This window comes from Tropicimonas sp. IMCC6043 (genome assembly GCF_004146235.1).
In the GTDB taxonomy this organism is placed as follows: domain Bacteria; phylum Pseudomonadota; class Alphaproteobacteria; order Rhodobacterales; family Rhodobacteraceae; genus Tropicimonas.
Genome location: NZ_SELO01000001.1, coordinates 1 through 112,300 on the forward strand (window position 1 = coordinate 1; position 112,300 = coordinate 112,300).

Here is a 112,300-nt window from a genome sequence, read left to right on the forward strand (position 1 = left end):
CCGCTCGAACCTACGAACCGCTTTGGCAGGTCGTCGGACACGTCTGCAACCTCTTCACTGAAGAAGAATGCTACAACTTCTTCAAGGCCGCAGGCTATGAAACCGAATAGATTGGGATCGCTCTAGCGAGCGAAGGTTCGGAAGCGGGGCACGGTTTGGCGGCTTCGTCCGCAGTGTCACTCCGTGCATGCGCCTCGGCGATTTGCGCCCTCAGATCGGCGATTTCGCTTCGCAACCTCTGGATCTCGGCGGTGATCTCGGTCGGGACCGATGCATACCGCGTGAGCGGCGCCGGCGGATCGCTGCGATACTCGAGATGCTGCGGAAAAGGCGTGTCCACGCCGGCGCTGTGACCCAAGTCGGTCTGGCCGGAGGTGCGGTGGAGGTCTTCGGGATCGATCAAGCCTGCTTCGACCCGGCTCGTCGCCAGGACAGCGCGAATCCGGCTCCCGGCCGGGGGTGCGACCGTCGCCGTGACCGGCTGACCGGATCTCTCGGGTGCTGCTGCGGGAATCGTTCCCTCCGGCACGGTTCCGTTCTGGTGTGCTGCGGATCGGGGCGCGACCCCGGTCGCGTTCGCGCTCGGGCCGACCGACCCCGACAGTGCAAACGGAAGCGGTCCGTTGCCAATGAGAATCATGTCCAGTCCCCTCGAAAAGGACCCACCCGCAATGATACTGGCGCAGAGTCTCTGAAGAAGTCCTTAAGCTGGTCCGGGATGATGCGACGGCGGACCATTTGCCGTCCTTCGCGCCGCGCCGGGATGGTGCGGCGCGCTGGTCCTCAGCCCTTGTTCGCTCGGTTCTCGATCAGGTCGTCGACCACGGAAGGGTCGGCGAGGGTGGAGGTGTCTCCAAGGGATCCGTAATCGTTCTCGGCGATCTTGCGCAGGATGCGGCGCATGATTTTGCCGGAGCGTGTCTTGGGCAGGCCAGGGGCCCACTGGATGACATCCGGCGAGGCGATCGGGCCGATCTCGCGACGCACCCAGTCGCGCAACTCCTTGCGCAGTTCTTCCGTCGGCTCGGCGTCATTCATCAACGTGACGTAGCAATAGATGCCCTGGCCCTTGATGTCATGCGGGTAGCCCACCACCGCGGCCTCTGCGACCTTGGCATGCGCCACCAGCGCGCTCTCGACCTCCGCTGTGCCCATCCGGTGACCGGAGACGTTGATGACGTCGTCGACCCGGCCGGTGATCCAGTAATAGCCGTCCGCGTCGCGGCGGCAGCCGTCGCCGGAGAAGTAGTAGCCCTTGTAATCCGCGAAATAGGTCTTCTCGAAACGGCCGTGATCGTCCCAGATGCCGCGCATCTGGCCAGGCCAGGAATCTTTTAGGCAAAGCACGCCCTCGGCCTCGGTCTGGGTGATTTCCGCACCCGATTGCGGGTCGAGCACGACCGGCTGGACGCCAAAGAAGGGTTTCGTCGCCGAGCCGGGCTTGGTGGCGATGGCGCCGGGAAGCGGCGTGAGGAGGTGCCCGCCGGTTTCGGTCTGCCACCAGGTGTCGACGATCGGGCATTTCCCCTTGCCGACATTCTCGTTGTACCAGTTCCAGGCCTCGGGGTTGATCGGCTCGCCGACCGTGCCGAGGAGTTTCAGAGAGGAGAGGTCGTGCTTCTCGACCCACTCCGTGCCCTTGCCCATCAGCGCGCGGATCGCGGTCGGCGCGGTATAGAACTGGTTCACCTTGTGCTTTTCGCAGACCTCCCAGAAGCGGCCGGGATCGGGGTAGGTCGGAACACCTTCAAAGATCACAGTTGTCGCCCCGTTCGCCAGTGGTCCGTAGACGATGTAGCTGTGGCCGGTCACCCAGCCGACATCCGCTGTGCACCAGAAGACGTCGCCATCGTGATAGTCGAATGTGTATTCATGGGTCATCGCCGCGTAGACGAGGTAGCCGCCGGTGGTGTGCACGACACCCTTCGGGTGGCCGGTGGAGCCGGAGGTGTAGAGGATAAAGAGCGGGTCCTCGGCGTTCATCTCGGCCGGCGTATTCACCTCCGGCGCGTCGAGCATCATCTCGTGATAGTCGAAATCGCGGCCGTCGACCCAGGTGGTCTGTTCCCGCGTCCGGCGGACCATCAGCACCTTCGGCTCGTGGATGCAGTGCAGCAGCGCGGCGTCGGTATTGGACTTGAGTGGCGTCTTGCGGCCGCCGCGCGGCGCGTAGTCGGCGGTGATGATGAGCTTTGCATCGCAGCCATTGACCCGGGCGGCCAGCGCCTCTGGAGAGAAGCCGGCGAAGACGATGGAATGAATGGCGCCGATCCGGGCGCAGGCCAGCATCGCATAGACCGCCTGCGGCACCATCGGCAGGTAGATGACAACCCGGTCGCCGCGGCGGATTCCGAGCTGTTCGAGCACGTTCGCCATCCGGCAGACGCGGTTGTGCAGCTGGCGATAGGTGACATATTGCGCCGGTTCGCGGATGTCGTCGGGTTCGAAGATCAGCGCCGTCTTGTTGGCGCGCTTCGGCAGGTGGCGATCGACGCAGTTGGCGGCGACGTTGAGCGTGCCGTCCTCGAACCACTTGATGTCGATATTGCCCGGCTCGAAGGAGGTGTTCTTGACCTTCGTGTAGGGTTTGATCCAGTCGAGCCGCTTGCCGTGCTCGCCCCAGAACGCTTCCGGGTCCGCGAGCGAGGCGGCATACATCTCCTCGTATTTCCGTTCATCGATATGGGCGTTTTCCTGGAACGCCTTCGGGGCGGGGTAAAGTTCGGTCATGTCATCCTCCCTGGCGGCGTCGTTGCGCCGCGTGTCTTGCTGGTCGAAAGGTTCGGAAATGCGGGACGCCGGGGCAAGGGAAAAAGCGCGGGAGAGGTGCGCCGGCAGGTCGAGACCGGCCGTGTGCCGGGTCCGGAAGGCCGGAAAGAAAAAAGCCGGGCCCGACGGGCCCGGCATTGGGAGGGAAGGGACCGTTCTGGCGCGGCCCGCTCCCGGTCGTCAGATGGCGAGATATTCCGCGCGCAGTTCGGCGTTCTCCAGGACTTCGGCGGCGGTGCCGTCGAAGACGATGCTTCCGGTGTCGAGGATGACCGCACGGTCGGCCAGCTCCAGCGCGCGCACCGCGTTCTGTTCCACGATGATCGTGGTGATGCCCTGTTCCTTGATATGGATCAGCGTCTTCTCGATCTCGTCGACGATGACCGGCGCGAGGCCTTCGTAGGGTTCGTCGAGCAGCAGCACCTTGATGTCGCGGGCCAGCGCGCGCGCGATGGCGAGCATCTGCTGCTCTCCGCCCGACAGCGTCACGCCCTCCTGCTTTCGGCGTTCCCCGAGGCGTGGGAAGAGGTCGCAGAGACGGTCGATGCTCCAGCCGATGGGCTCAACGATCTGCGCCAGTTCGAGATTCTCCTCGACGGTCAGGCCGGGGATGATCGAGCGGTCCTCAGGAACGAGGCCGATGCCGGCCTTGGCGGCCTGGTGGCTCTTCATCGTGTGCAGGTGCTGGTGGTCGAGCCAGATCTCGCCATGCGTGACCTGCGGGTTGTCCATCCGCGCGATGCTGCGCAGCGTGGTGGTCTTGCCGGCGCCATTGCGGCCGAGAAGCGCGAGGATCTCGCCCTCGTGGACGTTGAAGGAAATGCCCTGGATGATGTAGCTCTCGCCGTAATAGGCGTGCATGTCATAGACCGAGAGGAAGGCCGGCGCGGTCGCCGCGAGATTGGCGTTCTTCGAGAAGTCCGGTTTGACGTTCATGTGTCAGCCTCCATCCCGGCCGGCGTGCGCCGCGAGTGCGGGAGCCTCCGGCGAGGAAATTTGAGAACAGAAGAAGCGGGAGGGCATCATGCGGCCTCGCCGAGATAGGCTTCGCGCACCTTCGGGTTGCCGCGGATGTTTTCCGGCACGTCCTCGACCAGCGGCGTGCCCTGCGCCAGCACGGTGATCCGGTCGGCGAGCGAGAACACGACATGCATGTCATGCTCGATGATGGCGATGGTGATGTCGCGCTTCTGCTTGATCTCCTTCAGCAGGTCGATCGTGTTGTTGGTGTCGGCGCGGGCCATGCCGGCGGTGGGTTCGTCGAGCAGCAGCAGGCGTGGCTCCTGCAGGAGGCACATCGCCATCTCCAGCCGCCGCTTGTCGCCCCGCGACAGCGAGGCGGAATGCATGTGCATCTTGTCCTGCATGTTGACATCGACGAGCATCTGCTCGGCCATGATGCAGATGTCCTTTTCGTTCGCGACGCTTTCGAAGGCATGCATCCGGAACGCGCCGTCACGCTTGGCGAAGGCGGGGATCACCATGTTCTCGAACACGGTCAGGTCGCCGAAGATCTCCGGCGTCTGGAACACGCGCGAGATCCCCATCTGATTGATCTCGTAGGGCGTGCGGCCCAGCACCGACTGGCCGTCGAACATCACCGATCCAGTGTCGGGGATCAGCTTGCCGACGAGGCAGTTGAGCAGCGTGGACTTGCCGGCGCCGTTCGGTCCGATGATCGCGTGGACGGTGTTTTCCGCCACCGAGAGGTTCACGTCGCCAAGCGCCTGCAGGCCGCCGAAGCGCTTGTTCACCCCTTTGACTTCAAGAATTCCCATGTCTCAGGTCTCCTCATTCCGCCACGTGCGGGGTTTCTCTCGGATGATGCTCCGGATCTGGGCGATCGTTGCTGTCCGTCCGCTCGCGGCGCAGCAACCTGGCGATCCGCTGGCCGCCCTCGACGAGGCCGCCGGGCAGGAAGGTCACCACCAGCATGAAGAGGATGCCGAGGGTCAGGTGCCAGCCCTTGCCGACGAAGGGATGCAGCAGGAAGACGAAGAAGTCTTCCATCCCGTCGGGCATGAAGGCGAACCACTGGTGCAGAACGGTGTCGTTGATCTTCGAGAAGATGTTCTCGAAATACTTGATGAAGCCGGCGCCGAGGACCGGGCCGATCATCGTGCCCGCGCCGCCGAGGATGGTCATCAGCACGACCTCGCCGGAGGCGGTCCACTGCATCCGCTCGGCGCCCGCCAGCGGGTCCATCGAGGCCAGCAACCCGCCGGCGAGGCCGGCATAGACGCCCGAGATGACGAAGGCCGCGAGCGTGTAGGGCTTGGGGTTGAGGCCGGTGTAGTTGAGCCGGTTCTGGTTCGACTTCACCGCGCGCAGCATCAGTCCGAAGGGCGACCGGAAGATCCGGAGCGCGACATAGAAGGCCAGGATCATCACGATGGCGCAGAGGTAGTAGCCGGCGTTGAACTGGAAGGTCCATCCGCCTACGGCGAGTTCGTGGGTCGCGCGCATCTCGATGCCGAAGAGGCTGGTGACCGGGATGCCGCCCTGGGGGGTGGCGGACTGTCCGAGCACGCGCGGGTCGTCGAGCGTGAGCTGCAGTCCCGTCTCGCCATTGGTGATCGGCGTCAGCACCGAATAGGCGAGGTTGAACGACATCTGCGCGAAGGCCAGCGTCAGGATCGAGAAATAGATGCCCGACCGGCGCAGCGAGACAAAGCCGATGAGCACCGAGAAGAGCCCGGCAATGATCATCGAGAGCAGGATCGCCGGCAGCACGTTCATGCTGAGAAGCTTGAACATCCAGACCGCGGAATAGGAACCGACCCCGAGGAAGGCCGCGTGGCCGAAGGAGAGGTAGCCGGTGAGCCCGAAGAGAATGTTGAAGCCAATGGCGAAGATCCCGAAGATCACGAAGCGCTGCATCAGGTCCGGGTAGCCCGCGTTGAACTGGGCCATGGCGGAGTCGGTCGGGAAGGGGTTGAGCAGGAACGGCGCACAGAGCGTGAGCACCGCCACGATGAGGAGGAAGGTCAGGTCTTTCTTGCTGAGTCCGAGCATTGATCAGTCCTCCATCACGCCCTTGCGGCCCATGAGCCCGCGGGGTCGCGTGAGCAGAATGATGATGGCGACGACATAGATGATGATCTGGTCGATGCCGGGAATGATGTCCTTCACCCAGTTCATCGAGGCGAAGCTTTCGAGGATGCCGAGCAGGAAGCCTGCGGCGACGGCGCCGGGCAGGCTGCCCATGCCTCCCACGACCACGACGACGAAGGAGAGGACGAGAAAGTCCATCCCCATGTGGTAGTTGGGCGAGTTGATCGGCGTGTACATGACTCCGGCGAGGCCGGCGACGGCGGCGGCGAGGCCGAACATGGCAGTGAAGCGCTTGTCGATGTCGATGCCCAGGAGGCCCACCGTCTCGCGGTCGGCCATGCCGGCGCGGACGACCATGCCGAAGGTGGTGAATTGCAGGAAGGAGAAGACGCCGCCGATGATCACCGTGGCGAAGAGGAAGTAGACCATCCGCCAGTAGGGATAGATGATGACATTCGGGTCGAAGCCGAGCAGGACGCCGAAATCGAAACTGCCCTTGAAGGCGTCTGGGGCCGGGGTCGGGATCGGGTTGGCGCCGTAGAAGAGCTTGATGATCTCCTGGAGCACGATCGCCAGGCCGAAGGTCACGAGGATCTGGTCCGCGTGCGGGCGCTTGTAGAAATGCTTGATGAGGCCGCGCTCCATCGCGAATCCGATGGCGATCATGATCGGGATGGCGAAGAGGATCGAGAGCGGCACCGCCCAGTCGATGATCGCGCCGCCCGCCTCTGGTCCGAACCAGGCCTCCACATAGGGTGTCTTCACTTTCGCCGGGTTGCCGAGGAAGTCGAGCTTGGTCGGATCGACGGTCTCGAAGGAGAGCGACAGCAGGCGGCTGACGGTGACGGCGCAAAAAGCGCCCATCATGAACAGCGCACCATGCGCGAAGTTGACGACGCCGAGCGTGCCGAAGATGAGAGTGAGCCCGAGCGCGATCAGCGCATAGGCCGAGCCCTTGTCGAGCCCGTTCAGGATCTGAAGAAGGATCGCGTCCATGGTTCCCGCCAGTCGAAGGAATGAGGCGCACGGCGGGGACACGTCCCCGCCGTGCGCAGCGTGGGCCGATCACGCCTGGCGCGATCGGCCCGTTCGGCGTGAGTGGATCAGGCGCCGTTGTTGCACTCGCCGAGCGAGCCGCCGGCGAACATCGGGTGGTCGGGCTCATACCAGACCTGGGAGACGGGCGTGACCTCGACCACTTCGAGGAGGTCGAATTCCGAGGTCGGGTTGTCCTTGCCCTTCACCACGAGCACGTCCTTGAAGCACTGGTGGTCGGCCGAGCGGTAGAGGGTCTGGCCGTTGCCGAGACCGTCGAAGAGGAAGCCCTTGTTGGCCGGCGAATCGATGCCCGGAAGCGAGCTGTCGCCGCCCTCGAGCGCTTCGACCACGGCGCAGGGCGCGAAGGAGCCCGCACGCTGCACGGCGTCGGCATAGAGCAGGGTCTGCACGTAGCAGGTATGTGCCGCCTGGCTCGGCGGGAAGCCGTATTTCTGTCCGAAGCTTTGCACGAAGGCCTTGGAACCTTCGTCCTGCAGCGACCAGTGCCAGTTGGTGGAGCCGAATATGCCCTTGACGTTCTCGCCGGCGCCCTTGGCCATCAGGCGGGAGTAGAGCGGCACGACGATCTCGAAGTTCTTGCCGTTGACCTGCTTTTCGCGCAGTCCGAACTGGACGGCGTTGGTCAGCGAGTTGACCATGTCGCCACCATAGTGGTTCAGGATCAGTACGTCGGCGCCGGAGTTGAGCACCGGGGCGATGTAGGAGGAGAAGTCGCCTGCGGCGAGTGGCGTCTTGACGGTCTCGACAGTCTCCCACCCAAGCGCCTCCGTGGCGGCCTTGATCGACTCTTCCTGGGTCCAGCCCCAGGTGTAGTCGGCGGTCAGGTGATAGGCCTTGCGGTCATTGCCATACATCTTGGCAAGCACGGGGGCGAGCGCGGCGCCGGACATGTAGGCGTCGAAGAAGTGGCGGAAGCCGTTGGCCTTCTTGTCCTTGCCGGTGGTGTCGTTGGAATGGGTCAGGCCGGCCATGAAGATGACGCCGGCTTCCTGGCAGAGGCCCTGCACGGCGACCGCGACGCCCGAGGAGGAGCCGCCGGTGATCATGATCGCGCCGTCCTTCTCGATCATCGACTTGGCGGAGGCGCGGGCAGCGTCGGACTTGGTCTGGGTGTCGCCGGTGACGAACTCGACCTTCTTGCCGAGGATGCCGGTACCGTCCAGAACCTTCGAAGAGAAGGTGTTGAGCATGCCGCCGTCGCCACCACCGTTCAGGTGCTCGACCGCGAGCTCGTAGGCGCGCAGCTCGTCGGCGCCCTCATCGGCATAGGGGCCGGTCTGGGGTACGTTGAAGCCGAGGGTGACGGTGTCGCCGGTGGGCTCGTTGGTGAAAGCGTTGGCCTGTGATGTGAAGATCGTCGGCAGCGCGAGACCGGCGCCGGTGGCGACACCGGTCTTCAGCACACCACGACGGGTGAAATCGAATTTCGTCATGTGTTCCTCCCAATGTTTTCGCGCCGAGCGTCCTCCCCTGCGGCACGTCCCCTTGGTGGGGTAGTCACAGTATCGAGGGTCGCCCGCAAATCTGGAAACAAATCATTTGGAACACTGGACTTTTTTGTAAACAGTTACACAATGGGCATGACAAATCTGTAAAACACTTCTCACCGCAGTGCAGAAAGCCCTTGGGAAGGCAGGGAAAAGTTAATGGCGCGCAGCTCTCTGACCGGAAGCCGGATCCGCGAACGCCGTACGATGATGGGCCGAAAGCAGGCCGATCTGGCACGGTCGGTCGGCATCTCGCCCTCGTATCTCAACCTGATCGAGCACAACCGTCGCAGAATCGGCGGAAAACTCATCAACGACATTGCGCGGGAACTCGGCGTGGAGGCAGGTGCGCTGACCGAAGGCGCCGAGACCGGACTGCTGACGGCGCTGCGCGAGGCTGCGGCCGACCACCCGAGCGCGGTCGAGGACCTGCCGCGGCTGGAAGAATTCGTCGGCCGCTTTCCCGGCTGGGCGCGCCTGCTGGCCGACACGTGGCGGCGCGCCGCCGAGCTCGAACATTCCGTCGAGGTGCTCTCGGACCGGATGACCCACGATCCCTTCCTGTCGGCGTCGCTGCACGAGGTGATCTCGACCGTCACAGCGATCCGCTCGACCGCCACGATCCTCGCCGAGACCCGCGATATCGATCCCGAATGGCGCGACCGGTTTCACCGGAACATGTCCGAGGAGAGCGCGCGGCTGGCCGAAAGCGCCGAGGCGCTGGTGCGCTATCTCGACGAGGCGAGTTCCACCGACTTCGCCGGGTCGACGCCGCAGGAGGAGCTCGACGCCTGGCTGCGCGACCGGGGTTTCCATTTTCCCGAACTCGAACGCGCGCTGCCACCGGAACCCGAGACCATCATCCGACGCACCGAGGACCTGCGCTCGGCTTCCGCGCGGGAGATGGCGGGCAAGCATCTCCGGCGCTACCGCAAAGATGCCGAGCACATGCCGCTCTCGCGATTTCTCGACGCCGCCACTGCCGCCGCCTTCGATCCGGCGTCGCTGTCGATGCGTTTCGGCGTCGATCTCGCGGCAGTGTTCCGGCGTCTCGCGGCGCTGCCGGCCGAGCGGGTCGGCGCCGAGATCGGCCTGGTGGCCTGCGACGGCTCCGGGACGCTGACATTCCGGAAGCCGATCGACGGGTTTCCGCTGCCGCGCTATTCGGCGGCATGTCCGCTCTGGCCGCTCTACCAGGCGCTGTCACGGCCGATGGCGCCGGTGCGCGCGCAGGTCGAGATGGGCGGGCGGACTCCCCGGCGGTTCGTGGCCTATGCGGTCTGCCAGCCGTCTCAGCCGGCCGGCTTCGACGGGCCGCAGGTGCTTGAGGCGGCGATGCTGGTGCTGCCCGAGGAAATCACCGGGATCGAGGGATCCGGACCGTTGCAGGAGATCGGCACCTCCTGCCGGATCTGCCCGCGGGCAGGCTGCGTGGCCCGGCGCGAACCGTCGATCATGGCGGAGGCCGTGTAAGGCGCTGACCAAGGCGAAAAGAGTCGCGGTTGCCATTTGCGGGTGGGTATTGTGCAGTTTCCGCCAGCGACGGACGTCCGAAATCCTCTGCTCGAAGAGCAAACCCAGCTTTTGACAGCGCTTCCGGATCGCGCAATAGTCGCTGCGACGGGACGTGCAAGCGAACCCGTCGCAGGGGGGAGCGCATGAACAAACGTGTTCTGCTGGTCGAAGATGAGCCTAACATCATCGAGGCCATACGATTTATCCTGTCGCGCGACGGCTGGCGGGTCGATACGCATGCCGACGGCGCCACCGCCGTGGAAGCGGTGCGGGCCAGGGTTCCGGATGTTCTGGTGCTCGACGTGATGTTGCCGGGCAAGTCGGGTTTTGACATCCTAAAGGAACTGCGCGCCTCGCCAGCGACCGAGACCCTGCCGGTGCTGATGCTGACCGCCAAGGGTCAGAGCCGCGACCGCGAGCTGGCCGAGCGCTACGGCGTCAACCGGTTCATGACAAAGCCTTTCGCCAATTCCGAAGTGCTGGAGAGCGTCAACGCGCTCTTCGCGGGCGCGACGGGGCCGGCTTGACGCCGTCGAAACCCTCCGCGCCGGGCGAGCCGCGCGGCCGTCGCCTGCCGGACGGCTGGGACGACCTGGCGCTCGAGGGCGACGACCGCACGGCCGTTCCGCTTTTTCTCGGCCGCGAGATCTATCGCCGTCGCCGCATCATGGATGCTGCCCGCCTGTTGCCCGCCTTCGGCACGGCTCTCCTGCTGCTGCCGATGCTTTGGGCGAGCGACCACGGCACGGCTGCGGGGGCGGTCTATATCTTTTCGGTCTGGCTGATCCTGATCCTCGCCGCCGCCGTTCTGTCGCGCCGTCTCTCCGAACCGCTGCGGGAGAAATCCCGGCCCGACGGTGAGGCCGGGGACGAGGCCCGCTAAGCGATGTCCTTCAACCTACTGGTCGCCGTCGCGCTGATCTATGTCGCCTTCCTCTTCGGCATTGCGGCCTATGCCGAGCGGCGCACCCAAATCGTCGGTGGCGGCTGGCTGCGCTCGCCGCTGGTCTACACGCTCTCGCTCTCGGTCTACTGCACCGCCTGGACCTTCTATGGCGCGGTGGGCTACGCTGCTCGCTCGGGGCTTGAATTCGTCACCATCTATCTTGGGCCGACGCTGGTCTTTGCCGGATGGTGGCTGCTCTTGCGTAAACTCGTCCGCGTCGGCCGGTCGCAGCGCATCACCTCCATCGCCGACATGATCTCCTCGCGCTACGGAAAGTCGAACACGCTCGGCGTGCTGGTGACGCTGCTCGCGGTGATCGCCACCACGCCCTATATCGCGCTCCAGCTCCAGTCCGTCACGCTCTCCTTCGGTGTCTTCGCCGACCCCGAAAGCGACTTCTGGGATCCCGCAAATCCAGCTTCCACTGGCCTTTGGATCGCTGCCGGCCTCGCCGTCTTCACGATCCTCTTCGGCACGCGTACGCTGAACTCCAACGAACGCCACCACGGCGTCATCATGGCGATCGCCGTGGAGGCAGTGGTCAAGCTTCTCGCGTTGATCTCGGTCGGTGGCTTCGTGGTCTGGGGCCTCGCGGACGGGCCTGCCGACATTCTCGCCCGGATTGACCGCTCCGATCTCGCCGGATGGGAGATCCGGCCCTCCCGATGGGCCGGTCTGATCTTTACCTCCGCCGCAGCGATCCTGTGCCTGCCGCGGATGTTCCAGGTCATCGTGGTCGAGAGCGACGACGAGGCGCATCTCGCCGCGGCCTCCTGGGCCTTCCCGCTCTATCTCTGCGCGATGAGCCTCTTCGTGCTGCCAATCGCCGTGATCGGCCTCGAACGGCTGCCCGAAGGGGCCAATCCCGACCTCTTCGTGCTGTCGCTGCCGTTGCTGGAAGACCGCCACGGGTTGGCGATGTTCGCCTTCCTCGGTGGATTCTCTTCGGCCACCTCGATGGTCATCGTCGCCGCGCTGGCGCTGGCGACGATGCTCTCTAACCACGTGGTGATGCCGCTCTACCTGCACCGCCGGCAGGACGGCGCGACGATGGCCGGCGACGTCCGCGCGTTGGTGTTGCGTGCCCGCCGGATCGCCATCGTCGCGGTCCTGTTGCTGGGCTATCTCTATTACCGCTTCTCGGGCGGCTCGGCGGCGCTGGCCTCGATCGGCCTGATCTCCTTTGTCGGAATCAGCCAGGTGTTGCCGGCCTTGCTCGGCGGGCTGTTCTGGCGCGGCGGCACGCGCGCCGGCGCGGCCGCGGGGCTGGTCACGGGCTTCGTCATCTGGGCCTATACGCTCTTCTTGCCGAGCTTCGGCACGGCCGGCCCGTTCGGCGCGGCGATGATGGAGAACGGTCCGTTCGGCCTCGCCTGGCTGAGGCCTCAGGCGTTGTTTGGCGTGCCAGGGATGGATCCGCTGATCCACACGCTGTTCTGGTCGATTCTGCTCAACACGGTCGCCTTCTGCTGGGTCTCAATCGTCACCTTCCCGACGCCGCTGGAGCGGCTTCAGGGGGCGCAGGTGGTCAATGTCTTCGAGCATACGCTCGGCGCGCGCGGCTGGTCGCGCGGCACGGCCGAGGCGGAGGACCTGTTGATGATGGCGCAGCGCATTCTAGGTCCTGGCGAGGCGCAGGATCTCTTCCATGCCGAGGCGGCGCGCCAGGGAAAGGCGGGATACCTGCCCGAAACGACTCCGGAATTCCTCGATCTGTTGGAGCGGGAACTGTCCGCCTCGGTCGGCGCGGCCACCGCCCATGCAATGGTCGGACAGATCGCGGGCTCCTCCTCGATCCTCGTCGAGGACCTGATCCGGGTGGCCGACGAGGCGCAGCAGATCCTGGAATATTCGAACCAGCTCGAGGCGCAGTCGGCCGAGCTCGAGCGCACCGCGCGTCAGCTCAGGGACGCCAACCAGAAGCTCACCGAATTGTCGATCCAGAAGGACGCCTTCCTCAGCCAGATCAGCCACGAGCTGCGAACGCCGATGACCTCGATCCGCGCCTTTGCCGAGATCCTGCGCGAGGGCGGGCTGACGGCGGAAGAGACCGTTCGCTATGCCGGCATCATCCATGACGAGTCGATCCGGCTGACCCGCCTGCTCGACGACCTGCTGGAGCTCTCGGTTCTGGAGAATGCGCAGGTCAGCCTCTCGATCGGCCCGGCCCGGCTCGTCGACCTGGTCGACCGGGCCATCGCCGCGACCGGCGACATGGGCGAGGTCCGCCCCAAGTCCTCGCTCGCGATCAGGCGGGACCGGCAGCGCGAGGAGGTCGACCTGCGCACCGATTCCGACCGGCTGACCCAGGTCTTCATCAACCTGATCGGCAATGCGCGGAAATATTGCGACTCGCCCGAGCCGCAACTCACGATCCGGGCGCGGCGCTCGGGCGATCGCGCGGTGGTGGACTTCATCGACAACGGCTCGGGCATTCCCGCCCGCAGCCAGGACATTATCTTCGAAAAATTCTCCCGCCTCTCGGACCAGTCGGCGGCCGGGGGCGCCGGGCTCGGTCTGGCGATCTGCCGCGAGATCATGGCCCGGCTGGGCGGAGCCATCGAGTATCTGCCGGGCCAGGGCGGAGCGGCCTTCCGGGTCTCGATCCCGCTTGCGGCGCCGAACTGACGCCCGAACCGTCCCGATTTCCCGTCGACCTGCCGCAAGTTAACCATTTGCCAAGGGAGATCTGGTCAATCTTCTCCCGCGACGACCGTGTCCTCGTTCGGGAGGAGCGGGAAGGACGGGTGACACCAGCATGGCCGAGGCGGCCCGGCAGACGATCATCAGGCGCAAGCTGGACGCCGGGCGGGACGCCGCGCCGGAGGATCGTCGCGTCCGGCCGGTCAGGGCGCTCTCGGCCGCGCTGAGCAAGGCGGCAGAGGACCTTATGGGCCTTGCGCTCGACGCGGGCAGTGGGCCGGAACACATCGCCTCGCTGTCGGATCTCTTGGAGCGGCTGCCGGAAAACGGGCTGCTGGCGGTGCTCGAGGGGCCGCGGGACGGGCAGGGGCTGTTCGCCTTCGACAGCAGCGCGCTCGCTGCGATCATCGAGAAGCTGACGACCGGTTCGGTGGGAACGGCCCCGCCATCGCTTCGCCGGCCGACGCGAACCGATGCGGCACTCGCGGCGGACCTGATCGACGGCACTCTCCAACGCTTCGAGACCGCGCTGGCCGGGCGGGAGGACTTCCGTTGGGCGAGCGGCTTCGGGTACTCCACCCATGTCGAGGATATCCGTCCGCTCGGCCTTCTGCTGGAGGATATCGATTACCGGATCTTCGGCCTGACGCTTGATTTCGAACTTGGCCGGCGCCAGGGCAGGATGCTGCTTGCGCTGCCTGCGCAGGGCTGCGCCGAGATTCCGCCGGACGCGGCATCCGGGGCCCCTCCCGACGCCCCCGCGGACCCGGACTGGGCGCCGGGGCTTGCGGCGCGGGTGCTTCAGGGCGAGGTCAGTCTCGAGGCGGTCCTGCACCGGTTCCAGCTGCCGATCTCCGCCGTGGGCGCCCTGCGGGTCGGGGACGAGATCCCGATACCGGTCTCGGCTCTCGACAACCTTCGTTTCGCGGGCGCCGAGAAGATCCCGCTCGGTCGTTGCCGCCTCGGCCGAAGCAACGGATACCGCGCGGTGCGCCTCGGTGCCGGCGGCCAGGCCGAGGCGTACACGGGCCATCCCGGGCGCACTCAACCGGCCCCATCCGCCGAACGGCCGGTGCCGATGAAGGCTTCGGCCGACGATGACAGCGATCTGCCGGAGCATTCCGACTTGCCCAGCGGCGGGGGCGCCGGGGCGGGTGTGGCCGTGGACATGGCGATCGATGGGTTGCCGGCGCTCGACGGATTGCCAACGCTGGACAACGCAGGGCCGACAGACTCCGCTGTCGCGCTGGATCTGGATGCGCTCGACGCGCTTCCGAAGCTCGACTGACTTCTACTTTCCAGCGGCGTGGATCGGCGGGTGCGGCAGCAAGTCGGCGCGCGAGTGGGTGGCGCCCTGACGGCGCGGCCTCAGGACCGGGCGATGGCTTCGAGCTGTGGTCGAAGGGCGGCGAGCGGGTAGCCGGCCCGGTTGGCGGCATCGAGCAGATCGCTCACCGGCACGGTCCGGGCCGAGAGGCACATCCATATGACGGCCGAGCGCGTTCCGGAGGCGCAATAGGCAAGTACCGGCGCGGCCGAAGTCGCGACCGCGGTTTCTTGCAGCGCCAGGTCGCGCATGAATTGATCGCCCTGTGTCAGGGGCAGCTCGACAAAGTTCAGTCCTGCCTCCTCCGCCGCGCGCCGGATGTCGGCGGCGCGCATGCCGGGCACGACCTCCTCGTCGGGGCGGTTGCAGATGATCGTGCGAAAGCCGGCCGCGGCGATCGCCGGAACGTCCTCCGGCAGGATCTGAGGGCTGACTGCGTATACGTCACTGAGTGCGCGAATATCCATGGCAGGTTGATCCATCACAAAGAGTGAGAAATCAAGCCTCCTTCTTCGCCTTGATTTGCGTCAAGGACGACGCGCCCGGTGCACCATAGCCTGTCGGATACCTGTGCCGAAGGAGGGCAGACATGGTCGCCGATCTGCAACGCAAGGCCCAGCTGGAGGCACGGCTGGCCGATCTCACCGCAAAACTCGCCGAAATCGGCGCGGAACTCGACAGCCATCAGTCGCGCGACTGGGAGGAACTGGCCGTCGAACGCGAGACGGACGAGGTGCTCGAGGGCGAGGGCCGTGCGGGCAAGGCGGAGATCGCCGCGATACGCGCCGCGCTGGCCCGGATCGAGGAGGGAACCTACGGCGAATGCGTCCAGTGCGGCGAACAGATTGCCGAGGCGCGGCTCGAACTCCTGCCCTACACGCCGTTCTGCGCCGACTGCGCGCGCAATCTCCACCGCTGACCGGCCACCGTCCTGCCTCTTGCCAACCGGCGCTGCGGCCGGTTTGATGGCCACAAAGTCAGGAGGGGCAGGGTGGAGCGCGTGAGGCTCGAGCGTCTGGGCGCAGTGCTGCTGGCGGTGGTCGATACACCGCCGGGCCACAGCCCCGACCTTGCGGCGCGGCGTGACCTTCTGGAACTCGTGCAGACCTGTCGCAGCCGTCCTGACATTCGTGCGCTGGCGTTGCTCAGCAACGGCACCCTGCCGCCGGCGCCGCCCGGCGCCGGTCCGGATCCGACAGCCGAGGATGGCCTCGCCGCTGTCTGCACTGCACTGGAAACACTTGAGATCCCTGTTGTTGCAGGGCTCGACGGCGCGGTAGAGTCCGGCGGCGCCGAGCTGGCCCTTGCGGCGCATTTTCGATTGGCGGAACCGGGGGCGCGCCTCTGCTGGCCCGACATCGCGCTCGGGCGGCTGGCCGGCGGCGGCGGATCCCAAAGGCTGGTGCGGATTGCCGGCGCGGCAATGGCGCTCGACTGCCTGCTCGGCGGCCGGCCACTCGACGCGGCGGCGGCCGAGGCGGCCGGGCTGCTCGACGGCGTGGTGCGCGGGGACCTGACTGAGGCGGTGGTCGGGTTGGCGCGGCGGCTCGCCGCGGCAGGGGCACGTCCCCGGCCGAGCGGGGCGCGCAGCGAGGGGTTGGCGGACGTGGCGGGCGCCCGGGCGGCGGTGGCCGCGGCCCGGCGGGCGCGGGGAGCGGGGAAGGCGGCAGCGCGGCTGATCGAATGTGTCGAGGCGGCACTGGTGCTGCCCTTCGAGGCCGGCGTCGGTTTCGAACTGGCGGCAGCGGCCGAACTGGCGGCGGCGCCCGAGGCGCGGGCGCTGACGCATCTGAAGCGGGCGGAGGTGGGTGCGTCGGGGCCGGAGCTTGTCGCGAACCAGCCGCTGCGGTCGGTCGCGCTGCACGGCCTCGGTCAGGAGGCGGACGCGCTGGCCGATGGCCTGCTGGCGGCCGGACGGGAGGTGATCCTGTCGGAACCCGATCCCACGGCGCTGAGCGACGGCCTTTCCCGCGTCGGGGCGCGGCTCGCGACGGCGGTTGCCGCGGGCACGCTCGACGCGGCCGGGCGGGCGGCACGGCTCGACAAGCTGAGTTCGGCAGCCCGGCTGCAGGATATCGGCGGCTGTGACCTCCTGATTTCAGCGTCTCCCTTGCCGGCGCAGCGACATGCCTCAGCCGTATCGGCGATGCGCGCGGTTTTCGGAAACGGCGTGCTGGAGCCGGGCCCGGTCTCCTGCGGGGAAGGGGCATTCGGGCTTTTCGCCACGGCGCCCGCAACTGCGCCGGGCGTGGTGGAAATCCTGCCGCCTGACGCGGCCACGGCAACGTCCATCGCGGCGCTGCGCGACCTCTTGCTGGAGATCGGCTTTCAGCCGGTGCTGGCGGGGAAGCGGGCGAAGAGGCCCATCGCGGGACGCCTCGCCGCTGCGCTGCTCGCCGCGTCGGAGCACCTGCTCGAGGACGGTGCCCGCCCGCGCGATATCGACCGCACCTTGGAGGCGGCGGGCTTTGCCTGCGGACCGCTGCGGCTCTTCGACCGGGCCGGGCTTGGCCCGATCCTCGCGTGGCGACGCGAGGCGGCGTCGCGGCGCGACCCGCGTGATCGTTACGTGACGATCCTTGACGTGCTGTGTGCGGCCGGGCGTACCGGGCGTGATGCGGGGCAGGGGTTCCACGACTATCCGGAAGGCATCCCTGAGGGTGTTGCATCCGCCGAGGTCGAGACGCTGGTGGCGAGCGCGCGGGCAGCGGCGGGGCTGGAGCCGCGGAGGATCGAGCCGGACGAGATCCTGCGGCGTTGCCGGCTCGCGCTGGTGCTTGAGGGGATCCGGCTTCTCGAAGACGGGACGGCGCGATCGGCGGGCGATATCGACGTGGTGGCGGTGTGCGGCCTCGGCACCCCGCGGGCCGCGGGCGGGCCGATGTTCGAGGCCGCCGAGGGTGGACTGGCGGCGCTGCGCGAGGAGTTTCGCGCTCTTGCCGCCACCGAGGATGCGCGTTTCTGGACGCCGCCGCCGCATCTCGACCGGTTGATCGATCGCGCGGGTGCAGCCGGGCGGGGCTAGGTCAGGAAGATGCCGACGACGACCATCATCAGCCCGAGCGCGGAGACCAGGAGCGCGCCCAGATTCCAGGCGACGACCTGCTGAAGCCGCGCCCGCAAGGCCGCGTCGTCATTCGTCCGGCGACGTGCACGGGCGACCGCGACCGCGCAGCCGACGATCCCGGCGAGACCGACCAGCGAGACCGCCGCGCCGATCCAGATCAGCATCTCCATGTCACCCTCCGCCGCCGCCTGTCCGCGCCTGCGCTATAAGCAAGCGCCGGGATATGCAACCGGCCTTGCAGGGGCTGGCCGCACTGGCTAGACCGTGGCTCTCACCGACAGGAAAGATCAGCGACAGGGGCGCAGGCATGAGCGACGAGACGATCGAGACCGGGACCGCGGGCGAGGCGACCTACAAGGTGGCGGCGGGCGAGCTGCGGCAGTTCATCGAGCGGATGGAGCGGCTGGAGGCCGAGAAGAAGGACATCTCCGAGCAGCAGAAGGAGGTCATGGCCGAGGCCAAGGCACGCGGCTACGACACCAAGGTGATGCGCAAGGTAATCGCGCTCAGGAAGCGCGAGCCCGACGACATCGCCGAGGAAGAGGCGGTTCTGGAGATGTACAAGGAAGCGCTCGGGATGACCTGATCCCCGGCGACGTGGGCGCGAGTGCCTGTCGCCATCGACCCGGCTGCAGATCGTGCTGGACGGCAGTGGCGCTGCATGGGCCTTACAACGCATACGCTCCGCCAATGACGGGACCTGGCGCGCCGTCGGCGCGCCACCATCTCCCGGCGGCGGCCCCGATCCCCACCACTTGCCGCGCCGCTCAGGGAGTCAGAAAGCGCATGCTATCCATTGCGGCGGTCGCCGTGACATCGGCTTCGTAGCGCCCGGTCAGCCGAACGACGAGTTCTTCGGTCCAGCCAGGCAGGTCGACCTCCACTTGTTCTTGGCGCCGCGCCGCCGCCTTACCTCTTGCGCGGTGCCCCGCCGCGTCGTATTCCGCCGGAAAGCCCCTATAGCTCAGCTGGTAGAGCATCTGATTTGTAATCAGAGGGTCGGGAGTTCGAGTCTCTCTGGGGGCACCATTTTCACAGGATCGATGTCTGATTGCGCGAGAAAAGTTGCGTCTGCCGGCGGCGCGATGGCCGCCGGGCTTCGCTGTGATGAGCCCGAAGTTGCGCAGCGTCACCATTCCTGCCTAAAAAAACAGCAAACCCTGTCGAATGCGCCTGCGGGCGGTCGAGAGAGGTGTGTTGGCGCGCACGGTGCCTATAACGGTCGGGCATGACCAACGGCAGGACAATGACCTTCGATTCTCGCAACATGACCTATGGTCAGATCTCACCGGTCGAGGGCTATCTCCAGGACCTCTACGAATCCGTGGCCGCGATCCGGGACGGCGCCCTCGCCGACTACATTCCGGAGCTCGCCCGGGCCGATCCTGATGATCTTGCCATCACCGTCGCTACCGTCGACGGCGCGGTCTATTCGGTCGGCCGGGCGGACCGCGCCTTCACCATCCAGTCCGTCTCCAAGCCGTTCATGTTCGGCTACGCGCTGCAGGCGCACGGGCGCGACCGGGTGATGCAAAAGGTCGGTGTCGAGCCTACCGGCGATCCGTTCAATTCCATCCTTCTCGACGACCTCAACAACCGCCCCTTCAACCCGATGGTCAATGCCGGCGCGATCGCCATGACCGAGCTGTTGCAAGGTACGACGCCGGCGGAAAGGGAAGCGGCGCAGATGTCGTTCTTCAGCCGCTTCGCCGGCCGGACGCTGGAGATGGACGAGCGCGTCTACCGCTCCGAGAGCGAGACCGGCCACCGCAACCGCGCCATCGCCTACATGATGCTCAACTCGGGCATGATCGAGGGGCCGACCGAGGAGCTGCTCGACCTCTATTTCCGCCAATGCTCGATCCTCGTGACCGCGCGCGATCTTGCGGTGATGGCGGCGACTCTGGCAGCGCATGGCCGCAATCCGCTGAGCGGCGAGCAGGTGATCTCGCCGGGCAATGTCCGGGACGTGCTCTCGGTGATGGCGACTTGCGGGATGTACGACTATGCCGGCCAATGGATGTTCGATGTCGGTCTGCCCGCAAAGAGCGGCGTCTCGGGGGCGATCATCGCGGTGCTTCCCGGACAAATCGGCATGGCGGTCTATTCGCCGCTGGTGGACCGGGTCGGAAATTCGGTCCGCGGCATCGAGGTCTGCCGGCGTTTTACCCGGGATTTCAGCCTGCACGCCTATGTCGACCGGACCGATACCCGAAGCGTCGTCCGCCGAATCTATCGCGGCGGCGACGTGACCTCGAACCGCGTGCGGTCCCGCCGCGAGACCGACGTCATCCGGGACGGCGGCACGGCGATCGTGGTGGTCGAAGCGCAGGGGCCGCTGTTCTTCGGCACTGCCGAACAGCTGATCCGCCGCGCCGCGGATGCCGCCAATACCGGGGAAACCTGCCGGGTCGTCATTCTCGACCTCGAGCGGCTTTCCTATGCCGACAGGGCGGCGCGGGTGCTTCTGCGGCAGTTCGCGCATGAACTTGCGGCGCGGTCGACGCGGCTGGTCTTCACCGGGGTCGGAGCCAATCCCGACCTCGGGGATTTTTCCGACGCCTTCGCGGTGGAGATCGCCAAGGGGTCCTGCAGCTTCGTGGTGGACATCGATCGGGCGCTCGAGGCCGAGGAGAATGCGTTGCTGGCCGAGCACGGGCTGTCGCACGGCGCGGAGAAGCTGAGCCTTGCCGACATGGAGCTCTTTGAGGGGCTCGCGCGCGAGGATATCGCAGCGCTGGAATCGGTGGTTCTTACCTTCGAGTTCAAGGCGGGTGAGACGATCCTCCGGATCGGCGACATCGGCCAGGTCTTCTTCATCGTCGCCCGCGGGGCGGTCAGCATTACGCTCGGCGATCCGGACAAGCCCGCGCGGAGGATCGCATCCGTCGGACCCGGCCAGAGCTTCGGCGAGATGGCGCTGCTGGATGGCGGCCGCCGGTCGGCCAATGTGCGGGCGGATACGCCGGTGCTGGCCTATGGCCTCGCCGTGGAAGAGGTGCGCCGGCTGTCGGTGGATGGCCCGCAGATCCTCGAAACGATCCTGAGTAATATCGTGCGGTCGCTGTCGAACCGGCTGCGCGCGGCCAACGATCAGATCAACGCGCTGGAGTGAGTGGCGCCGGTGTGCGCCTCAAGGCGTTGGGCTTCGCCGGACGGCGGGCGGGACGGGCCGGTTTCCGTGAAATCCGCTGTCCGGTCGGGAATCGCGGAATAGAAGGCCCGCAATCCGGGCTCCACCGCCTCCGCCCGCTCGATGCAGCGCGCAATGGTTTCGGGATCGACTGGAACGCCCTGCCGGAGATCCTCCAGGAGCGTGGCGTGGCAATCCCGAAGCTTGGCGAAGGCCAGGCTTTCGGCGAGGTCCCTGTCGCCGACGACGAGATACAGATCCTGCCGCTCCGATACCCCCTTGAGCGCCGGTGCGCCGGCCTCGAGGGTCGCCAGGCGGCCGGCGATGGTGCGCGCGACGGCACCTGACACGACGATGTCGTAGTCGAGCCGGCGGCAGCTCTGCTCGATCCGGGCCGCGGCATTCACCGCGTCGCCGATCACCGTGTAGTTGAACCGCTCCCGCGAGCCTATATTGCCGACGCAGGCCATGCCGGTGGCGCAGCCGACCGCCATCCCGATCGGTGCAGCGCCGTCCCGGGCACGGCGCGCATTGAATTCGGCAAGGCGCGCCCGCATGCCGAGCGCTGCGCGAGCAGCCTGGAGGGGGTGGTCAGGGACGTTGAGCGGGGCGTTCCAGAAGGCCATCATCGCATCGCCGATGAACTTGTCGATTGTGCCCTTGGTCTTCAGGATCTCCGCGCCGTGCAGCGTGAAGAGATCGTTCAGGATCGCCACGAGATCCTGTGCGGGCAGGGACTCACTCAGGGGCGTGAAATTCCGGATGTCGGAGAAGAGGACCGTCACTTCGCGGTCTACACCGCCGAGATTGAGCGCATGCCCGCTGGTCTCGATCTCGCCCAGCACCTCCGGCGCGACATATTGCGCGAAGGAGCGGCGGATCCGGCGCTTGTCGCGGTCGACCACGAGGAACCGGTAGCCCACGAGGGTCGCAAAATTCGCGGCGCCGCCGAGCAGTGGGAAGGTTGCGTCGAAGAGCACTCCCTGGCTGCGAAACGCCAGCCAGCTCCCGCCGAGCACCAGCGCCGCCGCGAGGCCGCCGGAGACCAGCGTCAGGCTGGCGCCGCTGCGGGCCATCAGCAGCGTCACGACGAGGCCGAGCGCGACGAAGGTGAGAAGTTCGAGTCCGGCGACGAAATCCGAGCGCCGCAGCGCCTCGCCGAGCAGGATCTGCTCGACGATCTGGGCGTGGATCGAGACGCCGGGAACGGTCTCGCCCAGAGCGGTCGTGCGGGTGTCGAGCAAGCCGGCCGCGGAGGTGCCGACAAAGACGATCTGCCCTTCAACCGCGGCGCGGACCGCCGGGTCGTCACCGCCACGCAGGATGTCGACGGCCGGGACGTAGAGAGACGGGTCATCGTGGCGATAGCGCACCCAGATCTGGCCGCTGGTGTCGGTGGGAACCTGATAGGGGCCGATCCCGACCGATTGCACCGCGCCGGGGATGTCGGGGACGCCGTCGAGGAAATAGGTCGTCTCACCGAGTGCCAGCCGGAGCGCCTCGAGCGCCAGGGCGGGCAGGGGGCCGGAGGGTGCCTGCCAGAGGAGCGGCACCTGTCGGACGATCCCGGATTCGGTTCCGGGCGCGACATTGATGCCGCCGATCCCGGCCGCCGCGTCGCCGAGCGGCGGCGCCAGTGGTGTCGTCGCCGGCACCCGGATTAGCCCCAGCCCCGGCTGGTCGCCGATTTCCACCAGCCCGGATTTCGGCGGCAGGTCGGCCGCGCGCCCGTCTGCCCGCCGAGCCGCCACGCCGAGCACGACAGGCCGCCCGGCCATCGCCTCGGCGAACCGGATGTCGTTGTCGTATGGCGACAGGTCTGCGGCATCGCCGAGCGCCTCCGCCATCACCGGATCGCGCGCCAGCGCCGCCGGCGAGAAGCGGTCCGGCTCGGCAAAGAGGATGTCGAAGGCGACGACGGCTGCGCCCAACGCCTCAAGCCGGTCGAGCAGCCGGACGAATTCCGTCCGTGGCCAGGGAAACTGGCCGATCTCGGCCAGCGATGCTTCATCGATATCCACCACCCGCACCGGCAGGTCCGCAGGCGCGCGCGGCGCCAGTTGCTGGAGATAGTCGAAATAGGCCAAGCGAAGCGCCCGCAGGGGCGCGGGGTCGGCGGCGCGGAGCCCCACGCCGAACAGCAGCAGGGAGAGGCCAAGCAAGAGGACCGGGCGCTGCCAGCGCCCGCTCGCGCGCATCCGAAACCACGCCGGAAAGAGGCGCGTCACGACGGCTCAGCCCTTCCGGCCATTGCCGTTGCCCTTGCCCTTTCCGTTGTTGCCCGAGTTTCCACGCGTGTCGTTGTTTCGGCCTTTGCCGTTCTCGGCGCCGCGCCCCTTTCCGGTGCCGGAGCCGTCCTGGCCCTGGCTCACCTCATTGCCGCGGCCGACGCTCGGGCCGGAATCGCCGCTCTGGCCCGGGTAGCGATCACTCGCCGGCTCCGGAGCAGGCCGGTCGGGTTCGGGCGCTGGCGGTTCCGGGCTGAAATCGGCCTTGGCCGCGCGTTCCGGCTCGGGTGCTGCCTGACGTTCGGGGGGCGCGCGCCTTTCGGGCTGGCGTTCGGGTTCGGGCGCGCGTTCGACGGGAGGCGCCGAGATCGGTGTGATCGGCGTCGCCGTGGCGGGTCGCGCCTCACCCCGCTGAACCTGCGGGAAATAACGGTCGCCACAGGCGCTGCCGCTTGCCCGGAAATCCGGCCGGAGACGGCCGGGCGCGCGGACAAAGGGGAAGCCCGACTTGACGAGCGACTGGAGATCGCGTTGCGAGCCGGGCGCAGTCACCGCAGAACCGCGCTTGGTCTGCGCGACGGAACAGGCGCCAACGACGACGGCGCAGTTTTCCGTCCCGCACATCCGGACCTGGCCGGAGAACATCATGATCGAGGTCGTTCTCCGGCGGTCGACATTGATGTCGAACTCGGTTCCGCGGATCCCCATCGTGGCCGACGGCGTCCGCACCGCGTAGGCGCTCTTTGCGCTCTTGCCGGAGATGAAGCGGATACTGCCGGAGACCGCGCTCACGGTGAAGCGGCTTGCGCGGCTGGAATTGCGCATGAGCACCTGGTCGATGACGAGGCGCGAGTTCGGTCCGACGGCGATTCTCGTGTCGTCCGCGAAGACGATCTGCACCTGGCCGTTGCGGTCCGTGCGGACCGTGTCGCCCTGCTGCAATCCCATGCCTGCCTGAAGCGTCGCACGCCTGCCGCCGGTCTCGAGCGTCGCGCCCGGCGTGACGGAAATGGCGGTGCCGATCCCCGTGGCCGCAATGCCCGGCCGAGCGAATAGTACCAATGTCAGGGCGAGAAACGCCCAGCAGAAAAAACTCTTCATTTTGCCCCCAAGCAAGGACCCGGGAACAAAACTCGCGCGTTCCTTGGGACGGGCCCTTGGGTCGGGACGAAATCGACGCCCGACCCATTCCGGACATCTTGATTGACGAAAGGTAAATTTGCAAGGATTTCAAGCGATCCTTGTCCAGCGCCGTTGCTGGAGCGGGGAGATCCCGCCGGTCCCGCGCGCAGTAGCCAGGGCCGAGCCACGATCGCCAGTGGTGCCAATGTTGATCCCCATCGGCATCTTCTTTCATCCCCACTCCGTCCGACCACCTGCCGGGACGGTGCCGATCAGGGCGGCCGGGAAGGACTCCCTTGGCCCAAGAGGCACGGTGGCGCGGGTCGGTGGTGGGGCGGAAGAGAGCCCGTGCGATCGGCCACGTGATCGGCGTCGATTTCGGGGGTTGCGGCGGCACATGAAGTATGCTGTATACAGAACGCAGGTTGCTGGGAGGACAGCCGCGCGGACCAGACTATGGGCCGCGACATTTCAGAAAGGGCCGTTTGTGCCCGCTGAAAGCTGCTTCTTCTCCTCCTTGATGACCTTGGCGAGACGTTTCGGCGCACTGCGTCGGACCGTATCGCCGGGGCGAGAACGGAAGATGGCGTGATGAGCAAGTTCAGAGTGGCAATGGCGATCGGCGACGCGGGCGGGATCAGCGCCGAGCTGGCGGCGAAGGTGATCGCCGATTCCGAGGCGAACGAGGGCGATCTCGTCGTGCTTGGCGACCGGCGGCTGCTGGAGCGCGGTGCGGCGGAGGCCGGCGTCACGCTCGACCTCCCGGTGCTCACCGTCGATGCCGTCGACGCCCGGCTGCCCGAGGGCAGTTTCCTGATCGACATGGGCAATTGCGACCCCACCGATGTGCCGGTCGGCGAGTCGAGCGTCGCGGCCGGGCTGGCGGCGGTGCAGAATTTCCGCACCGCGCTGCTGCTTGCGGATGCCGGCCACGCCGATCTGGTCTTCTTCACGCCCTTCAACAAGCACGGGATGCGCCTTGCCCAGCCCGACTATGTCGACGAGATCGGTTTCGTGAACGCGACGATCCACCCCGCCGAGAGCGGGCGCGAATTCAACGTCCTGGACGAGGTTTGGAACGCCCGCGTGACTTCCCATATCCCGCTGCGCGCGGTGGCCGACACACTGTCCGAGGAACGGATCTTCGACAGTTTGCGCCTGACCGACAAAGTGATGCGCGGGGCCGGGTTCGAACGGCCGCGGATCGGTGTGGCGGCGCTCAACCCGCATGCCGGCGACGGGCGCAATTTCGGCACCGAGGACGAAGACATCCTGCAACCCGCTATCGACCGTGCCCGGGCGCTGCAGATGGCCGTCGACGGGCCGGTCCCGTCCGACACGGTGTTCGTGCGCGCGATCAAGGGCGAATTCGACGCAGTGCTGACGATGTATCACGACCAGGGCCAGATCGCGATGAAGCTGCTCGGCTTCGACCGTGGCGTGACGCTGATTGCCAATTACGCTTTTCCGATCGTGACCCCGGCGCATGGCACGGCCTATGACATCGCAGGGCAGGGCAAGGCCGATTTCGGCGCCACCCGCAACGCGGTGATGCTGGGCCGGAAGCTGGCACGCCTCGAGCCGCGCCAGAAGGCTGAGCGGCCGGCGCCGGTCTCCGAATTGATCGGGCGGGCGCTCGACCGGGAGGCAGTCTGGCAATGAGCACTCGCGGACAGACCGAAGGGAGGTGCGCATGATCTCCCCCGTGCCGGCCCCGAACCGGATCGAGCGGCAATCGCTGCACGAGGAAATCCTGACGCGACTGCGGGACAGGATCATCGAGGGCGACCTGGCGCCCGGCATGCGGCTCAACGAGGGCCAGATCGGCGCCGAACTCGGCGTCTCGCGCACGCCGCTGCGCGAAGCGATCAAGTATCTCGCGAGCGAGGGACTCGTCGAGCTGGTTCCGACCCGCGGCGCGGTGGTGAAGAAGTTCTCCGCCAAGGAGGTGCGCGACATGCTGGAGGTGATCCGCACTCTCGAGCAGACAGCCGCCCTCCGCGCCTGTGAGATCGCGTCCGACGACAGTATCGCCGCGATCCGCGCGCTTCATGACGAGATGCAGGCGGCCTACGAGCGCGGGGACCGGATGCGCTACTACAAGCTCAACCAGGAGATCCACACGCGATTGGTGGCCCTTGCCGAGAACGGCGCGCTCTCGGATGTCCATACCGTGCTCCAGACCCGGCTGAAGCGCATCCGCTATGTCGGCCACGAGGGGCCGGAGAAATGGGCCAGCGCCATCGGCGAGCATGTCGAGATGATCGAGGCGCTGGAGGCGCGTGATGCGGCGCGGCTTTCGGAGGTCGTCGGGCGACATCTGACGGAGGCGTGGGAGCGGGTCAGGGAGTCGCTCGAAAGCTGATCTGCTGGCGCCGCTCGCGGCCGCGGCAAAAACAGGACTGCGCATGCACCCCGGCTCCGTCGGCGGTGCGGAAGGAGAGGAACTCGATGGACGATCTCAGGATCATGCCATCCGAAAAAACGACCGGGCCGGGTTCAGCCGGTTTCCTAACGTGGAACGTAGAGACCAGCCCGGTCATTTGGCAAAGCTCAACCAAGGAGGAGACATCATGAGCTACGTAACCAGGGGCCTGACCACGGCCATCCTCGCCGCGACCGTGTCCGTCGCAGCAATCTCCGTCTCGGCCGACACCTATGTCGTCGCAGTCGGGTCGGCTTCGAACAGCCTTCAGGGCCGGTCTGCCGCGAAATTCGCCGAGGACCTTCAGGCCAAGCTGGGCGACGCCCACACCGTCGAATTCTACGCCGACGGCCAACTTGGCGACGACAAGGAGCTGATGCAGAAGATCCGCCTCGGCACGGTCAACTTCACGCTGATCTCATCAATCATGACCAACGTGGCGCCGGAATTTGCGTTGTTCGACATGCCGTTCCTGGTGAAGGATCGCGAGCATCTCAAGGCGATCGACAAGGAAATCATCCAGCCGGTCATGGCGCCGCTGGCCGCCGAACAAGGGCTGAAACTGATCTCCACCTGGGAGAACGGCTTCCGGCAGATCACCAACAACATCCGTCCGATCAACACGCCCGAGGATCTCGACGGGCTGAAGATCCGCACGCCCTCGTCCGAGTGGCGGGTGATGATGTTCAAGGAATGGGGCGCCAACCCGACGCCGATGGCCTTCTCGGAGGTCTTCGTGGCGCTTCAGACCGGCACCATGGACGGCCAGGAGAACCCGCTCACCAACATCACCGGAGCCAATTTCCAGGAGGTGCAGAAGTATCTCTCCATGACCGGCCACGTCTATTCGCCGATCTACCTTCTGACTTCCTTGAAGTCCTGGGACGGCTACCCTGATGACGTCAAGGCCGCCATCGAGGAGGTCGCTGCCGAGGTTCAGGACTGGGCGCTTGCCGAGGGCGAAAAGGCCGACATGGAGCTGGTCGCCAAGGTCGAAGCGGCCGGTGTGGCAGTCAACGAAGCCGACAAGGACGCTTTCATCGCGGCCTCCGGACCGATCTACGAGGCCTTCGCGACCAAGGTCGAGGGCGGCGCAGACCTGGTGAAACAGGCGCAGGCCCTGGCCAAGTAACCCGCCAATCCCATGCCGCCGGCCGGCGCATCGGCCGGCGGCTTTTCGGAAAGACAAGATGCTCGATTTCGTCGAAAAGGCCCTGTTGCGGCTTATCGAGGGTATCAGCCTCGCGCTCCTCGTGACGCTTGCCCTCGCCGTCCTCTATTCCACCACTATGCGCTATCTTGGCGCCTCGCCCTCCTGGTATGACGAGATCGCCAGCGTGCTGCTTGCCTGGCTGACTTATTTCGGCGCGAGCTATGCCGTTTTCATGCGCCAGCATATGGGTTTCTCGGGCCTTGTCGTCGCCCTGCCGCGCGGCTTTGCCATCGGGCTCGCGCTCTTCGCCGAGCTTCTGGTGATCGCCTATTTCGCCATCACCGGCTGGTTCGGCTACAAGGTTCTGGAAGTGGCGGCCTGGGACTCGCTTCTGAGCCTTCCCTCTGTCTCGCTCGACATCGTGCAGTCGGTGATCCCGATCACCGCGGCGCTGATGATTGCCGGCACGCTGCTGACCATGCCGCGCGTGCTGCGCTACGCGGCCGAGGGGGTCGACCGCGAGCATGTCGAAATCGAACAAGCCATCGCCGATGCCGAAGCCGGCAAGGATGCGCATTCCAAGCGGGAGGGACGCCCGTGATCCTGCTTCTCACCACCGTGGTCCTGATCACACTCATCATGATCAACGTGCCGATCGCCGTGGCCATCGGCATCACCGCCATCGGCGGCTTCGCCTTCACCACCGGTACGGCGCAGCTCTACGACATGGCGATCGCGCTCTATACCGGCGCGACCTCCTTTCCGCTCATCGCCATCCCGCTCTTCATCCTCGCCGGCAACCTGATGAACACCTCCGGCATATCGGTCCGGCTCATCAACTTCATCACGGCGTTGATCGGCTTCGTCCGCGGCGGGCTCGGCATGGTCAATATCGGCGTTTCGATGGTCTTCGCCGAGATCTCCGGCTCGGCGGTGGCCGACGTGGCCGCCACCGGCACCGTGCTGATCCCGGAGATGAAGCGGCGCGGATACTCGCGCACGCTCGCCGCTGCGATCACCTCCTCCTCGGCCTCGCTCGCCATCATCATCCCGCCCTCGATCGCGATGATCCTCTATGGCGCGATCTCCGAGACCTCGGTGCTCACGCTCTTCGTCGCCGGCATCGTGCCGGGCTTCCTCGGCGGCGGGCTGCTCATGGTTGTGACCTACATTCTCGCAGTGCGCTACGACTTGCCGCGCGCCGAAGGCTTCGACCTCTGCAATATCGCCCGCACCTTCCGCGAAGCCTTCTGGGCGCTGACGCTGCCGGTCATCATCCTCGGCGGCATCCTGACGGGCATCGTCACCGCGACGGAGGCCGCCGGCCTCGCCGTCTTCGCCGCCTTCTTCATCGGTACCTTCATCTACCGCGAGTTGGACCTCGCGCATCTGCGCCGCGCCATGCTCGAGGGCATCAGCCAGACCGGCGTTGTGATGCTGCTGGTGGCGACCTCCGCCGCGCTCGGCCTGTTCCTGACCCAGGCGCAGGTGCCGCAGACGCTCGCGCGGCAGATCACCGAGTTCACTACCAACCCGCTTGTGGTGCTCGCGCTGCTGAATGTGCTGCTGCTGGTGCTCGGCATGTTCCTGCACGGCGCGGCGGCGATCATCCTCGTGGTGCCGGTCGTGATGCCGCTGGTCCACGCCGTGGGCATCGACCCGGTGCATTTCGGTATCATGCTGACGCTGAACCTCGCCATCGGCCAGCAGACGCCGCCGGTGGCCTCGGTGCTCATCACCTCCTGCTCGATCGCCAAGTCCGGCATCTGGGAGACTTCGCGGACGAATCTGCCCTTCATCGGCGTCCTCGCCTTCATCCTCTTGCTGGTGACCTACGTGCCGTCCGTGTCGCTGACGCTGACCCAACTGGTGAACTGAAGCACGGCGGTAACGCGCGACGAGGCGGCCCAGGCCAGCCCCGTCGCGCGCCATGGTGGCGGCGTCATCCGCAACGCCACATCGGCCGGAAGACCCCTTCAATGCCGGTGCGAAACCGTCTAAGGAAGCGGATCTGACCCCCGAGTCTTCCAAACCGAGCGCAAGATGAGCTTCACCCTGGCCCTCGTCGGCCGCCCCAATGTCGGCAAGTCGACCCTGTTCAACCGCCTTGTCGGCCGCCGTCTGGCGCTGGTCGACGACCAGCCGGGCGTGACCCGCGACCTGCGCGAGGGCGAGGCGCGGCTCGGAGATCTTCGCTTCACGGTGATCGACACCGCCGGGCTCGAGGAGGCGAAGGACGAGAGCCTGCAAGGCCGGATGCGCCGGCTCACCGAGCGGGCCGTCGAGATGGCGGATATCTGTCTTTTCATGCTCGACGCCCGCGCGGGCGTGACGCCGGCCGACGAGGTGTTCGCCGAGATCCTGCGCCGCAAATCGGCCCATGTTCTGCTCGCCGCGAACAAGGCGGAGAGCAACGCCAGCGACGCGGGCGTGCTGGAAGCCTATGCGCTCGGCCTCGGAGAACCGATCCGGATTTCGGCCGAGCATGGTGAGGGGATGGCTGATCTCCACGCCGCGCTGATGCCCCTCGCGGACGGGTTCGCGGAACGCGCCGAAGCCGAGGCGCCCGAGACTGACATCGCGCTCGATGAGACCGGCGAGGCCGCCGCGCCGGTGCCGGAGAAGCCGCTGCAGGTCGCCGTGGTCGGCCGCCCCAATGCCGGAAAATCGACGCTGATCAACAAGATCATCGGCGAGGACCGGCTCCTGACCGGCCCCGAGGCCGGCATCACCCGCGACGCCATCTCGCTTCCGGTAGAGTGGAATGGTACGAAGATGCGCCTCTTCGACACGGCGGGCATGCGCAAGAAGGCCCGGGTACAGGAGAAGCTGGAGAAACTCTCGGTATCGGACGGGTTGCGCGCGGTGAAATTCGCCGAAGTGGTCGTGGTGCTGCTCGACGTGGAGATCCCCTTCGAACAGCAGGACCTGCGCATCGCCGATCTTGCCGAGCGCGAGGGCAGGGCGGTTGTGGTCGCAGTCAACAAGTGGGATCTCGAGGACGAGAAACAGGGCAAGCTCGCGGAGCTGAAGGAGGCGTTTGACCGGCTCCTGCCGCAGCTCCGCGGGGCGCCGCTCATTACCGTCTCGGCAAAGACGGGCCGTGGCCTCGACCGGCTGCATGACGCGATTGTCCGCGCGGCCGAGGTTTGGAACCGCCGGGTGCCCACGGCCAAGCTCAACCTCTGGCTCGCCGGCATGCTCGAAGCGCACCCGCCGCCCGCGCCCGGCGGCCGGCGGATCAAGCTGCGTTACATGACCCAGGTGAAGACCCGGCCGCCTGCTTTCGTGGCCATGGCGAGCTTTCCCGAGAAACTGCCTGACAGCTACAAGAGATACCTTATCAATGGGTTGCGGGATGATTTTGACATGCCGGGGACGCCGATCCGGCTGACCTTCCGGAGCCAGTCGGACAAGAATCCCTACAAGGACCGCAAGAAGTCCACGCCCTCGCGGCTTCGCAAGCACCAGGGCAAGGGGCGGGCCGACGAGCGCTGACGCGCCGGCCCCGCCGGGCAGCCCTCAGACCAGAACGCCCTCGGCTGTGATCCGCGACTTGCCACCGAGCCAGGGCGCGAGCGCCTCGGGTAGGTCCACCGAGCCGTCCTCCTGCTGACCGTTCTCCAGCACCGCGATCAGGCAGCGGCCGACGGCGAGGCCGGAGCCGTTCAGCGTATGGACGAATTCCGGTTTGCCGCCGCCTTCGGGACGGAACCGGGCGTTCATCCGCCGGGCCTGGAAATCACCGCAGACCGAGACCGAGGAGATCTCGCGATAAGTTCCCTGACCGGGCAGCCAAACCTCGATGTCATGCGTCTTCTGCGCGCCGAAGCCCATGTCGCCGGTACAGAGCACGATGGTGCGATAGGGAAGGCCGAGCTTTTCGAGGATCGCCTCGGCGCAGCGCGTCATCCGTTCGTGCTCCTCGAGGCTTTTGTCGGGATGGGTGACGGAAACCATCTCCACCTTCTCGAACTGGTGCTGGCGCAGCATACCGGAAGTGTCCTTGCCCGCGCTGCCGGCCTCCGAGCGGAAGCAGAGCGAATGCGCGGTGTAGCGGCGGGGCAGGTAGCTCTCCTCGATGATCACGCCGTTGACGATATTGGTCAGCGTGACCTCCGAGGTCGGGATCAGCCACCAGCCCTCGCGCAGGAGATAGGAATCCTCGCCGAATTTCGGCAGCTGCCCGGTGCCGTACATCATCTCCTCGCGCACCATGACCGGGCCGTTGACCTCGGTCAGGCCGTGTTCGGTGGTGTGGGTATCGAGCATGAACTGCGCCAGCGCCCGGTGGACGCGCGCCACTGCGCCCGACATCAGCACGAACCGGGAGCCGGCGAGCTTCGCCGCGGTCTCGAAGTCCATGCCGTCCTGCACCGCACTCAGTTCGAAATGCTCCTTTGGCGCGAAATCGAAGTCGCGCGGGGTGCCCCAGCGGCGGAGTTCGACATTATCGGTCTCGTCCGCGCCGTCGGGAACCTCGTCGAGCGGCATGTTGGGCAGGCTGGCCAGCATCTCCTGAAGGCGGGCGTCTTCGTCTTTAGCCAGTGCTTCCAGTTCGGCAATCTCTGTCTTCCTTTTCGAGATGCCTTCTCGGATGGCGTTGAATGCGTCTTCGTCGCCACTCTTCTTTGCTGCTCCGGCCTGTTTGCTCAGAGCGTTCATTTGGGCCTTGGCGTTTTCGGCCGTATGGATCGCCAGTCGCCGAGCGTTGTCGACCGCAAGTATCCCGGACGAGACCGCCTCGAGGCCCAGCCGCGCCATCGCGGCGTCGAATTCTGCGGGGTTCTCGCGGATGTAGCGGATGTCGTGCATCGGGTCTCTCCTTCGGGCCCTTGTCGGTCTCGAGCCGCCTCTTGCCGCAAAGCGGCGCGGGAGGGAAGGGCCAACCGGATCTAGTTGAGGAGCTCGAAGGAGAAGCTGCCGTCCAGAATGCCTTCAATCGGGGCGCAGTCGCGGTCCACGTGGTAGAGATAGCTCTGCGCGGCGAACCGGCGCGGCGCTATCGCGTAAAGGAAGATGTCGATAGTCTCCGCTGAAACCGGTGGCTCGACCCCGACTTTTTCCAGCAGCATCTCGCGGACCTCCGGGGCCATCGCGGCCACTTCCAGAGCGTTGGCGACGTATTCATGGTCGACGGGAGGAACCTGCCGTCCGGCGAGGGCCTGATGTAGCGCGGCATGCGCGAACTCATGGGTCAGCAGCGCACGAAACACGACGTCCGCGGGCAGCGCCGCGTAGGCACCGCTGTCGCTCAGATGGTCGCGTAGGCGCTCTGGCTCGAGGATCCGTATCAGCCCCGCGCTCGAATCAAACGTTGCGAGACTGAGGCCCATGGTCACAGCAGGCGCCTCGATGGTCACGATATCGAGCGGTCCTTCCTGTGGCAGCCCGCAGACCGATGTCGCCCGGCGGGCCTCGACCGCGGCAGCGCAGATCCTTTCATGCGTCGCGGAATCCCGGGCCTCGACCCTAAAGAGCGGGTCGACACAGGGCAGAGGTTCCCCGGTGGCGCAGACCGCCGTCGCGGCAATAGCCGAGACGAGGATGACGAGGTGGTGCACGCGGTGAAGGATCATGGTTCATGTCCTCCGGATGCAGCCAGTTGGCGCAGGCCCAAGTATACACCTTACGCCCGCGCCCGTCCTTGAGATGGATCGAGTCAGGGAGTGGGTCGGCTCCTAGTAAGCGGGTTTCGCCGGAATCGGACCGGGGGCGACCAGCGCCGCGAGGCTGGCAATCCTACCGCCCCTCGACGCCCGTGCCGCCACCAGCGCTACCACGCGCCAGCCATCCGGCCCCGCCGCAAGCACCGGCGCGCCGGAACTGCCCTCCATCACCGGGCAATCCAGCCCGAGAACGCCGGCGTCGCGCCAGCGGATCGCGCATCCCTGCTGGCGCGAGAGCGCGTGCGGCCGGTCACGCCGATAGCCGATGATGGTCAGCGGCCCCGGATCGGCCGGAAGATCCGCAAGCGGCACTGGTGTTGCCTCCGCCGCGACGATCGGCGTGTCGAGCCTGAGGAACGCGACGTCGTAGACGACACGCTCCGCCAGCGGCGGCAGGGAAGGTGCGTAGTCCGGGTGAAAGATGATCTCGGCCGCCTGCCGGTGTGCGGCGAAGGCCCCGCCTCGCCAGCCGGCGACGAAATGCACGTCCACCGGCCGCGCCGCGTGTCCGTCCGGGCGGAACAGGCAATGCGCCGCAGTGAGCACCAGGTCCGGTGCAACCAGCGTCCCCGAACACATGCTGCGCCGCTTCAGACCGGCGATGTTGACCCGCCCGACGGCGTTCCAGGTGGCCTGTTCCGCCTCTGGCAAAAGTGTCGGCACGCCAGGCTGCTGGGCGGACGCCGCCGCGGCCAGCAAAAGCGTGGCGGCAAGGCCCCCCGCCCAACTTCTTCTTTTGAGAGATATCCTCTGGGGGAGCCTACGCCTGCGTAGGAGGGGGCCAGACAGCCCCCGTCCGACCGCGCCGCCCTGCGCCGTCATCAGCCCCGCCGCCGCCGCCGTCCGCCTCGGCCCGCCGCCGCCGCTGCTTTTGACGCCTCGGCAAAGCTCGCGCCTTCCTTGACCGCGTCCAGAATGCGGGAAAAGCCGATCCAGGCGCTGCCGTTGGCATCGTGGTTCATCAGCAGGTTGGCCGCGCGCACCGCCTCCATCTCGACCGAGCGGACGGGATTCATGATCGCAGAGGTCATCCCGGCGCCGATCGCCATCGGCAGGAAGGCCGCGTTGACGCCGTGCCGGTTCGGCAGGCCGAAGGAGATGTTGGAGGCGCCGCAGGTGGTGTTGACGCCAAGTTCGTCGCGCAGCCGGCGGACCAGGGTAAACACCTGATGCCCTGCGGTTGCCATGGCCCCGATCGGCATCACCAGCGGGTCTACGACGATGTCATGCGCCGGGATTCCGTGATCTGCCGCCCGCTCGACGATCTTTCTGGCCACAGCGAAGCGCACGTCGGGGTCCTCGGAAATGCCGCTGTCGTCATTCGAGATCGCCACCACCGGAACGTTGTATTTCTTGACGAGCGGCAAGACGAGCTCTAGCCGCTCCTCCTCTCCCGTCACCGAGTTCAGAAGCGGCCGCCCCTCGGCCATCTCCAGCCCGTTTTCCAGCGCGCCGGGCACCGAGCTGTCGATGCAGAGCGGCACGTCCACGATGGCCTGGATCCGGGTGATCAGCTCCTTCATCAGCATCGGCTCGACGAAATTATTGTCGGCGTAGCGCGGGTCCTCGGCCATCTTGTTGGTGAAGACAGCGCCGGAATTCACGTCGAGCACCATCGCCCCGCAGGCCACCTGTTCCAGCGCGTCCTTCTCCACGGTCGAGAAATCGCCCGTCTCGAGTTCGGCGGCGAGCTTCTTGCGGCCCGTCGGGTTGATTCGTTCGCCGATCACGCAGAACGGCTCATCAAAGCCGATGGTCACGGTCCTGGTCTTGCTCTCGATCACGGTGCGCGTCATGCGGCCATCCTTTTGAGTTGTTCGATATGGTCTGCCAGCGCCGGGTCACGGTAGTCGGCGATGGTCGCGGCGCAGCCGAGCGCGTGCAGTTCCGCGTCGTCGAGCATCGTCCGGAGACCGATTGTCTTGAGCCCGGCCGCCACCGCCGAGCGGATGCCTGAGGGACTGTCCTCGAAGGCGAGCGACGTCTCCGCCGTGGCGCCGAGCCGGCGCAGCCCCTCCGCATAGGGCGCGGGGTCGGGTTTGGCGCGGGCGCACTCGGCGCCGATCACCAGAGTATCGAAGCGCTGCGCCAGGCCGAGTGCCTCTAGAACGGCCTCGCCATTGTCGCGCGGTGCATTCGTGACGACCGCTTTCGGCCAGCCCATTGCGTCGGCAAGATCGAGGATCTCCGTGGTGCCGGCAATCGGCGGGTAGGCCGGGCCCAGCCGGCGGCGATACTCCGCTTCCTTGTGCTTGTCCCACCAGTCCGGGTCCTCGCCGGGGCACAGCTCGGAAAAGATGTCGTGGTTCAGCTTTCCATGGATATGGGCCCGGTAGAACTCCGCGTCGATCTTCACCCCTCGGGGCTCCAGGAGGTCGACGAAGACCTCATAGTGGATCTTGTCGGAATCGATCAGGGTTCCGTCCAGGTCGAACAGCAATGCGGTCTTCATATGTCTCTCAGCCAGTTGCGGCCGACACGCCGGGCAGCGCGCCGCCATGGTCGGCCGTCCAGTCGGCCGTGGCCTTGATACCGCCCAACGGAAAGAAGTGCACCTGCTCGATGTTGAAATCCGGGTTTGCGGCCTTGTGAAGGGCGAGCGTCGACAGGATCTCGTTTGGTTCGAAAGGCTTAACCAGCTTGGTCACGTCCTTGGCGCGGCGCTGCAGGACCCGGAGCGACGGCCCGACGCCGCAGGCCACGGCGAACTTGATCATCGTCTGAAGCTTTGCTGGCCCGGCGATACCGATATGGATCGGAAAGTCGATTCCCGCCGCGCGCAGCCCCTCGGCCCAGGCGATGACCGGCGCAGCCTCGAAGGCGAATTGCGTGACGATGGCCATGTCGGCGTCGGTTCTCTCAGAGAATTTCTGTTTCCAGAGAAGCGCTTCCATCACGTTCTTCGTGCCGCCCTTAGGGTCGATATCGCGGTTGCCTTCAGGGTGGCCGGCGACGTGGAGACGGCTGATACCGGCGGCGTCGAAGAGCCCTGTCTCGAGCAGTTGCATCGAGCAGTGGAACTCGCCGCGCGGCGTATCGAGCCCTCCGCCGAGCAGCAGGGCCTGGCGCAGGTCCGCCTCGCCGCGGTAGCGAGCAATCCAGTCGGCGAGGGTCGCCTTGTCGCGGATGAGGCGCGCCGGGAAATGCGGCATCACCGGAAAACCCTGTTGGTGGAGTCGCCGTGCGGTCGCCACCATGTCCTCGATCGGCGTGCCGTCGATATGCGCGATGTAGATCCGCGTGCCCTCGGGCAGCAGGGCGCGGAAATCCTCGATCTTGGCAGCGGTGCGCGGCATGACCTCGATGGAGAAGCCCCGCAGGAAACCGGCGAGCGCGGTGGCACGGTCGGCGGGCGCGGTGGTGCGCTTGCGAAATGGTAGCAGGGCCATGGCGGCCTCCCTTATCCGGGCCGGGGTCAGTCCCATCCGGCGTTGTCGACCAGTCTCTGAAGGCGTTTGGAATCGTAGTCGGCATCGAGCCGGGTGGTCTCTGCGGCGAGAACCTGCTCCGCGCTGCCCTCCGCCGGGACGGGCGCACCGCGCCGCCATTCGGCGAGATAGGCGTCGCTGTCCTTTGCGCCCACCCGCATCGCGCAGCGGTCGATGGCCTGCTCGAACCGCTCGGGCAGGACCGCCTTCACGCCGCGCCGGCCCTTGCCCACGATGACCTGGGCCGGAATGTCGCGCCAGTAGACGATGGTGACCTCGGGCATGCTCTCTGTTTCCTTCAACGCTCTCCAGTCCCCTTTACGCTGCGTTCCTCGCAGGAAAGGGGCGATTTTCGACGGGACAGGGCGCGCCTGCGACCTGACGCGCGCCCTGAGCGCAAGCTAAGGCCGAATACGGGCCGGGTTCCAGCCCCGGTGACCCTCTATTTTTTCAAGAAGAATATGAGGTGGGACGAATCTGCTCACTTGCACGGGAACGGGCGCGCGTCTACCCTGTGGTCAACACGAATTGGAGGGCGTGAGATGACGCCCAGGCGTCCCGCAGGCGCGGGCGCGTTCCCGAAACCGGTCGCAACCCCCGCGCCATCCGTGCCGGATCCGGTCGCTCCTTATGCGGCGCTGGATCTCGGCACAAACAGTTGTCGAATGCTGGTGGCCCAACCCAAGGGCTCCCAGTTTCATGTGGTCGACAGTTTCTCGAAATCGGTCCAACTCGGCACCGGGCTGGAAGCGTCCGGGCGGTTGTCCCGCGCCTCGATGTCGCGGACGGTGCAGGCGCTGAAGATCTGCAAGGCCAAGTTCCAGAAGCACAAGGTGCAGCGGATGCGGCTTGTCGCGACGGAGGCCTGTCGCAGGGCGAAGAACGCCCGCGATTTCATCCGCTTCGTCCGCCACGAGACCGGGCTCCGGCTCGACATCATCGAGCCGGAAGAAGAGGCGCGGCTGGCCGTCGTTTCCTGCGCGCCGCTGGTCTCGATCAAGACGGAGCAACTCCTTGTGGTCGATATCGGCGGCGGGTCGACCGAGCTGGTCTGGATCGACCTCTCGCGCGTTCCGGGACCCGACCGGCCGCGGGCGATCATGCGGTTGCACAAGGGGTTCGACTTCTGCGACGACCCGTTCCCGCGCGCCCGCGTCGTCGACTGGATCTCGGTGCCGCTTGGCGTGGCGACGCTCAAGGACCAGTTCTACGACGTCGAGGATGACGCCGGGCGGTTCGCGCTGATGAGCTGGTATTTCGAGGAGCAACTTGCGGATTTCTCGCCCTATATCCACGAACAGGCGCGCGAGGGGTTCCAGATCATCGGCACTTCCGGGACCGTGACGACGGTGGCCGCGAGCCATCTCGGGCTGCGCCGCTACGACCGCACCAAGGTTGACGGGCTTCGCATGTCCTCCGACCAGATCGACGCCGTGATCCGCTCGTATCTCGAGCTCGGCGAGGCCGGCCGCCGCGCCGACCCGCGCATCGGCAAGGACCGGCAGGCGCTCATCATGTCGGGCTCGGCGATCCTTCAGGCGCTGATGCGGATCTGGCCCACCGACCGGCTCTCGGTGGCCGATCGCGGCCTGCGCGAGGGGTTGCTTTATGCGCAGATGTCCTCGGACGGGGTGCTCGAGGACGGTCCGTTCTAGATATCCGCCGCTGGCGGGCGCCTCCGGCGGGGATATTTTTCGGCAGAAGAAACCTGCGGGCCTTGCTTTCTTCGTCTGTTCGGAAATATCCCCGCCGGTGGCATGAAACATTGACCCGCGAGCGGTCGGAAGGTGCGGGATGGCGAAGAAAACGAGCGGGCGCGGGCAGCGCGATCTCCGGGTCAAGGTAAAGACCGCGCGGGGGCGCAAGCTTTCCTCGACGCGCTGGCTCGAGCGGCAGCTCAATGATCCCTATGTCGCGGCGGCAAAGCGCGATGGCTATCGCGGGCGGGCGGCGTTCAAGATCGTGGAACTCGATGACAAGTTCCGGTTCCTCGTGCCTGGGGCGCGGGTGGTCGATCTGGGCTGCGCGCCGGGCGGCTGGTGTCAGGTCGCGGTGCGTCGCGTCAATGCGCTCGGCGAGAAGTCGGGAAAGTCCGTGGGCACGGTGCTCGGGATCGACCTTCAGGAAGTCGAGCCGATCGCCGGGGCCGAGCTGCATGTGCTCGACTTTCTCGAGGAAGGCGCGGACGACAAGGTGAAGGCCTGGCTGGGCGGGCAGGCGGATGTGGTCATGTCGGACATGGCGGCGTCTTCCTCGGGGCACAAGCAGACCGATCATCTGCGCATCATTGCGCTCTGCGAGGCGGCGGCAGACCTGGCCTTCGACGTGTTGGCGCCGGGGGGCACCTTCGTGGCCAAGGTGCTGGCGGGCGGCGCGGAGGGCGACCTGCAGAAGCTGCTCAAGCAACGCTTCGAGAAGGTGGCGAATGTGAAGCCGCCGGCGAGCCGGTCCGATTCCTCCGAAAAATTCGTCGTCGCGACGGGGTTCCGGCCGGGGGCGGACGAGGCCTAGCGCAGCACCATCCAGATGGCGACCCAGAGGGCCAGCGGGCCGCCGGCGCCGGCCTCGGCAAAGAGCATCGTGGCCTGCAGGAGACCGGCGAGCGTCAGGCCGATCAGCAGCGCCTGATCCGCCAGCGAGAGCGCACGGATCCGGGCGCGGACCTCATCCGCCGGCAGGCTCACCACCAGGCCGGTGAGCATTCGCAGGAAGGCGAGGCGCAGGCCGAGACAGGCGGAAATCGACAGATCACGAAGAAATATATACATGCAAATGTCCTGTGCCCCGGGGTCTTCTGCCACACCGGTTCGGGGCAACCCGGCAGGCTGGGCACAACATGACTTACACTGTCTTTCCGGCAGGTTAAGAGACGCATGGCCGAATCCGGACGGTTTCCTCTGCCAGACCCAATCGTTTCGGAGGAAGAGACATTGCCGCAGTCTCGCCATCGGCAAGACTGCCTGGCGGCACGTTTCGAAGGCGCCCTGTCTTCTCCGAACCTGACCTGATTCTCCGTGAGTTCGGCCTGGCCGCGGGTGGTGCGCCGCCCGTTGCGACCGTTGCTTCCCCGGCGCGGCGGTGGCGCGTCGGCGGGATGCAGAAGGACACGCCGCGCTCCACCGTTGTTCCGCGCCGAAAACCCGGTATGACTTGGGCAGGTCCGCACATCGCGCGGCCGCTACGGAACCTGGAGGAGCAATGCTCATGCCGCGCGTATCACGGATTCTGACGCCTTTCTTGCTGGTCATCGGGCTCGCTGCCGGTCCGTCGCTGGCGCAGCAGGAGGGGGAGGCGGTCAGGGTCGCCGTGGCCGCGATCTATGCCGAGGACCTGATCAATGAAGCGACCTTCATCGGCAAGGGCGAGGCGATCGACAAGGTCGATATCCCGGCCCGCGTGAGCGGATTTGTCCAGGAGATTCTGGTTCGCGACGGCGCTCCGGTCAAAGAGGGCGACAAGCTTTTCCAGATCGAGCCGGACGGGTTCGAGGCGGTGCTCGCGGCGCGCAAGGCCGATCTTGCGCGCGCCGAGGCCAATCTCGAGCTGACCATGATCGAGCGGGAGCGGAAGGAGGAACTGGTCCGGCGGGACGCGGCACCGCAAAGCGAAGCGGACGTGGCGCGGGCCAACGAGAAGGTGGCCGAGGCAGATGTCGAGGCCGCCCGGGCGGCGATCCGCGCCGCGGAGCTTGATCTGAGCTACACCGAGGTCTTTGCGCCCTTCGACGGCCGCATCGGCCTTGTCGACACCTCGGTGGGCGATCTCGTGGGGCCGTCGAGCGGCCCGCTTGTGTCCCTCGTGCGCGAGCAGCCGGTGCAGGTCGCGTTCTCGCTGACCGAGAAGCAGCTTCTCAACGTGCTCGAACAGATCGAGGCCGAGCTGCATCAGCTCAGCGAACCGGAGCGCACGCCGGATGTCTTCGTTACTCTGCCGAACGGCACCAGGCTCGAAGAGGCAGGGCAGATCGTCTTCGTCGACAATCGGATTGACCCGGCCACCGGCACGATCGCACTCCGGGCCGAGTTCGCCAACGCTCGCCGACTGATCGTCGACGGTGCCTTCGTCGATGTCTCGATCCAGGCGCTCGAGCCCGAGCGCAAGCTGCTGGTGCCGCAGGCGGCGCTTCAGCGCGACCAGCGGGGCGATTTCGTGCTGATCGTGACGCCGGATCAGCGGGTCGAGCAGCGGTACCTGACGTTGGGGAGAGCGCATGGGACGGCGATTGTCATCCAGGACGGTGCACGCGAGGGCGAGTCGGTGATCGTCGAGGGGCTGCAACGGGTGCGGCCGGGGGCCGTGGTCGAAGCGGTCGCGGCCGGTGCGCCGGTCGAGGCGTCGGGGAACTGAGCGCATGATCTCCAAGGTCTTCATCAGCCGTCCCAAGACGGCCATCGTCATCTCGACCGTGCTCACCATCATGGGGCTCATCGCCTATTCCGTGCTGCCGGTGGAGCAGTTCCCCAATATCACGCCGCCCGTGGTCAACGTCTCCGCGAGCTACACCGGTGCCAGCGCCGAGACGGTTGAAAACACAGTCGCGGCACCGATCGAGGCGCAGGTAAACGGCGTGGACGACATGATCTACATGTCGTCGGACAGCTCGGCGACAGGGTCCTATTCGCTTTCCGTCACCTTCGATGTCGGCACCGATCCCGATATCGCTTCGGTCAACGTGCAGAACCGGGTCGCCCAGGCGACCGCGCAGCTTCCCACCGAGGTGACCTCGCGCGGCGTCGTGACCCAGAAATCCTCGACCAACATGCTGCTGGTGGCGACGCTGGTCTCGCCCAACGGCACCTATGACGAGGTCTTCCTGTCCAACTATGCCTCGATCAACCTCAAGGATGCGCTGGCGCGGATTCAGGGGGTGGGCAAGGCCGAAGTGCTGACCAATTTCGCCTACGCGATGCGGATGTGGATGAATCCCGACCGGATGGCGAGCCTCGGCGTGACGCCGGGCGATTTGATCAACGCGATCCGCGAGCAGAATATCGAGGTCTCGGCCGGCCAGATCGGGTCTCCGCCGGTGCCGGCCGGGCAGCAGTTCCAATACACGATCACCTCGAAGGGCCGCCTGACGACGGTCGAGGAGTTCGAGAACATCGTTGTCAGGACCGGCGAGTCCGGTGCCATCGTGCGCATCAAGGATATCGCCCGGGTCGAACTTGGGGCGAATTACTACAACGCCTCCGGCCGGTTCAACGGCCGGCCGGCCACGGTCCTGGCGATCTATCAGGCCCCGGGAGAGAACGCGCTGGCCGTGTCGGAAAAGGTGCTGGCGGAACTCGACAGGCTCTCCCGCGTCTTTCCCGACGACGTGGAATACGAGGTTCCCTACAACTCGACCGATTTCGTCCAAGCCTCGCTCAAAGACGTGGTCTCGACGCTGATCCTCACCTTCATCCTGGTGATGTCGGTGGTCTTTGTCTTCCTCGGGTCCTGGCGGGCGACGATCATCCCGATGGTGGCGATCCCGGTCTCGCTGATCGGCACCTTCGCCTTCCTGCTGGCCTTCGGCATGTCGCTCAACACGGTCTCTCTCTTTGCCCTCGTGCTCGCCATCGGCATCGTCGTCGACGACGCGATCGTGGTTGTGGAGAATGTCGAGCGGCTGATCGCCGACGAGGGGCTCTCGGCGCGGGAGGCAACGGCGAAGGCGATGGAGCAGATCACCGGCCCGGTGATTGCCACCACGCTGGTGCTGCTTGCGGTCTTCGTGCCGGTCACCTTCATGCCCGGCATCACCGGCCGGCTCTATTCGCAATTCGCGATCACCATCTCGACCGCCGTCGTGATCTCCTCGATCAATGCGCTGACCTTGTCGCCGGCGCTCTGTGCCATTGTGCTGAAACCGCGACAGGGCGAAGCGAAGGGTCTTCTCGCCGTGTTCGAGGGCGCGATCGGCGGTCTGCGAAACGGCTACACCTCGATCGTGAAGCGCTTCGTGCGCGTGTCGCTCCTGAGCCTCGTGGTGCTCGGCGTGATCGTCGCCGTGATGGGAACGATGTTCGTGGCCACGCCCAAGGGCTTCATCCCGCTCGAGGACAACGGTGCGCTCTTCGTCGACGTGCAGCTTCCCGATGCCGCCTCGCTGGAACGCACCGAGGAGGTGACCGACCGGATCAATGCACGCATCGAGGAGATCCCCGGCGTCCGCAGCACCATTCTGGTCAACGGCTTCAGCATGCTCAACGGCTCGGGCTCGAACGGCGCGATGATCATCGTCAACCTCACCAACTGGGAGGAGCGGAAGACACCGGAGCTCTCGGCGGAGGGCATCCTGCGGCAGATCTATGGGATTGCGAACCGGGAGGTGGCAGCCAGCGTCATCGCCTTCAACCCGCCACCGATCTCGGGCCTCGGCCTCTCGGCGGGCGTGGAGATGAAAGTGCAGCAGACCGGTGGTGGCACGGCGCAGGACCTCGCCGCAGCGCTCGGCGGGATGGTCTATGCTGCCAACCAGAGCCCCGAACTGGCTCAGGCCTACACGACCTTCCGAGCCAACGTGCCCCAGGTCTTCGTCGATCTCGACCGCGAGAAGACCAAGTCGCTCAACGTCACTGTCTCCGAGGTGTTCCAGACGCTCCAGGCCTATCTCGGCTCCTACTATGTCAATGACTTCAACCTGTTCGGCCGTGTCTACCGGGTGATGATCCAGGCCGACGGCGACTATCGCCGGCAGGTGGAGGATATCGGCAAGCTCTATGTGCGGTCGGCGACGGGCGAGATGGTGCCGCTCGGCACGCTCATCAATGTCGAGAACGTCCTCGGGCCGGTGCTGCTCAACCGCTACAACATGTTCCGTTCGGCGACGGTCACGGCGGTGCCGGCGGAGGGGCTTTCGTCCGGGGACGCGATCCGGGTGATGGAGGAGGTGGCGGCGACCAGCCTGCCGCCGGGCTACGGCTACGAATGGACCGGCACGGCGCAGCAGCAGCTCTCCTCTTCCGGAATGGTGCAGTACATCCTGATCGCGGCGATACTCTTCGGCTACCTCTTCCTCGTTGCGCAATACGAGAGTTGGACCATGCCGGTGGCCATCCTGCTCTCGGTGACGGTGGCGCTCTTCGGTGCGGTGGCGGCGGTGGCGGTCACCGGGTCGGACATAAACCTCTATACCCAGATCGGGATGATCATGCTGATCGGGCTCGGGGCGAAGAACGCGATCCTGATCGTGGAATTCGCCATGGAGCGACGAGAGTCCGGTCTGAGCGTGCGAGAGGCGGCCTCCGAGGCGGCCTTCCAGCGCTTCCGCGCGGTGATGATGACGGCGCTTTCCTTCCTTCTCGGTGTGGTACCGCTGCTCGTCGCCTCCGGCGCCGGCGCGGCCAGCCAGAAGGCGATCGGCATCGCCGTCTTCGGCGGCATGCTTGCGGCGACGGTGATCGGGGTGATCCTCGTGCCGGTGCTCTACGTGGTGCTCCAGAACCTGCGCGAATGGGTAAAGGGGCTCTTTGGCGGCGGCAAGGGGCCGGAGGCGGCGACCGACGCGGAGTGATCGATCTCCCGTGAGATCCGGTCAAGAGGGTCGGGCGGCGCTTGCCGGTGGCGCGGCGTCGCATCAGCTTCGGGCCAGGGCAGATCGAGCCGAGCTAATCGACCGGCGTCCGCCTCAGGCCCAGGTACCGACGTCCGCCGCGACCTCGTCGAGCAACTCCTCCGTCGTCACCTGCCGGCAATGGCCGCGGATCGCCTCGAGCGAATGCCGGTGGCGCGCCTCGCTGTAGGTAAGGCAGGCATCCGTCACCTGGGTCACCAGATAGCCGAGATCGGCGGCATCCCGGATCGCGCTCTCGACGCAATCGTCGGTCTCCATCCCGCAGATCACCAGCTGGCGGATGCCGAGATTGCGCAGAATGTAGTCGATATTGGTCGAGATGAAGACCGAGGAGGCTGATTTCGGCAGTACGATCTCGTCTTCCTCCGGCCTGAGCGCGTCGATCACCCTGCCGTCCCAGGAGCCCCTGGCGACATTGTAGCCGAGGGACTTGTAGTCGAGCCCGCGGTCGCGCCCGTCCTTCGTCAGGCTCTCGATCGTGGTGTAGAGGATCTCTATGCCGGCCTTGCGGAACGCGCTCTGGATCCGGCACATCTTCGGAAGCGCGGTGCGCTCCAGCCTGTCGAAGAAATAGCCGTTGGATGTTTCGAACGCGGCCGCATCCAGGCCGCGATAGGCGCCGCCTTGCCGGTTGGCCGTGTAATTCTGCATGTCGATGAAGAGCAGGGCGGTGTCCGGGATATGGAGCGAAAGGTCGCGGCCGTGCATGTGTCTTGCCTCCCTAGTCGGGCGCGCCCCGACTCGGGGTGTCCCGAGGTCAATCTTAACGCTCCGGGGCGGTTTGCGACACAGGACGAATCAGCCCCGTCCGGCGGTCAGCCCATGCGCTCCGACTCGTACGCGCCGGGGCCGGCGGGGAACACCACCGTCTTGGTGCCGTTCAGGAAAACCCGGTGGTGGATATGGGCGTGGATCGCCCGCGCCAGCACGGCGCTCTCCACGTCGCGGCCAAGCGAAACATAGTCACCGGCCGATTGCGCGTGGGTCACGCGCACCGTGTCCTGCTCGATGATCGGCCCCTCGTCGAGATCGGCGGTCACGTAGTGCGAGGTCGCCCCGATCAGCTTCACGCCGCGCGCATAGGCCTGCTTGTAGGGGTTGGCCCCCTTGAAGCTCGGCAGGAAGGAGTGGTGGATGTTGATGATCCGGCCGGACATCTTCTGACACATCTGGTCCGACAGAACCTGCATGTAGCGCGCCAGCACGATCAATTCGGCGCCGGTTTCCTCGACGATCGCCATCTGCTGCGCCTCGGCCTGCGGCTTGGTCTCCTTCGTCACCTTGATGTAGTGGAAGGGAATGTCGTGGTTCACCACCAGCTTCTGGTAGTCGAGATGGTTCGAGATCACGCCTAGGATGTCGATGGGCAGCGCGCCGATCCGCCAGCGATAGAGCAGGTCGTTCAGGCAGTGGCCGAAGCGGGAGACCATAATGACCACCTTCATCTTGGCTTGCGCGTCGAGAAAGGCGTGCTCCATCTTGAAGCGCTCGGCGATCGGCGCGAAATCGCGGACAAGGTCGTCGATACCTGCGCCTTTCTCGCTCTCGACGGAGAGGCGCATGAAGAAGTTCCCGGTCTCCATGTCGTCGAACTGCTGCGAATCGAGGATGTTGCAGCCCGTCTCGGCAAGAAAACTCGAAACCGCGGCGACGATGCCGCGGCGGGAGGGGCATTTCACGGTGAGGGCGAAACGGGACATAGGGGATAGCTCCGGGAGGTGGTGTCTTTCCCGCATCAATGCCGCGCTGCGGCAGCGGTCGAAAGCGCAAAAGCGCGCACTTTCCGGCGAAAAGCGGCATCGGCGGAGCGCGTGGGTTTCCGATCCGCGTCATGGCGCCGGGGTCCGGCGTCGCTTCGCGGCAATCGCTTGCATCAGACGCCATAGACGACAATAGAATAGCCGCTCGGGGCATTTGCGCCCCGTGAACGCGGAGACCTCGGAAACCGTTCGGGCCCCGCGAGGAGAATGCCATGACACCTGAGGCCCGTCTTGCCGCGGCCGCGGAGATCCTCGACCACTGGCTCGCCGGAGAGCCGGCCGAGAAACTGCTCACCGGCTGGGCCCGGCGAAGCCGTTTCGCGGGCTCGGGGGACCGCGCCGCCGTGCGGGACCACGTGTTCGACGCGATCCGCCGTCGCCGTTCGGCCGCCTGGCTTGGCGGGGCGGAGACGGGCCGTGGGCTGGTGATCGGAATGTTGCGCGCGAATGGCCTGGACCCGGCCGCGTTCCTCACCGGCGCGGGCCATGCGCTGGCGCCGCTGACCGCCGAGGAGGCGGTGGAGCCCGCCGCGCCCTCCGGCAATGTCGCGCTCGACTGCCCGGACTGGCTCGAGCCGGAGTTGCGTGCGAGCCTGGGCAGTGATTTCGCCGCCGTGATGGAACTGCTGCAGCAGCGCGCCGGTCTGTTTCTGCGCGTGAACCTTGCCAAGGGCGACCGGCCCCACGCCATCGCCCGGCTTGCCGAGGAGGGAGTACTCTGCCGGCCCCATGCGCTCTGCGAGACCGCGATCCTGGTGCAGGAGGGAGAACGGAAGGTTAGGAATACAGAGGCTTACGCGACGGGGCTCATCGAGATTCAGGACGCCGCCTCGCAGGCCGTGGCCGCGGCTGTGCCGTTGCCGGAGGGCGGGCGGGTGCTCGACTACTGCGCCGGCGGCGGCGGCAAGGCGCTGGCCCTGGCGGCCCGCAGTGGGCGCGAGATCCTAGTGCATGACGGCAAGCCGGAGCGGATGTCCGACCTCGCTGCTCGCGCCACCCGTGCCGGCGCGCGGCTCCGGCCGGTCGATGCCGCCGGTGTCGCCGCGCTGGCGCCGTTCGACCTCGTGCTGGCGGACGTGCCATGTTCCGGCAGCGGCGCCTGGCGCCGGCAGCCCGAGGCAAAATGGCGCCTGACCGAAGCGCGCCTGGCCGAGATCCGCGCCCTGCAACGCGAGATCCTTGCCGAGCTGGCGCCGCGCGTCGCGCCGGGTGGCGTGATCGCCTACATGACCTGCTCGCTCCTGGAGAGCGAGAACGGCGCTCAGGTCGGCTGGTTCCATTCGGAGTTCGACGGCTGGCAGACCGTCCGGGAGCAGCGCCTTTCACCGCTGGCCGGCGGTGACGGCTTTTTCATCGCCATTCTGCGCCGCAGCGCGTGACCCTGCGACAGCGTGGGCCGGTTCCGAATGGCGGACCGGTCTGGCTTAATCGTGGATTAACGTATTGCGTCGGAAATACGAGGGAGACGAATCGTAGAGGAGAGGATTCTTGTCGCATTCCGCGCTCACCCAATCCCCGTTGACCAGAACGGCGGCGAGTTACTCGGGGCGGGTGCTTCATCTCGGATTTGTTGCCGTTGTCCTCTTCGGCGTCGTGTTCTTCGTGTCCGATCCGACGCTGGCGCTGGTTCTTCTCGGCGTCGCCGGTTGCCTTCTGGCGCTGTCACTTCTGATCCGCCTCTTTGCCGCGCGCGACGCGGCAGAGAAGGAGCGGATCGCCGAGGCGGTGGCGGGATTCATCGAGAACGATTGCGCGCCGAGCTTCACAACGGATGCCGATGGCTTCGTCGAGCATCTCAACAGGGCAGCGCGGAACCGCTTCGGCTCTCCCGACACGCCTCGGACAACGCTGGTGCGGTCCCTGCGCGACCTCATTGCCAATCCGGCCGCAGTGGTGATGCGGCTCCAGAACCGCGCCGAAGCGCGCGGGTCTGCCTGCGAAGACATGGTGACCCGGCGCGGACATATGCGGCTCTCGGTGCACCAGGTCGAGGGCACGCGTTTCCTCTGGCGTCTGGAGGATATAGCGGATCGCGGTCAGGCAGGCCGCGGCGTGGACAGCCTCAGCCTGCCGATGATGACGGTGAGCCGCTCCGGCACGATCCTCTTCATGAACGACGCCTTGCGCCGGATCCTTGGCGGACGGGTCAAGACGCTTTCCGCCGTCTTTGACGACCTGCCCCTGACGCCCAACGGCGTGCATCGGGTGCAGGGCGCGGAGGGCGTGGTGACTGTGCGCGTGGTCGAGATCGAGGGCGCCGGTGGGCGGCAGGAAATCTTCCTGGTTCCGATCGGCAGCGAGGAGATCCCGGCCCGCGCGACGACCTCGACCGGACCCGCCGATACGTCCGCATTGGACATGCTGCCTGTTGCCCTTCTGAAGCTCGACCGGCGTGGCCGGATCCTCTCCTCCAACGTGGCGGCGCGGGAGCTTCTCGGCGCGGCGGCCGAGGCCGGGCAGCAGTTTCACTCCCTGGTCGAAGGACTCGGGCGGTCGGTCAAGGACTGGCTTTCGGATGCCGCCGACGGTCGCGGCCTCGGCCGGCCGGAATTCGTGCGCGCGAGCGTTCCGGACAGGGAGCTTTACCTTCAGGTCACGCTCGGTCGCCTGATCGAGGACGGCGAGACGGTCCTGAGCGTCGTCGCCAACGACGCAACGGAACTCAAGACGCTCGAGGCGCAGTTCGTGCAGAGCCAGAAGATGCAGGCGATCGGTCAACTCGCCGGAGGTGTGGCTCATGACTTCAACAACCTGCTGACGGCGATCTCCGGCCATTGCGACCTGCTTCTGTTGCGCCACGATCAGGGCGACCAGGACTACGCCGATCTGGTGCAGATCAACCAGAACGCCAATCGTGCCGCGAGCCTTGTCGGCCAGTTGCTGGCCTTCTCGCGCAAGCAGAACCTGCAACCCGAGATACTCGACCTGCGCGACACGCTCTCGGACCTTACCCACCTTCTCAACCGCCTGGTTGGCGAGAAGGTCTCGCTTTCGCTCTCGCATGATCCGGGATTGCGACCGATTCGGGCCGACAAGCGGCAGCTTGAGCAAGTCCTGATGAACCTCGTCGTGAATGCGCGGGACGCCATGCCCGAGGGCGGCGAGATCCGGATATCCACCGAGAGCAGGCGGATCACCGCGCCGCTCGAGCGCGACCGCGCCACGGTCGCGCCGGGGGATTACGTGGTCGTCAAGGTCGAAGACGACGGCGCCGGCATTCCCGCCGACAAGCTCACCAAGATCTTCGAGCCGTTCTTCACGACCAAGCGCACCGGTGAGGGCACCGGCCTTGGCCTGTCGACCGCCTATGGAATCGTCAAGCAGACCGGTGGATACATCTTCGCCGATTCCGTTGTTGGCGAGGGAACAATCTTTTACCTGTATTTTCCAGCCCATGACCGACCGGTCGAGCAACCGGACAGGCGCCGCGAGAGGAACCGGGAAGCCAGCCTCCAGCAGGCCAAGGGGGTTGTCCTGCTGGTGGAGGACGAGGCGCCGGTCCGGGCCTTTGCCTCGCGCGCTTTGCGGATGCGCGGCTACACCGTGATCGAGGCGGAGAACGCGGAGGAAGCGCTCGCGACGCTCGAGGATCCCTCGCTTCATGTCGATGTCTTCGTCACCGACGTCGTCATGCCGGGGATGGACGGCCCCTCCTGGGTCCGCATCGCGCTGAAGCAGCGTCCGGACGTGCGGGTCGTCTTCGTCTCCGGCTATGCCGAGGAGAGCTTCTCCGACGACCAGGCCGGCATCGCCAACTCCATCTTCCTGCCAAAGCCCTTCTCGTTGAACGAGCTGACGGCGACCGTCCGGGACCAGATGCCATGACCCAGTCACCCCGCGCGCGAACCAGACCGCGGCACCAGATGGTTCATATACCGGCGCGGCGAAATCGCGGAGGGCATCTCGTCTCCTCGATCCCGCGCGGGCCCGCCTCGGCATTCCCGGATCGCCACACCCAGACGTGGGGCACGGAAGGTCTTGAAACCGTCCCGTTTCGCCGTCATAACGGGAACAAGAGGTGAACAAAGCAGTCATTGCCGGCAAAGCCGGCCTATGGAATAAGGACCGAAACAATGGCGACCGCGAACCTTCTCGACATGACAGACAAGCGTAGCTCCGACAAGCAGAAGGCTCTGGACAGCGCCCTTGCCCAGATCGAACGGCAGTTCGGGAAGGGCTCGATCATGCGTCTTGGCGCCGACAACCCGGTCGCCGAGATCGAGGCGACCTCGACCGGTTCGCTCGGGCTCGACATCGCGCTCGGGATCGGCGGTCTGCCGAAGGGACGGATCATCGAGATCTATGGCCCCGAGAGTTCCGGCAAGACGACGCTGGCGCTGCACTGTATTGCCGAGGAGCAGAAGAAGGGCGGCGTCTGCGCCTTCGTCGATGCCGAACACGCGCTCGATCCCCTCTATGGCCGCAAGCTCGGGATCGACCTCGACGAATTGCTCATCTCCCAGCCCGATACCGGCGAACAGGCGCTCGAAATCACCGACACGCTGGTCCGCTCCGGCGCGGTCAGCGTCGTCGTCGTGGACTCGGTCGCCGCGCTGACGCCGAAATCGGAACTCGAGGGCGACATGGGCGACAGTTCCGTCGGTGTCCAGGCCCGCCTGATGAGCCAGGCCATGCGCAAGCTCACCGGCTCGATCTCGCGGTCGAAATGCATGGTGATCTTTATCAACCAGATCCGTATGAAGATCGGCGTCATGTTCGGCAGCCCCGAGACCACTACAGGCGGCAACGCGCTCAAGTTCTACTCCTCGGTCCGGCTCGACATCCGCCGTATCGGCGCGATCAAGGACCGCGACGAGGTCGTCGGCAACACCACCCGCGTCAAGGTGGTCAAGAACAAGGTCGCGCCGCCCTTCAAGCAGGTCGAGTTCGACATCATGTATGGCGAGGGCATCTCGAAGACCGGCGAGCTGATCGATCTCGGTGTCAAGGCCGGCGTGGTCGAGAAATCCGGCTCCTGGTATTCCTATGGCGACGAACGGATCGGGCAGGGGCGGGAGAACGCCAAGGCCTTCCTGAAGGAGAACGCAAGCGTCGCGCTGGAGATCGAGGACAAGATTCGCGCCGCACACGGGCTCGATTTCCACGTGACCGGCGACGACACGCTGCTCGAGGACTAGCGCCGGGCTGGCGGCGGGCGCCGGGTGCGCCCGCAATCGCATGCTGTGGACACCTCCGGCGCGGGCCGCTACATCTGCGCCGATGATCCGCCGGAGACCCAGATGCTCAGCCTGAACGACATTCGCTCCTCCTTCCTCGACTATTTCCGACGCCAGGGCCACGAGGTGGTGGCGAGTTCCCCGCTCGTGCCGCGCAACGACCCGACGCTTATGTTCGCCAATTCCGGCATGGTTCAGTTCAAGAACCTTTTCACCGGCGTCGAGCATCGCGACTACCAGCGGGCGACGACGGCGCAGAAATGCGTGCGCGCCGGCGGCAAGCACAACGACCTCGACAATGTCGGCTACACCTCGCGCCACCATACCTTCTTTGAAATGCTGGGGAATTTCTCCTTCGGCGATTATTTCAAGGAGCAGGCGATCCCGTTTGCGTGGGAGATGGTCACGAAGGAACTTGGCATCGATGCCAGCCGGCTGCTGGTCACCGTGTTTCACACCGACGACGAGGCGGCGGATCTCTGGAAGAAGGTCGCGGGCCTTCCCGACGAGCGGATCATCCGCATCCCGACGGCGGACAATTTCTGGATGATGGGCCCGACTGGCCCCTGTGGCCCGTGTTCCGAGATCTTCTACGACCACGGCGATCACATCTGGGGCGGCCCGCCGGGCAGTCCCGAGGAGGATGGTGACCGCTTCGTCGAGATCTGGAACCTCGTCTTCATGCAATACGAGCAGTTCGAGGACGGCAGCCGCGTCGACCTCCCGAACCAGTCGATCGATACCGGCATGGGGATCGAGCGGGTGGCGGCGCTGTTGCAGGGCACCAACGACAACTACGCGACCGACCTGATGCGGGCGCTAATCGAGGCCTCCGCGCATCAGAGCTCGACCGACCCCGACGGGCCCGGCAAGACCCATCACCGGGTGATCGCCGATCACCTTCGCTCGACCTCCTTCCTGATCGCCGACGGCGTCATGCCGTCGAACGAGGGGCGCGGCTACGTGCTGCGGCGGATCATGCGGCGGGCCATGCGGCATGCGCATCTGCTCGGCGCGAAGGACCCGCTGATGTATCGGCTTGTGCCGGAGCTCGTCCGCCAGATGGGCGGCGCCTACCCGGAGCTGCAGCACGCGCAGGCGCTGATAGCCGAGACACTCAAGACCGAGGAAACCCGGTTCCGGCAGACGCTCGAGCGCGGTCTGCGGCTTCTTGATGACGAGCTCGAAAAATTGCCGGAAGATGTCGAGCTTCCGGGCGAAGCCGCCTTCCGGCTCTACGACACCTATGGATTCCCGCTCGACCTGACGCAGGATGCGCTGCGCGAGAAGGGCCGCTCCGTCGACACCGCCGGCTTCGACGCCGCGATGGAGGCGCAGAAGGCAAAGGCCCGCGCCGCCTGGACCGGGTCGGGCGAGACCAGGGATGCGACGATCTGGTTCGACCTTGCGGAACGGCATGGTGCGACGGACTTCCTTGGTTACGACACCGAGCGCGCGGAGGGCCAGGTGCTGGCCATTGTTGTCAATGGCAGCCCCCGCGAGGTGGCCAAGGCGGGCGAAAGCGTGCAGATCGTCCTCAACCAGACGCCCTTCTATGCGGAATCCGGCGGCCAGGTTGGTGATAGTGGCCGGCTCTCCACCGAGACCGGCAAGGCGGTCGTGACGGACACCCGGAAGGTTGCGGGCGTCTTCATCCACATAGCCGAAGTCACCGAAGGCGAAATTCGCGTCGGCAGCGGGGCCGAACTCGAGGTCGACCACGCGCGGCGCGGTGCCATTCGATCCAACCACTCGGCGACGCACCTGCTGCACGAGGCGCTGCGGGAGCGGTTGGGCGACCATGTTGCGCAGCGCGGGTCACTCAACGCGGCCGACCGGCTGCGTTTCGACTTCTCGCACAACCAGGCGTTGAGCGCCGAGGATCTCGAGACAGTTACCGCCCAGGTGAACGCCTTCATTCGTCAGAATTCTCCCGTCGAGACCCGGATCATGACGCCCGACGACGCCCGCGCCATCGGCGCGCAGGCGCTGTTCGGCGAGAAATACGGCGAGGAGGTTCGCGTGGTCTCCATGGGCACGGCGCCCACGGGCAAGGGCGCGGACGGTAACACCTGGTCGATCGAACTCTGTGGCGGGACCCATGTGCGGCGAACCGGCGATATCGGCCTCTTCGTCGCGCTTGGCGACAGCGCCTCGAGCGCCGGCGTGCGCCGGATCGAGGCACTGACCGGCGAGGCCGCGCGGGCCCATCTGGCCGGGCAGGAGCGACGGCTTGCGGAAGTTGCCGCGACCATCAAGGCGCCGCAGGGAGAGGTTGTGGAGCGCGTCCGCGCCCTCGTCGACGAGCGCAAGGCGATGCAGAACGAGATCGCCCAGCTTCGTCGAGACCTCGCGATGGCCGGCGGATCTGGCAGTGCCAAAGAAGATGAAATCAAGGAAATCAATGGCGTACCATTCGTTTCTCAAGTGCTGAAAGGGGTGAGCGGCAAGGACCTCCGCGGGCTGATCGACGAGCACAAGACCCGGCTCGGCACGGGCGCGGTGCTGCTCATTGCCGATACCGACGGCAAGGCGGCAGTGGCGGCCGGGGTGACCGAGGACATGCTTTCCAAAGTGTCCGCCGTCGACCTCGTCAAGGCCGCCGTTGCCGAGCTTGGCGGTGTGGGCGGCGGCGGCCGTCCGGACATGGCGCAGGGCGGCGGCAAGGATGCCGGGAACGCCGATGCGGCGATCAGGGCGGCGGAAGCCGTGATTGGAGGATAGGAAATGCCGGCACTCTGGATTGCGCATGTGACCGTCACCGACGAGGCGGCCTACAAGAAATACGCGGCCATCGCCACCGAGGCGATCGCCGAGCACGGCGGCACCTTCATCGCCCGGGGCGGGCGCTACGTGCAGCTCGAGGGCAAGGAACGGCCGCGCAACGTGGTGGCCCGGTTTCCGAGCGTTGAGGCCGCGGAAAACTGTTACTGGTCAGAGCGTTACCAGGCCGCGCTGGACTTTGCCCGCGGCGCATCGGAGCGCGAGCTGCTGATCGTCGAGACGGTGGAATAGGCGCCGGGGCTCAGGCCCCGGCCGCTTTCGCCATCCGCTTGCGCTCATGCGGATCGAGGTAGCGCTTGCGAAGCCGGATCGCGTTCGGCGTGACCTCTACAAGCTCGTCATCGTCGATATAGGCGATCGCCTCTTCGAGCGACATCTGCACATGCGGCGTCAGCCGCACCGCGTCGTCTGTGCCCGAGGCGCGAACGTTGGTGAGTTTCTTGCCCTTGAGCGGGTTCACGTCGAGATCGTTGTCCCGGCTGTGCTCGCCGATGATCATGCCCTGGTAGACAGGCTCCTGCGCCGGGATGAACATCCTCCCGCGCTCCTCCAGATTCCACAGCGCATAGGCGACGGAAACCCCCTGTTCCATCGAGATCAGCACGCCGGCGCGGCGGCCGGGGATCGGACCGCGATGCGGCGCCCAGGTATAGAAGACGCGGTTGAGGACACCGGTGCCGCGCGTGTCGGTGAGGAATTCGCCGTGGTAGCCGATCAGCCCGCGCGACGGGACATGGGCGATGATCCGGGTCTTGCCCGCCGACTGCCGCATGTCCACCATCTCGCCCTTGCGGGGACCGGTGAGCTTCTCGATCACCGCGCCGGCATGTTCGTCGTCGACATCGATGGTCACCTCTTCGATCGGTTCCATCGTCACGCCGTCTTCTTCGCGCAGGAGCACCTGCGGCCGCGAAATCGAAAGTTCGAACCCCTCGCGGCGCATGTTCTCGATCAGCACGCCCATCTGCAATTCGCCGCGGCCGGCGACCTCGAACGCCTCGCCGCCGGGCGTGTCGGTCACGCGGATGGCGACGTTGGTCTCAGCCTCCTTCATCAGCCGCTCGCGGATGACGCGGGACTGCACCTTCTTGCCGTCGCGGCCGGCCAGCGGGCTGTCGTTGATGCCGAAGGTGACGGAGATGGTCGGCGGATCGATCGGCTGGGCGGGCAGGGGCTCCTCGACGGCGAGCGCGCAGATCGTGTCGGCGACAGTCGCCTTGGTCATGCCGGCCAGCGTGACGATGTCGCCGGCCTGGGCCTCGTCGATCTCCTGCATGGAGAGGCCGCGGAAGGCCTGGATCTTCGAGACGCGGAACTGCTCGATCTTCTGGCCGACGCGGGACAGCGCCTGGACCGTCGCGCCGACCCTGAGCTTGCCGCTCTCGACCCGGCCGGTGAGCGTGCGGCCGATGAAGGGGTCCGCGCCGAGCGTCGTCGCCAGCATGCGGAAATCCTCGTCGATGCGCCGTGTCTGTTTCGGCTTGTGGACGTGGTTGACCACGAGCTGGAACAGCGCGTCGAGATTCTTGCGTGGACCGTCAAGCTCGGCATCCGCCCAGCCGGCGCGGCCGGAGGCGTAGAGATGCGGGAAATCGAGCTGGTCCTCGTTGGCGTCGAGCGAGGAGAAGAGGTCGAACACCTCGTCGAGCGCGCGGTCGGGCTCGGCATCCGGCTTGTCGACCTTGTTCAGCACCACGATGGGCCTGAGGCCGAGGGCGAGCGCTTTGGAGGTGACGAACTTGGTCTGCGGCATCGGGCCCTCGGCGGCGTCGACGAGCAGGACCACGCCGTCGACCATCGACAGGATGCGCTCGACTTCGCCGCCGAAATCGGCGTGGCCCGGCGTATCGACGATGTTTATGCGGGTGCCGTGCCATTCAACGCTGGTCGCCTTGGCGAGGATCGTGATCCCGCGTTCGCGTTCGAGGTCGTTCGAGTCCATGGCGCGCTCGGCCACGGCCTGGTTGGCGCGGAAGGCGCCCGACTGTTTCAGAAGCTCGTCGACGAGCGTGGTCTTGCCATGGTCGACATGGGCGATGATGGCGATATTGCGCAGATCCATTGGGGCGTCCTTGTAGGGTTGGGCGCGGGGTAGCGTGCAGGCGCAGAAAAGGCCAGCACGAATGCAGGTCGCGGCGCGCGGGTTCGGGCGTTGAGACGCTCCGGGGCGTGGGGTCAGGGGGCCAGCGTGACCAGCGCGTGTCGTTTCCGACCGGCCGAGAGCTTGATCGGCGAGGACAGCGCCGCAGCGTCGAGCATCAACCCCGCATCGGTGAGCGGGGCATCGTCGAGGCGGGCGCCGCCATCGGCGATGAGCCGCTTGGCCTCCTTGCCGGACTTGGCAAGGCCCGAGCGGGTGATGAGCTGGACGATGGAGATGCCCCCAGCAACCTCGCCCTGCGTCAGCTCCAGCGTCGGCAGGTCCTCGCCGACGCCGCCTTTCTCGAAGACCTCGCGGGCGGTGGCCTCCGCGGCCTGCGCCGCCTCGGCGCCGTGGAGAAGCGCGGTCACCTGGTTGGCGAGCCGGATCTTGGCCTCGTTGATCTCCGAGCCTTCGAGCGCACCCAGCCGGTCACATTCCTCGACCGGCAGTTCGGTGTAGAGCTTGAGGAAGCGGCCGACATCGGCGTCCGTCGTGTTGCGCCAGAACTGCCAGAACTCGTAGGGGCTCAGCATGTCGCCATCCAGCCAGACCGCGCCGGAGAGCGACTTGCCCATCTTCTTGCCGTCCGAGGTGGTCAGCAGCGGCGAGGTCAGGCCGAAGACCTCGCGGTCGAGCACGCGGCGGGTCAGGTCGATGCCGTTGACGATATTGCCCCATTGATCCGAGCCGCCCATCTGGAGCCGGCAGCCGTAGCGGCGGTTCAGCTCGAGGAAGTCATAGGCCTGCAGGATCATGTAGTTGAATTCGAGGAAGGAGAGCGACTGCTCGCGGTCGATCCGTGACTTGACGCTTTCGAAGGAGAGCATCCGGTTGACCGAGAAATGGCGACCGATATCCCGCAGGAAGCTGAGGTAGTTCAGCCCGTCGAGCCACTCGGCATTGTCGATCATCAGCGCGCCGGTGGCGCTGCCGTCATAGGTGACATAGGCCGAGAAAACCCGGCGGATCCCGGCGATATTCGCCTCGATCTGCGCGGGTGTGAGCAGCGGACGCTCGTCGGAACGGAAGGAGGGGTCGCCCACCTTGGTCGTGCCGCCGCCCATCAGCGTGATCGGCTTATGGCCGGTCTTCTGCAACCAGCGCAGCATCATGATCTGGATCAGCGAGCCGACATGAAGCGATTTCGCCGTTGCGTCGAAGCCGATATAGGCCGGAACCACACCGTCCGCCAGGATGTCGTCGAGGCTCTGCAGATCGGTGCAGTCGGCCATGAAGCCGCGCTCGATCATCACGCGGATGAACTCGGATTTCGGGTGGTAGGTCATGCGTCTTCGGTCCATTCTCGGGCTGCGAACGCGGCCTTGATAGCGGCGGCGGCGGGTGAGGGAAAGAGCATGTTGAAGTCGGGAAACCTGCGGGTTCTGGGGACGATGTCGGGAACCTCGCTGGACGGTGTCGACGCGGCGGTGATCGAGACCGACGGCATCGCCATCGCCGGTTTCGGCGATCACGGCTACCGGTCCTATTCGGACGCCGAGCGCGCGACGCTCCGGGCGGCGCTCGGGCGCTGGCCGGGCGAGGCCGGCGTGGCGGAGGCCGCCGAGGTCGTCGACCGGGCGCATCGCGAGGTGATGGCGGGATTCTCCGGCGTGGCTTTGGCCGGGTTTCACGGCCAGACGCTGGCGCATGACCCTTCCGGGCGCGGCACGCACCAGGCCGGCGACGGGCGGGCCCTGGCCGAGGCGCTCGGGGTCCCGGTGGTCTGGGATTTCCGCACGGCCGATGTGGAGCTCGGCGGGCAGGGAGCGCCACTGGCGCCGGCCTACCATTTTGCCCTTGCGAAATGGCTCGATGCGAAGGCGCCGCTGGCCTTTCTCAACCTTGGCGGCGTCGGCAACGTGACCTGGATCGATCCGCGCAAGGCGAAGCCGGAAGAGGCCGGCGCGCTTCTGGCCTTCGACACCGGTCCGGCAAATGCGCCGATCGACGATCTGGTCCGCGCGCGGCGCGGGCTGGATTGCGATCGGGATGGCGCGCTCGCGGCGGAGGGTGAGGTCTGCGAGCCGCTCCTCGAGCGTTTCGCGGCCCATCGGTATTTCTCAAGAATGCCGCCGAAATCATTGGACAGAAATGAGTTTCGGGAAGTTCTGGAGGGAGTGTCCGCGCTCTCGGACGCGGACGCCGCCGCCACGCTGACGGCCGCGGCGGCGGTCGGTGTCGTGCGCGCCGCCGAGCATTTCCCGCAATCCGTCGGGCGGCTGCTGGTCACCGGCGGCGGGCGGAAGAACCCGGTGCTGATGGAAATGATCCGGGAGGGGATGGGCTGTGCGGTCGAGGCGGTCGAGGATGTCGGGCTCGATGGCGACATGATCGAGGCGCAGGCCTTCGGGTATCTCGCGGTGCGGGTTGCGCGCGGACTGCCGACGAGTTTTCCGGGGACGACCGGGGTCGCGGCTGCCGTGGGCGGCGGCGAGATCTCCTATCCGTCAGAGCCGGGCGAGCAGGTCTGAGAGGGCCCTGGCCGGGTCATCCCCGGTCCAGATCTCGGCGCCGATGCCGAAGAAATCGGTCATCGGCGCGAGGCTCTCGACCAGCGCCGGCGTCAGGGCGCCTTCGGCCACGACCGGGACCTCGATCACTTCGGACCACCAGGCAAAGAGGTCTGGCTCGGCGCGGGTGCCGTCGCCAAGCGCCGTCTCGCCGACCGGACCGAAGGCAACGTAATCGGCCCCGGCCTCACCGGCATTCATGCCGGAATGCCGTGAGGCGCCGCAGAAGGCGCCGACAATGGCGTCCTCGCCCAAATCGCAGCGGGCGTCGCGGATGCCGCGCGCGCCGTTGAGATGCACGCCGTCGAGGCCGAGCCGCTCCACCATCCGCAGGTGCTCGGCGACGACGATCGCCACGTCCCGCTCGTGGCAGACCGCCCTTGCGGCATCGGCGGCGCGAGCGACGTGATCCTCGTCGCGGCTCGACAGCGCCAGCCGGAAACAGGCGATGGCGCGCGAATCCAGCACCCGGGCGAGCAGGTCGGGGAAGGTCTCGAGGTCGAGCTCCGGCGGGCTGATGAGATAAATCTGCGGCACTTCCTGCTCGGCCATGTCTTGCTCCGGCATGTCTTGTTGCGTCGCCCCTCTTAGCGCCCTTTGCGGCGGCGCGCCATGGCTGCTTGAAGGCGCGGGGTGCTCGTCGTATCAGGTCCGCGACCCCGCAGCCAGGAAGCTCCATGACCCAGCCGACCTTCATCCTCGTGCGTCCGCAGATGGGCGAGAACATCGGTGGCGCGGCGCGGGCGATGCTGAATTTCGGCCTCGAGCGGATGCGGCTCGTGGATCCGCGCGACGGCTGGCCGAACTCGCGCGCGGTGGCGCTGGCCAGTGGCGCGGCGCGGGTGCTGGACAACGCCGGTCTCTACGGCTCGGTTGCCGAGGCGGTGGGCGACTGCACCCATGTCTATGCCACGACAGCGCGGGGACGCGACCTGACCAAGCCGGTGCTTACGCCGGAACGGGCGATGGCCGAGGCCCGCGCGGTGATCGCCGAGGGCGGCAAGGTCGGCGTCCTCTTCGGACCGGAGCGGGCAGGGCTCGAAAACGAGGACGTGGCGCGGGCGCATGCCATCGTCACAGTGCCGGTCAACCCGGACTTCTTCTCGCTCAACCTCGCGCAATGCGTCCTGCTCACCGCCTATGAGTGGCGCCGCCAGACCGAACCGCTGGCGCAGGCACCCGAAATCGAGCGCGCCGAGGCGATCGAGGTCGAGAAGCTGGGCGCGCATTTCGAACAAAGGCTCGAGGATGCCGGCTTCTTCTTTCCGCCGACCAAGGCGCCGGGGATGAAACTGGCGCTGCGCAACATGCTCTCGCGGCTGGCCTTGACCCGCGCCGACGTGCAGATATTCCACGGAATGCTCCGGCAGCTCACCCGACCGCTGCCGAAGGACGAGTGAAGGAGACCGCGATGGCCGGCAAGCGCAGCATTTTCGAAGAGGTGGACAGCGAGGGCCCAAAGGTCCCGGCCGCCCAGCCCGGCATGATCGACCGCGCGAGCCGCGGTGCGCGCGGGGCGATCCGGCTCTGGCTCGGTCTGCTCTTCGTCCTCGTCGTGGCGATGATCCTCGTGGGCGGTCTGACCCGGCTCACCGATTCCGGCCTGTCGATCACCGAGTGGCGGCCGATCACCGGCGCGATCCCGCCGCTCAGCGTGGAAGCCTGGGAATCGGAGTTCGCGAAATACCAGGAGATCCCGGAATTCCAGATCCAGAACGCCGACATGACGCTCGCCGAGTTCAAGGGAATCTACTGGTGGGAATGGGGGCATCGGCAGCTCGGCCGGGTCATCGGCCTGGTCTGGGCGGCGGGCTTCCTTGGCTTCCTCGCCTTGCGGCGGATTCCGGCGGGCTGGACCGGACGGCTCGCGCTGCCCGGCTTTCTCGGTGGAATTCAGGGGGCGATCGGCTGGTGGATGGTGTCCTCGGGCCTCGGCGACGGCAGGCTCGATGTCGCATCCTACCGGCTTGCCATCCATCTCGGTCTCGCATTCGTCATCCTCGGCCTGCTGTTCTGGTACATGCAGAAGCTGGCGCGACCCGAGCGCGACCTGATGCAGGCGCGTCGCTCCAAGGAGGCGAAGCTGTGGGGCCTCTCGACCGGCCTCATGCATCTTGCCTTCGTGCAGATCCTGCTCGGAGCGCTCGTCGCGGGCATCGACGCCGGCGTGGCCTTCCCGACCTGGCCACTGATGAACGGAACGGTTTTTCCGCCATCGCCGTTTCTGCTCGAACCGATCTGGCGGAACTTCTTCGAGGATGCGGGCCTGGTGCAGTTCATGCATCGGACCACCGGCTACATCACCTTCGCCTTCGCGCTCTTCGTCTGGTCGCGTGGCCGGCACTCGGCCCATCCGCGCACCCGCCGCGCCTTCGACTGGGTCGCGGTGATCTGCTTCGGTCAGGTCGTGATCGGCATCGTCGCCGTGCTGACCCAGGCGCAGTGGCATGTCGCGATCACCCACCAGTTGATCGCGATCCTGCTCTGGACGCTGATCCTGCGCGCGCGTTTCCTGTCCGGCTACCCGCGCGCCAGTTCGATCCGGGAAGGTCGCTGACATGACCGCCTTTTCCGACCTGATGGCCTTCGTCCGCGAAACGCAGGCGCTCAAGGAAGTGCAGGGCCGGCTCGGCTGGGACCAGGAGACCGTCATGCCGAGAGGGGCCGCGCCGCAGCGGGCCGAGGAAATGGCCGCGCTGGAAAAGGTGCTGCACGCCCGCAAGATGGACCCCTATCTTGTCGACCTGCTCGAAGCCGTCCGGCGCGAGGACGCCGTCGGTCGTGCCCAGATTCGTGAGATCCGTCGCGAAACCGAGCGCGCGCGGAAGGTGCCCGCGGATCTAGCGGCCGAGATCACCCGAGTGACCAGCCTCGCACAGGGGATCTGGGCCGAGGCGCGGGCGAAAGACGATTTCGCCGGGTTCGCGCCGACGCTGGCGCAGGTCCTGGCGCTACGCCGGCTCGAGGCGCAGGCGCTGGCCGGGGAGGGCGGGGATCTCTACGACGCGCTGCTGGATGATTACGAACCGGGCGAGACCGGGGCGAGCCTCGACGCGATGTTTGCCGCGATGCGGCCGCGGCTCGTGGCGCTGCGCGAGAACGTGCTCGGCTCCGGCACGGTGCCGCCGGCTCTCACCGGCGACTTCGATCCCGCCCGGCAGATGGTGCTTGCCGAGACCTGTGCCCGCAGCTTCGGCTATGATTTCGACCATGGCCGGATCGACAGGGCGGTCCACCCATTCTCCTCGGGCTCCGGCCTCGATTCGCGCATCACCACCCGGACCGACCCTGAGAACATCTTCGATTGCCTCTATTCGACGATCCACGAGACCGGCCATTCGAGTTACGAGCAGAATGTCGACCGTGCCTATCTGCTGACGCCGATCGGCCGCGGCTGCTCGATGGGAGTCCATGAAAGCCAGAGCCGGATCTATGAGAACCAGCTCGGCCGCTCCCGTGGTTTCACCTCCTGGCTCTATGCGCGCTGCCGCGAGACGTTCGGCGAGATCGGCGTCGACGGGCCGGAGGCGTTCTATGCCGCAGTTAACGCGGTTTGCCCCGGCTATATCCGCACCGAGGCCGACGAGATCCACTACAATCTGCATATCCTGCTGCGATTCGACCTCGAACGTGCGCTGATCGCGGGCGACCTCGAGGTGCCGGACCTCGAAGCCGCCTGGAACGACCGGTTTGCGGCCGATTTCGGCGTCGCGGTGGACCGGCCCTCGAACGGCGTTCTGCAGGATGTGCATTGGGCCGTCGGACTCTTCGGCTATTTCCCAACCTACACGCTTGGAAATGTCTATGCGGGCTGCCTCTTCGAGGCGATGCGCCGTGACTGCCCCGACTGGGAGGACGAGCTCGCCGCCGGCAGCGCCGCCGGTCCGACCGCGTGGCTCCGAGAGCGGCTGCAACGCCACGGTGCGCTGCGCAGCCCGCGCGAGACGATCGAGGAGGCGACCGGCGGGCCGGTCACGGTCGCGCCGCTGCTCGATTATCTCGACGCGAAGTTCGGCGCGCTCTACGGCCGGTGAGGCCGCTCGACTTTTCTCCGGAACAATGTCAGCTACATGTGCATTCTATAAACGCGCACGGGCGTTTCGTGGACGCGCTCAGAAAAGGGCCGCTCCGACGCCCGGGTCAGAACAGGGAAAGGAAAAGACATGGCTCGCAAGGCATCGGCTGAATGGTATGGGGACCTTCGCTCCGGCAAGGGAACGATGTCGGGAAGCTCGGGAGCATTCTCGGATCTCGCCTTCACATTCCGCACCCGGTTCGAGGACGAGCCCGGCACCAACCCGGAGGAGCTTGTCGCGGCGGCGCATGCCGGCTGCTTCTCAATGGCCTTCTCCAACGAGTTGGCCTCGGCCGGCCTGAACCCGACCTCCGTCAAGACCACCGCGGCGGCCTCGCTCGGCCCGGTCGATGGCGGCAACGCGATCACCCGGATCGAACTCACCTCGGTCGCGCATGTGCCGGGGGCAGACGAGGCGAAGGTCCGCGAGATCGGCGAGAGCGCGAAGGCAGGCTGCCCGATCTCGCGCTCGCTGACCGGGGACATCACGCTGAACCTGACGGTCGAGACCTGAGGCGACGCTGCGGCCGGGGCGTTTCCGAGCGAAGCGCCCCGCGCATGGCGCGCTACCGCTCGGGGATCAGCCCGCGCGGTGAGAAGCGGAGCACCAGCAGCAGCACCACTCCCATCGTCAGCAGCCGGATGTGCTGGACCGAATCCAGCAGGTGCTCCTTGAGGCCGGAACCGTCGGTGAGCGGCAGCGTGATGACATTCATGATCGCGCCGCCGATCGGCTCGACCTCGATCCAGAGCCACCAGATCAGGAAGCCGCCGAGCACCGATCCCCAGTTGTTGCCCGATCCGCCGACGATCACCATCACCCAGATCAGGAACGTGAAGCGCAGCGGCTGGTAGGTGCCGGGCGTGAGCTGGCCGTCGAGCGTGGTCATCATCGCGCCGGCCATGCCGCAGATCGCCGAGCCGATGATGAAGATCTGCAGGTGGCGCCGCGTGACGTCCTTGCCCATTGCCTCGGCCGCGACCTCGTTGTCGCGGATTGCGCGCATCATCCGCCCCCAGGGCGAGTTGAGCGCCATCTGGGTCAGCCAGATGAGCAGGAGAAGGACGGTGGCAAAGAGCCCGGCATAGAGAAGCTTGACCCAGATCGTCGAGGCGGTGGCCGGATCGAGCCCCCACCACGCCGCGCGGTCGACGAAGGCGGCGCTCTCCTGAAGGTCCACCTCGTAGGGCACGGGGCGGGGCAGGCCGGCGACATTCTTGACGCCACGTGCCAGCCAGTCCTCGTTCTTCATCACTGCAATGATGATCTCGGCGATGCCGAGCGTCGCGATGGCGAGGTAGTCGGAGCGCAGCCCGAGCGCGGTCTTGCCGATGAGCCATGCGGCACCGGCGGCGAGCAGCCCGCCCGCGGGCCAGGCCAGCAGGATCGGGAGGTTCGCGCCGCCGAGATAGCCGGTCAGCGCCGGGTTTACCGCCTCGATGGCGTCGCGGGCCGGGTCAAAGAGAGCGCGATAGACAATATAGCCGAGTCCGAAGATCGCCAGCACCGCCAGCGTGCGCGCGCGCCCCGCGGCCATCCGGCGGAAGGCCAGCACCGCGGCGCCGATCGTGCCCGCGCCCATGGCGAGCGCCGTCAGGATGCGAACCCCGCCGGCGGACCAGGCCTCCGGAATGGGCGGCATCGCCACGAGCACGGTGGCGAGCCCACCGAGCGCGGCGAACCCCATGATGCCGACGTTGAAAAGCCCGGCATAGCCCCACTGTATGTTCACGCCGAGCGCCATGACGGCCGAGATCAGCCCCATGTTGAAGATCGCCAGGGCCGTGTTCCAGCTCTGCAGGAAACCGGTCAGGATATAGAGCAGGGCGACGCCCGCGAAGAGAAGCAGGTTCCTGTTCATACCGATTTCCCCCTGAAGAGGCCGGTGGGCCGGAAGATCAGCACGATCACCAGAATGGTAAAGGAGACCGCGTATTTGTAGTCGGTCGAGAGCAGCTGCACGAGCCCGTCCGGCGCGAGGCTCTCGGGAAGGGCGTAGGTCGCAACCTTCTTCCAGGCATAGGTCAGTATCACCTCGGAGAAGGCGATGATGTATCCGCCGGCGATGGCACCGAGCGGGTTGCCGAGGCCACCGACGATGGCGGAGGCGAAGATCGGCAGCAGCAACTGGAAATAGGTGAAGGGCTTGAATGCCTTGTCGAGCCCGTAGAGCACGCCCGCAGTGGTGGCGAGGATCGCGGCGAGGATCCAGGTGACGCGCACGACCTTTTCCGGGTTGATGCCCGAGAGCAGTGCCAGGTCCTCGTTGTCGGAATAGGCGCGCATTGATTTGCCGGTGCGGGTGCGGTTCAGGAACCAGAACAGCGCTGCCACGGCGACAAGCGTGACGATAATGGTGATGCCCTGGCTGGCGCGGAAGGCAAGGCCCTCTTCAAGCCCGGTCATCTCCTTGAACTCGCGGGCATTGATGATGAACCGTGCGCCGTCGTTGAACTGCTGCTCGCCGGGGCCGATGATGACGCGGACGACCCCGTTGAGGACGAACATGACACCGAGCGAGGCCATGACGAGGATGATCGGCTTGGCCTTCTGGGTGCGGTAGAAGCGGTAGACCCACCGGTCCGTCAGCAACATCATGCCCGCCGTCGCCGCGATACCGACCGGCAGGGCGAGAAGCGCCGTCGGCAGCGGATGGATCGAGAGGCCGATCGCCTGGAAGGCCCATGTGACGAGGATCGTGATCATCGCCCCGAAGGCCATCGTGTCGCCATGGGCGAAGTTCGAGAACCGCAGGATACCGTAGATCAGCGTCACCCCGAGCGCGCCGAGCGCAAGCTGGCTGCCATAGGAAATCGCCGGTATCAGGACGAAGTTGGCGAGTGTCACGAAGGCGTTGAGAAGGTCCATTATTGCGTGACCTCGCAGTCGAGAATGGTCCGTGTGGTCGGCGCGCTGCCGTCTGCAGCCGCGTGGAGAAGCTCGAAGAGCAGCGCGTTGTCGGGGCGGAGCTCGGCGCGGAGAGTGTCGCGCGCACCGGTGTCATCCGTCCATTCGAACGGGCCGGTAAAGCTCTGACCCTCGCCCGTGGCGGACATTCCGTTGTGAGTGACACGGTAGCCGCCTTGGCCCTCTGCGTCGGTCTTCAGCGGGGCAATTTCGAAGGAATGCGGGACGCTTTCGATCTTGCCGCATTTGTCCGGCTGCCCCGCGACGTCCGGGCAGAGCGCCTTGGCGTGACAATCCCAGATCTGCACCGCGCCCTCGGCGAGGCAGGGTAGCGGCGTGACGGCGAGGAGGAGGCCGGGCAGGATGCGCATCACGTCCCTCCCAGGAAGGTACGGCGCACTTCCGGGTCTTCCAGAAGGTCCTTGCCGGTGCCGGTATGGGCGTTGCGGCCCTGCACGAGCACATAGCCTTTGTCTGCGATTTCAAGCGCCTGGCGGGCGTTCTGCTCGACCATCAGGATCGAGATGCCGGTGCGGGCGACCTCGATGATGCGGTCGAAGAGTTCGTCCATCACTATGGGCGAGACGCCGGCGGTGGGTTCGTCGAGCATCAGAACCGTCGGCTGCGTCATCAGCGCCCGGCCCACGGCGACCTGCTGCCGCTGGCCGCCCGAAAGCTCGCCCGCGGCCTGGCGGCGCTTGTCCTTCAGGATCGGAAAGAGCTCGTAGACCTGCTCCATCGTTCCCGAGATGTCGTCCTCGCGCAGGAATGCGCCCATCTCTAGGTTTTCCTCGACCGACATCGAGGTGAAGATGTTGTGGGTCTGCGGCACGAAGGCCATGCCCCTGCCAACGCGGTCCTGCGGTGTGAGCGCGGTGATGTCCTCGCCGCCAAGGCGGACCGCGCCCTCGCGCACGTCGAGCATGCCGAAGACCGCCTTCATTGCGGTGGATTTTCCGGCGCCGTTCGGGCCGACGATGACGGCGATCTCGCCCTTGTCCACGGCGATCGTGCAGCCATGGAGAATGTTCGGGCCGCGCCCGTAGCCGCCGGACATCGAGTCACCGATGAGAAAGGGCGCTGTCATGGGCGATCCTCCGCAGTGCGTGTTTCGGAGCAATCCCGTTTTCTATCAATGGCCAAGATGCCGTTCTTCACACGCCGGATCCTTCCCTGACCTTGTTCTTGAGGCCGGTGCCCAGATAGGCTTCGATCACGCGGTCGTCCTGCATGATCTCCTGCGCGCCGCCGACCGCGAGCACCTTGCCTTCGGCCATGCAGATCACGGGGTCGCAGAGCCGGGCGATGAAATCCATGTCGTGTTCGATGACACAGAACGTGTAGCCGCGCTCCTTGTTGAGCCGCAGGATCGCGTCGCCGATGGTGCGCAGAAGGGTCCGGTTGACGCCCGCACCAACCTCGTCGAGGAAAACGATCTTGGCGTCGACCATCATCGTGCGCCCAAGCTCAAGGAGCTTCTTCTGGCCACCCGAGAGGTTCCCCGCCTTTTCCTCGGCCAGGTGATCTATGGTCAGGAATTCAAGGACTTCGTCGGCTTTCTTCACAAGTGCCGCTTCTTCTTCGGCAATCCGGCGGCGATTGACCCAGGTGTTCCAGAGCGTCTCGCCGGACTGGCCGCCGGGCACCATCATCAGGTTCTCGCGCACCGTCATCGAGGGGAACTCGTGCGCGATCTGGAAGGTGCGCAGCAATCCCTTGTGGAAAAGTTCGTGCGGCGGAAGGCCGGTGATCTCCTCGTTACCCATGAAGACGCGCCCGGACGTCGGTGGAAGAACGCCAGCTATCACGTTGAAAAGCGTTGTCTTTCCCGCGCCATTCGGTCCGATCAGGCCGGTGATCGAGCCTTGCGCGATCTCGATCGAGGCGCCGTCGCAGGCACGGAAGCCGCCGAAATGCTTGTGGAGGTCCTCGACCCGGATCATCTCTCGCGTCCCTCGGTTCATGCCGCCTTTGGGTACAATGGCAAGGCGGCCCGGGAATCACCCGGGCCGCCCGTCGTTAAGTCAAGTGTCGTCGGACGACAAGGGGGACAACCGGACGGGCGATCAGTGGAAGCCCACGGTGTCGAACTCGCCGCCCTCGACCACGACTTCACGGAAGGAGCCCGCCGAGTCGCCATTGTCGAGGAACTCGACGGCCGTTGCGCCGACATAGTCCACGTCGCCGCCACCGGCCAGGATCTCCATCGCCTTGCCCAACTCGCCGGGCATGATCTCCTCGCCCGGGCCGTTGGCGACCTCCATGATCTTGTCCTTGTAGACCCGCGGATCGGTGGAGCCGGCCGCCTGCATCGCCATCAGCAGGATGGCCGTCGCATCGTAGCTCTCGCCGGCGAAGATCGAGGTCGGATCGAAGGCGTCGCCCACGACCTCTGCGAACTTCTCGGCGCCCGGCGAGTCGGAGCCCGGGAGCGTGCCCATCGAGCCGTCGACCTCATCACCAAACTTGCCGGTCGTGCCGTCGGAGACCATGCCGTCCGGGAAGAAGAACGTGTCGAATGCCCCGGTGTCGAGCGAGGCGCGGACGATGCCGGCGCCGCCGCGGTCGGCATAGCCCGCGACGACGAGGATGCCGCCGCCGGCGGCGGCGAGCGCGCCGACCTCGGCCGAATAGTCGGCCTTGTCGTCCTCATGCGCTGCCGAGATGGTCACGGTGCCGCCGAGCGCCTCGTAGGCGTTCTGGAAGCTGTCGGCGAGGCCCTTGCCGTAGTCGTTGTTGGTGTAGGTCAGCGCGACATTGTCGATGCCCTTGTCCATGATAATGCCGGCAATGATTTCGCCCTGGCGCGCGTCCGACGGTGCGGTGCGGAAGAACAGGCCGTCATCCTCTGCTTCCGAAAGCGCGGGCGAGGTGGCCGACGGCGAGATCATCACTATGCCGTTTGCGCGTGCGACGTTCTGCAGCACAGCGCCGGTGACACCCGAACAAGCTGCGCCCATGATGCCGGCAACGCCCTCGGCGGTAATCAGACGCTCGGCGGCAGCGGTCGCCGCGGCCGCGTCGATGCAGGTCGAGTCAGCGCGGACCGGAACAACGGTGGCTCCGTCCATGAAGGTGCCAGCCGCGTTGACTTCCTCGATGGCCAGTTCGGCGCCGGCGCCCATGTTCACGGCCATGGATTCGATCGGGCCAGTGAAGCCCAGCAGAACCCCGAGTTTGACATCTTCGGCGGTGGCGGCGGTGGCCAGCAGCGTTGCAGCACTCGCCAGCAGAAGCTTCTTCATCATTACTTTCTCCCAGTTGGAACTCACGTTCGGACGTCAAGATATTGCTGCAAACGGGAAATGGAAAGCCATTGAGTCGGCCTTCGGGCGTGCCGCTCACGCGAGATCACAGTTGCGTCCCGCGGGGCGCATATGTGCGGGCGATGCGATACCTTTCGCGAAAATCCGGAGGGTCTCATGCGATTCATCTTCTTGTGCCTCGTCGTTCTCGGGGCGGCACCACTCGACGCGGCGACGCGGCAGAGCGCTGCCGGACCGCTGGAGGTCAATGCGGTGATCGATGGGCTCGACACGCCTTGGGGACTGGCCTTCCTGCCCGATGGAGGCGTGCTGGTGACGGAACGGGGCGGGCGACTGCTGCATGTCTCCGCTGAGGGAGACCGCATCGCGGTGGACGGCGTCCCGGAGGTTCGCGCCTCCGGCCAGGGGGGGCTGCTTGACGTGCTGGTCCCGCAGGACTTCGCGCGCAGCCGGGAGATCTTTCTCAGCTATTCGAAACCGCAGGGGAGTTCTGCCGGCACGGCCGTCGGCGTCGGGCGGCTCTCGGAGGACGGGAGTCGGCTCGAGACCTTCCGGGTGATCTTCGAGATGGCGCCGGGGACGACCGGCGGGCGGCATTTCGGTTCACGGCTGGTCGAGGCGCCTGACGGGACGCTCTTCGTGACAATAGGCGAGCGCGGCGACCGGCCGGCGGCGCAGGACCTCGGACGAACGCAGGGCTCGGTGCTGCGGATCTCGCGGACCGGCGGCATCCCGCAGGACAATCCCTTTGCCGAACAACCGGACGCGCGTGGCGAGATCTGGTCCTTTGGTCACCGCAACCCGCAGGGCGCGGCGCTTGACGGTGCGGGACAGCTCTGGGTCGCCGAACATGGCGCGCGGGGCGGCGACGAGGTGAACCTGGTCCGCCCGGGCGCGAATTACGGCTGGCCGGTGATCGCCTATGGGCGGCACTATTCGGGCGCCGAGATCGGTGAGGGAACCGCCAAGCCGGGCATGGAGCAGCCGGTGCATTTCTGGGATCCCTCGATCGCGCCCTCCGGCCTCGCGATCCTGAAAAATCCCATGGTTTCAGAATGGTCCGGCGATTTCCTCGTTGGATCCCTGAAGTTCGACCTGATCTCGCGGCTCGAACGCCAGGGCAACGGACTGAGCGAGGTCGAGCGGCTGGACTGGCCGGAAACGGCGCGTGTGCGCGATGTGCGCGAGGCGCCCGACGGGTCGATCTGGTTCGTCTCGGAAGACCGCGGCGCGGTCTATCGAGTTGCGCCAGCCGGGAAATGAGCCGAGACTGCCGACGATTGCCGGACATCCGGCAAAGTGAAACTGACGGAGAGACCATGCGTGCCTTGCTGATCCTGCCCCTCGTCGCCCTTTTCCTTGCCACTGCGCCGGTTCAGGCGCAGGACCGGCCCCCGCAGGAAGCGCCCGCGGCCATCATCTTCGACAGCTACGATGCCTTCATCTCTTTCATTGACGAGCGGATGATGAAGCGGCAATTCGGCGGCCTCATGCAGAAAATGACCGGCGGCAACCTGACGCTGGCGCAGGTGCAGCAGCTCACCGAACAGGCGCGCAAGGGATTCACCGTCGATTTCGAGAACGTCGCGGTGATGCAGTCCGAGGATCTCGAGAACGGGTTCCGAAAGGAGATCCGGGCCTACTGGACGGGCGATCGCTATGCCTATGTCTTCGTGCTGATGCATGACCGCGGCGAGGATCTTGCGATCCTGAACGTCGGGATCCATGTCGCGCCGGCGCCGTCGTTGGCCCTGTTCTGAGACTGCCGACCCGGCCGGCAGGCGTCAGATCACCTGCCGGCTGGCCTGCGCGCCGCGTTCCCGATAGGGCGTGGTGTGGTAATGCGTCCGGTAGCATTTCGAGAAATGGCTGGGCGAAGTGAAGCCGCAGGCCAGGGCCACGTTTATCACGCTCATGTCGGTCTGCATCAGCAGGTTGCGCGCCTTCTGCAAGCGCAGTTCCATGTAATAGCGTTTCGGGCTGCGGTTCAGGTAGCGGCGGAACAACCGTTCGAGCTGGCGCGTCGAAAGCGCGACATCACGCGCGAGGATCGAGGGCGAGATCGGCTCCTCGAGATTCTGTTCCATGATCTGGATGACCTGGGACAGCTTCGGATGCCGCACGCCGATCCGCGTCGGGATCGAGAGGCGTTGCGTGTCCTGGTCGGTGCGGATCGAGGAATAGATGAGCTGGTCGGCCACGGCGCCCGCGAGCTCCTCGCCATGGTCGTCGGCGATGATCTTCAGCATCAGGTCGATCGATGCGGTGCCGCCGGCGGTTGTGAAACGGTTGCCATCCATGACGAAGACGGATTTCGTCAGCATCACTTCCTCGAATTCCTCGGCGAAGCTGTCCTGGTTCTCCCAGTGGATCGTCGCCCGCTTGCCGTCGAGCAGGCCCGCCTTGGCGAGCGTGTAGCCGGCGGTGCAGAGTCCGCCCACCGTCGCGCCGCGCCGCGCCTCGCGGCGCAGCCAGTTGAGCAGCCGCTTGCTTGTTGCCGCCTGCACGTCGATGCCGCCGCAGACCATCAGCGTGTCCTCGCGGCCGACCTCGTCGAGATCCATGTCGAGCACGAACTCGACACCGTTGGAACAGGCGACCCGCCCGCCGCCTTCGCCGGCGGTGGTCCAGGAATAGAGTGTCTTGCCGGAGACCCGGTTTGCGATGCGCAGTGGCTCGATGGCGCAGGCAAAGCAGAGCATCGTGAACTGGTCGAGCAGCACGAAAACGAAGCGCCGCGTGCGGGCGCCGCCTTCGGCGAGCTCGACAATCGTCTCCGGGGTATCGGCCATCGGCTGGCTCAGTCTCTCGCGTGTCCAGTTGTCGACCATCGAACACCGGATTGCGCGGGGGCCGCAAGAGCGGAATGCCGGGGCGCACGCGAATGGGCGCGTCGATGCCTCCGGTCGGGTGGGGGACGATGCGAAATTTCCCGTTTGCAAGCGAAGGACGGCTCTATATACGTGCCGGACCGAAAACGCATGCACGGTGCAATTCCCGGGGGAGGAAGGTCATGACAGGGGTCTGGAACAAGTCCGACTGGCGCAAAAAGCCGCGGGTTCAGATGCCCGACTATCCCGACCAGGACGCGCTCCGAGCCGTCGAGGCGCAGCTCTCGAAATACCCGCCGCTGGTCTTCGCAGGCGAGTCCCGGCGCCTCAGGGCCGAACTTGCGAAAGCCTCGCGTGGCGAGGCCTTCCTGTTGCAGGGCGGCGATTGCGCCGAGAGCTTTGCCGAATTCTCCGCCGATTCGATTCGTGAGACCTTCAAGGTCATGCTTCAGATGGCGGTCGTGCTGACCTTCGGCGCCAAGGTGCCGGTGATCAAGGTCGGCCGCATGGCGGGGCAGTTCGCGAAGCCGCGCTCGGCGCCCACCGAGACCAAGGGTGGCGTCGAACTGCCGAGCTATCGCGGCGACATCATCAACGAGATCGACTTCACCGAGGCGGCCCGCTTGCCCGATCCCGAGAAGATGCTGCGCGCTTACACCCAGGCCGCCGCCTCGCTGAACCTGCTGCGTGCCTTCTCGACGGGCGGTTTCGCCGACATCCACCGCGTGCATTCCTGGACCACCGGCTTTGCCGATGCGGACAAGGCCGAGCGCTATCGCGACGTCTCCAACCGGATCTCGGATGCGCTCGACTTCATGACCGCCGCAGGCCTCTCAGCGGACCGGATCAACACCATGGCGATGGTGGATTTCTACACCTCGCACGAGGCGTTGCTGCTCGAATACGAGGAAGCGCTGACGCGCGTCGATTCAACCACCGGCCAGACCATCGCCGGCTCCGGCCACATGATCTGGATCGGCGATCGCACGCGGCAGCCCGACGGCGCGCATGTCGCCTTCTGCCGCGGGGTGATCAATCCGATCGGCCTTAAATGCGGCCCGTCGATGACGCCCGACGACCTCAAACCGTTGCTGGCGGCGCTCAACCCGGAGAATGCGCCGGGCCGCCTGACGCTGATCACCCGCTTCGGGGCCGGAAAGGTCGCCGAGCACATGCCGCGGCTGGTCGAGACGGTGAAGTCTGAGGGCGCCAATGTCGTCTGGTGCTGCGACCCGATGCATGGCAACACGATCAAGTCGGCGACCGGCTACAAGACCCGCCCCTTCGATCTCGTGCTCTCCGAGGTGCGCGAGTTCTTCGCGGTCCATCGCGAGCATGGCACCGTGCCGGGCGGGGTGCATTTCGAGATGACCGGACAGGACGTGACCGAATGCACCGGCGGGGTGCGGGCGGTGACCGAGGAGGACCTTTCGGACCGCTACCACACGGCCTGCGACCCGCGTCTCAACGCCTCACAGTCGCTGGAACTGGCCTTCCTGGTGGCCGAGGAACTGTCAAACCGCCGCGACCTCGCGCGCGCTGTTTCCTGACCGAAGGGTCGGGCCTGATGAATACGCCCGGTCTCGATGTGCACTTCTTGGCCGCTACTTTCGCCACCTTCGCGGGTGTCGACCGAGCCCAGGCCGCGCCTTGTGTCTTTTGCCGACATGAGTTGCCAACCACGCTCTGGTGAGTGTCGCCAATCTTCGGCATCAAGACCGTAGGCTACCGGCGCTATGCGTCGGACTTGACGAGATAGAGCTGTGGCCGGTCGGTGCGCGGCGGGCGGTGCGGTGAGGGGCGGTAGCCGTGCGCTGGTTCGGCGAGTCCCGTAACCTCCCGAAACACACCGGCCGGCCGTTCGGGCCATTCGTCCGGTGCCGTTTCGGGAACCTGCAGGCTGCCGTCGGGGAGGATCGGGGTGACCGCGGTCGAGCGGATGTCGAAACGGCGCGGTGCGCGGCCGACCGGGCCGAGCGTGGCGAGGCAGCCGAGCGCGCGGCTGACCTCGCCGGAATCGGCGCGCAGCGGCAGGATCAGCAGGCAGGCGTCGAGCGGCGGCTTGCCGATGCCGCGATCGCCCGACAGCGTCAGCCAGGCTTTTGCCGGCTCGTCGAAGACGTGAACCAGCGACTGGCTCACGCGCTTGCGCGCATCGGGCAGGAAGAAGGAGGTGAGCGGCATGCCGCGGACCTCCATTCCCATCAAATCGTTCAGATGCGACCCGGCGAGGCGGAACCGGGCGACGCCCGGCGCCAGCCGTTCGAGGATGAAGGCATGGGCGAGCGCGGTCTGAATACGGCGCGGGTCGAGCTCGGCGCGGTCGGGCATTGGCCGGCCGCCGCGGAGCGAGTCCCAATAGGACTCGACCGTCTGTAAAATCGGAAAGCGCATCGTCGCTCCTCCGGCATCTCTGAGGGAAACGACCTTGCGACTGTCGACGAACTCGTCACTCATCGTCCACACCCCGGCTTCCTGCGGCGTCGGTCGCGTCGGGACCGTGTCGCGTCCTGCATCGTTTTGCCACGGTGAAATGCCTGTTCGTCGGCGACTCAACAATGCTTACTCAAGTGTTAACATGCCATGATTTTGTGGCTAGGTGGTTAAAAATGAGGGAAAATGGTTAACTCTATGACCGGCTTCGCGGCCCGCAGCGGGCAGAGCGGAGACTATGCCTGGAGCTGGGATCTCAGGAGCCTAAATGGGCGCGGGCTGGACCTGCGCCTGAGAGTGCCGGACTGGGTCGAGGGGCTGGAGGCCGCGTTGCGCGCGCGCGTCTCAAAGGCGGTGAAGCGCGGCTCGCTGACGATCGGACTGAGGCTCGCGCGGGAAGCGCCCGAAGGGGCGATCAGCATCGATCCCGGCGGGCTCGACGCCGCCATCCAGGCACTTGCGTCGCTTGCCCACAGGGCCGAGGCCGCGGGCTTGCCGCTTTCTCCCGCCAGCGCGGCGGAGCTCCTGGCGATGCGGGGCGTGCAGGTCCAGGGCGGCCAGACCGAGGACACCGATGCTCTGCGCGCCACGCTGCTGGAGGATTTCGAGGCGGCACTCGCCGCCTTCCTCGAGATGCGCGCGGCGGAGGGCGCGGCCCTGGAACAGGTCTTATCCGGTCAGATCGACCGGATCGAGGCGCTCGGCGTTCAGGCGACCGCCTGTCTCGGGGACCGGGCTGACAAGGCGGCACAGAGCCTGCGCGCCGCGCTGGCGCGCGTTCTCGACAATGCCGACGGCGCGGACGAGGCCCGCGTGGCACAGGAACTGGCAATGCTCGCGGTCAAGGCTGACGTGACCGAGGAACTCGACCGGCTTTCGGCCCATGTCGTTGCGGCACGCGATCTCCTCGCCGAACAGGTTCCGATCGGGCGCAAGCTCGAATTCCTGACCCAGGAGTTCAACCGCGAGGCCAACACGCTCTGCTCGAAGTCGCAGGATGTCGCGCTGACCCGGATCGGCCTTGACCTCAAGGCGGTCATCGACCAGATGCGCGAGCAGGTTCAGAACGTGGAGTAGCCCATGAATTCCGTCCGTCGCGGCCTTCTCATCATCCTGTCCTCGCCTTCGGGAGCGGGAAAATCGACGTTGGCGCAGCGGCTGATGGAATGGGATCCGACCCTGAGCTTCTCGGTCTCGGCGACCACGCGGCCGCCGCGGACCGGCGAACGGGACGGGGTGGACTACCATTTCCTGGAACTGCCGGCCTTCAAGGCGATGGTGGCCGAGGGACGGATGCTCGAACATGCGCATGTCTTCGGCAATTTCTACGGCTCGCCGCAAGGGCCGGTGGAGGATGCGATCCAGGCGGGCCGGGACGTGCTCTTCGACGTCGACTGGCAAGGGGCGCAGCAGATCCGCAACTCCGATCTCGGCAAGCATACGCTCTCCATCTTCATCCTGCCGCCATCGATCGCCGAGTTGCGCCGGCGGCTCATCGCCCGCGGCAAGGACAGCGACGATGTGATCGGCAAGCGGATGCAAAAGAGCTGGGACGAGATCAGCCACTGGGGCAGCTATGACTACGTGCTGGTCAACGACGACCTGGACACGACATTCGACAAGTTGAAGATCATCCTGAATGCCGAACGGATGCGGCGTCCGCAGCAGCCGGGACTGAAGGAATTCGTCCGCGGATTGCAGGCGGAGTTCGAGGAGGGGCAGGGATGATCTATGCGCTGGCGGGCGTCACGCCCGAGATTGCCGACAGCGCCTGGGTGGCGCCGGATGCGAACCTGATCGGCAAGGTGACGCTGGAGGAAGCCGCGTCGGTCTGGTTCGGCTGCACGCTGCGGGGCGACAACGAACGCATCCGCATCGGCGCCGGATCGAACGTGCAAGAGAACTGCGTGCTCCACACCGACATGGGGTTTCCGCTGGTGGTCGGTCGCAATTGCACCATCGGTCACAAGGTCATGCTGCACGGCTGCACGATCGGCGATACCAGCCTGATCGGTATGGGAGCGATCGTGCTCAACGGCGCCAGGATCGGCCGCAACTGCCTCATCGGCGCCGGCGCGCTGATCACCGAAGGCAAGGAGATCCCGGACAACTCACTGGTCATGGGAGCACCCGGCAAGGTGGTGCGGCAGCTCGACGAGGCGGCGGCGGCGCGTCTTCTCGACTCGGCACTGCGCTACCAGGAGAATGCGCGCCGTTTTCGCGCGGAGCTTGCGCCGGCCTGAGGCACGGGCGCCGGCCGTCGCCGTGATCGCGGGTGACGACGGAAAGGTGGGGCGGGACAGGGTTTCATGGACGGGCTTTCGGACGAGATACTGGCCGCGGTGCCGATTCCGCTGCTGCTGGTCGGGCCCGACGAGCGGATCCGCACGATGAATTCCCGCGCAGGCGAGCTCTTTGGAGCCTCGGGCGCGGGGCGGCATTTCGTGACCGCGCTGCGCCAGCCGGCGCTTCTGGCTTGCGTCGAACAGGCGCTGCGCTCCGGTCAGGCCGGCACCGCGCGCTATGTCGACAAGAACATGGCGCGCGAGGCGGTCTTCAAGGTGCGCGCCGCGCCGCTGAACGGGCGCGACGGGATCTCGGTCCTGCTCTCTTTCGAGGACGTGACCGACCTTGAACGCGCAGACGAAATGCGGCGCGATTTCGTCGCCAATGTCAGCCACGAACTGAAGACGCCCCTGACCGCGCTGATCGGGTTCATCGAGACGCTCCGCGGCGCCGCGCGCGACGACCGGGAGATCCGCGAGCGGTTTCTTGCGATCATGGAACGCGAGGCGTCGCGGATGAACCGGCTGGTCTCGGATCTGCTCTCGCTCAGCCGGGTGGAATCGTCGGAACGGCAGCGTCCGACCGACCCGGTCGATCTCGAAGAGCTGGCGACCGCGACGATCCTGTCGCTGGAGTCCCTGGCGCAGGCGGACGGGGTTCAACTCGTCGTGCAGCGGATGGATTCCGACGACCGGCCGCTTCTCGTCCACGGGGACCGCGACCAGCTCCAGCAGGTCCTAACCAACCTGATCGAGAATGGCATAAAATACGGCCGCAAGCAGGGGCATGTCTGGGTGAGGCTGCGCTATTCGCCGCGCGAGCTGGCCTTTCGCGGGCCCGGCGTGGAGCTCCAGGTGGCCGATGATGGCGAGGGGTTCGACCCGATCCACATCCCGCGACTGACCGAGCGCTTCTATCGCGTGGACCACCACCGCTCGCGGGAAATGGGCGGCACCGGGCTCGGCCTCGCGATCGCCAAGCATATCGTCAACCGCCACCGCGGCCGCTTTCGGATCGAGACCGAGCCGGGGCAGGGGGCCTGTTTCACGGTGCTGCTGCCCGCCATCGACTGATGCGGCCGGCTGGATCGCGGCGTCTTAGCTCCCTGCAACGCTCAGGCGGACGCCGGCCGCCTGCATCGCCGCCCATATCGCGGCGTCGCGGCCGTAGATGTCCTCAAGATAAGTCATCCGGCCCTTCTGGCGCGCGAAGGCGGTGCGATACAGGATATGAACCGGCACCGGTTCCTCGAGGTTGAGGCGGCTCTCGTTGCCGGTCCTGAGCCGTGCCTGGAAGGTTCCCTCGGGATCGCTGGTCTGCCGCGCGAGCAGCGCGTAGGCAAGGTCCTGGGGGTCGGCCACGCGGACGCAACCATGGCTGTAGGCGCGGCGGTCGCGGTCGAAGAGGTTCTTGGACGGCGTGTCATGCAGGTAAATGTTGTAGCGGTTCGGGAACATGAACTTCACTTGCCCGAGCGCATTCCCCCGCGAGGGTGGCTGCTTGAGCGAGAAGGGGAAATTCCGCGCATTGTACGCAGCGAAATTGACCGCCGACCGGTTGACGACGCGGCCGCGGGAATCCACGAGCTTCAGGTACCCGGCCGCGTTCGGGTTCCGCTGGAACTGCGGCAGGTACTCCTTGGTCGCGATCGAGCGCGGCACGTTCCAGGTCGGGTTGACGACCATGTATTCCATCTCGTCGGAGAATTCCGGCGTCCGCCGGTCGGCCTGGTTCATGCCGACCACGACCCGCGTCTTGAAGCTCTCCTTGCCGTCGTCGATGATCCGCGCAGTGAATTCCGGGATATTCACCAGGATATGCCGCTTGCCCTTGGGAATGTTCGTCCAACGCTCGCGTTCCATCGCGACGATGATGCTGGCAAGCCGGGTTTCCGGTGGCACGTTGACCGCCTTGAGCGTGGCCTCCCCGGCGACCCCGTCGGGATTGAGCCCGTGGTCGAGCTGAAACTGCTGCACCGCTTTCTGCAAGCTGCCGTCATAGGTCGGGCTGGCCGTGCGCTTGAGATAGCCCATGGCAATGAGCCGGTTGCGAAGTGCGACCACTCCGGCGCCGGACTCGCCGGGTTCGAGCCGCGCGCCGGGCACGCCGGGGCCCCAGCCGCCTCCGGCAATCACCGCTTCGAGCCGGAGCTTCTCGGCCAGGAGCGTATTGTATTGCGCAGTCCTCGGTGGGAGGCCGCGCAGGAAGGCCACGGGGGAGGAATTGGCGAAGGAATGGAGTTGCGCGATCTGATCGCGCCGCGGCAACTCGCGCACGATGGACCTGTCGATCTCGCTCGGTGTCATCGCGCCCGACTGAATGTCCTGGGCGTATTGCACGAACATCTTGGCCGCCAGCACCTCCGCCCGGCCACGGTCGCGGGCAGATCGCGCCGAGGCAAAGGCAGCTTCCAACTCGGCGGCGTCGTAGCGCTGCGCCGGAAGCCCGTGCGTGTCGGCGCTCTCGAGTGCCGAGAGCAGGGCCGCCCGGCGGCTGCCGTCATCAGGGTCGGTAAAGACCGGCGCGTAGTCGCGCATCCGGTAGAAGCCCGCTACGGCCTCGTTGCCATAGGCCGCTTCGGCAACCGCCTGCTTAAAGGCCGTGACCTGCGCCATCAGCGGTCGGTTCCCGCCGTCCAGCACGAACAGCGCGAGCGTCACGATCAGGACCGGTACGATGCGGCGGGTTCTGGTGAACGACATGTAAAATCCCTCGACAATTCTCAGAGCAAGATCAGAAAACGATCCCATGCACGGTCTCAACAAGTCCATGCAAATCTACGGGATTTCACAGCTTCTTCGACCATCTGTGGCATGTCGACAATGCATTTGCAGCGACGTTTCGTGTTGCGGCGAGCAATCCTGCGCGGGGGATGCGCCATTCATTGTTGCGCCGCGATCACATCCCGTGATTTCGTTACACTTTTCCGGTGTTAGGACTGTTTAAGCAGAATCCTGCCTATTTTGAGCCACAGTGGATAACTGCGCAAATTGCCCCCTTGGAAGCAGAATCACTTTATGGCATCACAATCGCACACCTGGGGATGAGGTGTAGAAAAATCCGCGGAACAGCGGAATGAGAAAGAGAAACGGGACAGGCTCAGACCGATGACAGAAAAGTCGGCCCCAAGGGGCATTTCTAGACGTGGCGTTCTTGCGGCGTTCGCGTCCACTGTCGTAACGGCAGCACCAACATTCAGCAATGCGGCAGGCTTTCTCAGGGGCGCGGGAGATATCCGCCGCCTGAAGATGTATAACGGCCGCACTGGTGAGAGCATGGACACGATCTACTGGATCGAGGGCAGCTACATCAAGGAAGCGCTCAAGGAAATCAATGCGTTCATGCGCGACTGGCGGCGAAACGAAGTGAAGGTGATCGACACTCGTACGATCGACATCATGGCCGCGTCGCACAACCTGATGAATACGTCCGAACCCTACATGCTCCTCTCGGGCTACCGCTCGGCAGCCACGAACGCCATGCTCCGCTCCCGGTCGGGCGGTGTGGCAAAGAACTCGCTTCACATCAAGGGGCAGGCGGCGGACCTGCGACTGGGTAGCCGCTCGATCTATCAAATGGCCAAGGCGGCGCAATCCTGCCAGGGCGGTGGTGTCGGAACATACCGGGGCTCGAATTTCGTTCACATGGATTGCGGCGCTATCCGCAGCTGGAACGGCTGAATACGCCTTCCCCGCGGGGGCGGCGAAACGCAGACCTGTCAAAGACCATGCCCGCGACAGCGGTATGGTCTTTTGTGCGTTTCAGATGAATCATTTACCGTTGAAATTGGCGTATTCGGCGCGCTTCGGGCGCTGGCCACATTCGGAGAGGACGCGGCCAAGGCTGTGCAGTGTTCGTGAGTAACGAAGGGCGCAAGGCGACTCCCGCGTACGGCGCCCCAATCCCCGCCAATCCCCGGTTGCGGCCCGTCCCTGCCTTGCACTAGAGCATCTGGATACGTCATCTGCCGGAGCGGAGCGCATGGAATACTCGATCAGTGACATTGCCGAGGCGCTTGGCGCCAGCGCCGTCGGCAATGCGGCGCTCACCGTAACTCGGGCGGCCGAACCTGCGGCCGCCGGGCCGGAGGCGCTCGCCATCGCCATGTCGCCCAGCTATGCTGCCGCCCTCGGGCAGGGTTCGGCCCGTGCGGCGCTGCTCTGGGCCGACGCGGACTGGCAGGCGCTCGGGCTCGAGGCCGCGGTGCTTGTGCACCGCCCGCGCTACGCGCTCTCCGGGCTGACACAGCTTCTCGATCCCGGTCCCGAGATCGCCCCGGGCATCCATCCGAGCGCTGTAATCGACGGCACGGCCGAAATCGGCCCGGGGGCGGCCATCGGTCCCTTCGTGGTGATCGGCCGCGGCGCGCGGATTGGACCGCGGGCACGGATCGCCGCGCATGTCTCGATCGGCGCCGAGAGCCGGATCGGCGCCGATGCGCTGATCCATGCCGGCGCGCGGATCGGGCGCAATGTCCGTATCGGCGACCGCTTCATCTGCCAGCCCGGCGCCTCGATCGGCGGCGACGGCTTCTCCTTTGTCACGCCCAGTGCTTCCGGAATGGAGGAGGCTCGGGCCGGGATGCGCGACGAGGTCGCCGCCACGGCGCACCAATGGGTGCGGATCCACTCGCTCGGCGGCGTCGAGATCGGCGATGACGTCGAGGTCGGTGCGAATGCCGCGATCGATGCCGGCACGATCCGCGCCACGCGGATCGGCAATGGCACCAAGATCGACAGCCTGGTGATGATCGGCCACAATGTGATTGCCGGCGAGAATTGTCTGTTCTGCGGGTTGGCGGGTGTCGCGGGCTCGACCGTGATCGGCGACCGGGTTGTGATGGCGGGCCAGTCCGGCATCGTCGACAATATCACCGTGGGCTCGGACGTCGTCGTCTCGGCCGGAACCAAGGTGCTTTCCAACGTTCCCGCGGGGCGGGTGATGATGGGATATCCGGCGACGAAGATGTCGACCCAGGTCGAGACCTACAAGGCGCTCCGGCGCCTGCCGCGGCTCGCCCGCGACGTTGCCGCTTTGCGAAAGGTTCTTTCCAAGGATGGCAGCGCGGACTAAGTAACGCGCAACTCAGGAGCAGGGGAGCCGGACTATGGCCGACAGCGTCAAGGACAGGGTGATCGCGATCATCGCGGAGCAGGCGGTTCTGGAGCCCTCCGACGTCAAGATGGATGCCACTCTGGAGGATCTCGGTATCGACAGTCTCGGCCTGGTGGAAAGCATCTTCGCCATCGAGGAGGCGTTCGACATCTCCGTTCCCTTCAATGCCAACGAGCCGCAGGAGAGCGACTTCGACATCTCGTCGGTCGCCGCGATCGTGAAGGCCGTCGAGGGGCTCGTCGCGGAGCAGGCCGACTCGTGAAACGCGTCGTCATTACCGGGCAGGGCACGATCAATGCGCTCGGCACCAACGTGCCCGAAACGCAGGAGGCAATGCGCGAGGGCAAATGCGGGATCGGACCGCTCGAGATCCGCGATGTCGAGCGGCTGGCGATCCAGATCGGCGGGCAGGTCAAGGGCTATGCGCCGGAGGCCGAGTTCAACCGTCAGCAGATCGTTCTCTATGATCGCTTCACCCAGTTCACCCTGCTTTCTGCACGCGAGGCGATCGCGCAGTCCGGGCTGAACTTCATCGGCGACCTCGCAGCACGCTCGGGCGTCGTGCTGGGCAATTCGGGCGGCGGCATGAACACGCTCGACGAGAATTACCGCACCGTCTACGAGGACGGCAAAAACCGGGTCCATCCCTTCGTCGTACCGAAGCTGATGAACAACGCCGCGGCGAGCCACGTGTCGATGGAGTTCAACCTCAAGGGGCCGACCTTCACCGTGGCGACCGCCTGCGCCAGTTCGAACCACGCGATGGGGCTGGCGTTCCAGTTCATTCGCTCGGGCCTGGCCGAGGTGATGATCACCGGCGGTTCGGAGAGCATGCTCTGCTTCGGCGGCGTGAAGGCCTGGGAGGGGCTGCGCGTGATGTCGAAGGACGCCTGCCGTCCGTTCTCGGCCAACCGCAACGGCATGGTCCAGGGCGAGGGCGCGGCGGTCTTCGTGTTCGAGGAATACGAACATGCGAAGGCCCGCGGCGCCGAGATCGTCGCGGAGGTGATCGGCTTCGCGATGACCTCCGACGCGGCCGATATCGTCATGCCCTCGAAGCAGAACGCCGCGCGGACGATGACGCTGGCCATGCGGGACGCGCGGATCGACCCGTCCGAGGTCGGCTATATCAATGCCCACGGCACCGGCACGGCTGCGAATGACAAGACCGAATGTGCTGCCGTCGCCGATGCGCTCGGGCATCACGCCAACGACCTCATGATCTCGTCGACCAAGTCGATGCACGGTCACCTGATCGGCGGCACCGGCGCGGTGGAGCTGCTGGCCTGCACCATGGCGCTGAAGGACGGGGTGATCGCGCCGACCATCGGCTACGAGGAGCCCGATCCCGAATGCGCGCTCGACGTGGTGCCGAACGTGGCGCGTGAGGCGAAAGTGGATGTCGTGCTGTCGAACGCCTTCGCCTTTGGCGGGTTGAACGCGGTGCTGGCGCTCCGGCGGGTCTGATCGGCCACGTCCAGTCTTTTCATGGAAAGAAAAACGCCGCCCGGATGGGGCGGCGTCTTCATTTGGTCGCCGGAGCTTCGAACTGGCTCAGTTGCCGCCCGATTGCGCCGGCTGTTGCTGTTGCTGCTGCTGTTGTTGCGCCTGCGCCTTTCGGATGGCTTCGGTGCTGGCCGCGCTCAGCTCCGTGAGCCGGTTGTATCCGGCCGTGAATCCGGCGAGGGACATCGACAGTTGCACCTGCTGGCCGGGCGCCCGAAGTGGCACGATGATCGCCTCGGCCTTGTTGCCGCGCTTGAAGGCTTCGACCGCATCCGGCGCGAAGGGCACCTGGGCGACGCAGAACTGGGGCGTGCAATAGTTGAACATGTGTTTGCTCTTGCGGCCGCCGTCGACCGAGAGGGTGAGCTGCTCGGAGAGCAACGTCTCAAGCGGCGTGTAGAAGGTCGCCACCGCCGGCGCCGGGCCGCCTTCGGGCAGCGCGACCAGTTCGGTGCGCACCGCCGGGTTGCCCTGATCAAGCAGCATCTGCACCATGCGGCAGGGATCGGCCTCAAGCGTCGTGCGGATGCACTCGATCTGCCAGTCGCCGGTAACCTCGGCCACGTAAGGCTGGCCGAGGGCCTCTCCCGCCTCGGTGGTCGCGTCGCCTGCGGCTGGCGCTTCTGCGGCTTCTGCGGGAGCGGCGGCCTCGGCAGGCTGGGCCGCATCCTCGGCCGGCGCTTCCGGGGCGGCTTCCTGCGCCAGGGCGGGAAGGGCGGCCAACAGGGTTGCGGCGGCGATGGATGTCAGGCGGGGGGTCGATGGAATGCTCATTTCCGGGTGTCGCCTCTTTGCTCGATGTTTCCGTGCAGGCGCTCTATCACGCCTTCGGGTCGGTGTCAGCGTCCAATGGCGGGCCTTCGCGGACATGTCGAACACATCCCGGAGAGCAGGAGGGGTCGAACAAAAAGGGCCCGATTGGACCCTTTTTGCGGGGTTTTCCCCGCGACGCTTGTGCGTCTTGATCTGTTCTCCCTGTCGGACGGGCCGACTTGACGAGCCTGACGCTAGGGCGAAGTATCCGATCCGTCAACAGGCAATGTTGCGGCGGTCAAGATTTTGAACAGTCTCGGAAAAGACCGGCAGTTCGGGGCCGCGGGAGCGGACTGGCGGTTTTCCGGCGAGCCTGTATCCTCGGCCGGCAAACCGGAACTCGGAGGGTGGCGATGGATCGGGTCTTTGTGGGCGGCGGCGGCGAGGAATATGGCACGCCGCAGGAACTCCTGCTGAAATATGCCAATCGCCACGGGCTGATCGCCGGGGCGACCGGGACGGGCAAGACGGTGACGCTCCAGATCCTCGCCGAGAGCTTCTCGGCCGCCGGCGTTCCGGTGTTTCTCTCGGACGTGAAAGGCGACCTGAGCGGGTTGGCTGCGGCGGGCTCGGCCGAGGCGCCGCTTCACGGGCCGTTCATGGACCGTGCGGGCAAGATCGGGCTCGATCTCGCCTATTCGGCCTGTCCGGTCACCTTCTGGGACCTCTTTGGCGAGCAGGGCCATCCGGTACGCACCACGGTGGAGGAGATGGGGCCGCTGCTACTGGCGCGACTGCTGGAGCTTACCGAGGCGCAGGAGGGTATCCTCAACATCGCCTTCCGGGTCTCCGACGAACAGGGGCTGCCACTCCTGGACCTCGCGGACCTCCGGGCGCTGCTCGTCTGGGTAGGAGAGAACCGTGCAGAGCTCTCGCTTCACTACGGCAATGTCTCCTCGGCGTCGGTCGGCGCGATCCAGCGCCAGTTGCTGACTCTGGAGAACCAGGGCGGCGCGCTGCTCTTCGGCGAGCCTGCGCTGGAGCTTTCCGACCTTTTCCTGACCGATGCTGCGGGGTGCGGCCGCGTCAACATCCTTGCCTCCGACCGGCTCATGGCGAGCCCGCGGGTCTATGCGACCTTCCTGCTGTGGCTCCTGAGCGAGCTCTTCGAGACGCTTCCTGAAGTGGGCGATCCGGAGAAGCCGATCCTTGTCTTCTTCTTCGACGAGGCGCATCTGCTGTTCGAGGACGCGCCCAAGGCGCTTGTCGACAAGGTCGAACAGGTCGCGCGTCTGATCCGTTCCAAGGGTGTCGGTGTCTATTTCGTCACTCAGAACCCGGCTGACGTGCCCGAGGATATTCTTGGCCAGCTTGGCAACCGGGTGCAGCATGCGTTGCGCGCCTTCACCGCGAAGGACCGGCGGGCGCTGAAACAGGCGGCGGAGACCTATCGCGACAACCCGCGCTTCTCGATCGAGGAGGCGATCCGCGAGGTCGGCACGGGCGAGGCGGTGACCTCGTTCCTGGAGCGCAAGGGGGCGCCGGGCATGGCCGAGCGAACGCTGATCCGCCCGCCCGCCTCGCAGCTCGGACCGCTCGATCCGGCGGCGCGGGCGGCTGTGGTGGCAAACTCGCCTCTGACAGGGAAATACGACCAGGTGCTCGACAGGGAGAGCGCGCGGGAGATGCTCGCGGCGCGGGCCGCCGAGGCAGCTAAGGCTGCCGAACGCGCCGAGGCGGAGGAAGAGGCGGTGCCCGCGGAGGAGCGCGAGTTCCGCGCCGGACGGCGCTATTCGGGCAACCGGGTCGGCCCGTCGACGTCCAAACCGCCGCGCCGTGCCTCGCGCTCCGATTCGGTGGGCGAGGCCTTTGCCAAGAGTTTCGCGCGGCAATTGGGAACGCAGTCGGGCAGGGCGATCGTGCGAGGCGTTCTCGGCGGTTTGTTCAAGGGGCGCTGACAGTCTCTCCGGTGCCGCGCTATTGTCCGTGAATTCGCCGCGTACGCCAAATCTCTGTTAACCATTTCCTTCGTCTTGCCGCATTCCGTGGCTAGCCGATGAGGTCACTGCTCATGGCATGTGGGTGGTTATTGGAATCAACAAGCTGGGATTGACCGTGTTTCATCATTTCAAACCTTTTTCAGTGGCGCTGGTCTTTGCTGTTCTCTCATTCGCCGGTGCGACCGGCGCAGGCGCGACGACGCTCCTGACGAACCTGACCAGCCAGGTGGATGGCAGCTATGGCGGTTATCCGGATTCCGCCGATGATTTCCTGACCGGGGCGGTCGGCCTGACCATCGAAAGCATCGATGTCTATTGGGAACTCGGGCGTGGCGGGATCAACCGCGTCGGCATCTTTGCCGATGACGGTGGCCATCCGGGCCTGACCCAGGTCGGCGGCTGGTTCACCAGCGCCGAGACGACGACAAGCGGCGCGACCATCAACTACGAAGGCTATGCCAAGCTCCTGGCCAATACCGTCTACTGGATGGCGGTCGAAATCTCCGACCGGTCCCGGATCGGATACAGCTTCAACCAGGTCGTGACCTCGCATGCCAGCACGCTCGGGGCCGACATCAACGGCAAATTCCCCGCCTCGGCCTGGGGTGACATCGCTCTCGGCGGCTGGTACGACGATCCCGCCAACCTCCTCTACGCGCTCAACGGAATAGCAGACCCGGCGCCGGTTCAGCCGGGGAATATGGTCGATGGCGCCGCCGCGCTGGAGCCGGTTCCGCTGCCAGCGGGTCTGCCGCTCCTGCTCGCGGCCTTCGGCGTTGTCGGCATCGCACGCGCTCGTCGCCGCTGACGCAGGTCGCGCGACCAGAAGAGGCACGCGCCAGCTCAGAACGCCTGGCCGACGCGGACATAGGTCGTTCTTTCGCTGTCCGCGTTGAGGGCGGCATCCACCGCGAAATCGAGCGGGAATTTTTTCGAGATTCGGAAGCGCAGTCCGAGGCCGCCAGCATAGAGCCGGGGACCGTCCCTGAGCGCAAAAAACTCCGGAGCGACTGTTCCCACTCCGGCAAACGCGGCCGCCCCCCAACGATCTCCGAACCGGAATCGCACCGCGCCCTGGGCTGAGCCGAGCGCGTGGCCGAGATACTCGCCGACCGGGTAGCCCCGGAAGCCATCCGTGCCGCCGATGATGCAGAGGTTGTAGAACGGTGCGCCGTCGGTGACGCTGCATCCGGTGAGCTTGCCCGCCAGCACCACCCGGTCGCGCAGCGGCGCGTAGCCGGTGCCGATCATGACGTTCTTCCAGAACGTGGTGTGAAAGCCTTCGAGCCCCTTGCCGTACTGCCCGGTATAGGTGAGGTCGATGCCACGGGTGGGATAGATGCTGTCGTCCACGGTGTCGAATTTCAGCACCGGCCCGAAGGTCGCCTGGCGGATCTGGATGCCCAGGTCGGGCGGCACGGGGTCGAGCAGTTCCTGCACTTTCGGGCTGGTGACCCGGGTGTCGAGGTAGGTGCCATCGATGCCGAAGGAGAGCGTGTCGGTGAGCCCGTAGGTAAGGTTAATGCGCGCGAAGGCGCCGTCCTGTTCGATCGGAACCGGGCCGGTTCGGTCCGCATTGAAGCCGTAAAGGTCGTAGAAGACCTGGGCCGCGCCGCCCATCACCTGGATGTTCCAGCGATTGTCAGCGAAATGCAGGCTGGCGCCGGCGCCCGCCGCGCGGCTTCCATTGTTCGTCCGCATCGCGGCGGCCCCGAAAAAGGACGTATCGGAGCCCTCGTCTGCCTTGAACAGATAACCGGCGCCGAGAATCAGGCCCGAACCGATGGTCGGATTGCTGAGCGGGATCGGTGCCACCACGAAGGAGCCGCGGCGAAAGCCGAGACGGGACTCCGCAAGGTGCTCCGGCTTCTTCGTTATCGTGTCCAGAGACGACGTCTGCGCGGTCGCGATGGCCGGGAAGAGGGCGACGGCACGGGGGCAGTCCCTTTGTGAGACCCAACTCGGCGAGTCGGGTGCAGGATAGCGGCCTGCCGGCGGCGCGTCATCCGCTGTCCGCGACCTGCACGACCTAGAGCGGGCGGATCTTCAGGCGGGTCAGGCGGTTCTGGTCGCGTGCCACCACTTCGAAGCGGAATCCGTGGAACGAGAAGACCTGGCCCTGGGTCGGGATGGTCTGCGCCTCGTGGATCACGAGGCCAGCGATCGTGTTGGCCTCCTCGTCGGGAAGCGACCAATCGGTGGCGCGGTTCAGGTCGCGGATCGTCATCGCCCCATCGACGAGGTAGTCGCCGGTCTCGGTCGGCTTGAGCGGGTGCGCCTCGTTGGTGTCGAACTCGTCGGTGATCTCGCCGACGATCTCCTCGAGGATGTCCTCGAGCGTGATCAACCCCTCGAGCGCGCCATATTCGTCCACAACCAGCGCGAAATGCGTGTGCCGGCGCAGGAATTCGCGCATCTGATCGTCGAGGGTCGTCGTCTCGGGAACGAAATAGGGCTCCTTGGCAACATGCATCACCTTGAAATCCGCCAGCGCGCCAGAGCCGGCCTCGGCGCCGCGCATCAGCCGGTCCATCTCGCGCAGCACGTCCTTGGCATGCACCACGCCGACGATGTTCTCCGGCTCGCCCTGGAAGACCGGCAGGCGTGTATAGGCCGATGCAAGCACCTGGGTCACGATGGCCTCGGGGTCGTCATTGGCGTCGATCATCTCGATCTGGCTGCGGTGCAGCATGATCTCTTCGACCGCGCGTTCGCCGAGGTCGAGCGCGCCGAGCAGTCGGTCTCGGTCCTCCTTCTCGACCACGCCCTCCGAGTGACCGATCTGCAGCGCGCCGACGATCTCCTCGCGCACCGAGAGCATGGAATCGGGGTCGATCTTCATGCCGAAGAGGCGCAGGACGAAGCGGACGATGACCCGAACGACGGCCACCGCCGGAGAGAGCACGGCGATCACCGGGCCGATCAGCGGCGCCGATCGGGCCGCGGCAGCCTCGGGGTCGTTGATCGAATAGGTCTTGGGCAGGACCTCGGAGAAGATCAGCACCAGCAGTGTCATGACCAGCGTGGCCAGCGCTACGCCGCTGTCGCCGAAGGCGCGCGTGAAGAGCGCGGTCGCCAGCGAGGTCGCGAGGATGTTGACGAGGTTGTTGCCAAGCAGGATGCCGCCGATCAGCCGCTCATTGTCTTCCTTGAGCGCGAGCGCGCCCTCCGCGCCATGGTTGCCGCGGTCGGCCATCGACCGGAGCTTGCCGCGCGAGGCGGCGGTGAGCGCGGTCTCGGAACCGGAAAAGAAGCCGGAGAGGACCAGCAGGATCAATATCCCGGCGGCGGTGATCCAGAAGGCTGGGTCGGAATTGGCGGCGCTGTCCATTGGGTCGCTCGTCTCGAAGATTGCACGGGTCTTATGGGCCCGGACAGGCGTGCTCGCAAGCCGACAGCGCTGCGCAGAGCCCCGAAATCGGGTGCAGCCCGGTCAGGCCGCGCCGCCGATTTCCAGTTCGAGCCCGCCGGCATGGATGATCTCGCGCGTGCCGAAGCCGAGCTTGACCAGCTGCACCGGCGCCTCGGGGAGGTGCCACGTCACCCGATCGTTGTCGATGAGGTCGCGCACCTCGCAGACGGCGTCCCGGGCGACCCCGGAGACGAAACGCAGGTGGATCCGCTGGCCGGGCGGCAGCAGCATGAAGTCCTCGGGGCGGGCGCGGCCGAGCGTGCCGGGCGCGATCCGGACCATTCTTTCGGCATAGCTTTCGAAGCGAACGTCGAGGACCTGAACCGGCCCGCGCCCGCGTCGGATCACCTGGTCGCCCGGGGCAATCAGCATTGCCGGGATCGGGCCGTTCTCGGTGTAAAGACAGGTGGTGCCGACAAGGCCGGTGTCGGGGGCGGAGTCGACGAGAATCGGTCGCCGCCTCAGCGCGGTGCCGACAAAGGGAATGTGCATCTGGCTGCTCGTGCCTTTTCTTGATCTTTCCCCGCAGATTAGCGCGGCGGCGGCGGTCTGCCGAGAGATATCCACAGGTTTTTCCACAGAAGCCGGAACCGTTGCATATCTGTGGTTTTTGCTCTCGCATCCGGCGGCCCCGCTTGCTAGAAGGGCGCGAATTGAAATCGGGCGGCTGCGGCGCTGGACTGGCTCCGCGGTCGTCTTCAGTTTGAAGGCGGATGTGGCGGAACTGGTAGACGCACCAGATTTAGGTTCTGGCGCCGCAAGGCGTGGGGGTTCGAGTCCCTTCATCCGCACCAACGACGTTTCGAGGGAGACGTCCGCAGCGTCCGGGCCGAAGAGCCCGGCGGCGGTCGCTCCGGAGCAACGCCGGGAGCCTTCCGCGGCTGCGCAACTTGCGCCGCGGTCAACAGAACGATGAGGAAGGAAAGAGTCCAGCCATGCAGGTCACCGAGACCCTGAAAGACGGCTTGAAGCGCGGATACCAGATCACGATCACCGCGGGCGAACTGGATGCCAAGGTGAACGAGAAACTGGCCGAGGCGCAGCCCGGGATCGAGATGAAGGGCTTCCGCAAGGGCAAGGTGCCGATGGCGCTCCTGAAGAAGCAGTTCGGAACGCGCCTTCTGGGCGAGGCGATGCAGGAAGCCGTCGACGGCGCGATGTCGAACCATCTCGAGGAGACCGGTGACCGGCCGGCCCTGCAGCCCGACATCAAGATGGAAGGCGAGAACTGGAAGGAAGGCGACGATGTCGTCGTTTCCATGTCTTACGAGACGCTGCCCGAGATCGAACAGCCGGAGCTGAAGGACATCACCATCGAGAAGATGGTCGTGAAGGCCGATGACGCGGCGGTGGACGAGGCGCTGACCGGGCTCGCCGAGCAGGCAAAGAACTTCAAGCCGCGCCGCAAGGGATCCAAGGCCAAGGACGGCGACCAGGTCGTTCTCGATTTTGTCGGCCGGGTCGACGGCGAGGCCTTCGAAGGCGGGGCGGCGGAGGATTTCCCGCTGGAGCTCGGCTCGGGCCAGTTCATCCCCGGTTTCGAGGAGCAACTCGTCGGCGTGAAGGTCGACGATGAGGCCGTTGTCACCGTGACCTTCCCCGAGCAGTACCAGGCCGAGAACCTGGCCGGCAAGGAAGCCGAGTTCACCTGCACGATCAAGGAGATCAAGGCGCCGGCACCGGCAGAGCTCGATGACGAGCTCGCCAAGCAGTTCGGAGCCGAGAGCCTCGACGGGCTGAAGGGCCAGATCCGCGAGCGGCTGGAGGCCGAATACGCCTCCGCAGCGCGTGCGGTGATGAAGCGCAGCCTTCTCGACAAGCTCGATGCGGCCGTGTCCTTCGACCTGCCGCCGACGCTGGTCGATGCCGAGGCCAACCAGATCGCGCACCAGCTCTGGCACGAGGACAACCCCGACGTGCACGACCACAACCATGAGAAGGTCGAGCCGACCGAGGAACATCGGCGGTTGGCCGAACGCCGCGTGAAGCTCGGGCTCCTGCTGGCGGAGCTTGGCCAGAAGAACGAGATCCAGGTCACGGATGCCGAGATGACCCAGGCGATTCTGAACCAGGCCCGGCAATATCCCGGCAAGGAGCGCGAGTTCTTCGAATTCGTGCAGCAGAACCAGCAGGTTCAGCAGCAGATCCGGGCGCCGCTCTTCGAGGACAAGGTCGTCGACTACATCTTCGAACTGGCCGACGTGACCGAGGTCGAGGGCGACAAGGACAAGCTGAAGGCCGCAGTCGAGGCGCTCGACGAAGAGTGATCCCGCGCTGATCCGATGCAAAAGGCCGCTCTTTCGGAGCGGCCTTTTTTCATGCGCGGTGAGAATAATCGCGCAATCTTCGGCGCATCGGGTCCGTTCCTGATGCCCGCCGGCCAGCGGTCCCGATGGCCGATGGTTTGACGCCGAAGGGAAATCCCGACTACAGCTTTTCCGCCCGGTCTGAACCATGCACAACGGAAGGCTGAGATCCCATGACCCCGTCCTGTGAAGATGTCCTGTTCGTCGGAGCGCTGACTCTCGATTCGCTCTACCGGGTCGATGACTTCTCACGCGGGCCGGGCAAATACATCGCTCGCGAAAAGCTGGACACCGCCTCCGGCATGGCCTCGAACGCGGCGACGGCGGCGGCCCGGCTCGGCGGACGCCCGGCCCTTTGGGCCAGCGTCGGCGACGACGCGGCGGCCCCGGCCCTGATCGGCGAGATCGTGGCCGAAGGGGTGGATTGCCGCCATGTCCGCCGTGTGTCGGGCGGCCGGAGCGCGACCGCGACGATCGTGGTGGATGCGACGGGGGAACGCTGGGTGCTGGTGGATTACGATCCCCGAACGCAGGCCGTCCCCTCAGCCGACGAGTTGCCTCCGGTGCACTTCTACGCTGCCGTGATGGCAGATGTGCGCTGGCCCGGCGCCGCGAAGATGGCGCTCGAGGCCGCGCGACATGTTGGCCGACCCGCGATCCTTGACGCGGATGTGGCACCGGAAGACGTGCTGACCCTGCTTGCTGCAAGCGCAACGCACATCGTCGCCTCGGCCCCGGCCGCCGAGATCCTGACGGGCGAAACTTCGCCCGGCGCCGCCGCACGGCGGCTCTGCGCGCGCCATGGCTGTTTCGCCTGCGTCACCGATGGCGGCGCGGGCGCGTTCTGGACTGGACCGGACACTGGCGAAATCCGTCACGTCGTTCCTCCGCGCGTCGAGGTCGTGGACACCAACGGGGCAGGCGACGTGTTCCACGGTGCCTTTGCCCAGGCGCTCGCCGAGGGTCGATCGCCGGAAACGGCGCTGCGCTTCGCGAGCGCGGCGGCGGCGTTGAAATGCACCGTGGTCGGCGGCCGCCTCGGCGCGCCGAACCGCCAGAGAACGCTGGAGTTGATGAAGGCAAGCTACGGCGAATGAAGTTGAAACGACACAGCGCTCGAAACTGTCCGGGTCACTTCCCGGTGCCGTGCAGACATGCTTTGCCGACAGGGAGCGGTCCCAACGACCCGATCTTGAATATCTCATTGATTCTGATGGTACCGCCTCCCTGGCTTGAACAGGGGACCTCTGGATCCACAATCCAGCGCTCTAACCAACTGAGCTAAGGCGGCACAGGGCGGTGATTTAGCCCGAGGCGCGATCGTGTGCAAGGGCAAAGCGGACGGTTTGGGACGCTTCCTTCCGCTCCCTTGCCCAGGACCGCGCCCCGGTATAGCGAAGAGCGCGACACAGGAGGGTCCGATGGGGATCGACAGGGAAAGCGATATTTCGGCCAATCTGCAGATCGGCCCGACCACGCTCGGCATGGTGCGCATCTATATCGAGGCGGAAGGCGTGGACCTGCCGCTCGATTTCGAGCCCGACGAAGCGGAGGAGATTGCCGAGGAACTGCGCGCGGCGGCGAATCTGGCGCGAAAATCGGGCAAGGGACGCAAGGGGTAGCGACGGCCGGCGCCTCAGCGCTCCTCTCCGAGCAGGCCGCTCACGCCGGGGTCGCGGAAGGCGTGCAGCCGGCGCGCGGCGTGGCGGGCGAAGGTCTGGGTGATGACCTTGCGGCGGGCGCCGGCGAGCTTGTGTTCGGGTGCCATGCGCAGGATCTCGGCGTCATAGGCATCGGCAATGACGAGGCCCGTTTCGGGTGGCAGCAACTCCGTGGGGAAATCGCCATCGACGGCCCAGAAGAAGCGGTCGCACCAGTCGAGATAGCCCTGCCACTTGCGGTCGGAGATGAAATCGGTGCGGCTCGACTTGCATTCCACGACCCAGATCTCGCCCTTTGGCCCGAGTGCCATGACATCGACCCGGAGGCCGGGGCAGGGCACCAGCTCCTCGACCGCGACGAAACCGAGGCTGGCGAGGTGGCGGCAGGTGCCGCGGGCCAGGAGCTGGCCGGGCATGAGCGCGCCCGGCGTCGGAGAGGTCGTATCGGACATGGTGGCATTGTGAACGTTTCGAGAACATCTGGCAATCCTGAGCGGGCGCCCCGGAGCGGTGACGAAGATTTCCATCATCCCTCTTGTGGAGCGCGCGGCGCGGGCCTATCTCGGGCTTGGCGGATCTGTCCTTCTCGTGCCGGGGCCAAATTCCAGTGGCCTTAAGCAATTCCGAGGGAGCTGGCTCTGTCCGGACCCTGGTTCGGTTACCTGGCGCCCACCTGTATATACAGGTCCTCGGGAATGAGATGCCCTCACGGATGCGTACGGTCCCCGCCACATAGCATCGCCCGCTGTACTCCCAATGGAGGCTCGGGCGATTCTGATTCAAGGACACGTGATCTCGATCGGCACAGGAGCCGGGGAGCAACGCGGCGATCGCCTCAGCGGTGGTCCTCGGACGTCGCAAGCGGGATGCGGCCGTCCTTTGGCACTCTCGGCGTGGCGAAGGTGATGCGTTTGCCGCGGCCGGAGTCCTCGTCGTCCGACGCCATCCGCATGATCGAAATGCCGAACTGAACGCCGGCAAAGACGATTCCGTTGAAAATGAAGAGCATCAGGACGGCGATCCAGCCACCGCTCGTATGCGTGACGAGATGCCAGAGGTTGACGACGTTCAGCGACAGCAGAAGCGCGACGAAGACGGCCGACAGGAGATATCCGATCGCGACCTGACGGATATAGAGGCGGACGAGTTTCGGCATTGCCGGGCCTTTCATCGATGTGTTGCGCATTGTCTTGCAAATTTAGCGCAGACCGTCGCCGAGGCAAAACGGTTTCTGAATATGTTGCGGCACCTCACCGGGACGTTAGACCGACCGCGTGCAACCGCCACCGGGCGCACCGGACCGGCTGATCCGGCGCGGCTGCAACCATGCGGGCGTCAGACGCGCATGGTCTTTGTCTCAAGGAACCGCTGGTGCCAGGAGAGCGCCTCGCCGGGCATCGAGGGCGTGTGCAGCCCAAGCGCGTTCTTCAGCGAACGGGCGTAGTAGTCCTCGAGCATCGGCCGGTAGTCCGGGTGGGCGCAGTTCTTCATGATCAGCTGGGCGCGCTGCTTCGGTGGCAGGCCACGCAGGTCCGCAAGCCCCTGTTCGGTGACGATGACCTGCACGTCCTGCGTGATGTGGTCGGTATGGCTTACCATCGGAACGATCGTCGAGATGTCGCCTCCCTTTGCGACCGACGGAGAGACGAAGCAGGAGAGATAGGCATTGCGGGTGAAATCGCCCGAGCCGCCGATGCCGTTCATGATCCGGCTGCCCATGACATGGGTCGAATTGATGTTGCCGTAGATGTCGGCCTCGATCATTCCGTTCATCGAGATCGTGCCAAGGCGGCGGATGACCTCCGGGTGGTTCGAGATCTCCTGCGGGCGCAGGATGATCTTGTCGTGGTAGAAGTCGAGATTCTCGCGGAAGCGCTTGGACGCCGTGTCGGAGAGGCCGAAGGCGGTCGACGAGGCACAGATCATCTTCCCGTCGTCGATCAGGTCCATCATGCCGTCCTGGATGACCTCGGTATAGGCCATCAGATCGTGGAACGGCGTGTCGCGCAGCCCGGCCAGCACCGCGTTGGCGACATTGCCCACGCCCGACTGTAGCGGCAACAGCTTGTTGGTGAGCCGGCCCTTCGCCACCTCGTGCTTGAGGAACTCCATCAGGTGGCCGGCGATGGTGAGGGAGACGTCGTCGAGCGGCGGGAAGGGGGCGTTCTTGTCCGGCTGGTTGGTCTCGATGATGCCGACGACCTTGTGCGGATCGCAGCGGAAGCAGCACTGGCCGATCCGGTCATTGGCATGGATCATCGGGATCGGCACGCGGTTGGGTGGGAGCGCAGTGCCGTAATAGATGTCGTGCATTCCGAACATCCGTTCGTCATGCCAGCTGTTGACCTCGAGGATGACCTTGTCGGCCATGTCGATCCAGGTCTTGTTGTTCCCGACCGATGTTGCCGGGACGAGCGAGCCGTCCTCGTTCACCGCGGTGACCTCGATCACGGCCACGTCGAGATTGCCGAAGAACCCCTCCCACACCATCGGCGCGACATGCGAGAGGTGAAGGTCGAAATAGTCCATCTCGGCGCGGTTGATCCGTTCGCGCTCGATCGGGTCGGAGTTGTAAGGAAGCCGGTATTTGATCGCGTCGGCCTTGGCCAGCGCGCCGTCGAGATCCGGCCCGGTGGAGGCGCCCGTCCAGAGGTTGATCTTGAACTCGTCGCCGGCGGCATGGACGGCCTCGATCCGGTCAGCCAGCGCCGGGGGCAGGGCGTTCGGATAACCCGAACCGGTGAAACCGCTCATGCCGACGGTGTCACCCGATTTGATCAGGCCGGCGGCGTCTTCGGCGGTCATGATTTTCGAACGGAGTTGCGCGTTTTTGATACGATCGTGCGTGGCCACGACTTGTCTCTCCTTGTTTTTCGCCCGCCCTGCGGCGGTTCCGGCGTCTGTCGGATCGCTTGAGCACAAGGTGCTCCCGGCGACACCGCAAAACCACCGCTTCCCGCTTCGCCGCGAGTGGGCCAAATGCGGGCGGTATGGCAGTGAAATAGGCGCAAATCCGAAGCGCGATCAATGCGACCAGTCAGCGTGATCCCATTGTGTGTTCGCTGCGCCGCAACAAGTCATTTATCGTATTGAAATATATATAAAATAACAGAGTTGCACTGGCTGCAATCCGGGCTTTCGCGGTGTCTTGCAAGCCGCGTAGAGTTCAAGTCGCCGCGCATTGCCCCGAAAACGGGATTTTATGGCCGCGGTTTAGCGGTTTTCCGGGGAACGCCCGCCGTTTTTGTCATTCTGCGACGCGGCTTGGCGAATCGGAGCGCTGAACGGCGCTTCCTGCATGCGGCGAGTTTTCGGGAGAGGGGCCCTATGGAAGGCTGCGCCGCAGCGCTTCGATCTCCGGAGCGCCGGGGTTTTGCGAGAGCGCCTCGTCGAGCGCCGCGCGCGCTTCCGCGACACGCCCGGCCGCGGCTTCGAGCCGGACGATCAGGGACCACGCCGAGACCAGTTGCGGATCGAGCGACACCGCCTCGCGGAATGCTGCGAGGGCGCCTTCCAGGTTGCGCGTGGTCAGCCCGATGCCGCCAAGCACGAGCTGGGTCTCGGGGAAATCGCTGCTGGCGGCGAGGCTGGCCTGCCATTCGCGCATTGCGCCGTCGAGTGGGGCGGCGTAGCGGTCCGGGAGGCGGGCGATCGGGGCGCCGAGCATCTCGCGGGCGGCGGCAATGCGCACCGCGCGGACGGGATCGGAGAGCAGCGGCAGCAGGCGCGGGATGCCTTCGGTGGGTGGCGCTGCGCGCTGGACGGCCGGCGCGTTGGACCGCACCATCGGGTCGGGGTCTTCGAGCAGCGGCGCGAGGCGCTCGGCATCTTCCGGCCGGGCCACGGGGGCGATCATTTCCAGCGCCGTGGCGCGGACGATGCCGGGCAGCCCCGAGAGCGCGATCTCGACGAGGTTGTCCTGCTCGGAGAGGTCGCCGTTGCGGAAGGCGGCGAAAGTGGTGGCGAAATGCGGGCCGCGATGCGGGGACTCGGGGAAGCGCGCCTCGACCTCGGCCGCCGCCCAGGCGGCGCCCTCCTCGGCATGGCAGTCGGTGCAGGCGTTCGGCGCGCCGGTTGCCACCGTCAGGTCCGGCCGCGGAATGCGGAAGGAGTGGTCGCGCCGGCCGTCGACGCCCATATAGACCCGCTCGATCATGTGGCAGGACACACATTGCGCGCCTTCTGTGTCCGGCTCATGGAAATGGTGGTCCTGGCTGTCATAATCAGCCAGGCGAAGCGTCGGGAAATCCGGGTTGCCGGCGAGCGAGTGGCAGGTCGTGCAGATGTCGTTGCCGTCATTCATGTGTTTGGCGCTGTGGACATCGTGGCAATCCGAACAGGTCACGGCTTTTTCGTACATCTTCGATTGCAGGAAGGATCCGTAGACATAGACCTCGTCGAGGATCTGCCCGTCGGCCTCGTAGAGTGGCGCGCGCAGGGTCGAGAGGCGGTAGGCGTCGTGAAACGGCGTGCCGGGCAACGGCGAGCCCTCGAGCATGATGCCGCGCCTTGCATGGCAGGAGGCGCATTGCTGGATCTCGGTCTCGGTATCGCCCTCGGCGAAGCTGATGGTCAGGCCAAAGGCGTCGAGGCCGGCGGGCGGCCAGTCCGCGGGCGGGCTGTCCCAGCCGGCCCAGTCCAGATGCGCCGAGCCCGGACCGTGGCAGGCCTCGCAGCCGACGCCGATCTCGGAATAGGTGGAACTGTAGCGCCGCGTGATGGGGTCGTAGTTCCGGCGGTAGTCGGTCGAATGGCACTCCGCGCAACGCGCGTTCCAGGTCTTGTAGGGGCCAGTCCAGTGGAAGGCGTCCGAGGCCGGAAGGTCCTGATCGGGATACATGTGGAACCACTCGTCGCGCTCGGTGTCCCAGGGAATATCGAAACTCTGGAAGCGGCCCGGTTCGGTCTCGACGAAATACTGCTGGAGCGGCGTGATGCCGATCACGCCGGCGACCGGCCAACGCGTGATCGCGCCATCGGGCCCGTCGCTCTCGATGAAGGGCTGGCCGTCTTCCGTCGTGAACCGCGTGGTGACGCCACGATGCTCAAAGGTCACGTCGTCGAAATCGCCAAGCGTGATCTCGCCGGGCGGCGTCCAGGCGAGGTCGTGATGCGAGCCTGTCCAGTCCTCCCATTCGCCCTCGTGGCAGGCGATACAGGCCTCGGTGCCGACATAGTCCGGCGGCGTCCAGGCATTGTCCTGCGCCGGGGCGGTCGTGGCCGTGGCAAGGAACAGGAGGGCGGGGAGGAGCGGCAGGGACAGGCAGGCGGCGCGCATGGGAAATCCTTCGGCGGCAATCCTCCGAGACTTGGCACGATTGCGGTGGCAGGGCCAGCCCTTCGGCGCCGCTTCCGAGCACCGGAAGAGCGGCTATCGCGGACGCTGCCGAAGCTCTCACGCAGAATGAGACCGACCCGGCCGGGAGGCGACTCCCCGGTTCAGACCAACGCCGCCGCCTTTACGGCGATGCGGCGGTGCCCGGCCTCGCCATGCCAGAAGCCGTTCGAGAAGGGCGCGGCCAGATCCATCGCGTCAAGCGCCGCGCTCGCCTCCTCTGCACCGACCCGCCCGGCGCGGAGGTCGTCGAAGATCCGCGCCACCGCGACCATGTCGACCGATTGCGGCATCAGGCGCAGGTCGGTCACGCCCATCGCCGCCATCGCCGGGATCTCGGCGACGAGGTTGACGTAGGAATGCGACAGCGTCTGGATGCCGTTCACCCTCAGGAACGCCTCCCCCTGTCGCGTGTTGAGCTCCATCCCGTCGGGATGCTCCTCGCAGACGAACTGGCAATTGTCCTTGGTCCGCCCGTAGGCACGGGCGTGGTAGCAACGGGCCGAGGTGGCAAGGCAGGCCCGTCCGAAGACCTGCACCTCGAGCCCGACGCCGAGCCGGGTGGCGGCCTCCGCCATTACCGCGACCGAAGACCCCGGAAGCTCCGGCGGCACGGTCACATGGGTCGCGCCCTTCGTGACCATCCAGGCTAGCGTTTCTTCGTTGTAGACGTTCATGTAGGGCCCGACGCGGTGCGGCTGGCCCTCGGCGAGGTGGAACAGGCCGGCGGCGTTGTTCACCTCGAATTCGAGTTCGTCCTGCATCGCCATGTCGCGGCTGGCCTTGCGCTCGCGTTTGAGCATCACCTCGGCAAGGCCGGAATGGACGACGCGCTTGCCAGCACGGGTGAGCCGCTCGGCCATCTCGGCGATCCGGTCGTCGAAGAAGGGCTGACGCTTGGAGCAGATCACCTCGCCGAGATAGACGGTGTCGACCGGTGCCTCGTCGGCGATGCGGGCATAGAAATCCTGCTTGGCGTCGGCGTTCCAGAAATACTGGATCGGGCCGAGTGTCAGTCTGGGTTGCATATCTGTCACCGCCATTTCTTGGTCTTGAAGGCGCCTTCGGTCTGCTTCTGCCCCTCGGTCAGGGCAGCGAGATCCGCGAGCTTGGGCGCGCGGCCGGCGCGGATGTCGTCGACCGCCTCGCGAAAGGCGGCCACCACCTTCTTGACATAGGCACGGCTGCGCTGGCGGCCCTCGATCTTGAAGGCCGTAACGCCCGCGTCCATGAGGTCCGGCAGGAGCTTGGAGAGGTTGAGGGAGATCGGCTCCTCGAACGCGTAATAGCCCTTGGGCTGCGCCGCGTTACAGTAGCGGCCCTTGCAGATCGTTGGGTAGCCCGCGCTTTCCTGCGGGCCGAAACGGTCGATGGTGAAGGGGCCGAGCCGGGTCGAGAGGTTGCCCGCGTCATCCTTGGCGTACTCGACAAGGTGCGCCGGCGAGCAGACGCCGTCCATGTTGGTCGAAAGCCCGGTGGCGTAGTTGGTGAGCGAGCAGCGGCCCTCCACCATCAGCCCGTGATTGCCGAAGATGAAGGTCTCTATCTCGCAGGGGATCTCCGCCTTGATCTCTCGGATTTCCGGAATGGTCAGGATACGCGGCAGGACCACCCGCTTCACGCCGAATTCGCGGACATAGTAGCAGATCGCGTCCGGGCTCGCGGCGGCGGCCTGCACCGAGAGATGCAACCGGCGGTCGGGCTGGGTCTCGGCGATGTAACGCGCAACCCCCATGTCGGCGACGATATAGGCGTCGACATCGAGCGCGGCGCCAAGATCGGCCGCCTCGCGCCAGAGCGCGACCTTGCCGGCGGGCGGGTAGGAGTTGAGCGCGAGCAGCACCTTCGCGCTGCGCGCATGGGCATATTGCACCGCTTCGCCAAGCTCCTTCGGGGTGAAGTTCAGTCCCGGAAAGTTGCGCGCGTTGGTGGCATTCTGGAAACCGCAATAGATCGAATCCGCTCCGGCATCGACCGCGGTGCGGAGAGCGGCGGGAGTGCCGGCAGGGCAGACCAGTTCACCTGTTGTCATTCGAATGCGTCCTCTGTCGGGGAGGTCCGGGACCGGGCCGCGAGCTTGTTGAGCGCGAGCCGGCCGGCAGGACCGAACATGCTTGCCACCGTATCGGCAATCGAGCCCTCGACATCGTCGAGCGCGTTGCGCAGCGTGACCACCGCCTCGGTGTCGCCGCCGATCACAAGGTCGCGCGAGAAGAAGATCGCATCTCCGTCGACTTCGGCGTCGAGCAGGCCGAGCAAGGTGGCAAAATCGCCGGCGATGCTGGCCTTGTGCCGTGGCAGCCGGTCGCGCCGGACCGCGCGCAGGATCAGCGACGGCGGATAGGGGCGCAGGTGCAGCGCAAAGGGCATGTCGGTCAGGTCGATGACGAAATCGGTGCGCTGGTGCTTGCCGAGGCGCTCGAAGAGTTCGGGATGCTCGCGGGCCACGCGGCGGACGATGCGGTAGAGCAGCGGCTGCAGCGGCAGGAGTGGGACCGGTGCCTCCGACAGGGACGGCAGGTGACGGGCGAGCGGTTCGGGCAGAATGTTCATCATGTGTGACAGATACCCCTTTTCGCAGTCCAGTTCCGTTGACACTCGGCACGCCGGAGCCCCCTACGTGGGACCCGACCGACACCGCTCTACGCGCGTCGCCGGGCCGGGACAACGGGACAGCCCGCCGCGCACGGCCGAAAGACCGCAAGCGCATGGCTCCCGCGTCAGTTTGATCTGCGAAATGGGGGTCAGGCGGCCGCTTCGGCCTGTGTCATCGCCTCGAGCGTGGCGTCGAAGGCGAGCAGGATCGAGGCGTGGCGATTGGTGAATTCCCGTGCCGGAAGAAGGACTTCCAGCCCGTCGAAGGGCGCCTCCGGCACCGGGCCGCTCTCGCGCAGCATCGCCGCGAGCTGATCCCGGGCGATACGGATCTCCTCGCGGCTGCGTCCGATCACATGGGCGCCGAGCACCGAGGCGGCGGCCTGGCCGAGCGCGCAGGCCTTCACGTCCTGTGCGAAATCGACGATGCGTCCGCCTTCGCTGCGCAGGTCGACGGTCACCGTCGAGCCACAGAGCGGCGCGCGCCGGCGCACAGAGACGCAGGGCGGGTCAAGGCGGCCGAGATGGGGGATGTCGGCGGCGAGCGCGAGGATGTTGCCCGAATAGAGCTTGACGAGATCGAGATCGCTGGCCATGGGCTTTCCTGTTCCGGCGGGTGCCTTCTTTATCTACGCCTGCTGACCGAGAATTGCAAAGGAGGCGACATGGGGTTCGATCCGCAGAGCCTGCGCTTTGACGCACAGGGCCTGATCCCGGCAATCGCGCAGGATGCCACGACGGGCGAGGTTCTGATGATGGCCTGGATGTCCGCCGAGGCCGTTGCGAAGACGCTTGAAACACGCCGCGTAACATACTGGTCCCGATCACGAAAAAACTTCTGGGTAAAGGGCGAGACGTCGGGCCATGTGCAGGCGCTGGTGGAGATGCGGGTGGATTGCGACCGCGACTGCCTGCTGCTCCTCGTCGACCAGACCGGGCCGGCCTGCCACACCAATCGTCGCAGCTGTTTCTATACCGCGATCCAGGAGGATGCCGAGGTGATCCTGACCGCTCCCATGGAATAGCGCACGCGACGCGGCTTTTTCCCGCTGCCGAGTATCTTCGTCGGAGGCGCGGTACGCAGGACCGCTGCAAAAACACACGCTTCCTAGGCGAGGCCGACCATGGTGCGAATATCTTCGGGGGTCGCGCCCTCGGCGCGGTATCGGGCGATCGCCCGGGCGTCGTCGCGCTTGGCCAGGCGCTTTCCGGTCTCGTCGCGGATCAGCCGATGGTGGTGATAGACCGGCGTCGGCAGGCCGAGCAGGCGCTGCAACAGGACATGGATCGCCGTCGCCTCGAACAGGTCGCGGCCGCGGACGACGAGGCTGATGCCCTGTGCGGCATCGTCGAGGGTGACCGCGAGGTGATAGGATGTCCCCATGTCGCGCCGCGCGAGCACGATGTCGCCGATGCCCGAGATCATTTCCTCGGCCGGGACGACGATCCGGCCGGTTTCGCCGGACGGCCCGCTCCCTTCCTCGAGAAATGACACTTCGTCAACGGTATCCACGGCCTTCTTCATGTTCAACCGCAGCGCATCTTCCGGCATTTCCGCCGGGCGGGGACGGTTGCGGCAGGTGCCGGGATAGATCACACCGTCCGGGCCCGTGAGCGGCGTGCCACCCTCCTGCGGGGCTTCTGCGGCGGCCAGAATATCGCGCCGCCGGCAGGAACAGGGGTAGAGCAATCCGCGTTCCCAGAGCCGGTCCAGCGCCGCGCGATAGAAAGGCAGACGATCCGACTGGCGCATCACCGGCAAGGGCCACGTGAGCCCGAGCCAATGGAGATCGTCGAAGATCTGCGCCTCCCAGCCTGGCCGGGACCGGCTCCGGTCGATGTCTTCGATCCGGAGCAGGAAGCGCCCACCGGCACGCTGCGCTATGTCCCGGGCCAGCAGCGCCGAATAGGCGTGTCCCAGATGCAGCGGGCCGGTCGGCGAAGGAGCGAAGCGAGTGATCATCATGACAGATTGGGATGTGGCGCCAGTGAGCCGGGGAAGGCAAGCGAAAGATCAGCGTGTGATCTCGGGAGAGAGGACGCCTCGCAAGACCTTACCGATACAGACACGGTCGAGGGACGACCATCCGTGCGGTGATCCGGGGCAGGAGACAAACTCTGTAGTCGCGTCGGCCGGCTTTCGCTAGCCTGCTTATCGCGAGCCGGAAAAGCGGAGGAAACGACATGACGCAGATCGATTTCTGGTATTCCATCGGAAGCACTTACAGCTACCTGACGGTCATGCGGCTTGCGGATATCGAACGGGAATCCGGGGTTACCTTTCGGTGGCGACCGTTCAATGTTCGCCACATCATGACCGAGCAGAACAACATTCCGTTCAAGGGAAAACCGGTCAAGACCGCCTATATGTGGCGCGACATCGAACGGCGCGCGGACCGCTACGGTCTCGCGCCGCGTTTTCCGGTGCCCTATCCGTTGCCCGAGCTCGTCTTTGCCAACCTGGTCGCCACCGTCGGTGTCGAGGAAGGCTGGGTGGAGGAGTACTCGCGCACCACCTATCGCCGCTGGTTCGAAGGCGGCGAGCCGGCCGGAGAGGAGCCGAACATCTCGGCAAGCCTGAAAGAGATCGGCCAAGATTCGCGCGCTGTCTTGGCGACCGCAAGGTCAGACCGGATCGCGGACGCCCTGTCCGCCGCCACGGCGGAGGCAATGGAGATAGGTGTCTTCGGCTCCCCCACATTCGTGGTGGGCGGCGAGCTGTTCTGGGGCGATGACCGCCTGGACGATGCGCTTGACTGGGTGACGCGACGCGGACCAGGTCGGGAATAGCTGTAGATTCTGATGGCCGTGCGCGGGGGAAAAGGGTCCGGACCGCAGGCGCGATTGCTGGCCCGGAAGTTCAACGCGTCCCAGTCGCGACGGCCGCGGCGCCCGGGCCAGCGAAACTGTGCTGGAACATGTCGGGCCGGCGTTCGACCGATTGGACAAGCCGGCGCGTGATCGTCTTCATGATCGCCATGCCGAAAGCGGGATCCTGGAAATAGAGCCGCAGGAAGGTGGCCTCGTCGACAACGTGGACCTGTGAGTCGACGGTGCAGCGCGCGGTCGCCGTGCGCGCCTTGGCATCGGTGAAAAAGGCGATCTCGCCGAAGATCTCGCCAGCCCCGAGGGTTATGTCGAGTTCCTCCAGCCGAATCTCGCCAGAGTCGATGAAATAGAGCGCATCCGGCGTGTCGCCCCGGCAAAAAATGTCTGTGCCGGCCGGCATTCTCCGAGGGCGGCTATAGCTCTTCAGCACCGAGAAATCGAGCGAATCGACGCTTCGGGTCGCCGCGACCCGGCGCCGGAGTCGCAGGATCTGCGCCGTGCGCCAGAGGTTGAAGGGCAGGAGGATCAGGTCCAGGAACAGCATCGGCCAGAGGCTGAGCAGCAACGAATAGGCGATGAAGAACAGGTTCGAGATGATCGCGGCGATCCGCAGCGGCAGCATCGTCTTCATCGAATAGGTTGCGAGCGTGGCCGCCGAAGCGGCCCAGCCGATAAGATCCACGTATTCCAAGGTTTTCCTCCCGTTGCGCCCGGGGAGGGTAGCCGAGTGGAGATGCCGGGAACAAGGGCCCAGGCGACGCCCGAGCTGGCTTTCACCGTTCGCGGGTGACGCTTGATTGGTGGATGAGGAGCCAGGCCAGAAGGATGAACATCGGGTGGGTCAGCCCGCCGGAGAAGATGATCGCCGGGACCCAGATCAGGAACGTGATGAAGCCGAGGATCGGCCGGCCGGCGATGGCAATCGACAGCGGCGGCAGCAGGATGGCGAGCAGGTAGTTCACGAGACCTCGCTTTCGGCCGGAACCGGCGCAGGCAGGCCCAGCCATTCGGACCAGGCCGCCTTGGCACGGTCGGTATAGAGTTTGTAGCGGACCTTGCGCCCGCGGCGCCCCCCCTTCGCCTCGACCGGGCGGAAGAGGCCGAAATTGACGTTCATCGGCTGAAACGTCTTGGCGTCGGCGCCACCAGTGATGTGGGTCAGCAGCGCGCCCATGGCAGTGTCGGCCGGCACCGGAGGCAAGCGCCGGCACTGCAACTCGGCGGCGGCCATACGGCCGGCCAGCAGCCCCATGGCGGAACTCTCGACATAGCCTTCGACGCCGGTGATCTGGCCGGCAAAGCGGATATGCGGGCGGGAACGAAGCCGCATCTCGCTGTCGAGCAGCGTGGGAGAGTTGATGAACGTATTGCGGTGGATACCGCCGAGGCGTGCGAAACGGGCAGTCTCGAGCCCCGGGATCATCCGGAAGACCTCCGTCTGCGCGCCATATTTCATCTTCGTCTGGAAACCGACGATGTTGTAGAGCGTGCCGAGCGCGTTGTCGCGGCGGAGCTGGACCACCGCGTAGGCCTTTTCCTCCGGCTTGTGCGCGTTGGTGAGGCCCACCGGCTTCATCGGCCCGTGGCGCAGCGTTTCGCGGCCCCGCTCGGCCATGACCTCGATCGGCAGGCAGCCGTCGAAATAGCCCGCCGTCTCGCCCTCGTGGAACTCGGTCTTGTCGGCCGCGAGCAGGGCGTCGATGAAACCCTCGTATTGGTCGCGGGTCATCGGGCAGTTGAGATAGGCGCGGCGCTCTTCCGCGGTCTCGCCCTTGTCGTATCGCGACTGCATCCAGGCGACCGACATGTCGATGCTGTCGGCATAAACGATTGGGGCGATAGCGTCGAAGAAGGCGAGGCTCTCGGCGCCGGTCTCCCGGGCGATCGCCTCGGCCAGCGCGCCCGAGGTGAGCGGACCGGTGGCGATGATCACGGGGCCGTTGTCGGGGCCGGGCAGGGCGGTGACCTCACCCTCGACGATGGTGATCTGCGGATGGGCGCGGAGCTTGCGCGTCACCGTCTCGGCGAAGGGCTCGCGGTCAACCGCCAGAGCGCCGCCAGCGGGCAGAGCATGGGCATCGGCCGTGGCCATGATGAGGCCGCCCGCCGCCCGCATCTCCCAGTGCAGCAGGCCCACGGCATTCTGCTCGTCATCGTCGGAGCGGAAGGAATTGGAACAGACCATCTCGGCAAGGTTGCCGGTGCGGTGGGCGAAGGTGCCGACCTTTGGCCGCATCTCGTGGAGCACCACTGGCACACCGGCCTCCGCGGCCTGCCAGGCAGCTTCGGAGCCGGCCATGCCGCCGCCGATGATATGAACTGAAGCTTGCATAAAGCGCCATGTAGGGCCTTGCGCGGCGCAAGGGAAGGCGCAGACGGTGTTAACCGGAGCGTGCGTTCTCGAAATCTTCGTGGAACAGCCGCTCCATCTCCTCGATGGAGAGCTTTTCGGTCTCCTTCGCGTCGCCACGTGCGCCGTTCTCGTCCCCAAGGCGGCGCGGATGGATGCGGCGGGGCCGGGGGCGCCGCACGATACTGCGGCGACGGACCGACTCGCTGTCGGTTTCGGCATAGGTGAGCATCAACGCGGCGATCAGCGCGAGGTCGCGCCAGAAGGTTCCGAGGTCCTCGTCAAGGCCGAGTTCGAGCATCCGCAGGTAGCTGGCCCAGAATGTCAGAAGGCCCAGCGTCAGCGCGGCACCGCGCAGCCAGACCCCAATCATGACCAAATAGGAGAGCCCGAAGACCGAGAATGTCGCCACAGGTCCCGCGAGTTCCGGAGGCAGCACCCGGGCCGTCAGCGGCAGCAGCGAACTTCCCGGGATTAGGCCGATCGCGCCGGCCAGGAAATAGGAGGCGATGGTAATCCGCAGAAGGTTCTGGGCGGTCGCGCTGAGCACGACTCTGGTCCCCGAGGCGTTTTTCATTCCTGGCCTTCCCGATCCATGTTCTGCGTGTCTTTCCCAGCCCTGTCGTGAACCGGAAACACCGCAGCGACAATCATTCAATGCCCTCAGAATTGTTCAGGAAAACGGCGTGGCCTTGGAAGCTTTGTGGAAATTCCGTTGGAAGAACGTGGTGGAAATTGGAAACGCAATGTTTCCGGAACCCCAATTGTGCTGCGGAATCAAGGGGAGTTTCCTAAAAATTAAGGAATATTAATAGATTGGCGCAGGTTTCTGCCCGATTTCAGCCGCAATCTGTCGATTCGCGGTTTCGTCGGGGGTGCCCTGTGATGTGCGGTCTCCATCGGTGCCAGGCGCCCCGTCCTCGACGGATGGCGCCTTGATGCCGGATTCGAAGGCGCCGCCGGTCCTTGTGGTCACGGCGAGAGGATTGCGGTCCGCGACAAGAGATTACACGTTGTTGGATCTATACCGCAGGGATAGCCTGGGCGGCGAGAAAACTGGCAATGATGGCTCCCAATACAGGCCTTTCAGGGCTGGGAGATACGGGGATGACAATCCCGGCGAAGAGCGCGATCCGAACGGCCACGAGCGCTTCGGGATCCACGGCTTCCGCGCAGGAGGTCACGGGCAAGAAAGGCGGCTGGACCTACGGGTGGCTGGCAGCGACCCGCCTCGGCTATCGTCAGACGGGGCGGAACCCGCGTTCGGACCAGATGCTCACCATTTACTACCGGAGCGGAGCGACGTTGCCGAGGAACGTCCGCTACCGGCCGAAGCGGAAGGCTTGGGGACGCCAAAGCAAAAAGGGAAGACAGCGACATGAACAGCGATGACATCGAGCGAGTGCGGCAGGGCTGGGCAGTGGCGGCGGCCGACCCCGAGGCTCTGACGACCGCCTTCTACGGTCACCTTTTCCGGATCGATCCGACAAGCCGCGCGCTTTTCGGCGAGGACATGGCGGCGCAGCGCGGCAAGCTCGCGTTGACGCTCGATTTCATCATGGGCGTGCTCGACGACACCGACACGCTCGTTCCCGCGGCGCGCGACCTCGCGCGTCGTCACGTTGGCTATGGTTTGCGACCGGATCAGTATTCCCATGCCGGCGCGGCGCTGATCCACGCGCTCGAGGATCAACTCGGCACCGCATTCGGAGCCGAGGACCGGGCTGCGTGGGAACGGGTCTACGGCGCGCTCGAGGCGGTTATTCTCGACACGATCTCGGAGACGTAGCCAGCAGGCACGGCGGCTTTCAAAACGAAAACGGGCCGCCCGATCGGGGCGGCCCGTCCTGTCTTTCCGGCGTTGGCCGGTCAGTCCTCGATCGGGTCCTGCGGGGCTTCCTCGGCGGTCGCGCCACGCAGCGCCTCGTCCTCGGAGGCGGCCGAGCCGATGTCGTCGAAGAGTTCGGCAATCTCGAACTCGTTCGCGGCCTCTTCTTCGGCGGCGACTTCCTGGATGGTCTTGCCGGTGGCCTGCAGTTCGGCCTCTTCCTGCGAGCGAGCAACGTTCATGACGATCGTCGCCACGACCTCGGGGTGCAGGTTCACATGCACCTCGTGCAGACCAAGGTCCTTGATCGGACGGGTCAGGGCAACCTGCTTCTTGTCCACCGAGAAACCGCCGGCGGTGGCCGCCTCTGCGGCGTCGCGCGGGGTGACCGAGCCATAGAGCGCGCCGGCGTCGGAGGCCGAGCGAATCACGATGAACTGCTGTCCGTCGAGCTCGGCGGCCAGCTTCTCGGCCTCTTTCCGGCTCTCGAGGTTGCGGGCCTCGAGCTGGGCCTTCTCGGCCTCAAACCGGGCCTTGTTGACCTCGTTGGCGCGCAGCGCCTTGCCCTGCGGCAGCAGGAAGTTGCGGGCGTAGCCGTCTTTGACGGAAACCACCTCGCCCATCTGGCCGAGCTTGGCCACGCGTTCCAGAAGGATGACGTCCATGATGTCTCTCCTTATTTCACGGCATAGGGAAGCAGGGCGAGGAAGCGGGCGCGCTTGATGGCGCGCGCGAGTTCGCGCTGCTTCTTGGCCGAGACGGCGGTGATGCGGGAGGGCACGATCTTGCCGCGCTCGGAAACGTAGCGCTGCAGCAGACGGGTGTCCTTGTAGTCGATCTTGGGCGCGTTCTCACCGGAGAACGGGCAGACCTTGCGGCGGCGGAAAAACGGTTTTGCAGCCATGGTTTAAGCTCCTCTTCTCAGGTGTTGGATTAACGGCGTTCGCGACGGCGGTCGTCGCGTTCGTCGCGCTTCTGCATCTGGACCGACGGGCCTTCGACATGCTCGTCCACCTTGATGGTGAGCACGCGCATCACGTCGTCATGCAGGCGCATCAGACGCTCCATTTCCTGCACGGCCGGCGCGGGGGCGTCGGTCTTGAGGAAGGCATAGTGGCCCTTGCGGTTCTTGTTGATCTTGTAGGCCATGGTCTTGACGCCCCAGTATTCCTGGTCGACGACCTTGCCGCCATTGTCGGCAAGGACGGTCGAGAAGTGCTCGATCAGCCCTTCGGCCTGCGCGTTGGAAAGATCCTGACGCGAGATGAAGACATGCTCGTAAAGCGGCATGCGCGTACCTTTCGTTTCTAAAGCGGCCTTCATAGGGCGGGCGATGATCTCCGCGGCCCGTCCACGAGAGGCGCCGCTGGTCAAGCGATGTGCGGAGATGCGGCGGTCTACGCCGCCCGGGCCTGCAATGCAAGAGCCAATGGCCGCGTCAGCCCGGGATTGCCAGGGGTCGGCCTGCGGCTCACTCGCCGGGTTCCTGTTGTGCGGGCGGGGCCTTGCCGTGGCGCTTGCGCAGTTCCTGGAAGAGCGGCGGCACCGATGTCCCCATGAACATCAGGATTCCGGCAAACATCATGTAGTTCATCTCGTTGTCGAGAAAGGCAAATTTCTTGTCGATGAAGGGGGTGCCGTTCTCCAGCACGATCGGCTCGACCACCATGGAACTGTTCACCATCATCGGGATGACAACGAGCCCGACCGGAACCGCCATGCCATAGAGGCCGAACCGGCGGGTCTTGTGCAGGCGCAGGAAGTCCGAGAGCAGGACGCCGAAGGCGAAGCAGAGGGCGGGCAGGATGGTGATGAGGAAGAGGTTTGACGAAAGGAACGCGGTCATTGGGCCATCTCCAGGATCGTTCGGGTGGTCATGGGGCTGGTCTTCAGGCCATTCTGAGCAACGCTGCGTGTTCTCGGCGGGTCGGACATCACGAGATCTCCGCCGCTGCCGGGATAGGCTACCCAGCCAAGTGGCGCGGCGTTCGGATCGCCAGCGGGCGCAATCTGCACCCAGGTCGTGGTCTGGCCGATGCCGGATTGCTGCCGGGTGATGGCCGTCACCCGATAGGAGGCGTTGGCCTGGGTGGTGGCGACAACGCCGCCATCGCTCTGGAATATTCCTCGCGGCGGGTTGCCGACGATGTCGACCGCGCCGCGCGCTTCCAGCGTGGCCTGGGCCATTGCGGTGGCCGGCGAGAGGCCGAGAACAAACAGCAGGAGCAGGGACATTCGCCCTTTGATAGAGTCAGCCATGTTCACTCCGATGAAAACGGGTCGTTCGTGCGTGGTGCAACCATAGCATGGAATCGAATTTGCGCCCAACCCGGTGGGCGGCTGAGGACGTTTCCGGCGAGGCGGGCGCGGGCCGGCCTGAGACGGCACGCCGCTTGCCGGGACGGTTCGGAGCGGTTAGAGCACGGCGCCACGCACAACCAGAGGGAGGGGCACCAAATGAGCCGCGCATTCGTTTTTCCGGGACAGGGCGCACAGACGATCGGCATGGGCAAGGCGCTGGCCGACGCCTATCCGGGTGCAAAGGCGGTGTTCGACGAAGTGGACGCGGCGCTTGGCGAGAGACTGTCGAGCCTGATCTGGGAGGGCGACATCGAGACGCTCACGCTGACCGAGAACGCGCAACCGGCGCTGATGGCGACATCGATCGCCGCGCTCAGGGCGCTGGAGTCCGAAGGTCTAGGCCTCGCGACGGCAAGCTACGTCGCCGGCCACTCGCTCGGTGAATACTCGGCGCTGGCCGCCGCGGAGGCGCTCAGCGTCACAGACACGGCCCGGCTCCTGCGCACGCGCGGCAAGGCCATGCAGGCCGCGGTGCCGGTGGGCGAGGGAGCGATGGCGGCGATCCTGGGGCTGGGGTACGAAGCTGTCTCGGAGGTAGCCGTTGAGGCCGCGGAGGGTGACGTCTGCGCTGCCGCGAATGACAACGATCCGGCGCAGGTCGTGGTCTCCGGCACCAAGGCGGCGGTCGAGCGCGCGGTCGAGATCGCCAAGGGGAAGGGCGCCAAGCGTGCGGTCCTTCTGCCGGTCTCCGCGCCCTTCCATTGCGCGCTGATGCAACCGGCGGCCGAGGTGATGGCCGAGGCGCTTGCGGGTGTCACGATCGCGGCGCCGAAAGTGCCGGTGGTGGCCAATGTGCGGGCCGCTGCGGTGACCGACCCGGACGAGATCCGGGCGCTGCTGGTCGAACAGGTGACCTCGGCGGTGCGCTGGCGGGAATCGGTAGCGTGGATGTCCGAGCAGGGCGTCAGCGAGATCTGGGAGATCGGTGCGGGCAAGGCGCTGAGCGGCATGATCCGGCGGATCGACCGGGCGGTGGCCGTGCGCAATGTCGGCTCGCCGGAGGATGTCGCGGCGGCGAAGGAGTCCTGACCTTCGCGGCGCGGTCCCGGAAATGGGAGAGGGGCGATGGCGGAGACGCTTCCATTTGACCAGGGCACCTGGCTCAACCCGCCGGTCGCATCGCGGATTCGCGGCGACCGGCTGGAGATGGTGACCGCCGAAGGCACGGATTTCTGGCGCCGGACGCATTACGGTTTCGAACGGGCGAGCGGTCATGCGCTGCTCTTCGGGATGCCCGGCCGGTTTGCCGCCGAAATCACCTTTTCCGGGCAGTTCGCAGCCAAATACGAACAGGCGGGCCTGTTGCTCTGGGAAGACGAGACGCGCTGGATCAAGGCTGGCATCGAGTATGCCGACGGGCGGCCGAACCTTGCGGTCGTGGTGACGGATGGCTGTTCGGACTGGTCGATGACGCCGCTCGGCTCGACGCCGGACACCTGCACGATCCGGATGACGGCGACGGACACGGCGGTGTTCGTCCATGCCCGCATCGC

The 112,300-nt window shown here is 66.0% G+C and carries 106 protein-coding genes and 3 tRNA genes (1 of these 109 cut by a window edge); 52 read left to right on the forward strand and 57 right to left on the reverse strand.

The features are described from left to right. Positions 1-94: 94 nt before the first annotated feature. From EU800_RS00005 to EU800_RS00035, 7 genes are all read right to left on the reverse strand, one after another. A complete protein-coding gene (locus tag EU800_RS00005; protein WP_129626998.1) occupies positions 95-403 on the reverse strand; it encodes a hypothetical protein in 309 nt (102 codons plus the stop codon). 380 nt (positions 404-783) lie between these two features. Continuing rightward, on the reverse strand, positions 784-2,730 hold the full coding sequence (acs, locus tag EU800_RS00010) for an acetate--CoA ligase (RefSeq protein WP_129627001.1): 1,947 nt from the start codon (positions 2,728-2,730) through the stop codon (positions 784-786). A gap of 219 nt (positions 2,731-2,949) precedes the next feature. Continuing rightward, complete coding sequence (locus EU800_RS00015) at positions 2,950-3,705, reverse strand: ABC transporter ATP-binding protein (RefSeq protein ID WP_129627004.1); 756 nt, start codon at positions 3,703-3,705, stop codon at positions 2,950-2,952. 86 nt (positions 3,706-3,791) lie between these two features. Continuing rightward, positions 3,792-4,547, reverse strand: a complete 756-nt coding sequence (locus EU800_RS00020) for an ABC transporter ATP-binding protein (RefSeq protein WP_129627007.1) — start codon at positions 4,545-4,547, stop codon at positions 3,792-3,794. A gap of 13 nt (positions 4,548-4,560) precedes the next feature. Beyond that, entirely contained in the window at positions 4,561-5,784 is a 1,224-nt protein-coding gene (locus tag EU800_RS00025; protein WP_129627011.1) for a branched-chain amino acid ABC transporter permease, read from the reverse strand. A 3-nt stretch (positions 5,785-5,787) separates the two neighbouring features. Continuing rightward, a complete protein-coding gene (locus tag EU800_RS00030) occupies positions 5,788-6,819 on the reverse strand; it encodes a branched-chain amino acid ABC transporter permease (protein WP_129627015.1) in 1,032 nt (343 codons plus the stop codon). A 107-nt stretch (positions 6,820-6,926) separates the two neighbouring features. After that, positions 6,927-8,315, reverse strand: a complete 1,389-nt coding sequence (locus tag EU800_RS00035) for a substrate-binding protein (protein ID WP_129627018.1) — start codon at positions 8,313-8,315, stop codon at positions 6,927-6,929. A 213-nt stretch (positions 8,316-8,528) separates the two neighbouring features. Here EU800_RS00035 and EU800_RS00040 point away from each other — a divergent pair, with 213 nt between their 5' ends. The 5 genes from EU800_RS00040 to EU800_RS00060 all read left to right on the forward strand — a co-directional run bounded on the left by EU800_RS00040 (position 8,529) and on the right by EU800_RS00060 (position 14,761). Next, a complete protein-coding gene (locus tag EU800_RS00040; RefSeq protein WP_129627021.1) occupies positions 8,529-9,842 on the forward strand; it encodes a helix-turn-helix transcriptional regulator in 1,314 nt (437 codons plus the stop codon). Between the two features lie 185 nt (positions 9,843-10,027). Then, the gene (locus EU800_RS00045; protein WP_129627024.1) at positions 10,028-10,411 is read left to right on the forward strand and encodes a response regulator transcription factor; all 384 of its coding nucleotides are present in this window, start codon (positions 10,028-10,030) and stop codon (positions 10,409-10,411) included. Continuing rightward, the gene (locus EU800_RS29060; protein ID WP_371685548.1) at positions 10,408-10,767 is read left to right on the forward strand and encodes a hypothetical protein; all 360 of its coding nucleotides are present in this window, start codon (positions 10,408-10,410) and stop codon (positions 10,765-10,767) included. The genes EU800_RS00045 and EU800_RS29060 overlap by 4 nt, the downstream gene beginning before the upstream one ends. Before the next feature lie 3 nt (positions 10,768-10,770). Then, the gene (locus EU800_RS00055) at positions 10,771-13,458 is read left to right on the forward strand and encodes an ATP-binding protein (protein ID WP_129627027.1); all 2,688 of its coding nucleotides are present in this window, start codon (positions 10,771-10,773) and stop codon (positions 13,456-13,458) included. A 130-nt stretch (positions 13,459-13,588) separates the two neighbouring features. Continuing rightward, the gene (locus tag EU800_RS00060; RefSeq protein ID WP_129627031.1) at positions 13,589-14,761 is read left to right on the forward strand and encodes a FliM/FliN family flagellar motor switch protein; all 1,173 of its coding nucleotides are present in this window, start codon (positions 13,589-13,591) and stop codon (positions 14,759-14,761) included. 80 nt (positions 14,762-14,841) lie between these two features. On the opposite strand, the gene EU800_RS00065 is transcribed toward EU800_RS00060, so the two are convergent. Then, entirely contained in the window at positions 14,842-15,267 is a 426-nt protein-coding gene (locus EU800_RS00065) for a TIGR01244 family sulfur transferase (protein ID WP_129627034.1), read from the reverse strand. Between the two features lie 122 nt (positions 15,268-15,389). Here EU800_RS00065 and EU800_RS00070 point away from each other — a divergent pair, with 122 nt between their 5' ends. Both EU800_RS00070 and EU800_RS00075 read left to right on the forward strand, forming a co-directional pair. After that, entirely contained in the window at positions 15,390-15,719 is a 330-nt protein-coding gene (locus EU800_RS00070) for a TraR/DksA C4-type zinc finger protein (protein ID WP_129627037.1), read from the forward strand. 72 nt (positions 15,720-15,791) lie between these two features. Next, positions 15,792-17,825: a 3-hydroxyacyl-CoA dehydrogenase family protein gene (locus EU800_RS00075; RefSeq protein ID WP_129627039.1), complete on the forward strand. Its 2,034-nt coding sequence runs from the start codon at positions 15,792-15,794 to the stop codon at positions 17,823-17,825. On the opposite strand, the gene EU800_RS00080 is transcribed toward EU800_RS00075, so the two are convergent. Next, positions 17,822-18,037 (reverse strand): hypothetical protein, encoded by a 216-nt coding sequence (locus EU800_RS00080; protein WP_129627042.1) that lies wholly within the window; start codon positions 18,035-18,037, stop codon positions 17,822-17,824. The two genes, EU800_RS00075 and EU800_RS00080, sit on opposite strands and share 4 nt — an antisense overlap. Positions 18,038-18,174: 137 nt before the next feature. Here EU800_RS00080 and EU800_RS00085 point away from each other — a divergent pair, with 137 nt between their 5' ends. Then, positions 18,175-18,453 carry a DUF2312 domain-containing protein gene (locus tag EU800_RS00085; RefSeq protein ID WP_129627045.1) on the forward strand — a complete coding sequence of 93 codons (279 nt, stop codon included), beginning with the start codon at positions 18,175-18,177 and terminating at the stop codon, positions 18,451-18,453. Between the two features lie 181 nt (positions 18,454-18,634). Here the strand turns inward: EU800_RS00085 and EU800_RS00090 are convergent, their stop codons facing one another. Beyond that, entirely contained in the window at positions 18,635-18,847 is a 213-nt protein-coding gene (locus tag EU800_RS00090; RefSeq protein WP_129627048.1) for a hypothetical protein, read from the reverse strand. Here EU800_RS00090 and EU800_RS00095 point away from each other — a divergent pair. Both EU800_RS00095 and glsA read left to right on the forward strand, forming a co-directional pair. Then, positions 18,821-18,896 (forward strand) — tRNA-Thr (locus EU800_RS00095). The two genes, EU800_RS00090 and EU800_RS00095, sit on opposite strands and share 27 nt — an antisense overlap. Positions 18,897-19,113: 217 nt before the next feature. Then, a complete protein-coding gene (gene glsA, locus EU800_RS00100) occupies positions 19,114-20,982 on the forward strand; it encodes a glutaminase A (RefSeq protein ID WP_165354518.1) in 1,869 nt (622 codons plus the stop codon). Here glsA and EU800_RS00105 read toward each other — a convergent pair. Both EU800_RS00105 and EU800_RS00110 read right to left on the reverse strand, forming a co-directional pair. After that, entirely contained in the window at positions 20,961-23,228 is a 2,268-nt protein-coding gene (locus EU800_RS00105; RefSeq protein WP_129627054.1) for a CHASE2 domain-containing protein, read from the reverse strand. The two genes, glsA and EU800_RS00105, sit on opposite strands and share 22 nt — an antisense overlap. Positions 23,229-23,234: 6 nt before the next feature. Then, on the reverse strand, positions 23,235-24,329 hold the full coding sequence (locus tag EU800_RS00110) for a FecR domain-containing protein (RefSeq protein ID WP_129627057.1): 1,095 nt from the start codon (positions 24,327-24,329) through the stop codon (positions 23,235-23,237). A gap of 612 nt (positions 24,330-24,941) precedes the next feature. Between EU800_RS00110 and EU800_RS00115 the strand changes: the two genes are divergently transcribed. The 6 genes from EU800_RS00115 (at position 24,942) to der (ending at position 31,426) form a co-directional block, all read left to right on the forward strand. After that, positions 24,942-26,012 carry a 4-hydroxythreonine-4-phosphate dehydrogenase PdxA gene (locus EU800_RS00115; RefSeq protein ID WP_129627060.1) on the forward strand — a complete coding sequence of 357 codons (1,071 nt, stop codon included), beginning with the start codon at positions 24,942-24,944 and terminating at the stop codon, positions 26,010-26,012. 31 nt (positions 26,013-26,043) lie between these two features. Further along, complete coding sequence (locus EU800_RS00120) at positions 26,044-26,715, forward strand: GntR family transcriptional regulator (RefSeq protein WP_129627063.1); 672 nt, start codon at positions 26,044-26,046, stop codon at positions 26,713-26,715. Positions 26,716-26,923: 208 nt separating this feature from the next. Next, positions 26,924-27,907, forward strand: a complete 984-nt coding sequence (locus EU800_RS00125) for a TRAP transporter substrate-binding protein (RefSeq protein WP_129627066.1) — start codon at positions 26,924-26,926, stop codon at positions 27,905-27,907. Positions 27,908-27,965: 58 nt separating this feature from the next. Then, complete coding sequence (locus EU800_RS00130) at positions 27,966-28,529, forward strand: TRAP transporter small permease (protein WP_129627069.1); 564 nt, start codon at positions 27,966-27,968, stop codon at positions 28,527-28,529. Further along, entirely contained in the window at positions 28,526-29,806 is a 1,281-nt protein-coding gene (locus EU800_RS00135) for a TRAP transporter large permease (protein WP_129627072.1), read from the forward strand. Before EU800_RS00130 ends, EU800_RS00135 begins: the two co-directional genes overlap by 4 nt. 165 nt (positions 29,807-29,971) lie before the next feature. Next, the gene (der, locus tag EU800_RS00140) at positions 29,972-31,426 is read left to right on the forward strand and encodes a ribosome biogenesis GTPase Der (RefSeq protein WP_129627075.1); all 1,455 of its coding nucleotides are present in this window, start codon (positions 29,972-29,974) and stop codon (positions 31,424-31,426) included. A 24-nt stretch (positions 31,427-31,450) separates the two neighbouring features. Here der and serS read toward each other — a convergent pair whose 3' ends face one another. The 7 genes from serS to EU800_RS00175 all read right to left on the reverse strand — a co-directional run bounded on the left by serS (position 31,451) and on the right by EU800_RS00175 (position 37,309). Then, positions 31,451-32,743 carry a serine--tRNA ligase gene (gene serS, locus EU800_RS00145; protein WP_129627078.1) on the reverse strand — a complete coding sequence of 431 codons (1,293 nt, stop codon included), beginning with the start codon at positions 32,741-32,743 and terminating at the stop codon, positions 31,451-31,453. Positions 32,744-32,823: 80 nt separating this feature from the next. Further along, the gene (locus tag EU800_RS00150; protein ID WP_129627081.1) at positions 32,824-33,507 is read right to left on the reverse strand and encodes a DUF6639 family protein; all 684 of its coding nucleotides are present in this window, start codon (positions 33,505-33,507) and stop codon (positions 32,824-32,826) included. A gap of 102 nt (positions 33,508-33,609) precedes the next feature. Further along, on the reverse strand, positions 33,610-34,260 hold the full coding sequence (locus tag EU800_RS00155; protein WP_165354519.1) for a serine protease: 651 nt from the start codon (positions 34,258-34,260) through the stop codon (positions 33,610-33,612). 158 nt (positions 34,261-34,418) lie between these two features. After that, complete coding sequence (locus EU800_RS00160) at positions 34,419-35,393, reverse strand: methyltetrahydrofolate cobalamin methyltransferase (protein ID WP_129627086.1); 975 nt, start codon at positions 35,391-35,393, stop codon at positions 34,419-34,421. Next, on the reverse strand, positions 35,390-36,049 hold the full coding sequence (locus EU800_RS00165) for an HAD family phosphatase (protein ID WP_129627089.1): 660 nt from the start codon (positions 36,047-36,049) through the stop codon (positions 35,390-35,392). Before EU800_RS00165 ends, EU800_RS00160 begins: the two co-directional genes overlap by 4 nt. A gap of 7 nt (positions 36,050-36,056) precedes the next feature. After that, positions 36,057-36,986, reverse strand: a complete 930-nt coding sequence (locus EU800_RS00170; RefSeq protein WP_129627092.1) for a methylenetetrahydrofolate reductase — start codon at positions 36,984-36,986, stop codon at positions 36,057-36,059. A 26-nt stretch (positions 36,987-37,012) separates the two neighbouring features. Next, positions 37,013-37,309, reverse strand: a complete 297-nt coding sequence (locus EU800_RS00175) for a virulence factor (protein WP_129627095.1) — start codon at positions 37,307-37,309, stop codon at positions 37,013-37,015. Positions 37,310-37,567: 258 nt separating this feature from the next. Between EU800_RS00175 and EU800_RS00180 the strand changes: the two genes are divergently transcribed. Together EU800_RS00180 and EU800_RS00185 are read left to right on the forward strand one after the other, a co-directional pair. Continuing rightward, complete coding sequence (locus EU800_RS00180) at positions 37,568-38,680, forward strand: Ppx/GppA phosphatase family protein (RefSeq protein WP_129627098.1); 1,113 nt, start codon at positions 37,568-37,570, stop codon at positions 38,678-38,680. Positions 38,681-38,819: 139 nt separating this feature from the next. Beyond that, complete coding sequence (locus EU800_RS00185) at positions 38,820-39,536, forward strand: RlmE family RNA methyltransferase (RefSeq protein ID WP_129627100.1); 717 nt, start codon at positions 38,820-38,822, stop codon at positions 39,534-39,536. Here EU800_RS00185 and EU800_RS00190 read toward each other — a convergent pair. After that, entirely contained in the window at positions 39,533-39,793 is a 261-nt protein-coding gene (locus tag EU800_RS00190) for a hypothetical protein (protein ID WP_129627103.1), read from the reverse strand. The genes EU800_RS00185 and EU800_RS00190 overlap by 4 nt on opposite strands. Before the next feature lie 436 nt (positions 39,794-40,229). Here EU800_RS00190 and EU800_RS00195 point away from each other — a divergent pair, with 436 nt between their 5' ends. Together EU800_RS00195 and EU800_RS00200 are read left to right on the forward strand one after the other, a co-directional pair. Next, complete coding sequence (locus EU800_RS00195) at positions 40,230-41,372, forward strand: efflux RND transporter periplasmic adaptor subunit (protein ID WP_242500334.1); 1,143 nt, start codon at positions 40,230-40,232, stop codon at positions 41,370-41,372. Positions 41,373-41,376: 4 nt separating this feature from the next. Further along, a complete protein-coding gene (locus EU800_RS00200; protein WP_129627109.1) occupies positions 41,377-44,523 on the forward strand; it encodes an efflux RND transporter permease subunit in 3,147 nt (1,048 codons plus the stop codon). A 114-nt stretch (positions 44,524-44,637) separates the two neighbouring features. Here EU800_RS00200 and EU800_RS00205 read toward each other — a convergent pair whose 3' ends face one another. Then, positions 44,638-45,291 (reverse strand): isochorismatase family cysteine hydrolase, encoded by a 654-nt coding sequence (locus EU800_RS00205; RefSeq protein WP_129627112.1) that lies wholly within the window; start codon positions 45,289-45,291, stop codon positions 44,638-44,640. Between the two features lie 107 nt (positions 45,292-45,398). Beyond that, positions 45,399-46,283 (reverse strand): formyltetrahydrofolate deformylase, encoded by an 885-nt coding sequence (gene purU / locus EU800_RS00210; RefSeq protein ID WP_129627115.1) that lies wholly within the window; start codon positions 46,281-46,283, stop codon positions 45,399-45,401. 272 nt (positions 46,284-46,555) lie between these two features. Between purU and EU800_RS00215 the strand changes: the two genes are divergently transcribed. The 5 genes from EU800_RS00215 to EU800_RS00235 all read left to right on the forward strand — a co-directional run bounded on the left by EU800_RS00215 (position 46,556) and on the right by EU800_RS00235 (position 54,535). Continuing rightward, positions 46,556-47,722, forward strand: a complete 1,167-nt coding sequence (locus EU800_RS00215; protein WP_129627118.1) for an RsmB/NOP family class I SAM-dependent RNA methyltransferase — start codon at positions 46,556-46,558, stop codon at positions 47,720-47,722. A 109-nt stretch (positions 47,723-47,831) separates the two neighbouring features. Beyond that, a complete protein-coding gene (locus tag EU800_RS00220) occupies positions 47,832-50,168 on the forward strand; it encodes an ATP-binding protein (protein ID WP_129627121.1) in 2,337 nt (778 codons plus the stop codon). A 248-nt stretch (positions 50,169-50,416) separates the two neighbouring features. Next, the gene (gene recA, locus EU800_RS00225) at positions 50,417-51,481 is read left to right on the forward strand and encodes a recombinase RecA (protein WP_129627123.1); all 1,065 of its coding nucleotides are present in this window, start codon (positions 50,417-50,419) and stop codon (positions 51,479-51,481) included. Between the two features lie 102 nt (positions 51,482-51,583). Further along, entirely contained in the window at positions 51,584-54,244 is a 2,661-nt protein-coding gene (gene alaS, locus EU800_RS00230; RefSeq protein ID WP_129627126.1) for an alanine--tRNA ligase, read from the forward strand. 3 nt (positions 54,245-54,247) lie between these two features. Next, complete coding sequence (locus EU800_RS00235; protein ID WP_129627129.1) at positions 54,248-54,535, forward strand: DUF1330 domain-containing protein; 288 nt, start codon at positions 54,248-54,250, stop codon at positions 54,533-54,535. 10 nt (positions 54,536-54,545) lie between these two features. Here EU800_RS00235 and typA read toward each other — a convergent pair whose 3' ends face one another. Further along, entirely contained in the window at positions 54,546-56,366 is a 1,821-nt protein-coding gene (typA, locus tag EU800_RS00240; RefSeq protein WP_129627132.1) for a translational GTPase TypA, read from the reverse strand. Positions 56,367-56,479: 113 nt separating this feature from the next. Next, positions 56,480-57,733 (reverse strand): tyrosine--tRNA ligase, encoded by a 1,254-nt coding sequence (tyrS, locus tag EU800_RS00245; RefSeq protein WP_129627135.1) that lies wholly within the window; start codon positions 57,731-57,733, stop codon positions 56,480-56,482. A gap of 69 nt (positions 57,734-57,802) precedes the next feature. Here tyrS and EU800_RS00250 point away from each other — a divergent pair, with 69 nt between their 5' ends. Further along, positions 57,803-58,918 (forward strand): anhydro-N-acetylmuramic acid kinase, encoded by a 1,116-nt coding sequence (locus EU800_RS00250; RefSeq protein WP_129627138.1) that lies wholly within the window; start codon positions 57,803-57,805, stop codon positions 58,916-58,918. On the opposite strand, the gene EU800_RS00255 is transcribed toward EU800_RS00250, so the two are convergent. Next, the gene (locus EU800_RS00255; RefSeq protein ID WP_129627141.1) at positions 58,895-59,509 is read right to left on the reverse strand and encodes a thiamine phosphate synthase; all 615 of its coding nucleotides are present in this window, start codon (positions 59,507-59,509) and stop codon (positions 58,895-58,897) included. The two genes, EU800_RS00250 and EU800_RS00255, sit on opposite strands and share 24 nt — an antisense overlap. A gap of 125 nt (positions 59,510-59,634) precedes the next feature. Between EU800_RS00255 and EU800_RS00260 the strand changes: the two genes are divergently transcribed. From EU800_RS00260 to EU800_RS00275, 4 genes are all read left to right on the forward strand, one after another. Continuing rightward, complete coding sequence (locus EU800_RS00260; protein WP_129627144.1) at positions 59,635-60,357, forward strand: RNA methyltransferase; 723 nt, start codon at positions 59,635-59,637, stop codon at positions 60,355-60,357. An 11-nt stretch (positions 60,358-60,368) separates the two neighbouring features. Next, positions 60,369-61,514 (forward strand): heme A synthase, encoded by a 1,146-nt coding sequence (gene ctaA / locus EU800_RS00265; protein WP_129627147.1) that lies wholly within the window; start codon positions 60,369-60,371, stop codon positions 61,512-61,514. A 1-nt stretch (position 61,515) separates the two neighbouring features. Next, on the forward strand, positions 61,516-62,991 hold the full coding sequence (locus EU800_RS00270; RefSeq protein WP_129627150.1) for a carboxypeptidase M32: 1,476 nt from the start codon (positions 61,516-61,518) through the stop codon (positions 62,989-62,991). Between the two features lie 129 nt (positions 62,992-63,120). Beyond that, positions 63,121-63,546 (forward strand): OsmC family protein, encoded by a 426-nt coding sequence (locus EU800_RS00275; RefSeq protein ID WP_129627153.1) that lies wholly within the window; start codon positions 63,121-63,123, stop codon positions 63,544-63,546. A 52-nt stretch (positions 63,547-63,598) separates the two neighbouring features. Here the strand turns inward: EU800_RS00275 and EU800_RS00280 are convergent, their stop codons facing one another. From EU800_RS00280 to EU800_RS00305, 6 genes are all read right to left on the reverse strand, one after another. After that, entirely contained in the window at positions 63,599-64,894 is a 1,296-nt protein-coding gene (locus tag EU800_RS00280) for a branched-chain amino acid ABC transporter permease (protein WP_129627156.1), read from the reverse strand. Continuing rightward, a complete protein-coding gene (locus EU800_RS00285; protein WP_129627160.1) occupies positions 64,891-65,901 on the reverse strand; it encodes a branched-chain amino acid ABC transporter permease in 1,011 nt (336 codons plus the stop codon). The genes EU800_RS00280 and EU800_RS00285 overlap by 4 nt, the downstream gene beginning before the upstream one ends. After that, a complete protein-coding gene (locus EU800_RS00290) occupies positions 65,901-66,311 on the reverse strand; it encodes a hypothetical protein (protein WP_129627163.1) in 411 nt (136 codons plus the stop codon). The genes EU800_RS00285 and EU800_RS00290 overlap by 1 nt, the downstream gene beginning before the upstream one ends. Beyond that, positions 66,311-67,027 carry an ABC transporter ATP-binding protein gene (locus EU800_RS00295; RefSeq protein ID WP_129627166.1) on the reverse strand — a complete coding sequence of 239 codons (717 nt, stop codon included), beginning with the start codon at positions 67,025-67,027 and terminating at the stop codon, positions 66,311-66,313. Before EU800_RS00295 ends, EU800_RS00290 begins: the two co-directional genes overlap by 1 nt. A gap of 67 nt (positions 67,028-67,094) precedes the next feature. Further along, positions 67,095-67,883 carry an ABC transporter ATP-binding protein gene (locus EU800_RS00300; RefSeq protein WP_129627169.1) on the reverse strand — a complete coding sequence of 263 codons (789 nt, stop codon included), beginning with the start codon at positions 67,881-67,883 and terminating at the stop codon, positions 67,095-67,097. 123 nt (positions 67,884-68,006) lie between these two features. Then, positions 68,007-69,185, reverse strand: coding sequence for an ABC transporter substrate-binding protein (locus tag EU800_RS00305; RefSeq protein ID WP_129628115.1), 1,179 nt, complete (start codon positions 69,183-69,185; stop codon positions 68,007-68,009). A 177-nt stretch (positions 69,186-69,362) separates the two neighbouring features. Between EU800_RS00305 and EU800_RS00310 the strand changes: the two genes are divergently transcribed. Both EU800_RS00310 and EU800_RS00315 read left to right on the forward strand, forming a co-directional pair. Next, on the forward strand, positions 69,363-70,469 hold the full coding sequence (locus EU800_RS00310; protein ID WP_129627171.1) for a PQQ-dependent sugar dehydrogenase: 1,107 nt from the start codon (positions 69,363-69,365) through the stop codon (positions 70,467-70,469). A gap of 56 nt (positions 70,470-70,525) precedes the next feature. Further along, positions 70,526-70,966 carry a hypothetical protein gene (locus EU800_RS00315; protein ID WP_129627174.1) on the forward strand — a complete coding sequence of 147 codons (441 nt, stop codon included), beginning with the start codon at positions 70,526-70,528 and terminating at the stop codon, positions 70,964-70,966. Positions 70,967-70,990: 24 nt separating this feature from the next. On the opposite strand, the gene EU800_RS00320 is transcribed toward EU800_RS00315, so the two are convergent. Further along, positions 70,991-71,998, reverse strand: coding sequence for a GlxA family transcriptional regulator (locus EU800_RS00320; protein ID WP_129627177.1), 1,008 nt, complete (start codon positions 71,996-71,998; stop codon positions 70,991-70,993). A gap of 221 nt (positions 71,999-72,219) precedes the next feature. On the opposite strand from EU800_RS00320, the gene EU800_RS00325 reads away from it, so the two are divergent. Next, on the forward strand, positions 72,220-73,587 hold the full coding sequence (locus EU800_RS00325) for a class II 3-deoxy-7-phosphoheptulonate synthase (protein WP_129627180.1): 1,368 nt from the start codon (positions 72,220-72,222) through the stop codon (positions 73,585-73,587). A gap of 184 nt (positions 73,588-73,771) precedes the next feature. Here the strand turns inward: EU800_RS00325 and EU800_RS00330 are convergent, their stop codons facing one another. Further along, entirely contained in the window at positions 73,772-74,494 is a 723-nt protein-coding gene (locus tag EU800_RS00330) for a PAS domain-containing protein (RefSeq protein WP_129627183.1), read from the reverse strand. A 162-nt stretch (positions 74,495-74,656) separates the two neighbouring features. Between EU800_RS00330 and EU800_RS00335 the strand changes: the two genes are divergently transcribed. The 4 genes from EU800_RS00335 (at position 74,657) to EU800_RS00350 (ending at position 77,829) form a co-directional block, all read left to right on the forward strand. Beyond that, positions 74,657-75,547 (forward strand): YicC/YloC family endoribonuclease, encoded by an 891-nt coding sequence (locus EU800_RS00335; RefSeq protein ID WP_129627186.1) that lies wholly within the window; start codon positions 74,657-74,659, stop codon positions 75,545-75,547. Between the two features lie 3 nt (positions 75,548-75,550). Then, positions 75,551-76,198: a guanylate kinase gene (gmk, locus tag EU800_RS00340; protein WP_129627189.1), complete on the forward strand. Its 648-nt coding sequence runs from the start codon at positions 75,551-75,553 to the stop codon at positions 76,196-76,198. Next, the gene (locus EU800_RS00345) at positions 76,195-76,713 is read left to right on the forward strand and encodes a gamma carbonic anhydrase family protein (RefSeq protein WP_129627192.1); all 519 of its coding nucleotides are present in this window, start codon (positions 76,195-76,197) and stop codon (positions 76,711-76,713) included. The genes gmk and EU800_RS00345 overlap by 4 nt, the downstream gene beginning before the upstream one ends. 66 nt (positions 76,714-76,779) lie before the next feature. Further along, entirely contained in the window at positions 76,780-77,829 is a 1,050-nt protein-coding gene (locus tag EU800_RS00350) for an ATP-binding protein (protein WP_129627195.1), read from the forward strand. Between the two features lie 24 nt (positions 77,830-77,853). Here EU800_RS00350 and EU800_RS00355 read toward each other — a convergent pair whose 3' ends face one another. Then, positions 77,854-79,458, reverse strand: a complete 1,605-nt coding sequence (locus EU800_RS00355) for a murein L,D-transpeptidase (protein ID WP_129627198.1) — start codon at positions 79,456-79,458, stop codon at positions 77,854-77,856. 405 nt (positions 79,459-79,863) lie between these two features. Between EU800_RS00355 and EU800_RS00360 the strand changes: the two genes are divergently transcribed. The 4 genes from EU800_RS00360 to EU800_RS00375 all read left to right on the forward strand — a co-directional run bounded on the left by EU800_RS00360 (position 79,864) and on the right by EU800_RS00375 (position 83,338). Beyond that, the gene (locus tag EU800_RS00360; RefSeq protein WP_129627201.1) at positions 79,864-80,436 is read left to right on the forward strand and encodes a DUF882 domain-containing protein; all 573 of its coding nucleotides are present in this window, start codon (positions 79,864-79,866) and stop codon (positions 80,434-80,436) included. A 301-nt stretch (positions 80,437-80,737) separates the two neighbouring features. Continuing rightward, positions 80,738-81,829 (forward strand): UDP-3-O-(3-hydroxymyristoyl)glucosamine N-acyltransferase, encoded by a 1,092-nt coding sequence (locus tag EU800_RS00365; RefSeq protein ID WP_129627204.1) that lies wholly within the window; start codon positions 80,738-80,740, stop codon positions 81,827-81,829. A gap of 34 nt (positions 81,830-81,863) precedes the next feature. After that, positions 81,864-82,133 (forward strand): acyl carrier protein, encoded by a 270-nt coding sequence (locus EU800_RS00370; RefSeq protein WP_129627207.1) that lies wholly within the window; start codon positions 81,864-81,866, stop codon positions 82,131-82,133. After that, positions 82,130-83,338 carry a beta-ketoacyl synthase gene (locus tag EU800_RS00375; RefSeq protein ID WP_129627209.1) on the forward strand — a complete coding sequence of 403 codons (1,209 nt, stop codon included), beginning with the start codon at positions 82,130-82,132 and terminating at the stop codon, positions 83,336-83,338. Before EU800_RS00370 ends, EU800_RS00375 begins: the two co-directional genes overlap by 4 nt. 87 nt (positions 83,339-83,425) lie before the next feature. Here the strand turns inward: EU800_RS00375 and EU800_RS00380 are convergent, their stop codons facing one another. Next, positions 83,426-84,151, reverse strand: a complete 726-nt coding sequence (locus tag EU800_RS00380; protein WP_129627212.1) for an invasion associated locus B family protein — start codon at positions 84,149-84,151, stop codon at positions 83,426-83,428. 392 nt (positions 84,152-84,543) lie between these two features. Here EU800_RS00380 and EU800_RS00385 point away from each other — a divergent pair, with 392 nt between their 5' ends. Both EU800_RS00385 and EU800_RS00390 read left to right on the forward strand, forming a co-directional pair. Beyond that, positions 84,544-86,088: a helicase HerA-like domain-containing protein gene (locus tag EU800_RS00385; protein ID WP_129627215.1), complete on the forward strand. Its 1,545-nt coding sequence runs from the start codon at positions 84,544-84,546 to the stop codon at positions 86,086-86,088. 157 nt (positions 86,089-86,245) lie between these two features. Then, complete coding sequence (locus EU800_RS00390) at positions 86,246-86,938, forward strand: choice-of-anchor R domain-containing protein (protein ID WP_129627218.1); 693 nt, start codon at positions 86,246-86,248, stop codon at positions 86,936-86,938. Positions 86,939-86,973: 35 nt separating this feature from the next. Here EU800_RS00390 and EU800_RS00395 read toward each other — a convergent pair whose 3' ends face one another. From EU800_RS00395 to EU800_RS00405, 3 genes are all read right to left on the reverse strand, one after another. Then, complete coding sequence (locus EU800_RS00395) at positions 86,974-87,948, reverse strand: BamA/TamA family outer membrane protein (protein WP_129627221.1); 975 nt, start codon at positions 87,946-87,948, stop codon at positions 86,974-86,976. Between the two features lie 211 nt (positions 87,949-88,159). Then, the gene (locus EU800_RS00400) at positions 88,160-89,461 is read right to left on the reverse strand and encodes an HlyC/CorC family transporter (RefSeq protein ID WP_129627224.1); all 1,302 of its coding nucleotides are present in this window, start codon (positions 89,459-89,461) and stop codon (positions 88,160-88,162) included. Positions 89,462-89,563: 102 nt separating this feature from the next. Then, positions 89,564-90,034 (reverse strand): Hint domain-containing protein, encoded by a 471-nt coding sequence (locus EU800_RS00405; protein WP_129627227.1) that lies wholly within the window; start codon positions 90,032-90,034, stop codon positions 89,564-89,566. Between the two features lie 217 nt (positions 90,035-90,251). Here EU800_RS00405 and EU800_RS00410 point away from each other — a divergent pair. From EU800_RS00410 to EU800_RS00420, 3 genes are all read left to right on the forward strand, one after another. Beyond that, positions 90,252-90,336, forward strand: a tRNA-Leu gene (locus EU800_RS00410). Between the two features lie 141 nt (positions 90,337-90,477). Next, positions 90,478-91,809, forward strand: a complete 1,332-nt coding sequence (gene tig, locus EU800_RS00415) for a trigger factor (RefSeq protein WP_129627229.1) — start codon at positions 90,478-90,480, stop codon at positions 91,807-91,809. Between the two features lie 212 nt (positions 91,810-92,021). Continuing rightward, a complete protein-coding gene (locus EU800_RS00420) occupies positions 92,022-92,945 on the forward strand; it encodes a PfkB family carbohydrate kinase (protein WP_129627232.1) in 924 nt (307 codons plus the stop codon). A gap of 117 nt (positions 92,946-93,062) precedes the next feature. Here the strand turns inward: EU800_RS00420 and EU800_RS00425 are convergent. After that, a tRNA-His gene (locus EU800_RS00425) sits at positions 93,063-93,139 on the reverse strand. Positions 93,140-93,269: 130 nt separating this feature from the next. Between EU800_RS00425 and EU800_RS00430 the strand changes: the two genes are divergently transcribed. Next, entirely contained in the window at positions 93,270-93,470 is a 201-nt protein-coding gene (locus EU800_RS00430) for a DUF6324 family protein (RefSeq protein ID WP_129627235.1), read from the forward strand. Positions 93,471-93,484: 14 nt separating this feature from the next. Here the strand turns inward: EU800_RS00430 and EU800_RS00435 are convergent, their stop codons facing one another. From EU800_RS00435 to EU800_RS00470, 8 genes are all read right to left on the reverse strand, one after another. Beyond that, positions 93,485-93,961, reverse strand: a complete 477-nt coding sequence (locus EU800_RS00435; RefSeq protein ID WP_129627238.1) for an MmcB family DNA repair protein — start codon at positions 93,959-93,961, stop codon at positions 93,485-93,487. A gap of 383 nt (positions 93,962-94,344) precedes the next feature. Then, on the reverse strand, positions 94,345-94,665 hold the full coding sequence (locus tag EU800_RS00440) for a hypothetical protein (RefSeq protein WP_129627241.1): 321 nt from the start codon (positions 94,663-94,665) through the stop codon (positions 94,345-94,347). Positions 94,666-94,844: 179 nt separating this feature from the next. Continuing rightward, positions 94,845-96,362 (reverse strand): acetyl-CoA hydrolase/transferase family protein, encoded by a 1,518-nt coding sequence (locus tag EU800_RS00445; RefSeq protein ID WP_207209819.1) that lies wholly within the window; start codon positions 96,360-96,362, stop codon positions 94,845-94,847. 472 nt (positions 96,363-96,834) lie between these two features. After that, positions 96,835-98,787, reverse strand: a complete 1,953-nt coding sequence (locus EU800_RS00450) for a tetratricopeptide repeat protein (protein ID WP_129627244.1) — start codon at positions 98,785-98,787, stop codon at positions 96,835-96,837. Between the two features lie 161 nt (positions 98,788-98,948). After that, positions 98,949-99,872 (reverse strand): U32 family peptidase, encoded by a 924-nt coding sequence (locus EU800_RS00455; RefSeq protein ID WP_242500335.1) that lies wholly within the window; start codon positions 99,870-99,872, stop codon positions 98,949-98,951. A gap of 5 nt (positions 99,873-99,877) precedes the next feature. Next, complete coding sequence (locus EU800_RS00460) at positions 99,878-100,876, reverse strand: peptidase U32 family protein (protein ID WP_129627249.1); 999 nt, start codon at positions 100,874-100,876, stop codon at positions 99,878-99,880. Continuing rightward, on the reverse strand, positions 100,873-101,400 hold the full coding sequence (locus EU800_RS00465) for an SCP2 domain-containing protein (protein WP_242500336.1): 528 nt from the start codon (positions 101,398-101,400) through the stop codon (positions 100,873-100,875). Before EU800_RS00465 ends, EU800_RS00460 begins: the two co-directional genes overlap by 4 nt. Positions 101,401-101,588: 188 nt before the next feature. Further along, the gene (locus tag EU800_RS00470) at positions 101,589-102,035 is read right to left on the reverse strand and encodes an iron-sulfur cluster assembly scaffold protein (RefSeq protein ID WP_129627252.1); all 447 of its coding nucleotides are present in this window, start codon (positions 102,033-102,035) and stop codon (positions 101,589-101,591) included. 69 nt (positions 102,036-102,104) lie between these two features. Here EU800_RS00470 and hisI point away from each other — a divergent pair, with 69 nt between their 5' ends. After that, on the forward strand, positions 102,105-102,464 hold the full coding sequence (gene hisI, locus EU800_RS00475) for a phosphoribosyl-AMP cyclohydrolase (protein ID WP_129627255.1): 360 nt from the start codon (positions 102,105-102,107) through the stop codon (positions 102,462-102,464). An 83-nt stretch (positions 102,465-102,547) separates the two neighbouring features. Here the strand turns inward: hisI and gluQRS are convergent, their stop codons facing one another. After that, the gene (gluQRS, locus tag EU800_RS00480) at positions 102,548-103,402 is read right to left on the reverse strand and encodes a tRNA glutamyl-Q(34) synthetase GluQRS (protein WP_129628121.1); all 855 of its coding nucleotides are present in this window, start codon (positions 103,400-103,402) and stop codon (positions 102,548-102,550) included. Between the two features lie 221 nt (positions 103,403-103,623). Here gluQRS and EU800_RS00485 point away from each other — a divergent pair, with 221 nt between their 5' ends. Beyond that, positions 103,624-104,229, forward strand: a complete 606-nt coding sequence (locus EU800_RS00485) for a 2-hydroxychromene-2-carboxylate isomerase (RefSeq protein ID WP_129627258.1) — start codon at positions 103,624-103,626, stop codon at positions 104,227-104,229. Between the two features lie 70 nt (positions 104,230-104,299). On the opposite strand, the gene EU800_RS00490 is transcribed toward EU800_RS00485, so the two are convergent. From EU800_RS00490 to EU800_RS00505, 4 genes are all read right to left on the reverse strand, one after another. Next, a complete protein-coding gene (locus EU800_RS00490; RefSeq protein WP_242500372.1) occupies positions 104,300-104,950 on the reverse strand; it encodes a Crp/Fnr family transcriptional regulator in 651 nt (216 codons plus the stop codon). A gap of 91 nt (positions 104,951-105,041) precedes the next feature. Next, positions 105,042-105,230: a hypothetical protein gene (locus EU800_RS00495; RefSeq protein ID WP_129627261.1), complete on the reverse strand. Its 189-nt coding sequence runs from the start codon at positions 105,228-105,230 to the stop codon at positions 105,042-105,044. Continuing rightward, complete coding sequence (trmFO, locus tag EU800_RS00500) at positions 105,227-106,600, reverse strand: methylenetetrahydrofolate--tRNA-(uracil(54)-C(5))-methyltransferase (FADH(2)-oxidizing) TrmFO (RefSeq protein WP_129627264.1); 1,374 nt, start codon at positions 106,598-106,600, stop codon at positions 105,227-105,229. Before trmFO ends, EU800_RS00495 begins: the two co-directional genes overlap by 4 nt. Positions 106,601-106,649: 49 nt before the next feature. Then, positions 106,650-107,195, reverse strand: coding sequence for a hypothetical protein (locus EU800_RS00505; RefSeq protein WP_129627267.1), 546 nt, complete (start codon positions 107,193-107,195; stop codon positions 106,650-106,652). An 801-nt stretch (positions 107,196-107,996) separates the two neighbouring features. Between EU800_RS00505 and EU800_RS00510 the strand changes: the two genes are divergently transcribed. Beyond that, positions 107,997-108,407, forward strand: a complete 411-nt coding sequence (locus EU800_RS00510; protein WP_129627270.1) for a globin domain-containing protein — start codon at positions 107,997-107,999, stop codon at positions 108,405-108,407. An 80-nt stretch (positions 108,408-108,487) separates the two neighbouring features. Here EU800_RS00510 and rplI read toward each other — a convergent pair whose 3' ends face one another. From rplI to EU800_RS00535, 5 genes are all read right to left on the reverse strand, one after another. Further along, positions 108,488-109,111, reverse strand: coding sequence for a 50S ribosomal protein L9 (gene rplI / locus EU800_RS00515; RefSeq protein ID WP_129627273.1), 624 nt, complete (start codon positions 109,109-109,111; stop codon positions 108,488-108,490). An 11-nt stretch (positions 109,112-109,122) separates the two neighbouring features. Next, positions 109,123-109,350, reverse strand: a complete 228-nt coding sequence (rpsR, locus tag EU800_RS00520; RefSeq protein WP_010139260.1) for a 30S ribosomal protein S18 — start codon at positions 109,348-109,350, stop codon at positions 109,123-109,125. A gap of 29 nt (positions 109,351-109,379) precedes the next feature. Continuing rightward, entirely contained in the window at positions 109,380-109,736 is a 357-nt protein-coding gene (gene rpsF / locus EU800_RS00525; RefSeq protein ID WP_129627276.1) for a 30S ribosomal protein S6, read from the reverse strand. Positions 109,737-109,917: 181 nt separating this feature from the next. Then, entirely contained in the window at positions 109,918-110,292 is a 375-nt protein-coding gene (locus EU800_RS00530) for a hypothetical protein (protein WP_129627279.1), read from the reverse strand. Continuing rightward, positions 110,289-110,705, reverse strand: a complete 417-nt coding sequence (locus tag EU800_RS00535) for a hypothetical protein (protein WP_129627282.1) — start codon at positions 110,703-110,705, stop codon at positions 110,289-110,291. Before EU800_RS00535 ends, EU800_RS00530 begins: the two co-directional genes overlap by 4 nt. A 198-nt stretch (positions 110,706-110,903) precedes the next feature. Between EU800_RS00535 and fabD the strand changes: the two genes are divergently transcribed. Both fabD and EU800_RS00545 read left to right on the forward strand, forming a co-directional pair. After that, the gene (fabD, locus tag EU800_RS00540; RefSeq protein ID WP_129627285.1) at positions 110,904-111,836 is read left to right on the forward strand and encodes an ACP S-malonyltransferase; all 933 of its coding nucleotides are present in this window, start codon (positions 110,904-110,906) and stop codon (positions 111,834-111,836) included. A gap of 36 nt (positions 111,837-111,872) precedes the next feature. Next, positions 111,873-112,300: the 5' portion of a DUF1349 domain-containing protein gene (locus EU800_RS00545; protein ID WP_129627288.1), read on the forward strand. Its footprint extends 157 nt past the window's final position; only the first 428 of its 585 coding nucleotides appear in the window; it begins with the start codon at positions 111,873-111,875; the stop codon falls past the right edge of the window.

Excerpts from the sequence above, each read along its gene's own strand:
- acs (WP_129627001.1), bottom strand. The coding sequence starts at position 2,730 with ATGACCGAACTTTACCCCGCCCCGAAGGCGTTCCAGGAAAACGCCCAT.
- EU800_RS00015 (WP_129627004.1), bottom strand. The coding sequence starts at position 3,705 with ATGAACGTCAAACCGGACTTCTCGAAGAACGCCAATCTCGCGGCGACC.
- EU800_RS00020 (WP_129627007.1), bottom strand. The coding sequence starts at position 4,547 with ATGGGAATTCTTGAAGTCAAAGGGGTGAACAAGCGCTTCGGCGGCCTG.
- EU800_RS00025 (WP_129627011.1), bottom strand. The coding sequence starts at position 5,784 with ATGCTCGGACTCAGCAAGAAAGACCTGACCTTCCTCCTCATCGTGGCG.
- EU800_RS00030 (WP_129627015.1), bottom strand. The coding sequence starts at position 6,819 with ATGGACGCGATCCTTCTTCAGATCCTGAACGGGCTCGACAAGGGCTCG.
- EU800_RS00035 (WP_129627018.1), bottom strand. The coding sequence starts at position 8,315 with ATGACGAAATTCGATTTCACCCGTCGTGGTGTGCTGAAGACCGGTGTC.
- EU800_RS00040 (WP_129627021.1), top strand. The coding sequence starts at position 8,529 with ATGGCGCGCAGCTCTCTGACCGGAAGCCGGATCCGCGAACGCCGTACG.
- EU800_RS00045 (WP_129627024.1), top strand. The coding sequence starts at position 10,028 with ATGAACAAACGTGTTCTGCTGGTCGAAGATGAGCCTAACATCATCGAG.
- EU800_RS00055 (WP_129627027.1), top strand. The coding sequence starts at position 10,771 with ATGTCCTTCAACCTACTGGTCGCCGTCGCGCTGATCTATGTCGCCTTC.
- EU800_RS00060 (WP_129627031.1), top strand. The coding sequence starts at position 13,589 with ATGGCCGAGGCGGCCCGGCAGACGATCATCAGGCGCAAGCTGGACGCC.
- EU800_RS00065 (WP_129627034.1), bottom strand. The coding sequence starts at position 15,267 with ATGGATATTCGCGCACTCAGTGACGTATACGCAGTCAGCCCTCAGATC.
- EU800_RS00070 (WP_129627037.1), top strand. The coding sequence starts at position 15,390 with ATGGTCGCCGATCTGCAACGCAAGGCCCAGCTGGAGGCACGGCTGGCC.
- EU800_RS00080 (WP_129627042.1), bottom strand. The coding sequence starts at position 18,037 with ATGGAGATGCTGATCTGGATCGGCGCGGCGGTCTCGCTGGTCGGTCTC.
- EU800_RS00085 (WP_129627045.1), top strand. The coding sequence starts at position 18,175 with ATGAGCGACGAGACGATCGAGACCGGGACCGCGGGCGAGGCGACCTAC.
- EU800_RS00090 (WP_129627048.1), bottom strand. The coding sequence starts at position 18,847 with ATGCTCTACCAGCTGAGCTATAGGGGCTTTCCGGCGGAATACGACGCG.
- glsA (WP_165354518.1), top strand. The coding sequence starts at position 19,114 with ATGACCTTCGATTCTCGCAACATGACCTATGGTCAGATCTCACCGGTC.
- EU800_RS00110 (WP_129627057.1), bottom strand. The coding sequence starts at position 24,329 with ATGAAGAGTTTTTTCTGCTGGGCGTTTCTCGCCCTGACATTGGTACTA.
- EU800_RS00115 (WP_129627060.1), top strand. The coding sequence starts at position 24,942 with ATGAGCAAGTTCAGAGTGGCAATGGCGATCGGCGACGCGGGCGGGATC.
- EU800_RS00120 (WP_129627063.1), top strand. The coding sequence starts at position 26,044 with ATGATCTCCCCCGTGCCGGCCCCGAACCGGATCGAGCGGCAATCGCTG.
- EU800_RS00125 (WP_129627066.1), top strand. The coding sequence starts at position 26,924 with ATGAGCTACGTAACCAGGGGCCTGACCACGGCCATCCTCGCCGCGACC.
- EU800_RS00130 (WP_129627069.1), top strand. The coding sequence starts at position 27,966 with ATGCTCGATTTCGTCGAAAAGGCCCTGTTGCGGCTTATCGAGGGTATC.
- der (WP_129627075.1), top strand. The coding sequence starts at position 29,972 with ATGAGCTTCACCCTGGCCCTCGTCGGCCGCCCCAATGTCGGCAAGTCG.
- serS (WP_129627078.1), bottom strand. The coding sequence starts at position 32,743 with ATGCACGACATCCGCTACATCCGCGAGAACCCCGCAGAATTCGACGCC.
- EU800_RS00150 (WP_129627081.1), bottom strand. The coding sequence starts at position 33,507 with ATGATCCTTCACCGCGTGCACCACCTCGTCATCCTCGTCTCGGCTATT.
- EU800_RS00160 (WP_129627086.1), bottom strand. The coding sequence starts at position 35,393 with ATGACGCGCACCGTGATCGAGAGCAAGACCAGGACCGTGACCATCGGC.
- EU800_RS00165 (WP_129627089.1), bottom strand. The coding sequence starts at position 36,049 with ATGAAGACCGCATTGCTGTTCGACCTGGACGGAACCCTGATCGATTCC.
- EU800_RS00170 (WP_129627092.1), bottom strand. The coding sequence starts at position 36,986 with ATGGCCCTGCTACCATTTCGCAAGCGCACCACCGCGCCCGCCGACCGT.
- EU800_RS00175 (WP_129627095.1), bottom strand. The coding sequence starts at position 37,309 with ATGCCCGAGGTCACCATCGTCTACTGGCGCGACATTCCGGCCCAGGTC.
- EU800_RS00180 (WP_129627098.1), top strand. The coding sequence starts at position 37,568 with ATGACGCCCAGGCGTCCCGCAGGCGCGGGCGCGTTCCCGAAACCGGTC.
- EU800_RS00185 (WP_129627100.1), top strand. The coding sequence starts at position 38,820 with ATGGCGAAGAAAACGAGCGGGCGCGGGCAGCGCGATCTCCGGGTCAAG.
- EU800_RS00190 (WP_129627103.1), bottom strand. The coding sequence starts at position 39,793 with ATGTATATATTTCTTCGTGATCTGTCGATTTCCGCCTGTCTCGGCCTG.
- EU800_RS00195 (WP_242500334.1), top strand. The coding sequence starts at position 40,230 with ATGCCGCGCGTATCACGGATTCTGACGCCTTTCTTGCTGGTCATCGGG.
- EU800_RS00200 (WP_129627109.1), top strand. The coding sequence starts at position 41,377 with ATGATCTCCAAGGTCTTCATCAGCCGTCCCAAGACGGCCATCGTCATC.
- EU800_RS00205 (WP_129627112.1), bottom strand. The coding sequence starts at position 45,291 with ATGCACGGCCGCGACCTTTCGCTCCATATCCCGGACACCGCCCTGCTC.
- purU (WP_129627115.1), bottom strand. The coding sequence starts at position 46,283 with ATGTCCCGTTTCGCCCTCACCGTGAAATGCCCCTCCCGCCGCGGCATC.
- EU800_RS00215 (WP_129627118.1), top strand. The coding sequence starts at position 46,556 with ATGACACCTGAGGCCCGTCTTGCCGCGGCCGCGGAGATCCTCGACCAC.
- recA (WP_129627123.1), top strand. The coding sequence starts at position 50,417 with ATGGCGACCGCGAACCTTCTCGACATGACAGACAAGCGTAGCTCCGAC.
- alaS (WP_129627126.1), top strand. The coding sequence starts at position 51,584 with ATGCTCAGCCTGAACGACATTCGCTCCTCCTTCCTCGACTATTTCCGA.
- EU800_RS00235 (WP_129627129.1), top strand. The coding sequence starts at position 54,248 with ATGCCGGCACTCTGGATTGCGCATGTGACCGTCACCGACGAGGCGGCC.
- typA (WP_129627132.1), bottom strand. The coding sequence starts at position 56,366 with ATGGATCTGCGCAATATCGCCATCATCGCCCATGTCGACCATGGCAAG.
- tyrS (WP_129627135.1), bottom strand. The coding sequence starts at position 57,733 with ATGACCTACCACCCGAAATCCGAGTTCATCCGCGTGATGATCGAGCGC.
- EU800_RS00250 (WP_129627138.1), top strand. The coding sequence starts at position 57,803 with ATGTTGAAGTCGGGAAACCTGCGGGTTCTGGGGACGATGTCGGGAACC.
- EU800_RS00255 (WP_129627141.1), bottom strand. The coding sequence starts at position 59,509 with ATGGCCGAGCAGGAAGTGCCGCAGATTTATCTCATCAGCCCGCCGGAG.
- EU800_RS00260 (WP_129627144.1), top strand. The coding sequence starts at position 59,635 with ATGACCCAGCCGACCTTCATCCTCGTGCGTCCGCAGATGGGCGAGAAC.
- ctaA (WP_129627147.1), top strand. The coding sequence starts at position 60,369 with ATGGCCGGCAAGCGCAGCATTTTCGAAGAGGTGGACAGCGAGGGCCCA.
- EU800_RS00270 (WP_129627150.1), top strand. The coding sequence starts at position 61,516 with ATGACCGCCTTTTCCGACCTGATGGCCTTCGTCCGCGAAACGCAGGCG.
- EU800_RS00275 (WP_129627153.1), top strand. The coding sequence starts at position 63,121 with ATGGCTCGCAAGGCATCGGCTGAATGGTATGGGGACCTTCGCTCCGGC.
- EU800_RS00280 (WP_129627156.1), bottom strand. The coding sequence starts at position 64,894 with ATGAACAGGAACCTGCTTCTCTTCGCGGGCGTCGCCCTGCTCTATATC.
- EU800_RS00285 (WP_129627160.1), bottom strand. The coding sequence starts at position 65,901 with ATGGACCTTCTCAACGCCTTCGTGACACTCGCCAACTTCGTCCTGATA.
- EU800_RS00290 (WP_129627163.1), bottom strand. The coding sequence starts at position 66,311 with ATGCGCATCCTGCCCGGCCTCCTCCTCGCCGTCACGCCGCTACCCTGC.
- EU800_RS00295 (WP_129627166.1), bottom strand. The coding sequence starts at position 67,027 with ATGACAGCGCCCTTTCTCATCGGTGACTCGATGTCCGGCGGCTACGGG.
- EU800_RS00300 (WP_129627169.1), bottom strand. The coding sequence starts at position 67,883 with ATGATCCGGGTCGAGGACCTCCACAAGCATTTCGGCGGCTTCCGTGCC.
- EU800_RS00305 (WP_129628115.1), bottom strand. The coding sequence starts at position 69,185 with ATGAAGAAGCTTCTGCTGGCGAGTGCTGCAACGCTGCTGGCCACCGCC.
- EU800_RS00310 (WP_129627171.1), top strand. The coding sequence starts at position 69,363 with ATGCGATTCATCTTCTTGTGCCTCGTCGTTCTCGGGGCGGCACCACTC.
- EU800_RS00315 (WP_129627174.1), top strand. The coding sequence starts at position 70,526 with ATGCGTGCCTTGCTGATCCTGCCCCTCGTCGCCCTTTTCCTTGCCACT.
- EU800_RS00320 (WP_129627177.1), bottom strand. The coding sequence starts at position 71,998 with ATGGCCGATACCCCGGAGACGATTGTCGAGCTCGCCGAAGGCGGCGCC.
- EU800_RS00325 (WP_129627180.1), top strand. The coding sequence starts at position 72,220 with ATGACAGGGGTCTGGAACAAGTCCGACTGGCGCAAAAAGCCGCGGGTT.
- EU800_RS00330 (WP_129627183.1), bottom strand. The coding sequence starts at position 74,494 with ATGAGTGACGAGTTCGTCGACAGTCGCAAGGTCGTTTCCCTCAGAGAT.
- EU800_RS00335 (WP_129627186.1), top strand. The coding sequence starts at position 74,657 with ATGGTTAACTCTATGACCGGCTTCGCGGCCCGCAGCGGGCAGAGCGGA.
- gmk (WP_129627189.1), top strand. The coding sequence starts at position 75,551 with ATGAATTCCGTCCGTCGCGGCCTTCTCATCATCCTGTCCTCGCCTTCG.
- EU800_RS00345 (WP_129627192.1), top strand. The coding sequence starts at position 76,195 with ATGATCTATGCGCTGGCGGGCGTCACGCCCGAGATTGCCGACAGCGCC.
- EU800_RS00350 (WP_129627195.1), top strand. The coding sequence starts at position 76,780 with ATGGACGGGCTTTCGGACGAGATACTGGCCGCGGTGCCGATTCCGCTG.
- EU800_RS00355 (WP_129627198.1), bottom strand. The coding sequence starts at position 79,458 with ATGTCGTTCACCAGAACCCGCCGCATCGTACCGGTCCTGATCGTGACG.
- EU800_RS00360 (WP_129627201.1), top strand. The coding sequence starts at position 79,864 with ATGACAGAAAAGTCGGCCCCAAGGGGCATTTCTAGACGTGGCGTTCTT.
- EU800_RS00365 (WP_129627204.1), top strand. The coding sequence starts at position 80,738 with ATGGAATACTCGATCAGTGACATTGCCGAGGCGCTTGGCGCCAGCGCC.
- EU800_RS00370 (WP_129627207.1), top strand. The coding sequence starts at position 81,864 with ATGGCCGACAGCGTCAAGGACAGGGTGATCGCGATCATCGCGGAGCAG.
- EU800_RS00380 (WP_129627212.1), bottom strand. The coding sequence starts at position 84,151 with ATGAGCATTCCATCGACCCCCCGCCTGACATCCATCGCCGCCGCAACC.
- EU800_RS00385 (WP_129627215.1), top strand. The coding sequence starts at position 84,544 with ATGGATCGGGTCTTTGTGGGCGGCGGCGGCGAGGAATATGGCACGCCG.
- EU800_RS00400 (WP_129627224.1), bottom strand. The coding sequence starts at position 89,461 with ATGGACAGCGCCGCCAATTCCGACCCAGCCTTCTGGATCACCGCCGCC.
- EU800_RS00405 (WP_129627227.1), bottom strand. The coding sequence starts at position 90,034 with ATGCACATTCCCTTTGTCGGCACCGCGCTGAGGCGGCGACCGATTCTC.
- tig (WP_129627229.1), top strand. The coding sequence starts at position 90,478 with ATGCAGGTCACCGAGACCCTGAAAGACGGCTTGAAGCGCGGATACCAG.
- EU800_RS00420 (WP_129627232.1), top strand. The coding sequence starts at position 92,022 with ATGACCCCGTCCTGTGAAGATGTCCTGTTCGTCGGAGCGCTGACTCTC.
- EU800_RS00430 (WP_129627235.1), top strand. The coding sequence starts at position 93,270 with ATGGGGATCGACAGGGAAAGCGATATTTCGGCCAATCTGCAGATCGGC.
- EU800_RS00435 (WP_129627238.1), bottom strand. The coding sequence starts at position 93,961 with ATGTCCGATACGACCTCTCCGACGCCGGGCGCGCTCATGCCCGGCCAG.
- EU800_RS00440 (WP_129627241.1), bottom strand. The coding sequence starts at position 94,665 with ATGCCGAAACTCGTCCGCCTCTATATCCGTCAGGTCGCGATCGGATAT.
- EU800_RS00450 (WP_129627244.1), bottom strand. The coding sequence starts at position 98,787 with ATGCGCGCCGCCTGCCTGTCCCTGCCGCTCCTCCCCGCCCTCCTGTTC.
- EU800_RS00455 (WP_242500335.1), bottom strand. The coding sequence starts at position 99,872 with ATGCAACCCAGACTGACACTCGGCCCGATCCAGTATTTCTGGAACGCC.
- EU800_RS00460 (WP_129627249.1), bottom strand. The coding sequence starts at position 100,876 with ATGACAACAGGTGAACTGGTCTGCCCTGCCGGCACTCCCGCCGCTCTC.
- EU800_RS00465 (WP_242500336.1), bottom strand. The coding sequence starts at position 101,400 with ATGATGAACATTCTGCCCGAACCGCTCGCCCGTCACCTGCCGTCCCTG.
- EU800_RS00470 (WP_129627252.1), bottom strand. The coding sequence starts at position 102,035 with ATGGCCAGCGATCTCGATCTCGTCAAGCTCTATTCGGGCAACATCCTC.
- hisI (WP_129627255.1), top strand. The coding sequence starts at position 102,105 with ATGGGGTTCGATCCGCAGAGCCTGCGCTTTGACGCACAGGGCCTGATC.
- gluQRS (WP_129628121.1), bottom strand. The coding sequence starts at position 103,402 with ATGATCACTCGCTTCGCTCCTTCGCCGACCGGCCCGCTGCATCTGGGA.
- EU800_RS00485 (WP_129627258.1), top strand. The coding sequence starts at position 103,624 with ATGACGCAGATCGATTTCTGGTATTCCATCGGAAGCACTTACAGCTAC.
- trmFO (WP_129627264.1), bottom strand. The coding sequence starts at position 106,600 with ATGCAAGCTTCAGTTCATATCATCGGCGGCGGCATGGCCGGCTCCGAA.
- EU800_RS00505 (WP_129627267.1), bottom strand. The coding sequence starts at position 107,195 with ATGAAAAACGCCTCGGGGACCAGAGTCGTGCTCAGCGCGACCGCCCAG.
- EU800_RS00510 (WP_129627270.1), top strand. The coding sequence starts at position 107,997 with ATGAACAGCGATGACATCGAGCGAGTGCGGCAGGGCTGGGCAGTGGCG.
- rplI (WP_129627273.1), bottom strand. The coding sequence starts at position 109,111 with ATGGACGTCATCCTTCTGGAACGCGTGGCCAAGCTCGGCCAGATGGGC.
- rpsR (WP_010139260.1), bottom strand. The coding sequence starts at position 109,350 with ATGGCTGCAAAACCGTTTTTCCGCCGCCGCAAGGTCTGCCCGTTCTCC.
- rpsF (WP_129627276.1), bottom strand. The coding sequence starts at position 109,736 with ATGCCGCTTTACGAGCATGTCTTCATCTCGCGTCAGGATCTTTCCAAC.
- EU800_RS00530 (WP_129627279.1), bottom strand. The coding sequence starts at position 110,292 with ATGACCGCGTTCCTTTCGTCAAACCTCTTCCTCATCACCATCCTGCCC.
- EU800_RS00535 (WP_129627282.1), bottom strand. The coding sequence starts at position 110,705 with ATGGCTGACTCTATCAAAGGGCGAATGTCCCTGCTCCTGCTGTTTGTT.
- fabD (WP_129627285.1), top strand. The coding sequence starts at position 110,904 with ATGAGCCGCGCATTCGTTTTTCCGGGACAGGGCGCACAGACGATCGGC.